Raw genomic sequence first — 115,343 nt, 5'->3', positions numbered from 1 at the left:
CATCCTCAGCTGTGCAGATTCAAGAGTTCCCGCAGAAATTGTTTTCGATCAAGGTATTGGCGATATCTTTGATGTGCGGATTGCGGGAAATATTGCCACACCAGAAGCTCGTGGCAGTATTGAATATGCAGTTACCTTACTAGGCTCACCTTTACTGATGGTACTAGGACATGAGCGCTGTGGAGCCGTCACCGCCGCTGTGCAAAACGAAGCCTTACTGGGTGATATTAGTACCTTTGTCAAAGCAATTAAGCCAGCTGTCGCCAAGGTAAAAAATCAGCCAGGTGACGCAGTGGATAACGCTGTAGTTGCAAATGTGCAATATCAAATTGAACGCTTAAAGCGATCGCCTCTGTTAAGCGATCGCCTCAAGTCCGGTAAGCTGAAAATTGTCGGAGGCCGTTACGATTTAGATACAGGAAAGGTAACTATCATCACTTAGAAGCCTAAACTAGCGGTTTATCGCATTAATTTTCAGGGTAGAATAAGTTCATAATCAAGACTATAGTCCTGACTATGAACTTATTTGTTTTACCTTTAAGGAGTATGAAAAAATAAATTATCTATTATTTAAGTTCTCATAACGCTTCAATTATAGATATTTAGAGTTCAACATTCGTATTATTTGCCGACGCATCCCACAAATTGGGTATTTTTTTATCTATAAATCTCTCACTCTAGAGGAATCTATTTTAATTTGGGAAAAAATTGCTTACACCTCCAACAGGCTTCTTTGCTTTTGCCTATTGTCAGACTTTAGAAGTAAATTCATAAATCAAATAATAGGGCTGAATTTTGCGCCTAAAGATAGAACGCAGTAAATAATTACATAGATAAAATAATAACGTTAAAATAATTCGTAATTGATAATTTGTAATTAAAGGCTGTTGCAGATAACTGCTAAAACTGAAATTACTCAGGGGGATTAAAACCAAAAATTACGAATTAGTAATTAAGCAAATTAGGTAGTAATTAAAGTAGTTTCACCTTCTAAATCTTGGAACCAGCCAGGATAATAGTTAAGAAATTACAATTAATTTTCTAATTTAAAATACCAAATCAAGGGAGATAGGCTTGAATATTTGCGACAAACCACTCAGTTATAATGTAGAGATTGAAAATTTTGCCACTAGACAAGATACTGCTTATAGCTTGATAATTGCTGTGGTGATTATTAGTCTTTGGGTAGGGAGTTTAGTTTGGTTACTTACCATTGACTATGACAAACTGCCAATTTGGGTGATACCGATTGCAGTCGTTTGGCAGATGTTCCTCTATACAGGACTATTTATTATTGGTCATGATGCCATGCATGGCTCGGTTTGTCGCCAAAATCTGAAACTTAATCATTTTATTGGTTCACTAGCTGTGATGCTTTATGCTTTATTTCCCTATCAACAGCTTGTGAAAAAACATTGGTTACATCATCGTCATCCTGCGAGCGAACTTGACCCCGATTTTCATGACCAAAAGCGAAAAAATGGATTTTTTTGGTATTTTCGCTTCATGATGGAATACTCAACTTGGCAACAATTACTTGGGTTCACAATCATATTTAATTTTGCCAGATTTGTTTTGCACATGCAGGTAATGAATCTCACCGTATTCTGGTGTATTCCGCCGATTTTGAGTTCCATTCAACTCTTTTATTTTGGGACATATTTACCCCATCGCGAACCTAAATCAGGGTATATTTATCCTCATTGCACCCAAACAATAGGATTACCAACTTTTTGGTCATTCATTGCTTGCTATCACTTTGGCTACCATCAAGAACATCATGAGTATCCCCATGTAGCTTGGTGGCGACTTCCTCAGGTTTATCAACGAAATAAGGCAGCACTTCTCTGCGAGACGCTCCGCGAACGGCTTTGCTCAGTGACCGAGCAGACGGTAGAAGGGGGATGAGGGGGGACAAGGGAGACAAGGGGGACAAGGGAGACAAATGACAAATGACAAATGACAACTGACAACTGACTATTGACTATTGACTAATTGCCTTCATTAAATATTGTGTCAAAGTAAAGGCATCTACTCCTAATTCTGTGCGCTCTTGGGCTGCTATAATCCCGGCTTGAGAGTGCCACCAAGAAGCAGTGGCGACAATATCTTCAATGGGAAGTTGTTTTTTGATCGCTTGGGCTAGTAATCCGCCAAGTAGCCCAGTTAATACATCGCCACTACCACCACGGGCTAAGGCTGGGGTACTTTTGGGATTTAGCCACAATGAACCTTGGGAATTAGCAATTACTGTTCTTGCACCTTTTAATAAAACGATCGCCCCACTTTGTAAGGCTGCTTCTTGCACAGCTTTGACTCTATCTTGATGAATGTGAGGAATATTAGGAAATAACCGCTTAAATTCACCTTCGTGGGGTGTAAGTATTGTGGGTGCTTGGCGTTTTTGTAAGGTGGGGATGGTTCCCATTTGTGCCAAGATATTTAAAGCATCAGCATCCAGAAGTAAAGGGCGTTCGCTGGCGATTACCTGTTGCACAATGGGAGTGCTATCTGTAGTTAAACCAGGGCCGATTGCGATCGCATCAAAGGAACTCAAATCGGTTTTCTCTGGTAATTGTAATTGAGCAATGGCTCCTGTTTCCGTCTCTGGACAGCCAATTACCAATGCTTCCGGTAAATGTGACACCAAAATCGGTTTAAGATATTCTGGTACAGCAATTGACAGCATACCCACACCACTAGCACGCGCACCCAAAGCCGTTAAAATTGCGCCGCCAGCATAGCGATGGGAACCGCAAATTAACAGTAAATGTCCTTCTTTGTATTTGTGGGTGACTGGGGGACGGGGTAGGGGGAGATTTGCGATCGCTTTTCCAGTGGTAATGCGGGTAAATCTCGGTGTATCTTTGAGTACAGCTTCTACATCAGCTACAGGGATATCAAAATCGATTAACTCTGCATTACCGAGATAATCTAAAGCTTGATCCTGTAAAAAAGCCAGTTTCCATAAACCTAAGCAAAATGTGTGAGTAGCGCGAATTGCAGTTCCTAACACCTCACCTGTATCGGTGTGTAAGCCGGAAGGTAAATCAATGCTAAAAATTGGCTGTTTCCAGGTATTTAACTCTTCGATAGTAGAGGCGTAGGCGTAGCCCGTCGGAGACATTGCATCTGTCAGTTTTCTTTCTAAACCAAAGCCAAACAAGCCATCAACCAAGACATCGCAATCTGGTAACTGCTCAATTGCTTGATAACAAGGTATCCCCAAACTCTGAGCATATTGCAAATGCTGGGCAGTTAATTCCTTGAATTTAGTAAAAGGATTATAGATCCAAACCTCATAGCCCTGAAAGTGCAATTCTCGCGCTACTACCAAAGCATCGCCGCCATTATGTCCCGGGCCGACTAAAACCCCCACACGAGATTTTCCATGAGGAATCATCGCCACCAGGCGACGGGAAATTAGTCCTGCTACCTTTTCCATTAAAGCCGCTACAGGCATTCCACAGGCAAATATCCTTTCTTCAATCTCCCGCATTTGTGCTGCGGTAACTACAAATTGGGAAATTTCTGCTTCTCGGCGCTGAAGATGAGTCATGAATCGTCAGTCCTGAGTGATGAGTTATCAATTTTCAATTTTGAGGTTTAAATTTCGAGGGCTTAATATCATTCTCACTGGTAAAATTATCTCAGAAATCACCAAACAAGTTTGTTGAACCCGCTTTTAACTCAGCACTCAGTACTTTTCACAACTTTTTATTTACCGTAGTAAACTCTGGCGTTACCATATCCCAATTTTTGCAGATACTCATTCCAGCGTTCAGCATCAGAACGTTGAGCAAAAGGGCCGACAGCGACATGAGGTCCGAGTGGTTGTTGCCTTTCAACTACAATGTCATAGCGTCCAGAATTTTGGCGAATTCTACTAGCGATCGCAGATAAATCTTGTGACCTGGCGGGAATAGTAACGTAATAATAACTAGATCTTTGGGGTCGAGAATTTCCAGGATTAGGAGTATAGCCTACTTGTTGTCCGCTAGAGCCTCTGACAATTCGCGCCCCATAAATACCACTTAGCTCTAGTTCTCTAACTCTTTGTTGAGCGTTAGCTTGTTTGCTAAAGGCTCCTGACTGAATTACTGCACGTCCATTGTAATGTCGGATATAAGCACTACGATCCAACTGGCGTACACGTTGCAACTGCTGGTAATCACCGCCATCGACGTACACTATGTAGCGTTCGGCACTCCAGTTATAGGAATTAGCTTGGACTGTTTGGTAAGGTTTAAAATTTTGATTATATTGATTAACCCTAACGTTTGGGAGAGACTGAAAATTTTGATTATATGAGTTCCCAGGTACTGGTTGTATTGGCTGATTATAAGGAATTGTCTGGAAATCTGGCGGTGGTGGTAAAGAATTAACCACCGTTCGTTCTGCCAATAAAAAGCCACTCTTGGTAACTTGTGCTTGTACTGGGGTAGAGTCGGGGAGCAAAGCTAAGCATCCTCCCAGGAAAAACGGGACTATCGGAAAGGCGATCAGTTGGTCTGGTATTGGTCTGGACATAGTAGTAACAGTATTTCTCGACAATTTCCTTCTTGGAACTAATAGAGCTGTCTGTTGTAGCACCTATATAAGTGTTAACTTAGAATCAGTCCATCGGGCTGAGTGGCATTGCATAGGTCTTGCTAAAATTTGAGATATTTTAGATGGGGCATTGGGCATTGGGCATTGGGCATTGGTCATTGGTCATTTGTCATTTGTCTCCCTTGTCCCCCTTGTCCCCCTTGTCTCCCTCATCTTCCGGTTGGTGAGCGAAGTCGAACCACATCCCCCTCTGTCCCCCTGATTTAAGGATATGAAAAAAGTCGTCGTTGGTCTTTCCGGTGGCGTTGACAGTTCAACCGCCGCTGCTATACTGCACAATCAAGGCTATGAAGTTGTTGGTTTGACCCTTTGGCTGATGAAAGGCAAAGGTCAGTGTTGCTCTGAAGGAATGATCGACGCGGCTAATATCTGCGAACAATTGGGTATTCCCCATCAAGTTGTTGATATTCGCGATGTCTTTCAGACAAATATTGTCGATTACCTAGTGGCTGGTTACAGCGCGGGGATCACACCTCTGCCTTGTTCTCAGTGCAATAAGACTGTGAAATTTGGGCCAATGGTGCAATATGCCCGCGAACAATTGGGATGCGATCGCATCGCTACGGGTCATTATGCCAAAATTCGCTATGACGAAGCTACTGGCCGTTATCAATTGTTAAGGGCTGTTGACAGAAATAAAGACCAGTCTTATTTTCTCTATGATTTGTCGCAAGATTTACTCGCAGCTACCGTATTTCCCCTAGGAGAACTGCAAAAAGCTGACACCCGCCGCATCGCTGCTGAATATGGACTGGCAACCGCCGATAAGCCAGAAAGCCAAGATTTGTGCTTGGTAGAAAGCAACGGTTCCATGCGGGCATTTCTCGATCAGTATCTGGCGCCGAAAAAAGGCGAGATTGTTGATACTGCGGGTAAAGTTTTGGGACAGCACGATGGTGTCCATCATTACACGATTGGGCAACGTAAAGGCTTGGGGATTGCGGCAGCAGAACCTTTGTATGTGATTGAATTAGATGCGGTAAATAATAAAGTGATAGTAGGCGATCGCACTAAGGCAACTCAGCCAGAATGCACAGTCAATCGCGTCAATTGGGTTTCCATTGCTGAACCATCCGCCCCAATTCATGCAGAAGTGCAAATTCGCTATCGTTCCCATCCCACACCAGTAACGGTGATTCCGCTGGAAAACTCCCGTGTGCGCTTGGTGTTTGACGAACCCCAGTTCAGCATCACCCCCGGACAAGCGGCGGTGTGGTACGAAGGGGAAAAAGTCTTAGGTGGCGGAATTATTGAACAATTTAGTTGAACCCCACCCTGGTTTGAGCTAAAGTCAAAACCACCCCTCCTGTGACTTGCGAGGAGGGGTATTTTTCGAGTGTGTATACAAAATGGTTTTAGATGATAAATTAAAAGCTTTTGACACCAAAATGATTGAATAAAATCAATCATAAATTTTGTCAATATCTTCTGCAAACTCTTCTAAAGCCTGTACAGTTCCAACTTGCCAAGCCCGTTCTATAGTAGCGGTAATTATCTGAGTTAAAGGGATATTGGGAAAGGTGGGACTATAATCAGATTGAGTATAATGCCCATCTGTGAGCAAATAAATAGAAAGCTTTTTGCCATTGTAAATCCATAATTGGGGAACAGCGATCGCTTCGTAAGCATCAAGAGTTGTTTTAGAGGTGACATCTGTTTCAATTGCTAAATCGGGAGGCGGATCATCTGGTTCAAGTCTCCGCTTCCCAATCATTCGTTGATAATTCTCAATATAGAAGCAAGCATCTGGTTCTACTCCCGCTGAATTTTCCCGCTTAAATGTGGTTGAACCAAAAGGTTCATATCTTTTGCCTATTTTTTTCAGTAAAATTTTGACAATATCAGAAATTAAGTCTTGTGGCTTTTCGTGTTCAGGTAGAGGAACCATGATTTCTAAAGTAGAATTGCTGTAGGCAACCCGCAGCGATCGCTTTTGTCCCAGTTCTTGCAAGATAGATTCAAATTCTTCCCAACTCACATCCTCAATAGTCACGACACTACCAGGCGCTAGCCGCAGCAGGCTAACAGGTTTAACCACAGGGGATACCGCAGTCATAATTCCTAGGCTGTAAGGTGCATTAGCTTCAGGGTAACTTATTCTTTATCCTAGCCCCTCACCCTTAGCCTCTACCCAAACTCTTTTTCTCTGTGTACCACCATTTGATAAGTTAGTACATAGTTTGAAACAATTACCTTAACTCGAAGAGGGGATTACGTTGAGTTACCATTCAGATGCTATTGCGCCCCACGGTGGACAATTGGTTAATCGCATCGCCACACCAGAACAAAGAGAAGAATTTCTCTCCAAGGGTGAGTTTTTGCCACGAGTGCAACTTGACGATCGCGCTGTTTCTGATTTAGAAATGATTGCGATCGGTGGGTTTAGTCCACTCACAGGTTTTATGAACCAGGAAGACTACGATCGCGTAGTTAGCGAAATGCGTCTAGCTAACGGTATTGTGTGGTCGATCCCAATTACACTGTCAGTAGCCGAAGAAGTAGCTTCCCCCCTCACTGAAGGCAGCTTGATCCGTCTGGATAACCCCAGCGGCGAATATATTGGGGTTTTACAGCTAACGCAAAAATATCGCTACGATAAAACCCGCGAAGCTATAAATGTCTATCGCACTGATGATGCTAAGCATCCTGGTGTACAGGTAGTCTATAACCAAGGGCCGATTAATCTCGCCGGCGATATCTGGCTATTACAACGCGATTCCCATCCCTATTTTCCCGCCTACCAAATCGATCCTGCCGCATCTCGGCAAATGTTTAGAACCAAGGGCTGGAAAACTATCGTTGGGTTTCAAACTCGCAACCCCATCCACCGCGCCCATGAATATATTCAAAAGTGCGCTTTAGAAACTGTCGATGGTCTATTTTTACACCCATTAGTTGGGGCGACAAAAGAAGATGACATCGCTGCTGATGTGCGGATGCGTTGCTATGAGATTTTGCTAGAACATTACTATCCTTCAGATAGAGTGATTTTAGCAATTAATCCGGCAGCAATGCGTTATGCAGGTCCACGGGAGGCAATTTTCCATGCTTTAGTCCGCAAGAACTACGGTTGTACTCACTTTATTGTTGGGCGGGATCATGCGGGCGTGGGTGACTATTACGGCACTTACGATGCTCAATATATTTTTGATGAATTTGAACCCCATGAATTGGGCATTGTACCCATGAAGTTTGAACACGCGTTTTATTGCACGCGCACCAAACAAATGGCGACAACAAAAACCAGTCCCAGCAAACCAGAAGAACGGGTTCACCTGTCGGGAACCAAAGTTAGGGAAATGCTGCGTCGGGGTGAATTACCGCCACCAGAATTTTCTCGTCCAGAGGTGGCGGCGGAATTAGCAAGGGCGATGAAGGTACAAGTCTTAGCTTAAGGAACTCCAAAAAATAAACAACAGCTTAAAGTTGTTGACGGTTGACTGTTGACTGCGCCGCACTGAGCTTGTCGAAGTGTTGACGGTTGACAATGGAATATTTTTTTTCTTGGAAGTCCCTGAAGACTTATTATCATAGCGAATTGTTCCCACTTTACTTTACACTACAGGCTTCAGCCCTTTAAGCTGTTATGCTGATGGGCTGAGGGCTGATAGCGAATTTATGAAGCGTCGGACTTTTTTACAACGAATTGGTTCAATACTTGCAGTTTTGGGTGTAACTGAGGCTGAGTGGTTGACCTGGGGAAATCGCTATTACCAAGCTTTAGCGCAACCAAGTCTGCGTAAATTTGCTTTATTGATAGGGATTAATCAATACTCACAAAATCCTAAACTCAGCGGTTGTTTGACTGATGTAGAACTACAAAAAGAATTATTGATGCATCGCTTTGGCTTCCCCGCCGCCAATATTTTGACGTTGACGGAGGAACAAGCCAGCCGAGAATTCATCGAAGCCGCTTTTTTAGAACATCTCGGTAAGCAAGCTAGACCTGGTGATGTTGTGGTCTTTCACTTTAGTGGTTATGGGACTCGCATTCAATTAGCAACCGACACGGTACAAAATGCTCTGGTAGCCTCGGATGCACAAAATAGTAAAATAGTCAATTATTTATTAGCAGAAACTCTAGTATTATTGTTGCGATCGCTCCCTACAGATCGTGTCACCGCAGTATTAGATACTAGTTACTATGCTCCGACAATGGGGACAGGATTAGGAATTCGCGCCCGTCCCGAAATAGTAGATGGGGAGTTAGCATCAGCAGAATTAGACTTTCTCCAACAACTGAAATCGCAAAATTCAGCGAGTAAGGCGGAACTCACCCCACCCTTACTATTGACCGCAACAGCAGATCCTAAGCAATCAGCCAGGGAATTGCTGTTATCTGGTTTTAGTGCGGGGTTGTTTACCTACGCTTTGACTCAGTATTTATGGGAAGCCACTCCCGCCAAGACAATTCAAGTCAGTCTTGGGCAAGTCGAAAGTTCCATGCGCAAGCTGGGGAGTAAGCAGCAGCCTGCTGTAGTCAGTAACCAGAAAAATCCCTTACTAGCTGATAATTTTGTTGCCGACAGCGCCATTGGCGGCGAGGGAGCGATTATCGCCAAAGAAGACGATGGCAAAACAGTGAGCGTGTGGTTAGGGGGAATACCACCACAAGTCCTGGAATACTACAGCCCTAACTCCCGACTTAGCTTAGTTAGTGGAGAACAGCTAATATTGCGATCGCGTACTGGGTTAACAGCCAAAGCACAATTTTCCACTATTGATAATACTACTTCTGTACAAGTAGGGCAACTCGTCCAAGAAGCAGTCCGAATTGTACCCCGCAACATTAATTTAATCGTTGCCCTCGATACTAGATTGGAAAGAATTGAACGAGTAGACGCTACCAGTGCGTTTGCCACAGTCTCCCGTGTTTCCACTGTCGTCGCCGGCGAACAACCAGCTGATTATCTGTTTAGCAAACTCTTGCCAATGCCGACTCGCTACGGTTTATTTTCTCTGGGCGGCGAGGCAATTTTCAACAATCCTGGGGAAGTAGGGGAAGCGGTAAAAGTTGCAGTCCAAAGATTAGCGCCAAAATTACCCACTTTGTTAGCAGCCAAGTTATGGCGACTCACCGAAAATCAAGGTTCTTCCCGCTTAGCAATCAAGGCAACCCTAGAGATTATCAGCAGCATATCACCTCGCGTTGTTATGCAACGAGAAACCATGCGGACTTTGGGTGGGGAAACGGCAACAAACAAGTCACTTAGCACACTGATTGTCCCCATTGGTAGTAAAATGCAGTATCGGTTGCAAAATCTTGGCGATCGCCCGGTGTATTTCATCCTAGTGGGATTCAAGAATAACAGAAGTGCGATCGCATTTTATCCTTGGCAAACTCCCCCAGAACCCAACAGTTTAGAAACTAAACCCCTAGTTAAACAAATAGTAATCGCTCCTGGCGAAACAATTACATTGCCACAAAGCAGTGGTACCTCTGGATGGGTGATTCCGGGGCCAGCTTATGAAGCTGAACACCAACTAATTTTCAGCACGACTCCCTTCAACGAAACTCTTACCACCTTAGAAACTGCTAAGAACAGCACCACAGATCAACAACCCATTGGCCCCTTATTAAACCCCTTACAAGTAGCGCAAGCCATACTCCAAGATTTGCATAACGCTAGTCAACTCAAAGCCGAGATTAACGGTACATCTGCTGATTCCTATGTGTTGGATGTGAATAATTGGGCAACTCTCAGCTTTAATTTTCAGGTAATTTAAGTTACTAATCAGGGATTTACCAGGAATAAATTATTTCAAAAATAACATGGAAAGTACATCATAGTGATTTTTTCCAAACCTATTGTTCATAATTAGGCTGGAAATAAATTTTTTCTGTAAATAGGTTATAGTGATTGCTCCCAGCGCGACTATTAAAAAATCTATATTCAAGCGATTAATAAATTTAGGTAAATGTTCAGCAAATAAATTTTGCCAGTAATATACGAAGAATATATGCCACAGATATATCCATAAAGAAGATGAACTGATAAAAATAATCACCTTGATTAACCAATTATTCTTAGCAGACAAATTATACTTAATAGAAGCTTTGTCAACTAATAAAAAACCTAGTAATGACATAAAAATTCCATAGGATATGTAGTATATTCTTGCTGGGTACTTAAACTCACTAGTCGAGACAAAATGCCCTTGATGGTGGTAGTAATAACCAGCAAAACCTAAAAATATTACAAGAAAAATTCCTATAATAAATAATATTGTTCTTTTTTTCAGTTTTGGTAAAGTTATACCTAAGCCAAATAGACAACCATAGGGCAGAAGATAAAATAGATAATCATTAATAAACCCTGCAATAAATTGACTATGTACATTAACACGAGAGATGACTTTAAGTAATATTTCATAAAATATGTAAATTAGAGATAACAAAGTCAGAAATCTAAATTCTGTTTTACAATATCTGTATAGATTTATAAGTAAACTGGAAAAAATTGCCACTAGTATAAATACGCGAATTATCCATACATAACCAATGCCAAGAGATAAAATAAATGTCTCAAATATTTTTTCTTGGGAGAAAGGATATGGTTTAGAAAGTAAGGTAAAAATACCATAAGCAGAAACAAAGAAAAAAGTCAAAAATAACCATACTGGAGCTAGCAGACGAGGTAATCTTTTTTGTAAATAGCTCCAAAAAGATATTTGTTTTTTACTAGCTGAACAGTAATACAATGTTCCTGATACAATAACCATGAGAGGAACATCAAAACGTCTGATGTGAAAGAAAATATTATCTTCTGAACCAATATGCGCATAAATAATGCATATTAGTCCAATACTTTTCAAAATATCAAATCTAATATCTCGTTGATTATCAGGTTTTTTTTCTATTTTATTTTCCATGTTTTTCTGTACCTAAAGTAAATTCAGATGAAGAAGGTGGTGCAATAGCTAATTTCTGTTGATATAGCAATCTGAAATCATTGGTGAATACGAATCAAAGCTGTATGCCCTGCAAAACCAAATTTTTGATTGCCGTAAATTCTCACAGATCATATAGGATTGCTATATTTGGGATTTATATTGATTATTCCCATATTCCACCTTGAAACTTCATTTGATATATCAAGTAGGGATTCACATCTGTGCACCTGTGTCAAACTAAGCTAAAAGCCTTTGAAAATATCGTTTCCAGGCTCTAGCTGGAAATGCATATTGGTATACTTGACACAAATACACGTCTGTGATTTAAAATTACAAATTTTCAAGTAGCTTAAACACGGAATCTCTTAACTTAGTTGTGTAGACTACTATAGATTCTGAGTTTACACTGAGCAGGCTTGCATGAATATCAAGAATCGCGTCGGGTTAGCAGTTGCACTTATCTTACTAACCACCACTATTGCTACAGCTACACCACAACTCAGCCAAACACCAGCAACTCCAACTTCCACCTTGACAGATAAAGAAAAATTAGAAATAGACAATCAGGTGCAAGAGGAAGTTGACCGTGCGTTTAATCACACTACAGCTTTACTGAATATTTTGCTAGTAGTATTGACTATGTTGCCCATTTTAGCGGCGGCTGGTGTTTGGTTATTACGTAGAAGTGTAATTAGTGAAGTAGTCGCGGAAACTAAAAAACGCTTAGAAGAAGAAGTAGAAAAGCAACTAGAAAAAGAAGTAGCCGCCGAATTAAAAAATCAAACAGCAGCTTTTAAGCAAGAATTAGAAGTATTAAAATCTGATTTTTTAACCCAATTATCGCAATTAAATAATTTATATTTAGATGCCCAAAGCCAAAAAGAGCAAATTTTGCAACAGCTATCTGGACTCACACCTTCACCTTCATTAACGCAAGATTATGTGCATCCCGAAATCCAGCAAAAAATTCAAGATTTGACTAACCAACTAGAAATTTTGAAATCTGAAAATCCTCGCTTATTTTTTACAGCAAATGATTATCTTAAACAAGGAGATGCTTTATTTTTTGAAGGTCGTTATGAAGATGCCTTAGCTTGCTATGAAAAAGTCACTCAAAGAGAACCAGATTCTTATATAGCTTGGGTAAATCATGGATGGACGCTAAGAAAATTAGGGCGCTATTCAGAAGCATTATTATCCTATGAAAAAGCCATTAGTATTCAATCTGAGCATTATATAGCTTGGTTCGGCTGTGGTAATTGTCTGAGAAATTTACAAAAATATGCTGATGCAATTACCAGTTATGAACAAGCTTTAAAACTTCAGCCTGACTTTCACTGGGCTTGGTTTCATCTTGCTCGTTGTTACACATTACAAGGAGAGATTGAGTTAGCAATTAAAAATCTCACCCAAGCCATCAAATTAAGAGGCGATCAACATCGAAAATCAGCAAAAACTAATCCAGACTTTGATGCAATTCGAGCAGACGATCGCTTTCAGAAATTAATAGAAAGTTAAATTTACAAAACATCCTAGTATCCTCTGCGTTCTCCGCATCCTCTGCGGTTCAAATCCCCAACTTCTTAAAGAAGTCGGGGTTGCAGCACATCAAAATTAATGATATAAGCAAATCTACAAATATTTTTGCAATAACAACCCTAACTTTTCCTTAGTCGCTGCGGGTGCTTTATCCAACTGAGTTAAAATCGCATATTTCAAAGCCGAATGTGCATCACTAGAAGGCGGATTTTCACTCAAACGGCGCACAGTTTCTTGAATTACCTTTTGCGCATTCACGGCATTACGCTGCAAATTCCCAATTACCATTTCTACTGTGACGCTATCATGGTCTGGATGCCAACAATCATAATCTGTGACCAATGCTAAAGTTGCATAGGCAATTTCTGCTTCCCTAGCTAACTTCGCCTCTGGTAAATTTGTCATCCCAATCACTGTCGCACCCCAACTGCGATAAAGATTCGATTCCGCCTTGGTGGAAAATGCCGGACCTTCCATGCACACATAAGTACCACCACGATGGAGAGTGACTTCTGGTAAATTTAAAGAGGCGATCGCATCTGCAACCACACCAGCCAAATTCTGACATATCGGCTCGCCAAAGGCAATATGAGCCACAATTCCTTCCCCAAAAAACGTAGACACCCGATTTTTGGTTCTGTCTATAAATTGATCTGGTACTACCATATCCAGCGGTTTGGCTTCTGCTTTCAACGAACCAACCGCACTGGCGGAAATTAAATACTCTACACCCAATTGCTTCATTGCATAGATATTGGCGCGAAACGGCAATTCTGACGGTAGTAAAGTATGATTACGTCCATGACGCGCCAAAAAAGCTACTCTTGTTCCATTTAATCTACCCAGAATCAAAGCATCAGAAGGTGAACCAAAGGGGGTATCTACTTGCACTTCTTCTACATCTTTGAGTGCATCCATTTTGTATAAACCGCTGCCGCCAATAATTCCAATTAGTGCTTCTGCCATGATTCTTTATTCCTTGCAAAGCTGCCAAGTTATTTTAGCGGAATGTCTCTGTGGTTCGGCAAATAATCGGGAATATTCTTTTTCAAGTTAATTAACGCCGAATGCTGCAAATTTTGATTGTTGAAGATGATTCCATGATATGCAGCATTGCTTGCTGGCGATCGCACTTGGTATGCTTTGAGCAGAGTACCTGATTAGGGCTTTTGCTCCCATGCAAGTAAGAAATGTGCTATCCCTGGTAGCAATCTATGGATCAATCCGACTTCCCCAGATAATTCTTATGGGAGTATTTTTAACCATACTCCTCATTAGTTGCTCTCACCTCAATAGTCATACTCAACCTGAATCTAATAACCCAGCACCAGGCGCTTTTAAAGTAGCGATGATTTTACCAGGCCCCATCAACGATCAAAGTTGGAATCAATCAGGATATGAAGGACTAAACTTAATTCAAAATCAACTAGGCGCTCAGATAGCTTATACTCCTAACGTTACTGTCAATAATGCCGAGCCAATTCTCCGTCAATATGCTCAACAAGAATTTGATTTTATTATTATTCATGGCGGTCAATATTTAAATTCATCGAAAATTGTTGCTGAAGAATTTCCCCGAATTAAATTTGCAGTTGTGACGAGTTACGGCGGTAACAACAAAAATTTTGGCGCTTTGGCATTTCGCAGTAATGAAGTAGGTTATTTAGTGGGAGTAATTGCTGCTTTAAAAACTCAAACTAATAGAATTGCTTTTATTGGTGGCGAACCTCAATTAATTACTCAACAACAAGCCATCTTATTAAAACGCGCTGCTTTAAAAACTAAAAATAACATCACTGTCGCCATTAACTGGGTGAATAGTTGGCGAGATCCAGATACAGCTAAAAGTATAGCTGAAGCCCAAATTGCTAAAGGCGCAGATGTTTTAGTCACAGATGCAGATTTCGGAAATTTCGGAGTTTTGCAAGCAGTATCTACCCATAAATCAATATCTGCTATCACTTGGATGTATGCCATTCAAGAAAAGCAGGAATTAACAGCTAATAATATAGTTACTCGTGTTGTGCAAAAAGTCCCAAAATTACTCTTAGAAGGAGCAACTTTAGCACAACAAGGACGCTGGGAAGGAAAGCAGTATAAATTTGGCATTTTAGAAGGAGTTCAAGATTTAACGCCATTTAACGGTTCGTTAACTCCGCAACAAGCAGAAATTGTCAAATCTGTGAAACAAGATATTCTCACTGGCAAAATTGATATTTTTCCCTAAGGAGTTGTGATGAAAAAACAGCAGCGCCATCATGCATCACATCCAGCAGGATATGGATTTTTTTCCATCACCAACCAATTGCGGTATGGTTTAGTCCTGCTAGTAGTTATTGCCATGCTGCTGGTATCTGGTACATTAACTTATCTCAGCTTTCAAGCCCAAATGCAACAGTTAGAAGTTGCACAGCAGGAAATTTCCCAAGCTGCGGCGGCAAAAATTAATGCTTATATAGATGACTTACAGCGCAAACTCAGTTACTTAGCTAGAGTCCAAGGTTTAACAGATTTATCACCAGAAATCCAACAAAAATTTCTGGCTGCTTTAACTCGTCACCATAGCGCCTATGAAACAGTCGCAATTTTAGATAGTCAAGGAAAAGTTATTTCTGCTGTTTCTCCTTATGGACAATTTAAGGTTGATAAAATCACGCCAACTCCTGGGATTTTATCTGCGATCAAGCAAAAAGAAGATTTTGTTAGTCCCGTAGAAATAGATCCGGCGACAAAATTACCAATTGTGACTTTAGCAGTACCAATTCGCAACATAGCAGATGAAGTTAATGGGGTATTAATAGCGCGAATCAATCTCAAGTTTCTCCGGTTCTTTATCTATCAAACTCAAGTCGGTGAAACTGGTTATACTTATGTGATTGATAACCGAAATTTTCTCATTGCTGTCAAAGAAGAATATCGAGCATCTTTAAAACTGCGAGATTTATCCGCCCAGCCTTTTATAGAACAATTTCAGCGCTTCAATCGTGACAAATTTTTAGCTAAATATCGCGGTTTAAAAGGTGTAGAAGTCATCGGCGCTGTCTCACCTATTACTAGTTTAAGATGGCAAGTTGTCGTAGAACTGCCCGTAAATGAAGCTTATGCTCCCATTCGTCAAATGCTTTTAGTGATGGGTGTATTTATCTTCATCGCCACATTAGTTACTGTAGGCGTAGGTATTCGGTTTCAAAGGCAAATTGTTTTACCTTTAGAGCGATTAACCACAGCAGCAGCACGAATTAGTACAGGCGATTTGAATACTCAAATTAATGTTATACAGCGTAATGAAATGGGAGTTTTAGCCGCCACATTTAATCAAATGACTTTGCAATTACGCGAGCTAATTCAGGATTTAAGTCAAGAACGCAATTTTGTTTCCGCAGTTCTCGATACAGTTGGTGCTTTAGTCATAGTAGTTGATAGCCAAGGGCGAATTGCCCGCTTTAATCGGACTTTTGAGCAAATTAGTAAATATTCCTTTGCTGAAGTAGAAAATAAATTATTTTGGGATTTATTCCTAGTCCCGGAAGAACTAGAATTAGTAAAAACTGATTTTCAGAATCTCATCGCCGAGCAAACTCCCAAAATAACCGAAAGATATTTGTTAACCAAAGATAGAAAACAACGATTAATTTCTTGGTCTACAACTACGCTTTTAGATGATACTGGGAAAATCAGTTATGTTATCGGTACTGGTTTAGATATCACAGAACGCCGCCAAGCGGAAATCCAATTACGAGCCGGTGCAGAACGAGAGCGATTGATTGCAGAAATTGCTTTGAGAATTCTCTGGAGTCTGAATTTAGAAGCAATAATTAACATTACAGTTACAGAAGTGCGGCAATTTCTCCAAGCTGATAGAGTATTTATTAGTAACTTCAAGGATGATTTACATAAGAGAATTTTTGCTGAATCTTTAAACCAAGATTGGGAATCAATTGCAGATTTATTTACCACAGATCATGATTATCTTCAAGAAATTAAAATTCTATTTTCCCAAGGAGATATACAACAAATTGACGACATCTCCCACGCCAAAATTTCATCCAAGCGTGCGTACTACTTTACTAAATATCAAGTAAAAGCTTGTTTAACTGTACCAATTATGGTCAATAATGAGTTTTTTGGTACGTTAGTTGCTCATCAGTGTTCCAAAGTACGTCATTGGCAACAAGTAGAAATTGATTTATTACAACAATTAGCCACACAAGTAGCAATTGCGATTCAACAAGCAAAGCTTTTCCAAGAAATCCAGGCACTTAATGTGAATTTAGAGCGGAAAGTCGAAGCCAGAACCGCTCAATTGCAGCAAAAAATGATGGAATTACAAGATTTATATAAACGCCAAGATGAATTTTTACATGCTGTCTCCCATGATTTACGTACTCCAATTACCGGAACTCTGATGTTACTCAAACATTGGCAACAATCACCTATAGAAAATATCTCTTTACCGCGTCATATTTTAGACAGAATGATTGAGAGTGGTGAACGTCAACTGTATCTAATTAACTCATTATTAGAAACTCATGTGAGTGAAAGCCAGGGAATTACGCTACATTATGAACCTGTAAAAATAGCAGAGTTAGTCAACTCTATCGCTGAAGATTTAGAATCGTTATTAATAAAAAATCAAGCAAGTATTACTAATTTAGTATTATCTAATTTGCCGCTTGTCAATGCAGATACCTTGCAATTAAGGCGAGTATTTGAAAACTTAATTAGTAACGCTTTAAACCACAATCCCCCAGGATTAGAAATTACCTTAAAAGCAAACGTAGAAGGGGAAATGATTTGTTGTTTAGTACAGGATAATGGCGTGGGGATGAGCGAAGCACAAGGCGCACAAATATTTGAACGCTACGCGAGAGGCGATCGCGCTCGTTCTCTTGGTATTGGTCTAGGATTATACCTCTGTCGCCAAATTATCACTGCACATGGCGGCGAAATTGGAGTCCAGAGTAGTCCTGGTCAAGGCGCAACTTTTTGGTTTACCTTACCTTGTCATCACAGGGGCTAAGGATGATACGTTCGCTGTATATAGCGCTTCTGGTGTTGGATGCAATACAAAATTATATCCTAGCGTGTAGGGGCACGGCACTGCCGTGCCCTTACGTGTGTATTGGACTCAACCGATACCGTTATAATTGCTGAACAAAAAAAATTTACCTCGTCGCTGCTGGCTGGTGTAAGTTATTAACGGCGCTATATTTACGGACTTCCATGTAAAAAAATATTCCATTGCTATTTTCAACAGTCAACAGTCAACAGTCAACAGCTATAACAACCAACCTGCAAAACTACCGATTATTAGGGATTCCGTAGAGATACTAATGTCAAACTTTGTAAAAACTTGTTATTTTTACAATAGTTATTTATATAAATGCAAAAAATTTTATTAAAGAATATGCTAACTACTACCACCTCAAACCCAATGCAGTTAGAAACAGTCTTAGAGCATATATTTGCTATTCGGAGAATTACGCGCCACGATCAGCATCTTTTAATGTCAACATTGCTATCGAAAGAAGATTTGAACGAAGAAGAAAGGTTACAAATCAGCCGAGTTTTTGATGCTTTGCGACGAGGATTAATTAAAGTAGTCGATTAACAATCTGTATAGGTTAAAAAATTATTTAGCGTTGTAACGAATTATTGTTATGCTAACGTTATTGATTTACTTTAGCAATGAAAATTACAATTCAAGATTCTTGAGACAGGATTAAATTAAGTATATTCATTTCTTTTGATTGAAATATTTGATTTTCACTGAACAAGCTTTTACCTAATTTATCCATAGCACCACTATTAAAGACTACATAGGAAATATTGTGATAATTAGAGTCAATAGGCAAAATATTATATGCTAGAGCAAGTGAATAAACATACCGAGCTAAAATATCTCGGAAAGATGAATCACAAACTCTCTTTTGATTCTCAAAATACTCTTCAAAAGCTTGAAAAGATAAAAATGTTTGTATAGGTAAAGCGTAGTAACGCTCTGAAGAAAGTGAAGTTTGGCTTAGTTTTTGCGAACGTTCTAACTCACTGAAAAGTGTGCTAGCCAAGTTCATCAGCGAATAAGCTGCGCTCGTAATTTGTTTTGGATACCTTCCTGAAGTAACCAAAAGTTTCAATTTTTTTATAAAATCTTCATTACGCTCTCGATCTAAAATTTTTTCTAAATCGATATAATTAGTTTCTTTTACAAGTTTGTCTGATAGAGGCACAATCACTAAACTACCTCTAACGTAAGTTTTTTCAATAGGTGGGAGAGCCAGCAATTTATCAAGGCTACTTTCCATTTGTGATATAAATTTAAAACCTAGTGAAAAATAGGATACTTCTTGATTCTCGGATAATGAATTATTTTGATAATAAGGAGTAATCTCAGTTTTTTGAACAGAGAGCAATTCATACAAAGTTTGCTCTATATTTTGTAGTACCTGATCTTCAGGTCGCTTTTTAAACTCCTTACGAATTTCTCTTAATAATGTAGCTAATGAACCAATGAAGGTTTCACCTGCTTGGCTAATGGCTTTGCTACCTATAGGAATAATAACGTATCGCTTTCTACCTATTGCCCCTGAACCCATAATTCTGGTCATAATAGAAGCTTTTAAAATAATGAGAATATTTAGCACATTTAAGCAAGCTTCTTCTAGAGAAATTCTTGCAAGCTTTTCTGATTCAGAAAGGCTTAAATGCTTACCATTATCATCAAATTCTTTTGGGTAATATATCGCTTTGTCAGACAAGTAAAAAATCAAATTTTTCTCCCCTTTATCTAGTTCACCTCCTCTCCCACGGTATATTACTTGTATAATTTCCATCAAATTTTGCTCAATTTGAAACCCAGGAATCTGTACGAGAATGTGTTTTGTGTAAGGAAAAGATAAGCCACGAGATGCTGAAGCAGTCATAAAAACTACTTTGACTTGATTTTGATATTTCTGAATTTCCGCTTCTTCTTTTTCTGACAAGCTAGCGTGTATTTCTAGATACTCTTCATGAAGTATAAAGCTATGCCTTTCTTTAGAAATCTTACTAATTAATTGTTTAAGGCTATCTTTATTTTGAATATATACTATAATTTGCCCATCATTTAACTTCAGCAGCTTCAGAATATCCTCTTTAATTTTTTCAGATACCTTATTATCCAAAATTAAAGTGTCATCTGTTACCTTTTCTGAGCTTACTGACTGTATAAATATGTGATAATTAAATGTGAGCTTGGAAGCAGGATAAGAATTTGCATTAATTAGAGTAGAAGGCTTACCGAGAAATTCAAATTCATCAATTGATAAGCATTTACAAATTGAGTCTGCAACTTGACGAACAAATATTTTATCTCCCTGAGTTTGTTTGCTAGAAAGATGGCTATTAATTACTTCCTGTATCGTCAATGATGCATCAGATGTAATGACTTTAACATTGAAGCCATATTCAGGATTTAATAAATCATATTCTGCAATAAACTCTAAAATACCATGCAGAAAAGCCACTCCTTCTGGAGAACCTGTGATTTCGTCAATCATAATGAAAATATTTTTCATCCGACTAGCGATTTCTTTCATTTTTTTTGGGATAATCCCAGGAGGCTTACCTGATGAATTATAAGCACTGCTAAATATTCTGCCAAAATGTTTTAAAGTGTTACCATAGCGAGTTTCTTTAAGAGCTTGAATTGAAGCTGTAGCAATAATATTGTTAGGTAAATTAGGATTAGTGATACAGGTGTGAATTGCTTCACACAAACTTGCTAAAACTCCTGCTTGATTGCGGTTCTCGACTTGTACCAAGTTATCTGCATATCTAACCAAGTTGTTCGGAAGCTCTAGCACTTTTTCCTTTAAAGTGCTAGCATCCATAAATTTAACTTGTCCTATTTGATGTTCACCATTAAGTTGGTTGCTATAGTATTCAACAGCATAGCCACCAGCATAATCTAAGATTCTTTTGTTAGTATTAATACAAATTAAATTGTCAGCAACGAATTTTAAACTTGTTTCTTCTCTAAACTTCTCTATAATATCTCTATTAACCTGAATACGTGGACTGACATATATAAAAAGTGAACCTTCATCTAGCTGTTTAATAATTTGTTTTGCAACTGCGGTTGTCTTTCCAATTCCAGGATTTCCTGTCAAAAATAGAAATGATTTTTTGGCATTTGCAAGCGCTCGATTTATCAACTCTGCATGAGCATTTCTAACTTCTGTAGACTTTAGCTGTAGTGATTGCTGAATAGATTCAGGTACAATATCAGCAGTATTAAAAAAATCTCTGCCTGCCTCAAATATCTCTGTATTTTCGATATGATTAATTCTATCTTTTTCTGCTTCAACTATCTTTTTAACAAACTCTCTACCTTTTTGGAAGTTTTTACTAGCATTAATTTTGATAGTTTGCAATAATTGTCTGCGACTCTCATCAATTTCTTTGAAGTTTTTATATTTGTATATATCATAACAAGTTTCTAAAATATGTAGACTATCTTGACTGTCATTTTTTTCTTTAATTAACGCAATACCGTTAATCATCCGATCGCTATATCCGAAGCAATTAAATTTAACTGCTTCAGTTGCTAATAATTTACCTGATGACAATAAAAATTTATAAAAACTCCAGGCGTAACTACAAGCTTGAATAACTTTCATGGCTTCCTTATCTTTAGTTTTGAAAGCCGAAAAATATTTTTTTAATTCTTTAGAGTAGATATCATTAAGTTTGTTATTTTTATCGCTACTATTACCAGTATCAATACCAAGTCCGCAAAAATTAGACTTAGAACGCACATAATTCAATTCAGTACGCAATGATTCTTCTAAAATTTGAATATTATTTAAGTTAACTACAGAATGAATAGCTGAAGTTGTAAAAGTGGATAAGTCTACAACCAGAATTCGATACTTACCCGAATAACGCAGCAGTAGAAGAGTATCCGCTTTCAGAAATTCGCCAGTATCTTTATAGCGAATAATGTCTACATTTTCAAAACCTTGAGTCTGCAAAATTTCCTGATAAGCATCTATATCACTTTTATCTAAAATACCAAAAGCGTTTTCTGTATAAAAATCACATTGACAATAGAGAATTTCGATGTTGCTTTTCGTGTGCCAGCCAGTTGCTTCTATATACTCTCGAATAAAGCTATAGCCAGAAGTCCAACCTTTTTGAATAAATAATTTTATCCAATCACCAATAATATTTTGATGAGATTTATCTATGTAGTTCTTGGCTATAGCCTCTTGGATTTTATGCAGATATAACTTGCTCAAAGGTGTAAGATAAACATCGCCATAGGAATGTTGAAGATTGGAGTGTTTAAAGTAAGTTAAAATACCAATATTGAAACTTATCTCAAAGACCCGACCTAACTTGATACCTAAATTATTTGCCATTTTTATAATAAATAACTATCAGTTTTTGATTTTTAAAATACTTATCATATATTGGTAGTGTTATAGGTTTACCATTTTTCTCTCCTATAGGAGAAAATACTACTGGTAATGCTTTAATATTGGCAATTTCATATTTCATGGAAAAATCTTGTTTACCACCATCTGTAAAGTAGCGAACATCATCAAAAGTAAAAGTGACAGATAAAGAAGTCAGAGATTGCTCATTAACAGTAGGTGGCGTTACCTCGATATAAGCTAAAGCCTCTCTAGCTTTAGCCTCAGCTTTTGATTGGTTATCTTGCTTTAAATCAATGCGGAAAAAATTGTTACTATTGATAATTGTTGCGCTGGTTTTATTCAGGATTGCTTTGTTAATACATAATTGTACTGCTTTAGAAAAAGATGGTAGTATTTCTTTTTTCTCCAGAAAAGCTTTGAGTAGAGATTTTAAAGAGTCTACTCTCTGTCTCACTTGCCAATTATTGGAATTATTTATGAGATTTTTAATTTTGATTAATACGTTCTTTACTTCATTATCAGAAGTCTCACCAATTTTTAATTTTTGTAAAACTTCTGTCTCAAATTTAGGAATTGGATTATAATTTTTTTCATCTATTTTGCCATCTTCATCAATAGCAAAAATCAAATAATATAGACACGCTATCTTTAAAACTTTCTCTTTAAAATTTTTAGCTTTTACTGGATCTCTCAGTTGCTCATTGTGACGGGGGCTAGTAGGGTCAAGTTCAGTCATATAGTAATCCAATGCTGACTTTTCGTCATAGGCGTTTACAGCACCGTTAAGTTTAAGTCTCAAGCCTAAGTTAAATTCTTTAATACCTCTTTCCTTATCTATACTTTCTCCAATCGTACCTTCAAATTCAGTAATAATAGGAAGGATATCAAAGGCATTTGCTTGAGAAAATGCTGTCCGCAAATTAACTGGCTTATCTAATAAATAACTTACTTCAAAATGGGGATCTTCTAAATCTGGGTTATTTATATAATTTGACAGCAATCTCAGCCGATTAATCAAAGTTTCTAAACATTCAAAACCCTGTGAGTAAGAGTTACGTATATTAGTTTTTGCACATTCTCTTTTCAGGTAATCCAAATAGTCTATTTTGATATCTCGCAGCAGTCTTGGTAGAGATTCGGTATCTACTATTTTTCTTAGTTGGGTGATGTCAGATTTTTCTTGTTTTGATATATTATTTAAAATATCCGTCAATTCTTCCCAATCACCTGAATCCGGTTCAGTTATACTATCTATGTAGCTTTTAAGGCTATCTAACAACTGATTACTAAAGTTAGATATGCCTTCAAATTTGACATTTAAGTGATGAGCTTTGATTATTGAATCTGTTCCTCTGCGTCTCTCTTGAGCTAATCTATTCTCAATAATTAAGCGTTGAGATGTAAAACTATAGGGTTTTTGGAAAGGATAGTTAAAGGGTAAAGCAGGTTGAGTGCTATTAAAATCAGACAAGACTCTACAAAGGTTTTCTAAGCAAGCTTTAGTTCCTTTCTCTCCACAAGCAGTATCAAGTTGCTTTTTCAATTCATCTTTAATAGCTTTGATTTTAGAGTAGAAATCAGTTTCTGAGCTAAAATTTACGGTCGCAGCTTTAATACCAAAATCTTGGGGTAAAGGAATCTGTGGTCGCCCATCTGATTTTACAGCTATTGTGTAAGCAATATCATAAGCCTGAATCAACAGTCTATTGCCATCAGGAGAAAGCTTGAAAATATTTTTTTCTTTAAGTAACTTTAAAACCGCATCAAGTAACGGAGCATAGTCTAATTTTGCTAAGGGGTTGGAACTTTCTTCAATAGAATGTCTTGATGTCATAGTTTAATCTCTTTTCAGGCTAAGTATTTCAATTTTACGAATTTAGCAATTAGCAAGAGTTGAGCTATTGTACTGGTAAGTTAGTAAATAGTTTTTCGGCTTGGGTTTCTAAATTAATTGCGTGGAGATTGTACCCAACACCACTATCTGTGAGTCTCCCTACACCTCACTCTAAAAGATTGACTCGCCGACCAGCCACCAGCATAGTAAGCTGGTAAAATAGTGAGCTTGGCATCTTAGTTGATTTCTCACTAGTTTTAATTCAGCCATAGATGTAGCTTTAAAAGCTTACACTTATTTGGTGAATTATATAGTATATGTGTACCAAAAAAACATTTAGATAAAAAATTTAAAAAGCATTGAGAGACCCTTTCACAAAGGCAATCATCCTCGCTCAATAATTACAATTCTCAACACTTAAGTCCAACTTGCCTGGAGTAAAGCCATCAATCTGTCAACGCGGACAAATAATTTGGCAATCGACACTGTAGAGCGACAAATTATTTGACCACATCGACAAATTATTTGTCACATTAATACATTAGTGAACAATCCTTATATACCAATACTTTTCACCATTTGATAGCTAAGAAAGCTGTTTAGGTTGTCTGCCACAAATTATGTGTCATTTTTTTAGTAATCCGACACATTAAGCGTCATTTGTTAATTTGGCGAAAAATTAGCTGTCAATTCTTCACAGCTTTATAGTAGTATAAATGTACGTTAGTTTTTCACAAAAAAATTACATCTATGAGCGCTTTAGATGTAGATGACGATTTTGAACTGGAAGAAGATACCTACCTATTAGGTGATGAAGATGCAGACCTGTTCGATGACTCATCGGATGTAATACTTGTAAATGAGGATTACGATACTGCCGAAGAAGACAAATCGGTTGAGTTTTTGGATCAGAGATTTTTAGAGGATTCGGAACTCAGGCTTTCAGGTGAGCAAAGGCTCAAATTAGAAATTATTCGGAGTTTAGGTGAACCCTGCGATCGCAAAACTTATGGGCAAAAGTTGAAAGAAGCCGCCCAGAAGCTAGGAAAGTCGGAAAGAACGGTGAGACGCTTAGTTAAGGCTTGGCAAGAAAACGGTTTAGCCACCTTCGCAGAGACTGCTAGAGCAGATAAAGGACAAACCAGGAAAAGCGAATACTGGTATAACTTGACTGTTAAAACCTATAAAGCTCGCAATAAAGGCAGCGATCGCATGACCCGTACTCAGGTGGCAGAGAAAATAGCGATCAGAGCTTACGAGCTAGCTAAAAACGAATTGAAACAGGAGATATCAAAACTAGAGACACAGGGATTTAGAGGAGAAGAATTAGACTGGAAAGTCGATACGTTAATTAAAACTAAGGCTAAGACAGAAGGGTTTAATTATTGGCAGAAATACGGCAAGGCTCCCTGTGCAAGAACGGTAGAAAGATGGCTCAAACCACTGGAAGAGAAAAAGCATAAATCACGCACTAGCCGTAGCCCTGGATGGCATGGTTCCGAGCATGTGATCAAAACTCGTGATGATCAAGAAATATCGATTAAGTACAGCAATCAGGTGTGGCAAATTGACCATACTAAAGCTGACCTCTTATTAGTGGATGAGGATGGTGAGGAGATAGGCCGTCCTCAATTAACGACGGTAATAGATTGTTACTCTCGCTGCATTGTTGGATTGCGTCTAGGGTTTGCTGCACCCAGTTCTCAAGTTGTAGCTTTGGCGTTGCGTAATGCAATTATGCCGAAACGGTACGGTTCAGAGTACGAACTCAGATGTAAGTGGAGTGCTTACGGTGTACCTAGATATGTTTATACAGATGGTGGTAAAGACTTTCGCTCAAAACATTTAGTGGAATGGATTGCTAATGAATTAGATTTTGAACCCATCCTGCGAAGCCAACCTTCAGATGGTGGTATTGTAGAACGACCTTTTAGAACCATGAGTGGGCTACTTTCTGAAATGCCGGGTTATACGGGGTCAAGTGTCAAAGACCGTCCAGAGGGAGCTGAAAAAAAAGCTTGTATAAGTCTTCCTGAACTAGAAAAACTAATTGTTGGATACATTGTCGATAGCTATAATCAAAAACCTGATGCCCGGAGTCAAGCTAATCCTTTCACTCCAAAACAAAGTCGGATTGAGCGTTGGGAGAAAGGGCTGCAAATGCCTCCTACTTTGCTGAACGATAGAGAACTTGACATTTGTTTAATGAAGGCAGCAGAACGGGTTGTGTATGACAATGGGTATCTCAATTTTTCTGGTCTTCGTTATAGGGGAGAAAATTTAGGGGCTTACGCAGGCGAAAAAGTTATCTTAAGGTTCGACCCAAGAGATATCACTATGGTACTAGTATATGGTCGCACAAATAATAAAGAAATATTTTTAGCCCGTGCTTATGCTGTTGGTTTAGAAGCAGAAAGATTGTCAATTGAGGAAGTTAAATACGCACGTAAGAAAGCAGAAAATAGTGGAAAAGGCATTAATAACATTGCAATTTTAGAAGAGGCTATTAGACGCAGAAACTTTTTGGACAAGAAAAAAAATAAGACTAAAGCTGAACGTCGCCGTTCTGAAGAAAAACGGGTAGAGCAAATACCACAAGTTTTGAAAGATAAGAAACCTGAACAAGTAGAGAGTTTCAATTCCCAACCCGAAGCTGATGAGTCTATAGAAAAATTGGATTTAAAATCCTTGCGTGAAGAGCTAGGGTTGTAGACTATGACTAACGAAGAAATACAGCAAGAGATTGAGCGTCTTAGACAGCCAGATATTTTAAACATTGAACAGGTAAAAAGATTTGGTGCTTGGTTAGATGAAAGGCGAAAGTTACGAAAACCTGGTAGAGCAGTAGGAGATTCAGGTTTGGGCAAAACTACAGCTTCTCTTTTTTATACCTACCAAAACAGAGCGGTTAAAATTCCAAATCAAAACCCGGTGGTTCCTGTATTATACGTAGAGTTGACAGGTAGTTCTTGCAGCCCATCGCTTTTGTTTAAAACAATTATTGAAACTCTAAAATTTAAGGCGAAAGGTGGTAATGAGACTCAGCTAAGAGAGAGAGCATGGTATTTTATTAAACAATGTAAAGTGGAAGTATTGATTATTGATGAGGCGCATAGGCTTCAATTTAAAACACTGGCAGATGTTAGAGACTTATTCGATAAGGTGAAGATTGTTCCCGTATTAGTGGGAACAAGTAGCCGACTAGATACTTTGATTAGTAAAGATGAACAGGTAGCTGGACGTTTTGCTTCTTATTTCAGTTTTGAAAAACTTTCGGGTGCTAACTTTATAAAAATACTCAAGATTTGGGAACAGCAAATTCTGAGATTACCTGAGCCATCAAATTTAGCAGATAGTCAAGAAATCATCACTATTTTACAGGAAAAAACGTCTGGACAAATTAGATTGTTAGACCAAATTCTTAGAGATGCAGCAGTTAAAGCATTAGAATCTGGTGTTAACAAAATAGACAAGTCACTTTTGGATAGTATTGAAGGTGATTATTCATTAGTAGGAAGTTAAAAGTTATATCAGAAAAATTAATAACTAAGATGTGCAACGAAATCTATAATTTTGAAGCTTGGATAAATATAGTTGAACCATTCCCAGGGGAAAGTATAAGTCACTTTTTAGGTCGTTTTGAAAGGGCTAATTTACTAACGGGATATCAAATTGGTAAAGAAGCTGGAGTTGGTGCGATAGTAACAAGATGGAAAAAACTTTACCTAAATCCATTCCCAACTCAACAAGAATTAGAAGCATTAGCAAACTTTGTTGAGGTGGCAACCGAAAAACTTAAGGAGATGCTGCCAGTCAAGGGGATGACTATGAAGCCCCGCCCAATTAAATTATGTGCCGCTTGCTATGCAGAACAACCTTACCACCGCATTGAGTGGCAGTATAAGGATAAACTGAAATGCGATCGCCACAATTTACGCTTGTTAACCAAATGTACTAACTGTCAGACTCCCTTTCCAATTCCTGCTGATTGGGTGGAAGGAAAATGTTCTCATTGTTCTTTGCGTTTTGCAACAATGGCGAAACGTCAGAAACCTCGCTAAGAAATATGCTGCTGACTTTCCTCTAGGAGAAATAGTCCTTACTAGCTCCGCAGCATCACCATATTTTCATCAAGACCCTGGCAGAAAAATTCTAGTCTTTGATTTTTTTCTAAATCTCTCAGGTTGATGGGGCTGACGATAAATGGAAATAATGCAGGGGTTTGGCTAATTACACCTAAAGCTTGGGAATTAGAATTACTGGAAATTAAAATTGCTTCTATTAGCCATGCTATCAGTCTCCTGTTATCGACTAATTGCACTGTTGCTGGCTGATATATACCTTTTTCTTTAGTGTCTTGTAAGACTCCCCAATCGACAAAGCAACGCAGTAAACGTTGAGTTGCGCGTGATACTGTTTCTCTTTCACCTAACTGTTCTTTGATGCGTCTTTGCACCGAAGCAGCGGCAAATAAACCCTGTAATCTGATTAATCGTCCAACATTTTCTGCAACAGTCCTAAAAAATGGGTAAACAGCCATAGCCATACCCCAATGTATGACTATATGTTGATTAGATGGGCTGATTCTTAAAAGTTCCAAAGCTTCATTTCGCAAAGGTTCTAGGTTTGCTGGCACTCCCACCCAGATTTTCAGCAGTATTGAAATAGTTTTTCTGCGTCCGCTAGATTTACTTTTACTGCCAACAGAGACTTTATCTTGTAAGAATTCATCAAGCGCGGTTTGAATTTCTGAGCGTGTAGAACCAGCTAAAAGAAGGTTGGCTGTGAGTTCCAACCAATTTAGCTGAATACGCTGACTAAAACCAACTTCTACCCGCCTGCTCATTTGGATCAAACTGAAACGCTAATAAATGGTACTACTAACTCCTCAACAGAAATACCACCATGTGCAACAATTTGTTTCCCTTCTTGAATGAAAGCTTGGCGAGTGGGTGCTAAAAGCGGTAAATATTTTTCTGGTAATCCTAAAGGTTGCCACTCAATTGCGTTGGGGAACTCACTTTTAAGCTTTGCCCTCAAGGTAGGATCTGAGTATATTCTCACTCTTTCTCCACGTAAATCAGCGATCGCACCTTCTCTAGGCTGTCCGATACCAGTTGCCTCAATGTTACCGTGGTCAGATGTCAGAAAAATTTTAAATTTTTCCTCCAGCAGAAGGTCTAACAAATTCGCCATCCAACGCAGTTCTGCCCATTGGCGTACTTGGTTGTGCATCCCCGCAGTACCAAGTTGTATTCCGTGCATGATTTTATCGACTTTATCCACCACCAAACCTATCACCCGTAATCTGGGGGATAGTTTCTGTTCTACCAACGAAACACTATCTGCTTCGCCCAGACCTTTAGCATAGGCAACTTCAGCCAGATTTAAGCCTTGAGCAGTCCAAAATTGTTTCCAGAGAGATTCTTCCTTAGCTGTGGTTTCTAGGCTACTGGGAAAAAGAATTGGAGCTTTCCCTGCAAATATTGCTTGCCTAGAGATGGAAGTGATGGTTGGTAGCCATGCAAATACTGTTTCATCGCGGAAATTTAACTGAGGACGTTGTGCAAGCAGCACATCTTTCAGGACTAACCACTGGTCTAAAGCTAGACCATCTAATACTACTAATGCTACTTTATTGGTTTTTGATGCTTCCAAATACCGTGCTAGAAAACGCGGAATTTGGTGTAACATTACAGGCGGAATTGGTGGCTGATTGTAAAGTGTGCCATAGCGGGAATTTACCCAGCTAAAAAAAGTATTGTCTACCTTTTCTTGGAGCGTGAGAAACTGAGCGTGAAAATCTAATATCTTGTCTTGATGCCACAAAACTATCAATTTTGCCCAAGCTTTACCAAAATTTAGCCAATCTTGGTACTTAGCATCATTGGGAGGAATGGATGAATCTAGAGATTCTAATAAACCTTGTAAGCGTCTGTGTTGGTCAGCTTGTGGGTCAAAACTCAAACCTACTTTTATCCAAGAATTTAGCTCCAAGCTTGTGGTTGTTATTTTTAGTTTGTCAGCGTCTATAGGCTGGAGATAACCTTCTAAAAAAAGATGGTTGATGTAAACGCGAATATCGTGATTATCGAAGGGCAATTTAGTTGCAGTGGCATAAGTACCAGTTGCTTCAGAAACTTGGTTTGACTTTACTAGGTTCTGACGAACGAATTCTGGCCAAGCTTGCTGCAAAAAGGTAAAGAAGGCTTGGCGATCGCGAATAATTGTTTCTAGGGGTAAGCTGGAAAATAACTGGCGATCGCTTAGAGTTTGAATGAAGCGATCGCATAAAATCTCTGGTAATATTTGTCCTCGATAGTGCCAGCGTAAAAGAATTAGTAGTAAATCCGATGTTTGCTGTATTAAGTCGGGATCAATGTTGTAAACATAACGCAGAACAAAATCCTTAGTAGCATTTTCCCCTAATGGTGCTGGGTTATGTTGTACCTGTGCTTGATATAGTGCATCAAAATCGCTGCGGTCTAGGGAATTAACTACGCTGTAGCTAAGATTGGGAAATAAACTGCCTATACTGAAAGCAAGCTGTCGTCCTGATTTTACTAGGTCGTAGGGCAACGAGCGTAACTCTTGTGTCTCTTTATTTACAACAATAACTAAATCTAAGGCTGCACCTTGTTCTTGCTGGGGACGATATTGGGATTCGTAGATGTAGCGGAAGGCGATCGCATCCTCAAAATGGATTATTTCAAAACCTCTGTCTTGTATTTTTTGCAGCATTTCTGCTTCCGTTAGCAAACCGTCTGGATCTGCAACTAATGTCAGATTTGCCACCTGTGGTGTAAATTCTTGTAAAATTTGGTCACGCCAGTTCACGAATAATTCTCCACCCGCATTAGCAACAAGGGTATCAATTCCGGTGTAATTTCAGATTTTTGTTGCATCGCTTTACGCCATGTTTGTTCTTCTTGGGCTAGCTGTGTCAATCTGTAATCTCTCACTTGAGGCAGTCCAATACGTTCTATCGCACGTCTTCGGGCTGCAAAAGCGTACATATTTTTTTCACGTTCTTTCTCAAGCTGTTGGTGATGTTTTCGTAGCAGTTCCTCATAAATGCCCTTACCTTGAACTAATGCTGTTTCCCAGACTATGCCAAATGCTTTTGTTGCCTCTTCTCCACTGAGATGATTTTGAATTTCTACTTTCTCTGTTAATAATTGTTCCCAAATATAACGGGCTGTAGGTAAGAAAACTCGTCCATCATCATTAAGAAATAAGGCCATCATCCTTTGCTGATTCCAATCTTCGGTATATATGGCAATTCGCCACAGTGACCAAAATCCTTGGACATCTCTTGGTAAGCCTGGGATGGAAATATAAGGTATGGGTTGCCCTTCGGCGAAACAAGTTTTCGCCATGACCATGCCTCGAATTCGGGAATCTTCTAAAGTTAAGTGTTGGGCATTGGCTGCGGCTGTTGTTTCTGTTGCATTAAACACAACGTTTTTTAACTGTTCACCTGTGGGTAAGGTTAAATTCCAAGTTTCACCTTGTTTTTTAGCTATGCCACCATGCGATCGCAAGTAATTGATGGTCATTTGTTCAACCCAGTGGGAAATTGGATGATCTATAAGTTGTTGTGCGGCGGTGGGGTCTAGTTCCTCATTTGTTTGGTAAATTGCTGTACTTTCTTTGGCTACTACAAGCTGCTGTTGTACTCGACTAACAACTTCTTGAACTTTGGTATCTAAAATTTCTGGGTTGATCAGGGTTTCGATGTACAAGTCGTCAAATATCTGTCCAGCTTGTGCTGAATCCAACACATCGCCAGTTTTATCTACACCAAATTCGTTAAGAATGACCGCCAGCTTTTCTTCCAGTACCTCACGGACGCGGTATTCTACCGTATCTTCAAACACAAAGTTCAAAGCGCGGACAGTGTAAGTTTGCCCAATCCTGTCTACCCTACCAATGCGCTGTTCCAATCGCATGGGGTTCCAGGGAATATCGTAATTGACTACTACGTGGCAGAACTGCAAGTTTAATCCTTCCCCACCTGCATCAGTAGAAATCAAAATGCGAATGTCTTTGGCAAAGGATTCTTGAACTTGTTTGCGTTCCTCCATCCCCATTGAACCATTGAGACAAACTACGGAAATACCACGCTGAGTTAAAAATTCCCTAAGCATCTGTTGGGTAGGGACAAATTCAGTAAAAATCAGAACTTTGATGTCAGGGTCGCTTTCTTCCTGTTGCAGTCGATAGATCCAGTCTAGTAACTCTTCCGCCTTGGGGTCTGCACCTGCGGCTTCTGTCAGTTTGGCTGCTTCTAGTAATAGTTCCACCTCAGCTTTTTCGTTTTTAAATGCTTTCAGTCGGGTTGTCAGCAATGAATCTACTTGTTCCTGTCCGTCCATTTCTGACCATTCCTCTGCGGCAAACATGGGGAAGAGGGTTAGTTGTTCTTCTGGTTCGCGCAAGGCTTCTAACCGCCTTTCTAAAGTAGTGCGAATGGCATGGGTAGAGGATGTTACTAACCGTTGCATCAAAATCATTAGAAAGCCAACATAACTTTTTTTCTGCTTTAATGCTTGGTTGTAACCTTCACGCACGTAGTCGGTAACGGCTTCGTAAAGTTGGCGATGCTGGCGATGTTTTGCTGACCAAGAAACTGGTATAAGCTGAGTTTGTCTTGGTTTAAATAACGGTTCTCCTTGGGCATTTATGGCACGGCGTTTTTCGGTACGAATAACGTAAGGTTGTACCCGTTCTCGTGTAATGCTGGAAATGTCGGGAAAGGCGACAGGATCTAACAGAGAAACCAGACGATAAAAAGCATCAGTTTTGCCTTGATGGGGTGTGGCGGAAAGGAGTAACAAGTAAGGTGCGGCTTCAGCCAGTCCTTGACCAAGTTTATAACGGGCAACTTGGTCGGTACTACCGCCTAAACGATGGGCTTCGTCTACTATGACTAAATCCCAAGCTGCGGCGATTAAATCTTCAAAGCGATCGCGGTTATATTCTGCTAGTTGTTCTTTTGTCCAGCCCCGGCGTTTATCCATTGGTTTTACTGAATCCATTGGACAAACTACTTGGTTAAAGCGATTCCAAGGGTTTTGGTTTTCTGGATTGGTATACAGACGCTGCAAAGTTTTGATGTCTTCAGGAAGGAGTAATTGAAATTCTTCGTTAAAATGCACCCGCATTTCGCTTACCCACTGGCTGACTAAACCTTTAGGGGCGACTATCAAAATACGTCGCACCATTCCCCGCAGTTTCAGTTCCCGCATAATTAGCCCAGCTTCTATGGTTTTCCCCAGCCCAACTTCATCAGCCAAGAGGTAGCGGACGCTATTACTAGAAACTGCTTTTGATAATGCTTTGATTTGATGCGGTAAGGGAATAACTGTGGATTCAATTGGTGCTAGGAGTACATCTTGAGTTAGCGCATCTGCAATGCGGGCGGATGTGGCAATGTAGGTGATACCTGCTGGAGTGGTGATTCCTGCATCGGCTAGGGGTTTGAGTTTGTCTGCGGAAACACGGATGACAGTATCTTGGTTGGGTAGCCAGATGCGATGGAAAATATTGCCCCAAAGTGTTTGGGTTTCAATGATTTTGCATATTTGGCGATGTTCTTCACTCCACAACCAAGTGCCATTCATAGCTATGTTATTCGCCTAATCTGTTCAAAGCATTGTCATATAACATAATTAATTTTTGGTCTTCTTGTAGGACAGTTTCAGGTATTTTCTTAGCTACATCCACAATGATTTGATAATTCTTTTCTTTCCATGCTTTGGCAAAGCCAGCCCGTACAGCTTCTAGACGAAATACTTTGAGTTTTTTTTGCTTAATTTGGTGATATTCTTCAAACTCTCTCAGTAAAGATTTTAGTCTTAGTTTTTCTAAATCTATGGCTTGATTTGGATCTGGAACATACCATTTATCTTTAGCTGCACTAATTAATACTGGATCATCTGTTTCTATACCAACAGGATCAGGTGGTAAATTTTCTTCGATTTGATGAATTTTATCACGGTGAATTGAAGATTGTTTTAACCAAGAAACTATTTGTTTAGGAATTGTACCTTTACCTTCATAGCGGAGGAAGTTTTGTTCTAAAAGTTCTGAAAGTTCTAGGGGTTTTTCTGCTTTCGACCAGGCAGATTTTGAAAGCATAAATTGAGGATGTATTTCTTGGAAAGTTTGCGGCTTTTTGGTCAGTTGTTGCTTTAGCCACTGTACGGCGGTTTCTTCGTTGTTGACGACTAATTCTAATTGGAGAAGTTCTTTTACCGTCATGCGTTTTTTTTCGTACTCTGCTACCTGTTCGGGTAGAAAATACATTTCGTCTTTTGCTACAAAACGTTGTGCTAGTCCGGCGTAAAATTCAGAAGCGGAAAGGGGAACAGTAAAACCACGTTGGATATGAAAGGCTACCATGCGATCAAATAATAGATAATTTTGGCGCTCGGCGATAGTTTCGGCAATTCCGTTTTTGGCAACGAAGACAGGAAGTTGTTGTAAATGGTTGCGGATAAATTGCCAGCAAGCTTCTTCTGTTCCGGCTTCAAGTTGGAATTGTTTTTCTAAGTTGGTGGTTGGTTTGTAGGCAGAGATAATTAAGTCTTGTTTGGTAGCATTACTGCTGTTAACTTGTTTAAAAGAACCTTGTTTTTTATCTAATGTACGCACATCTGCAATAATAAAACCAGCCTGCTGCATTGCTTCCTGTATTGAATTCCATACACTGTTTCTAGAGTTATGAAACTCTACAGTCATCCAATGTCCAGATTTAAGACCCCTATAATATTTTGCAAAACATTGAGCCATTAGCTCTTGATATTCAAAAAGTCCTTTACCTTGAACCTTATTCTCTATGGCTTCTCGTTCATTATTTGTAAATATTTTCAGCCAAGATTCTCCTAAAAAATTTAATTCTGAATACATTATATTGTTACCAAATGGTGGATCGGTAAAAATATAATCAATAGAATTATCCGGAACAAAAGTATCATCAGCAGAAGCTGTTATTGTTAAAGAATTACCTTGTTTATTTGTTAGTTTTTTAAATCCACGACTTATCCAAATTATTCTGTCATTTATTTGTTCGATGACTGAAGTTTCTATAGGAATTGATGATATATAAAGAGTTCCTTTAAGATAACCAGCATTACAACCACCGCCACCAAAAAAATAGTATTTTAGATGAATTCTATTCATTTTAGTTGCTCTATTTATCATGCTGGAAAACATAAATTTATTGAGTAATATTGATGAAGTATTGCTCAATTTATTAACAACAGATAAAGCAGACAGATTCCTATTTGTATAAAAATGATGTGTGCGTGTAATTCCAGCTTCATCATTGCGACGAGATTCTTCACCTTCTGGCATTCTTTGCGTTGGAAAGTAATCAGCTATGTTTTGATTATCAATCTCTTCTATTAAAGCCGAGTCAAAAATATCAATTTCTTTGTCAAAACTTTTTTTGTTAAAACTATAGTTAATAAATACTGGTACTTGTTTAGACTGTTTTATAGTTTCATTAATAGCAGTATCAAATCTTGTTGTCCATGCTCGTTCTATATTACGTTTAGTCAATAGAGTATTACAATGTGGGCATGAGAAATCATCAAGCACCTTACCAGCCACTTTATCTATAGCTGCTTTCCAAAATACTACTTCACCCGCGCACTCTGGACATGTAAAAACATCAGACCAAACAGTATAATTAATTCTGCCAAAAGGTAAACCAAAATTTTTCAGGTCAATTTTTGGATTATTAGATGTTTTAAGTAATGAAACGCCTTTTTCAACCTGTTCTGCTGTCGGATTATGCAGAGTTAAATACATCCAACCGCATTCTTTTTCTACCTCAGCTAATATCCACTTGGCTTCCCTTTCAAACTCTGCCACATCAACAGGAGTATTATAGTTATAAGCAATAAATGTAGCTGCTGGCGAAAGGTCATTTAAAATTGCTCGTCTAGAACCCAATTTTGAAAAAACCTTACCGTCTTCATCCAAAATAGTGCCATCAGCCTGTACCTTATAACCCAAAGATTCAACAGTTAATTTATTACCACATAACTGTGCTGCAACACCCGTCATTCCAGAACCACAAAACCCATCAAAAACAATATCACCCGGTTCTGTGTAGTGCAGAATATAACGCATAATCGCCTTATGCGGCACTTTTGTATGATAGGAATGAGCGTTATAAATTGGGTCATTTTTTCCTTCACTTACATCTGCTGCGAAGGGTTCACGATGATATTCTTCAGTATCATCAGCAGAGTTATGCTCTTGTTCTTGATGCCAATAATTAATAAAATCTTCAATAAAAGGATTAGGACAGGCTGTATAGTAAGGTGGGTCAGAAAGTGCGAGAATATCTTCATCTTCACCAATGGGAAATCCCTCTATCTGGCGAAATTCTGGGTCTTGTAATTTCTCCCGTAATTTCTCTGTAAAATAAGCTCGGCGTTCCTCATCACTTGCAAAAGTCATACCGAGACATTCCACAGATTTTTGTTGTGGTGAGTTAGCTTCTAGTTGAATATTTAATGATAATTGTTCTGAATCCATTTTTTTACTTAGTTTTTGATAGATTTTCTCAAAAATTTACTTTGATAATAAATTTTCCACGGGACAATGCGTCATATCTGAGCAGATATAAGTCCCATTTTTAAAAATATGCCAAGGAACTCTACTGAGTTTGTTGACCCAGTATTAATTTGCTCAAATAAGTTCGGAATGTAAGGATTGTCAGTCATTCGTATATCCTACTCCACAACAATCCTTACCTTACCTGAATCTTTTCCCTTTGTTAGGTGGCTGAGATAATCTTCAAAACGCTTTCTCATTTCCTGGATGTTACAAGGCGAACCACCAGCAAGCAAAGCTTTCTGTAAATCTTGCGTGTTCAGTACGACCTTTTGCAACCCTAACAATACTTCCTGAACAACACTAATAAATTCGTTAGTCACAGGGCTAGGTAAAGTCCGTAACGCTAAAAACTCATCTACTAATGTCCTTCGTTCTGGTTTCAGCAAATTCAAATTTTCTTGCGTTGTCGGGTCTTCCAAGTTTGCCAGTAGTGTCTGCGTCCAGTTAGCTAAAATTTGGTCTAACTCAGTTTCAAGTTCTGCTAACTCACTGCTAGCGGGTTTTTCTATTGTCTCAATCGCTGGTTTAAACTGACAGTGAGGACAAGTTGCTGTGGCTTGCAACTCCTGTTCAGTCAATACAGCACAAGTTTTCAAGCTTGCCAGATTGTTTTGCCATTCCCGGAACTGACTAGCTGGCATTAAATCTATTGTCGCTAATTTCTGTAAAGTTTGCGATCGCACATCTTGAAGCAATTGTACTTTGAGTCTGTCTTCATTTACACCCAATCGGGCACTGGTATGCAATGCCATGTAATTTTGGATGTAATTCTGCTTCAGTTCTGTAAGTTTTTGTAAGGTTTGCTGACGAAAACTAGGCGTAGAACGTTTTTTGGAATTTAAGATATCTGTAAGAATTTCTCCCTGCACTTGTTGCAATTTGCTTAAAAAAGGATGTTCTACAGGTAAATATGCCTCTGATTGAGTCAAGTAAGCTGCAATTGATCCGAGATTAGTTAGTAAATCTTGCAGTGCAGTAATTTCTACTAAAGTTTGCAAACCACTACGGTGTGTAGTAATTTCTTGCTCTTGATAGCGGAAGTTTTTCAGTTTACCGGGAGTTGTAAAGGATTGTAGTGACTCCAGAAAATTTTTAGTTCGGTCTAAATTAGAACGATATTCATCCTGTAATACATTACTTAAAAGATTTCTTCCCCCAAAAATTAAACCAGTTTGCAATTTCTGGCGTGCTAATACCAGTTCATTAACTGTTTCAGTAACAGCTTTTTGCAATTCTTGAACTGGTTCAGCTTTACCCTGAGTTATCAACTGAGCCATCCCTGGTGTCAGTCCTAACAGTTCAAATAATGCTCTCAGTGCAGGTAAATTCCAATCTTTCGGTTGTTCAAGGTGCTTAAAGTTAATTAGTTCCTCAACAGAAGTAGTTACCAAAGCATCCAAATTATTAGCATCGAACTTGTTGCCTGGAACTGCTAATACTATATCCCCGTTGTAAACTAATGCCGCCGACAAAACCACTACCCACTCTGGTTCTAGGCGATATTGTCCGGGAACCATATACTCGACACCCAAGACATCCTGAATAATTTCTGCACGGTTGAGAACTTGACCAGAACCCTTTTGCTGTAGAAGAGACAAAATATAGTTAGCGTATTTAGAGCGATGAACATCAAGCTTTTGACCATCAAGCAAGTCTAAAGCATCAAGAACTGCGATCGCTTGCTGGGTTTTGCTGCTCCCCTTAATAAAACGCAACGCATCTTGTGCAGCTTGGCTTCTGTTTGCGCTGGTAATCAACACATTAAAACTAGGATATTCTGGTGCTTGATCGGCAAAATGGCTAGCCAAACAGCCAGAACTAATTGTGTTGAGAAGATCGCGCACATTAGCGCGCGCACCACTCACCGCTTTCACACCCTTCATCCATTCCAAGAAAGGTTTAGTTTTCCCTTGGTAAGTAACTTCAAACGCTGTGGTTATGTGTTCTTGTAGCCAATTAACCAAATTGCGTAGAAAGCCTTTTGCCTTATCTTCGTAACTTCTCTTAGCTTGTCCCGATGAAGTTGAAGCTAAATCTAACGCAGCAGCGTACTTGTCCAAATTCTGCCGAAAGGTAGCATCAGGCTTTGTTAATTCAAAGAAAACTTCATCAGCATTTTTTGCTTTTTTATAAGGTGGTGGGTCAAAAGGTGGAATAAAGTAAAGATAAAAATCTCGTGCTGGAGCTGCGGTAGAACGTTCATTTGGCGCACCAAAAAACAAATAGCCTTGACGAGTAGTTTTTTTGGTCGTCCACTCTAATTCATGCAACCAAATGCGGTAACCAGTAACATAAGTTTGGTCTGTGCATTCCAGCACCTGCTTGAGTGCTAAAAAATAATACTTATCTAACTGTGAACTATCGAGACTCTCTGCTCGCTTATCAATTAAAGCATCGTAGTCATCTGTTTTCTTTAAATCAATATAATATTGACGATTATCAATGTTTGAGGAAATAAACTGACCACTAACAGTTTTATGAATTTCTCGCAATACTGTTTCAATTTGAGAAAGCAAATCATCAGCAGGCTCACCTCCTAACTCTGCTACTACTGGATCATAGAGACATAAACTATCCCTTAGCTCATCCGGTGTTGCACCTAAAGGCGAGTAAATATCTCCCACTGTCAAACGATGTACTGATAGTGCCGCGATGATTCGCAATGCCATTGGCTTATAAATAGGACGAGTAAAAGCTTGGCGAATGCGTCCTTCTAGTACCTGGGAACAATCAATCACTGCACGAATATCAGGAACTGCGCGGAAGGAAGCATTTTCTTTAAGGCTGTCCCAGTAGCTATCATAAGCAATTAAACCTGGCGCATCTTGCGGCACATTTTGGCTAACCAATTTCCGCATTGCCAGAGATAGAGTTTTGAGAACTTCCCGCCTTTCAGCAACAGTAATCCGCTCAAAAGTATCAATATAATCTGGATGTATAGGAAAAAGACTAATAAATTCATCCATTCGCTCATTCATATTGCCGTAGAACCTAGCGAAAGGAGTTAAATGTTCTCGAATTTTTGTCAGTTGATCGGCGGTTTTCTTTAACAGACGTTCCGCAACTACATATTTAATATCTCTACGAGCAATTAAAATTTGCTCAAAACGGTCTTTGACTCGACGAATTGCATCAGCTTCAAATGCAAAACGAGGATTATCAAACAAAGTTTCTTGCAAACCTGCGATAAGGCGGAATCTCAAGTCTTTGCAAATTTCACCCAATTCCCTTAAAAAGCCAAGGTCAAGAATTAACGCTTGGTCTTTGCGACTGCGTAAATAGTCCAGCAGTTCATCCACTACAAACAGCAAACCTTGGTCAGGAAACTGAGTGTAAAAAAGCGCCATCATATCTTCAAATACACCCTTGTGATTAGGGATTGTATCCCTTGAGGGAAACTGAAATTCAATCCCCCAATTTAAGAGTGTTGCTTCTAACTGGGAACAGACAACTTCTCGCAAATCCATTGTTGTCGAACCCAGTTCTATGCGAATCACCTTGAACTTACCAGCAATGGGACGCGCACTTTCAGCAACTTGCGGATTTTGCAGATAGTTAGACAGATCCTGATGTTCTGCGATCGCACTAATCACTGACATCAAATGCGACTTTCCCGTACCGTAGTTTCCTACAACTAGAATGCCTTTATTATCCGCAGGCTGCTCAAATTGTAAATTGGGAAAAACCACAGATGCTAGACGCTCTGCCATTTCCTGAGAAATTACATAGGTAGAAACCAGCCGTTGTGCTTCAGCTAATTCACTAGCATCCTGTAATTGAATTACAGACTCAATCGGTTCAAATTGGATTAAATCACCGTATTTCATAGCACCTTTTTGGATCTAGTGATTAGCTGTAGTCGGCTTAAAGCTGTTCCAGGTTAACAATTAAAAAATCCTTGACAGGATAACGACGGTACTCAGGATGATCTAATTCAGCATAAATTAAGTGATTGTTCTCAACAATACCGTCCCATTGAGCCACAATAGTACGATTGCGGGCTAAATTCTTAAGACACTGTAATGGGTCAAGCTGAAGAGAACGATCAAATAGAATTTCCAAGTGGTCTAAAAAATGTACCTTATTATCAGTATTCCCAATTATTGCCTTTAATAACTCTTCTGCGTTCAACGCACGCTGTCGTTGTGTCAACTCAAGTAACTTTCGACTCAATTCCAAGTTGACATTAATGTATCTATTGTTACTAATTTCTGCAATTTGTCGGAAGTTGATTTTTTGAGGGCGATCGCATAGAACTATAATTAGACGATAGTACAATTCTACTACTTGGGGAAAGTAACTGCTAATTTTTGTGGATATTAATTCATACTCAGCAATATTTGCTTGTTCAGGCTGCGTGTTCACCTCCGACAATAAATTTGCTGATGAAGAGGAATTTTCACTGGTTGCGCTGTCTTCCTGATTTTGGATTTGTGTATCTGACAGTTGCAAGATAGTTGACTCTGCTGCTTCACCTGTTGCTTGATAACGTTCGTCACAAATTTCCCCATAAGCACAAAAGCCGCAATTACGATGGGAGGCATTTGCCACAAAGTGCCCATTCAAAATATTTTGAACTAAAATTTCTGCCTCTTGACCAGTGGTTTGCAATTCTTCATTGCTAAACCTGTGCAAATAATCATGTCGCAGGTAGGCTATATGGGCATTAGTGCGTCCTGTCGCTTGTGCATAAGCCCAAAGCTGAAAGCGGTGATGTTGTGGGTCTATTTCTTGATCAGTTTTAAAATCTAATACCCAATCGGTTCCTAACAAGTCAACAATACCGTTAAAAGTCAAATGTCCAACATTCAAATTTACAGGCAATTCCCACTGTCCTTGTTGAAATTGGGCAAAATCTGCCACCTCATCAAATCGCTGTGCTAGCTGCAAAGCCTCACTGACAGATTCTTTTGGCAGACTAACATCAAATCCTGCCAGTGTTTCTAAGTCGCGGATACCCCGTTCCAAAGCCAAGTGTGTCAAACTTCCCACTCGTCTTGCTGTGCCAACACCTGAGCCAATTCCTGGATGACCTTGTATAAACCGATATGCAAACTTCTTGGGGCATTGAGCATATTCACTTAAAGCAGTGACAGGCAATTCAAATAAACCAGAGCCAACAGAGTTAATTAACAAACTATGAGGTTCTGGTGGTAAAGGTGGTTCTGGTGGAACTGGGGGTTGTGCTAATTCTGAATTAAAGGGAATAGTATTTATAGTAATTCCCGCAGCCATTAACCCAGGTGCTAACCTAGAGAAACTACCACCAGATTCATCCGTTGCCGTCAAAATCAGTTGATCTCGCGCACGGGTTAAAGCTACATACAGTACCCGCAACGCCTCTGCTTCTTCCCGCTGTTTCCGCAAATGTTCCAAACAAACGTAAAGCACAGGCTTTTGAGTTTCACCTTGCTCGTCCTCTAGCTTTAAAGCAACACCGTATGCAGGGTCAAAGTAAACTGTTTCGCTGGTATTGGGTTGGGAACGAGTTAAATCAGGAATAACTACTACTGACCACTCCAAACCTTTCGCCGCATGGATAGTCATTAAAGCCACTGCATCATTAGCGGATAAAGGTAAACGGGGTATTTCTATTTCTGCTGCTGCTAACCGCTTGAGACGACGTACTGCGGCAAAAACATCACTACTGCCATGTTCTAATTGCTGTACTAATTCTACAAAACCTCGCCAGTCAGCTTCTCGCCGAGCCGCACCCGGTAAGTTAGTGATGACAGCAGTGTAGCCAGTTAGATAATTTGCTATCTGTAGAAGGCGAGTAGGGGGTTCTAAATTGCGATCGCGCAACAGTTGATTCAATACTTGTACTGGTCGCTGTAATTCAGGGATTTCAGATGATTTTACCTTTTGCCACCAGTTAGTTTTTGATTGTTCGTCTTGTTCTGTGGTGTCATTTTCTTCTTGGCTTTGAATGAAAGTAAACAGAACGCGATCGCTAACTGCAAAAAACGGACTACGCAGTACTGCTACTAAAGCTAAATCATCACTGGGATCAGCTAAAAAACGCAACAATGCCCAACCATCTTTAGCTTCCCGTGTCGCGAGTAAATTACCTCCCCCAGCCAAAGCAACGGGAATTCCTACACTTTCTAAAGCTTCGCCGTAAACTTCCAAAGGCTGCCAAGTGCGAGACAATATTGCAATATCTCCAGGCTGCATTGGACGCAGTGTTTGAGTTTTTTTGTCGTAAACCAAGGTTTTGTCATCAAGCATTTGTTTGAGGAGTTCTGCTAGATGACAAGCTTCTACTCTTAAACGCTGAGGTTTATTGATGTCTGACTCAGCTTGTACTGTATAAACTTGAATTGGTGGGTAAGAATTAGGGCAGTCTATGCGATGAGCATCTAAATTTTGGTGTAAATCGCCTAGCAATGGGGTAAATATACTGTTGATGTTATCTATCAGTAGTTTGTGAGTGCGGAAGCTAGTAGTTAAAACTTCTTCATTTCCACCACTGTTAATAATGCGATCGCGCCAACTGTGAAATACTTCAACATCAGCACGGCGAAACCCATAAATTGATTGTTTCGCATCCCCAACGATAGTTAGTAAAGTATTTTGCGTTAGCCGTTGCAATATCTCAGACTGAACAGGGTTAGTATCCTGAAATTCATCGACTAAAAAAGCTCGCCAACGTTGAGCATAATAAAACTGTACTTGTTCATCTTGCAAAGCTCGCAGTGCGCCAACTTCTAAATCTGCAAAATCCAGAACACGAGAACGGCTTTTTTGTTGATTAATATATTTTTGTACTGAACTAAATGCTTCTTGTAGTGCTGGTAGCATAGCTTTTAACTGCTCATCAGCCGCACCAAATTCTAGATTTACTAAACCATCTTTCAGAGCTTTTTGCACTAAATCTCGCAGTTCTTTGATAGTTTCTTTAACAAGTTCTAAGGCTCCCTCTGGCCAATTCTTTTTACTGCCAACATTAATTTTGAGTGCAACTATCACTGATAGAGATTCTGCAATATTGTCTCCCGACTCTACAGTATCTATGGCTTGTAAGGCTGGTTGACGGGTTTCCAGTTCCAAGCGATCGCTTGCTTGACCTGCGTAAGTTTGTAGAGTCATGCGTGCTTGTTGCCAAGTGGGATGCTGCAAAAGTTCATTCAGAGCTTTTTCTTGTAACTCCTCTGCCAATTGCTGCCATTTTTCAGCACCTTGCGCTAAAGCTTTCTCAGCCGCTATTGGGTCTTGAAGTAATACCTGCAAAGTTTGGAACATCAAAGAATAAGGAACTTTTTCGTAAAGCTCTACAGGTAAAGAATCTAAGGCTTCATCTAACCACTGGTTAACCCAAAGAATTCCCTCTAGTTCATCTAACACTGTAAAATCAGGTGGCACATCCGCAGCTTGGGGATGTTCCCGACAAATTCGCATTGCTAAAGCGTGGATGGTACTAATTTGAGCCGCTTCCAATTCTGCCAGTAAATCAGACCGTTCTGGTAATTTCTGACTGACCAAAAGACGAATGCGCGATCGCAACTCCGCCGCTGCTTTATCTGTGAATGTAACTGCAACTATCTCTAAAGGTGAAAACTCACAGTTTTGCAGATGATACAAGTAGCGTTCAGCCAGCATATGGGTTTTACCAGTTCCCGCACCGGCTATGACTGCAACGCTACCATTGGCATAGGCTGCTCTTTGCTGTTGTTCAGTCAAACTCATAGGTTAATTCCTTTACGGCTTTGGCGGGAACCCTTACGACAAACTAAGTCATAAGGGCAATACTGGCAGGCATTTTGATCAACATCCGGTGCAACAGGATAATATCCTGTTTGCAAGTAAGTTTTTATTTTTTGAGCGATCGCTTCTAATGTCTCTTGGCTAGGTTGTTTTTTAGCAAGTTTTTTGCCCTTGGTTACAGAGTAATAATAAGCTTCATGTACTGTTTCCCCAGGAAACAAAGTTGTACTAGCAAAATGAGTATATAGAGGTAGTTGAATATCTAGATTAGTTTTACCAGATTCATCTTTAATCCCCTTTGGTGCTTGGGAACCTGTTTTGTAATCTAATAAAACTAAACCTTGAGGAGTACGGTCTATTCTATCAATCTGACCTTTAACTTTTAAGCCATACCATTCTCCGGTAAACTCTTGCTCTACATGAAAGAATTCTGCCTCTGGTTGGCAAAAGTCCGGTTGCACACACGCACGATTTAAAACTTTTAAATGTTCAGTTCTTCGAGCTTCCCAAGCTGATAACACAGGTAACTGTAAATCTTGCTCTGCTTGCAAAAAAGCCGTTTCTAACTTTTCGGCAATTCTGAATAAATCTGAAGTATTTAATAAAGCTAGTTCCAAGCTACGGTGATAAAGAGAACCTCTTAATCCCGAACTTAATTCTTCTTCAGCTTCTTCCAACTCCGCCAATTTCAAAACTTTATTAGCAAACCATTTAAAAGGACATTGACCTAAAGCCGTTAGTTGAGATGCACTAAATACTCGTCTATATGGATCTAATGGCAGACCAATCACTCCATCATACTCATCACAAGAATTTGCCCCTTCTCTGCATTTTTCGACATTCCAAGCATGAACTGCCTGTGGTAAAACTTCATCCTCTAGTAAAGTGCCACGTCGCAGATAAATTTGTCTTGCCTCTTCCAAACTAGCAACAGGCAAAGGTGGAGGTTGCACAGCTTGTAATCTTAATCGAGACAAATAAGGACTGGGTAAAGTTGCTTCTTTACCAATCATCTGCGAGTAAGAAAAAGTCAAGTTTTGGGTAGTAGTTTGTAGTAAAGCGTAGAATGATATTACTTCTCTTCGTGCTGCTTGTGCCGCATCCTCAAAATCAAACCCTAGTTGGCGCAGTAGTTTACGCTCATAGAAATCTAATATTGGGTCATCTTGTACTGGCGCTGGTAGAATGCCTTCAACAGCCCCTAAGACAAAAACGTGCTGAAATTTAGCTCCAAAGAGTGACAAAGGTGTATGTAATTCCACACCCCCTCTACCAGGCTGGGCAGGCACAGTCACTAGTCCTAAACTGCCGATCACATCAGCAGCAAATTCTCCTAAACCAATGACTTCCTCTTCTGGTTTCGACAAATCCACCAGAACTTCGTCAAATTCATAATAAGCAACAATCTCCCTTGCCCAACGTCCTGCACCTTGACGCAAGTTAAATTTTATCAACACATCTTGCATCCGTTGTACCCAATTAGCACGAGTATCTTCGTGTGGCCAATCAAGCAGGGATAGGTTAACTCCCAAACTTTGCCATGCCAAAAGATCAGATGGATGCTTTTTACGAGCTTCTTGCCAAACTTGGGCAGACAAAGCAAAACACAAAGGATGCCTTAGCAATCTCGCAGTTAACTCAAAGGGAAATTTTTCTTGGATAACCTGCATTAGCAACTGTACCCAAGCTCCCAGCCTAGTCGCGTTTAAGGCTACTCCGTACAGAGCGCGTACTGGTAATTTGTACTCATAAGCTACATCTAATACAGTCGGCCCATAAAATGCATCATCCCTAGCTACAAGCACAATTTCATTTGCTGGTGTTCCTTTGCTAAGAAGATTTTTTACCTGTGCTAACGTGCCGCGTACCTCTAATTCTAAGTTTGGATAAATGTGAGCTTTTACTTCAGGAGGCGCTATTGTTCCGTTAAGGAAACAATCTTGCAATTGCTTCCCAACTGAAGGATTAGTTTCTTCTAATACTGGTATTTCCCAACCCTGCTGTTGTAACCATTCCACAGCTTTTTGAATATCTACAAAATGGCTGGATTTTGGGCAAGGCAATACTATTACACTGCCATCATCTGCGATCGCATTGAGAAAGTTCAGTTGGTCAATGCGCGGATGAAAGTACCCATAAATCAGAACTGGTTGGCGTTTGGCAATAACATCACTAGCTTGCCAGAGAACTTCAGCAGGATCTATCATGCCTTTTTCTCTGAGCAAACTTACATATGTTTGAGTTAAAAGAGCTAATTGTTGAGTACGGTTACTACTGACAACAGCCAGTGATTTTAGATTAATTCCAGCACGCAATATAGCTTTGACCGCAGAGGAAACAGAGCGTGTAGTTCCTTCGATATCAGATGTTTGGATAACTGTACTTACTGATGTACGCAATAAGCGTAATGCCATTAGTGTTGGTGCAACTCGAATACCTGCTTCTACCATACTTGGCTTTGCCAGAGTTTCTAAGCTTTGGTGTGGTACTTTTAATGCTCGTGCTGCTTGTGATGTTGGGGTAATTACCTTAAGAGCCGGATACTTAGCTAGCTGCTGGATTATGTAGTCATGAGGTAGATTGAAGTAAACAAGTCGCTTCATTTAATTATGGTTGCCAATTTTTGAGATTTAGTGTTGGCTTCCCTATTTGAAAGTCCATTTTACTTAATTTATAACCTCAGCACTCGTAACTGTCTATACAATCATTACTGAAATCTTTAGATAGCCACCTCTATCCATAAGCAATGACCATCACTCACGTAATCAGCCCTTTGATGGAAAGCGATCGCACTGCTTTTTACACGCATCGTGACTCATAATATTTATAAAATAGTCATGAATCGTGAGTTTAGGTGGCGTTAAGAACAAACAAGGTAATAGACAGTAATCCCCAGACAACTCAATATAGAATCGATGCGCTCAGTGAGGAGCCTTTGGAGCCTTTGGAATATTGCCAACGATGGGTAGAGATGTCCTCGGATGAACGGGGATACAGAAAAGCCTGTATTGCTGCTCTCGCTGAAGCAACCGGGCTAAGTGAAAGAACTATAGGAAATTGGGGACAAAACTTTGAGAGGCGACCTAACTATGTAGTGCATATACTACGCATGGCAGATATGCTTAACCAAATTAGAAAAATAGTCCTACCTCCTGATTATCCTCAAAAATAATTCAGTCGTGATTCGTGACTAAAATACTTGTAATGTGAGCCGATATTTTTTAACTTGAGTTCAGCAAGCATAGGATTCTTGAGACTAACTCCTGATCTCAGGGGCATTTAAATATTTCCTATCTCTGCTTGGTTAATCTGACTCACAAAGATGCAAGATGCAGACTGGGAGCGATTCCCATCACAGTAGTCACCCAATTGATATGCTCCGTCAGTTGCCCCTCGAACCGATGGAGTATTGTCGTCGTTGGGTTAGTCAAGAACCGGGTCGTAATTATCGCAAAGCTTGCATTAATGCGATCGCGCAAGTTACAGGTACTAGCCCAAAAACCGTGAAAGACTGGGGGACAGACTTTCGTTATCGGCCTAAATACGTTACCCGGATATTACGGCAAGCAGACCTGATCAACCAATTTAGACAGCTTGTTGCCAAAGGAATTGTGACTTTACCTCCAGACTTTCCTCAAGAATAAGACAAAGCGATCGCGACTCACGACCAATTGCTTCAAAAACCCCTTGCTTTGACTACAAGCCTAATTTTAGGCTGACCTAAAGACGTACCCACTGTTATGAACAGCCGCATCTTTCAAGATGACAAAAATGACAGAACATCAGATGAACTCAATCTCTACCTTTGACATCACTAAGTATTTTCTTCTTGATGTCCTCAAAGATATTAAAACTGGACGCATCCAACTGCCAGATTTCCAACGGGATTGGGTTTGGGATGATACTCATGTACGTCGTCTGATTGCCAGCATATCTTTGGCTTACCCAATTGGTGCAGTCATGATGCTTCAACAAGGTAATCAAGCCCGACAATTTAAACCCCGATTGGTTGATGGAGTGTTAAAACCAGACAATCAGTCGCCAAACTTGTTAATTCTTGATGGCCAGCAACGCCTAACAACGGCATTTATGGTGCTACTGTCGGAACAACCAGTTATCATCAAAGACCAAAAAAGCCAGAAAACTCTCAAAAAGTGGTACTACCTGGATATCGAAAAATGCCTCGCTCCAGAATGCCATCGCCGTAGTGCAATCATTACCTTACCGGAATGCAAAATAATGCGTACTTTCACTGGTGGTTGGATTGACTGCTCTAGCCCTGAAAAAGAATATCAGGCACTATTGTTTCCTTTATCCAAAGTCTTCTTTTTTTCTGAATGGCGGAGTAAATTTTCTAAATATTGGCAATACGATCCTCAAAAATTGGAGCTAATTGACACCTTAGAACTGGAAGTTCTCAAGAAATTCGAGCATTATCAAATACCTGTGATCCAACTACGGGACTCCTTACCAAAAGAAGCCGTTTGTCAAGTTTTTGAAGACACAAACACTTCTGGCTGTGACCTCAATTACTTTGACTTAATGAGTTCTAGCTATTGTACTGCTGACTTCAGTTTGAGAGATGATTGGAAACAACGCTCAAATCGCTTCCAATGCTTAAAAGTATTGCGTAAGCTCCGAAACACTGATTTTGTCCAAGCAGTTACGTTGATGGCTGGTTACGCCAAGAGGGTAGAAGCGAGAAAAAAAGGCTGGAATATCGATAAATTGCCAGGTGTTACTTGCGATCGGGCTGAAGTGCTAAAACTCACAAAGGAAGAATATCAAAAATGGGCTGATCCAGTTTCTCAGGGTTTTGAAGAATCAGCGCGTTTCCTTTATAGCCAAAAAATCTTTGATGCCGATGATATAGCTTCCCCGATTCAATTAGTCATCCTTAGTACCATTTTTACGATTCTGGGAGAGCGTTCTCGTTCTTTTCAGGTACGTTCTATGCTGGAACGTTGGTTATGGTGCGGAATGTTTGGGGAAGTATATACACGCTGGTATGAGGCACGAGCCGGGAGAGACGTTATCGAAGTACCAGAGTGGTTAGCAGGTGGTTCACTACCGCTCACCATTGTACAAGCAGATTTTTCTTTTGATAGGCTGATTAGCGTCAGAAAACGTTACGGTGCAGTCTATCAGGGTTTAGCTGCTTTACTACGACGTGAGGGGGCAATTGATTGGTGTACTGGGGAAGAAATCAATGATGTGATTTATTTTGAGGAACAGATAAATTCCCACCATATCTTCCCTGTGGCATGGTGTCGCAAAAAAGGCATTGACGCTAAAAAGTATAACTGCTTGATCAACCGTACACCTTTAAGCGCCAAAACAAACAAAAAGATTGGTAGTAAAGCGCCTTCGGTTTATTTAGAAGAGTTTGAACGTTCTGGTACATCAGCTAGAAGACTTGATGAAATATTGCGATCGCACGCTATATCCCCAACAACTCTGCGGCGAGATGACTTTGAAGCGTTTTTCCAAATGCGGGCAAATAATTTGCTGACGCTTATTGGAAAGGCGATGGGCAAAAGTTTAAGTTTTGAATCCTTTCAGGATTTTGTTGGAGAGCAACATAACGGGAATAGCACAGAGTATAAGCTTCATCCCGAAATTATCACGAAGTATTAAGCTATCAGTATCAGAATCGCCGACTGTACTCAATAGTCTGAGTCTTCTGATAGCAAACACATCCCTCATTCCTGCTGGCGCTGTTTTTCAGATGACTCTTTTTTTCGTAACCAGTCTCTAACCGCTTCTTCCAAAGCTGCTGTCTGCGTCAATTCCAGACGCGCACAGGCAATTTCAAAAGCAATTTTCAAATCTTTAGGAAGCCTTCCCCTAACTTCTCTCGTTTCTTCACTCATCCCAGCACCAAATCCTTGTCTGGGCTTAATTCTTACATAGTATATTAACAAAAATGAATTTGCGCTATTGCGGCATTACGTCATTGCGCTATTGTGCTTATAATAAAAGCAATTATCAAACTAGTAAAAAACAGCAACTTTCATCCATATCACATACCTAAACCCACCATGAGTGTTATCACTATCCAATGTCGCCTGATTGCTCATGTAGCGACTCTCCGCTACTTATGGAAACTGATGGCTGAGAAAAACACGCCGCTTATTAATGAATTATTAGAACAGGTAGCAGAACATCCTAACTTCGAGGCTTGGTTAAAAAAAGGTGAAGTGTCTAAAACAGCTATCAAGACAATATGTAATTCACTCAAAACACAAGAGCGCTTTAATAATCAGCCAGGTCGTTTTTATACATCAGCAGTTACTCTAGTCCACGAAGTTTATAAGTCTTGGTTTGCCTTACAACAGCGACGACAACGTCAAATAAATGGAAAAGAGCGTTGGTTAAACATGTTGAAGAGTGATATAGAACTACAGCAAGAAAGTCAGTGCGATTTAAATGTGATTCGTGCCAAAGCTACTGAAATTTTAAATAAATTTAATGCCAAGTTCTCTCAAAAGAAAAAATATAAATCAAAAAAAAAAGCAAATAATACGAAAAATAAAAATAAAGAATTTCTAAATAACACACTTTTTAGTGCATTATTTGATATGTATGATAAAACCGAAGACTGCTTATCGAAGTGTGCGCTTGCTTATCTTCTCAAAAATAATTGTGAGGTCAATGAACTGGATGAAGACCAGGAAAAATATGCTAAAAATAAACGTCAAAAAGAGATTGAAATTGAACGTTTAAAGAAGCAAATCATAAGTCGAAAGCCTAAGGGAAGAGATATTACAGCAGAAAAGTGGTTATCAACTTTAGAAAAGGCAACTAATCAAGTTTCTCAAAATGAAGATGAAGCTAAATCTTGGCAAGCTAGTTTATTAAGAAGAGATAGCTGTATGCCATATCCTATTGATTATGACAGCGATGATTTGGAGTGGCGGGTCAATTCTTTAGCTGAAAAAAATAATATATTAGAGCAATCGAAATATGATGTTGATAATGAAGCATATAAAGATGTGAATTGGTCTGATATCAAAAATAAAGAAGGTTATATATTGGTCAAATTTAATGGGTTGAAGGAAATCATCAAGCATCCTGAATTTTATGTTGGTTGTGATTCTCGTCAACTTGATTATTTTCAACGCTTCTGCCAAGACTGGAAAATTTGGAATGAAAACCAAGAAACATACTCTTCTGGGTTATTTCTTCTTCGTTCTGCACGTCTTCTCTGGCAAGAGAGAAAGGGCAAAGGCGATCCGTGGACGGTTCACCGCCTAATTCTTCAATGTTCTATAGAAACACGCTTGTGGACACAAGAGGAAACAGAACTAGTTCGTCTTGAAAAAATCGATCAGGCAGACAAAACTATCAGTAATATGGAAAAAAAAGATAGTTTAAATAAGAACCAGGTAGCTTATCTTAAAAAGACGTTAACAACAAGGCGGAAACTTAACAATCCCTTTCCTGGTCGTCCCAGCCAAGCTCTATATCAAGGTAAATCTAGTATTCTTGTTGGTGTCAGCTTAGGTCTAGATAAACCAGCAACTGTTGCAGTGGTAGATGCTGCTAGCAAAAAAGTTTTAACTTATCGTAGTGTTAAACAACTACTGGGTCAGAAATACAACTTATTAAACCGCCAGCGGCAGCAACAGCAACGTCTCTCACATGAACGCCACAAAGCTCAGAAACAAAATGCTCCAAACTCTGCTAGTGAATCAGAATTAGGACAATACATTGATAGATTACTAGCAGATGCGATTGTTGCAATCGCAAAAACATACTCTGCTAGTAGCATTGTTCTACCCAAACTCCAAGATTTGCATGAAATCATTGAAAGTGAGATTCAAGTCAAAGCGGAGAAAAAAGTCCCTGGTTATAAAGAAGGTCAAAAAAATTATGCCAAACAGTATCGTGTCAACATTCACCGTTGGAGCTATGGTCGATTATTCAAGATTATTCAAAGCCAAGCAGCCAAAGCTTCAATTTCTATTGAAATTACATCATCAGTAATTAGAAGTAGCCCACAAGAAAAAGCCAGAGATTTAGCTTTGTTGGCTTATCAAGAACGTCAAGCAAAATTAACATAGTTGATGCAAAAATTCTGAACCTTGACAATATAATAAGAAAATAATAGCGCCGCAGTTCATGCTCTTTAGAACGGCTCTAAAGAGCCGCTGTACTGTGAAAAATCTGGGTTAGGTTGACCATAGCGAAGATTGGTCGATGCTTTCTGACCCTGGTAGCTGCCCGCTTCTGATGCTGCCATCTGTAGAATTCTATAGATGGGATAGGTGCGCTCCCAGCAATAAGAAGTAAGGCTTTTAGCAATAGCCGTTGTTCGCAACGGTGCGGGTTACCGCAGTGGTGGCTACTGAATCACCCCCTTCGTCGGGGGAACCCTCCAAAATATTTTTTTGGCATGTCAAAGCGGGGGCAAAATCCCTGGAGTCCTGCCAGAATATTAAAACCCTTATCCAGTCTTAGCTAGCAAAACTAGTGTGTCAATGCATTTAGTTTTTTGATTTTTGGTTTGAGACTCTATTAAGCAGACCTGCCAAATTATGTGTATGGAAAGCTTTTATAGGAAGGGTTCTAGACGGGTCGAGTTTCAACAACCATCCCGGCTAGGGGTGGGTTGAAAGCATCCTGTAACCATAGTGGAATGTGATCGCTTCTGGTTTCAACAACCATCCCGGCTAGGGGTGGGTTGAAAGTTACCAAATGTGGGGCAAGCATTTAAATTGTGCAAAAGTTTCAACAACCATCCCGGCTAGGGGTGGGTTGAAAGCATCTTGCAGCCAATTCGGCAAATTCGCATTAGCAAAAAAGTTTCAACAACCATCCCGGCTAGGGGTGGGTTGAAAGACTCTGCCAAAGCCATCAGCAATGATGCGATCGCAGTTTTAACAACCATCCCAATTAGGGCTGGGTTGAAAGCAAATTTTTGTCGTTACTATGTGAAATATTTGTTTGAATTAGGAGGGTTGAAAGGCGCACTTCGTTCGGGATAATTCCGACACTGTGTATAGTAAAATCTATGCGACTTCAATTAGGAAAATCATCTCTGGAAAGAGATTGACAAATAATTTGTCGTTTTGGTTTTTTGACAAATAATATGTCGCCACGGACAGATAATTTGTCGCTTTACAACAATAATCGGGATGACTGGATTCGAACCAGCGGCCCCTTCGTCCCGAACGAAGTGCGCTACCAAGCTGCGCTACATCCCGGCATAATAAGCCCATTGTTTAAATATGATATCATTAATAATGGTAAATGTACACCCATGCTGATTTTTATTTGGGAAATTGCGATCGCCTGGGTAGAATAGTCGAATCACCTGAAAGTTCTGATTTTCAAAACATGGTGACTAACAGTAATCATCAGTGAGATAATTTTAATATAATTTAACATTTGCTTTCCCGCCGATGCTAAGACTATTTACTGACTTCGACGGTCCGATTGTTGATGTCTCGGAACGCTACTACCGTGTTTATCAATTTTGCTTAGAGAAAACCCAAAGGCCAGATCAATCAATACGAGAACTTTCTAAAGCAGAATTTTGGCAATTAAAGCGATCGCGCGTCCCGGAAAAACAAATTGCTTTCAATTCTGGACTAGATGAAGTGCAAGCAGTAGAATTTGCGCAATTGCGGCGAAAAACAGTGCATACAGAACAGTACTTTCAATATGACACCCTTGTACCTGGTGCTGTAGACGCACTGTTAAAGATTCAGCAAGCGGGAATCGATTTGGCTGTGATGACAATGCGCCGAGTTTGGGAACTAGACTATGCTTTCCAAAAATTCCAGCTAGATAGATTTTTCCCAGAGAATCGCTGTTATTGTTTGAGTAACGACTATGTTAAAACCCGTGATATTGAAGATAAGCCTTTATTGATGACACGGGCAATAGCAGAACTCCCTGCTGTTGCTGATTGCTGGATGGTGGGGGATACAGAAGCTGATATCACTGCGGCGAAAAAACATGATATTAAGGCGATCGCTGTGGAGTCTGGTATCCGCGATCGCACTCAATTGGAAATTTATCAACCTGACTTAATTGTTCGGGATTTGAGCTTTGCTGTAGATCTGATCCTCGAAGGTAAATTCAGCCAGCAGCAACCTCTCTACATTGCTTAGTATTTTTTTCTTGTTATCCATTGCGTAGCTCAACAACAGTTAAGGGGTAATAGATCGTCAAATTCAGGATCTATCACCCCTTAGCCATGAAAAATTCCACATTTTTAGACAGTTGACTTGAGCAGCTCTCCCATTGCTAACATTGGGCAAGCTGTTCTTTAAGTTAACGTAAAAAGCTACTAACCAACCACAATAATATAAACGTCAGCACAGTGGAAAACTGATTTGACGTGAGATTAACAAATGGTACTTGCAGCAAAAGCCAGTTAGCAACCAGCCCCCCGATAATTAAGCCAATTATCAGCCCCACCAGTGTCAATAAAACTGCTCGCCCAAACTTACCTTCCTTGCGATTGAGAAAGTAAATACTAATTCCCACCCCAACCACTAATGCTAACTGCAAAACTTGATCGCCTGTTGCTGGGTAAAATACACTAGCTGCACTCAAACCCAGATACCAAGCGCCAGGTAAAAGTATATCAGCAGGGGTTGGCTGATCCAGCATCCGTTGCAGCCATGCTGGCGACTGCTCGCTTTTAGTTTGGCTTTCTTTGGGGAGCGATTGCACTCGAGTTTCTGGAAAGCGAATCCGCTCAGGTACTTTTATTTTACCTTCCTGGCGCATCCGTAAGCGATCCATTAAAATCGCGTCGTAAGCCGCTTCAATTGCTTCCAGAAGCTTGGCATCGCCATTATGTTGCTCAAATAGGCGATTGCGAGCATCCTGAATTTCATCGAAGCTAGCATCTTCTGAGACCCCAAGTTTTTCGTAGGGATTTTGATCGCTCATCTAAACTTTTCCGGGAGTTTGGAAACCGTGTGTCTAACGACCACGGATGAAACAGCATTGGGAATTACTTTTTAACGTAGATTCAGCCTCTGGATTCAACTGATCGCAGTTGCCAGCCCAGATGCCGAACAATTTTTATGCCCTACCTGGATAGTAGCATGGGTTGATTTGATCGACCTGGGAATTTTAACTATAAGTCACTTTAACATATTGCCATAACTCCGTGTATCCCCTCATGTCGTTACCTAGTTCTGGCTCTACTCTAGAATTTGAACTTGGAATATCTAAATAGTAGTTTTTATGAAAAAATTACCTTTTCTGTTTCACTTTGGGCTAATTAACCTACTAGTCATGAAGTTTTCATGAATGAGTTTCCGAATTATTACTGGTATCGATCCGCATATCGATTTAAGATTGAAACAATTTAGATTACCACTTACTGGAGTTGGGAAAGTATTCTAGTTGACTAGACTACTGTGCCTGAGGTTAAAATGACTACTTACTGGACACAAATTTGACAATTTAGTACTTGCTCTACATACAAGCAGGGCTAGCTACAAGTTTAATTGTCCGGAATCTTGATTAAACTATGATCAAGAGATAATCAGGAAGTGCATCTTTTAGCCTTGTAGGTTCTTAACCAAATCCCATAGTGGAAACTGCGTTTTTACGCAATCTTGACTGTAAATCCTTACGAATTTTTGTGTAAAGTGATGGTCATGGCTCCTGCCAAGATTCTTGTAGTTGATGACGACCCAGCGGTTCGGAATTTAATCCAACGCTTTTTAATTAAGCAGAGCTATCAGGTAGAGGCTGCTGAGGATGGTAAAACAGCCTTAGCCCTATTTGAGCAATTCAACCCTGACTTGGTGATTTTAGATGTAAATTTACCAGATGTGATTGGGTTTAACCTCTGCCAAGAGATGCAAAGCCGTAATGGTGTTTTTGTGCTAATGCTGACTAGCCGCGCCGACGAAGCTGACAAAATTCGCGGCTTTGCTAAAGGTGCTGATGACTATCTCACCAAACCCTTTGGATTGGGAGAACTAGAAGTCAGAGTCGGAGCTATTTTGAGACGTCAGCGAGTTGTAACCACAGCAGAACAAAAACGCCTGGTCTTTGAAAAGCTGATGATCGATCCAGTACGGCGCGAAGTGGCACTTAATAACCAACCAGTACCCTTAACCGCTCTGGAATTTGATTTGTTACATTTTTTAGCTAGCCATCCAGGTCGAGTGTGGCGGCGGGCAGAACTAATTCAAGAGGTCTGGGACTACGAATATGTCGGCGACCAGCGGGTTGTAGACGTACATATCGGTCAAATTCGCAAAAAGATAGAAATTGATGCTAGCCAGCCTGCATTAATTCAGACAGTACGTGGTGTAGGGTATAAGTTTGAAAGCCCGGCTCACGCACCACAGTTGGAAGTCAGTTCTTGAGTTCTTAGTCTATAGTCCAGAGTTTTTAACTCTTGACTTTTGACTAATAACTAAACTGTAGAAATTGGTTAACTTTTTTACCTTGGCTTACAGCCTAGGTGAGTATATTCGTTGAAAGTTATCCCCTTGATTATAGGTACTAGATCGGGACATACCTGATCTGAATCAGGGGCATTGATGGCTGACAGAGTAATACTGATTATTGAATAAACTGCAAATACATAATCAGTCGATTTTATGATAAATCCTCCTTGCGGAGGATAAATTTTGGCTACTTGTGGAAAGGTTATCTGAAACTCTGACATTTAATGTCAGTGCCACTTAATATTTTTAATAGTTCAGTCTGCCCGGAAATTGCAGACTGTTCACTAAATAAACCAGCCATGCTATGGTTTTTTGCTAACGCCTCATCAATTTAAATATTAGCGCCATTAACGCCAAACAAAATTGTAGCTGGTGAAAACTCATGCACTCAAATAGACCCATACTAGAGTATGAGTGCTAGTCCTTAGTCATTAGTCATTTGTATTTACAAAGGACAAAGCGCAAAGTCTCTGGCGAGGTTTTTGGTGCGCAGACGGCAGTTCCTTTAAGCGGGGGAAACCCACTCAGGGACTGCCTCAACTTTGTCAGCGCGGACAAATGACTTTTGACAAAGATAGTCTTGCACAATAGCTTAACTGTGATGGAACAGGGTTTCCAGGTAAACACGGGCAGCAGTGCGATCGCTATCTCCATTTTGAAGTAAAAACAGTGATAGCGCTGCCGTTAATACTCGGTTTTGATCCCAGTCTGGATGTTTGTCTAAATAGTTTTTGAGAGATTCGTGAAGTGTTTCCGGGATTTCTGTAAAAATGTTAACCGTTGTTTTCATGAGATTTTCCTCCTCTGAGGTCAATCAAAAGTGACCAGTTGCTTGCAGTCAGTAGCCAGAGGCGGCATACACAATCTTTCACCAGCCTGACAATCTCCGCCAACATTTGAGGTAATTTTACACAGTTGATGTCAGCGATGTAACTAACTAAAATAGCAAGCCGAATCATTGTGCGCTAAGAGGGGGTAGGTTTGTCAATGCTGCGAAATGTTAAAATCGGCGGTATAAAAAGTAAATATCATCGCAATAATCAGGGTTTAGATACAGTTTCTGTTACATAACTTTATAAAAACTCAGTCACGGAGATTCCCAAGGGTAGGAAATAAAAAATCCCCAGGAGGATGGGAAGAGTTGATTAACTCGTAAGGCATCTGTGGAAAACTCTGAAAGTACCTGTGGAAACGCTGTGGAATCTGTGAGGAAAATACTCGTTAATGATAAGAATTACAAAAACACGATCTTTTGATGAAATTTAAACTTTTACAAATTACGCCCCAAAATCAGTTATCCTTATGGCTTTCTCAGCTTCAGACTCCTGTGGGGATGTTGATTGTTGGTAGGTTCCTTTCGGAAGTAGGTACAGGCTTCACCCTGTTTTACGCTCCCATATTTTTTGTCAATCAAGTTGGTTTATCTGCAACCACTGTTGGTATTGCCTTGACTAGTACATCTGTTGCTGGTGTTTTTGGGCGGATTTTGGGTGGTTCTTTAGCCGATTCCCAGGAGTGGGGACGCCGCCGCACTTTGTTGCTAGCAACAGCGATTTCCACCGTCGGTTCTCTGGTTTTAGCTGCAACTAACAATTTTACTACTCTGGTCATCGGCAGTTTGATTGTCGGTTTAGGCATTGGTTTCTATTGGCCAGCCGGTGAATCTGTGATTGCTGATGCTAGCCAAACTGACAATCGCCGGGAAATTTTTGCCCTCGCCAGAGTTGCAGATAATTTGGGATTAGCAATAGGAAGTGTATTAGCTGGATGGTGGGTAGCGATCGCTGGGAATTATCGGGGGCTATTTATTGTAGATGCCATTTCCTTCATGGTATTTTTTACGGTGATCTATTTGGCAATTCATGAAACCTCTGAGGCACAGATATTGCCATCTCAGCCACCGCCACCTTTGGCTTCCTGGATAGCAGCATTAAGCGATCGCCGCCTTCTAATTTACGTTGCAGTTAATATTACCTTCACTACTTACATTGCCCAGCTACACAGCACTCTGCCCATTTACCTCAAAAACTTTGTCAGGGTAGATGATAATACCCTGGGATTGGCGGCGACGACAATTAGCAGCTTATTTGCTTGGCATCTTGCCTTAGCTGTTATTTGCCAATTTCCGATGGCGCGTGCCTTAAAACAGTACTCTCACACCATCGCACTGACAATTTCTGCTATTTTGTGGGCAATTGGTTTCAGCTTGATGTGGGTGAGTGCGATCGCTCCACATTATCATCTGCTTTGGGTAACCTTGGCATTAACAGTATTTGCCCTAGCTTTAGTTTCCTATACCCCTTTTGCTGCCTCTTTAGTCACCGATTTAGCACCTGAATCTCAACGGGGGGTATATTTCTCCATCAATGCTCTGTGCTGGGCATTCGGCCATTTTATTGGTTCACCCCTAGGCGGTTGGGCATTGGATCAACCACGAATCATTGCCGATAACTTTTGGCTCGGGTTTTCGTTGAGTGTCTTGATTCCCGCAGCAATTTTACAATATCTCAACCGGATATTGTCTAGTGAATAACTTCAGCTTCAAATTTGTAGTCAGCACTAAAATGCTGCAAAATCCACCGATTAAACGAACTAATCCTCTCCTCAATCATTAATGCTATATACCAGTAGCTGGTTGACTGGGTTTCTTAATTCTGCTATTGCAGATAATCTAGCGTTATACCAATTTTAAAGAAGAATGCGAGATGGGTAGTAGCACTACAATGTTGTGCCCTTACGAATAACTTATGAGTGGCAAAGATTATTTTAATGGGTATTATATCTCAGCTAATTGCCCTAATATAGCTCATTTATTTGTATAGGCTCAGAAAATTATAAACATAAGACTAACTTAACATTCACATGGTATATATAAATACTTTAGTCTGAGTGAAAAGCTAGTTATTGTGGACAATAACTAGCTTTTTTTTCCAAAATCCTTCAATATCTACGCTAGTCATAGCTCAAAATTCCATATTTGCTATTTGATTAATTTTATCTAATCATAATCATAGAAACTTTCAATATATATATTTATCAATTCTGGATCTAAATATTGTTTACTTTTACTATGGGTAGTTAAAGTTCACTGCGGCAATCATAAATTTCTCAGCAAAAGCACCTGAGAAGAATTTATCTTCAGCAGATACCATACTACATAAATCTGACTTGGGAATTTCAATATTCTGAATTTCAATAAGTCAGAGATTTTAAATTTTGTATTTAATTCAACTCGGTTTGTGAGGATTTGCCATGAAAGTAAATCTACTAGCTTATGCTGGTGGGCTAGGTGTTTTATATTTAATTGCTGGACTCTTGCCAGTACAAGCCACATCTGCTTTAGCAGACAGTGCAGATAATGCCAAAATTTTAAAATCTACTGTTCAGATAGCATCTTCTAACAGCGATGCTACCAATAGCAACGTTTCTCGGAAAACAGAATTAATCAGCAATTCCGATCGAGAACAACCAGATTTACCTATTGCCAATCAAGTAAATTCATCACCACTGTTATTAGCAGATGATGCCATAGAACAAGTCACATCTGTATCGCAACTTTCCGATGTACAACCTACAGATTGGGCATTTGCTGCATTACAATCTCTGGTTGAGCGTTATGGTTGTATTGCTGGGTATCCCAATAGTACCTACCGAGGTAACCGCGCTCTGACTCGTTATGAATTTGCTGCTGGTTTAAATGCTTGTCTCGACAGAGTTAACGAGCTAATCGCCACTGCTACCAGCGATTTAGTTACCAAAGAAGATTTAAATACCATTAAAAAATTGCAAGAAGAATTTGCTGCTGAATTAAGCACATTGCGGGGGAGGGTAGATACTTTAGAAGCTCGCACAGCTGAATTAGAAGCGAATCAGTTTTCCACAACTACCAAGCTGAATGGTGAAGTAATTATTGCAGCTATTGGTGCTACAGGGGGCGCTCCCGATCGCAACGATCCGAATATTATCCTCACAAACCGAGTGCGGTTAAATCTCAACACCAGCTTTACAGGTAAAGACTTACTGATCACTGGGTTGCAATCCCATAACTTTTTAGGTGGTGTAGATGGTAGTGGTAGCCTACAAGAGAGTTTAGGATTAGCATCACCCGTACTCAGTGCTAGCAGTGCGCGTACTAGTTTTGAACCGCAATTTGCCGGTGTTGATCCAAAAAATTTATCCACCATTGGTGCAAACTCTGTCCAGCTTTACAAACTGCTTTATATCTTTCCCGTTGCTGATAAATTGACTTTGTTTGCAGGGACAGCGGCGGAAGTTTCCGATGCTTTTCCGACGATCACTCCATTTTACGGTGAAGGACAAGAGTCTATTTCGCGCTTTGGTAATTTGAACCCTGTATTACGTGTCTCTGGTGGTACTTCCGGTTCTGGTTTAGCATCTGCGGCTGGCTTTATTTATAGTTTTTCCCCCCAACTAGATCTCAGAGCTTTGTATGGTAGTGTCAATGCCAATCTTCCTAGTAAAGCAGGGGATATTCTCCCAGGAGTTTCTAACACCCCCTTGGGAGCAGGGGTATTTAGTGGTAGTAGTGTAGTTGCGGCACAGTTGACTTTTAGACCGAGCAATTCCTTTGAGATTGGTTTGAACTATGCCAATAGTTATCACGAAATCAACATTTTGGGCACAGGATTAACTAGTAGTGATATTGGTGCTTTAGCGGGACCAGGAGTACCTTTAGGCACACCTGTAAAACTTAATTCCTTCGGTGGGACTGTTACCTGGCGCTTTTCTCCCAAGATTGCATTATCAGGCTATGGTGCAGCGCTGTTTGTTGATGATTCTTCTCCAGATATTGACGCTAGTACTACCTTTACTAGTTGGATGGTAGGCGTTCATTTTAACGATTTACTCAAGCCTGGGAATAATGCCGGGATCATTTTTGGACAACCGCTTTATCGGACAGATGCTAGTGGTGCAGCGCAATTAGCAGCTGCGGGTGTTAATCGAGCGGTTCCTTACCATTTAGAGGCTTATTACCGCTTTCGGGTAAATGACAATGTCAGTATTACCCCTGGTGCATTTGTTTTGTTTAATCCTGAAGGCGATAGTAGAAATGAAACCACAACGGTAGGTGTATTGCGGACTACTTTTACTTTTTAGGGTATGGGGTATTGGGCATGGGGCATGGGGCATGGGGCATGGGGCATTAGCCTTTGAACTTTATTAATGAGGCTCGGAACTTCATTAATGAGGCTTTGAACTTCATTAATGAGGCTCGGAACTCCGTTAATGAGGCTTGGAACTCCGTTAATGAGGCTTGGAACTCCGTTAATGAGGCTTGGAACTCCGTTAATGAGGCTTGGAACTCCGTTAATGAGGTTTTGAACTTCATTAGGGAACTCCAAAAAATAAATTATCCCAAATTGTAGGGGCGGGGTGACCCCCATACGTGTCAACTTAACGTGAAACCCTTATGAAGAGGTAATTTTGAATTTACTCACGTACTATCACGATCCGCGTTACCCCACCCCGGCTTTGCTGACGCAAAACTTCCCCTCCCCGCTTGCGGGGAGGGGATTAAGGGGTGGGGTAAAATGCAATACGCTTGGTGTTAAGAGATATTGTAGGGGCACGGCATCCACAATCTTTTGGTGTATAAAGTAATCTTATCGGTGCCGTGCCCCTACGGTGTATTGCATCCTAGCCTAACTGAACTGTATTGGGGTAAAATGCCTGTGGGATAAGCGTTTTGACTTAAGTTGACACCAATGAGTGACCCCGTCCCTACGAGTTACGGGCTTGGTAAATTGATTATTGGGATGTTTTTTGATTTGAAAGTCCCTTAACGAGCTTTTCTACTCAAATCCCATGCCATTTCTATCGCCGACGTTGTTGCAATTTCCGATAAACATCCTTGACATCAATTTTATGATGTGCCAAAGCAACTAAAGTATGGTAGAGCAAATCTGCCACTTCTCCAGCGATCGCATCGGCATCATCATCTTTAAAAGCCATTACCACTTCAGCAGTTTCCTCGCCCAGCTTTTTCAGAATCTTGTTATCGCCGCCTGCAAATAACTGACAAGTGTAAGAATTTTCCGTGGGGCGATCGCGGCGATCGCATATCACCTGAAATAATTGTGACAATGTATCTGCTGGTGGTGCTACTATTTGTCCATCCACTTGATGAAAGCAACTGCGCTCACCAGTGTGACAAGCCACATCTCCTACCTGTTCTATACTGATGAGGAGCGCATCACTATCACAGTCATAACGAATACTTTGGACTTTCTGGATATGACCAGAAGTCGCCCCTTTGTGCCACAATTCTTGACGGGAACGACTCCAAAACCAAGTTTCTTGAGTTTCTAAAGTTTTTTGTAAAGACTCCCGATTCATCCACGCCATCATCAAGACAGTGCCATCAAGATAATCTTGGACGATTGCTGGCACTAAACCACGCTCATCATATTTAATTTTTTCCAAAGGAATGGCGTGGTGCAGTGAATTGGGTTCTGTAGAAGACATACCAGCTAATTTTTTCAGTGAGAATGATTCATGGATTTACGATACCATTCTCAATAGGGCATCTGATTATGTCATGTTAAACAAAAGCCTTTTTATCCATAGCAGACTGCATTTTTACAGCACTTAAAGCAACTTGATGCGCCTTTGTAACTTCACCATACCAATGAACTGCCGAGTTAAACGCCGCCCGGTAAAGATCCAGGTATGCTTCAGGAAATCGATTGCGAATTTCTAAAGGCAAGTCTTGATTCGACTTGTATAACATAATGTTATTTTTTTGGTTCATGTAATTCTATACGATAGAAGTTCTAGGCAGTTTTTCACCCTATCCTGAGATAGAACTTTTTATTGCCACTGATTTAGGAGAGAACCTTGGTAAATACGACGATTAAAACGACAAAATCACAAGAAATCTTCGCTGCTGCCCAAAATCTCATGCCAGGAGGCGTAAGTTCTCCCGTGCGTGCATTCAAATCAGTAGGTGGACAACCAATTGTTTTTGATCGCGTTAAAGGCGCATATATTTGGGATGTAGACGGCAACCAATACATTGACTATGTGGGTACTTGGGGGCCGGCAATTTGTGGCCATGCTCATCCAGAAGTGATTGCAGCCCTTCATGAAGCCTTAGAAAAAGGTACTAGCTTTGGTGCGCCCTCTGCACTGGAAAATGTCTTAGCAGAAATGGTCATCGATGCTGTACCCAGCATTGAAATGGTCAGATTTGTCAATTCTGGGACAGAAGCTTGTATGGCTGTGCTGCGGCTGATGCGGGCGTTTACAAACAGGGAAAAACTTATTAAGTTTGAAGGGTGTTACCACGGTCACGCCGACATGTTCCTAGTCAAGGCTGGATCTGGCGTTGCTACCCTCGGCTTACCCGACTCCCCAGGAGTACCTAAATCAGCAACTAGCAATACTCTAACTGCCCCTTTCAATGATTTGGAAGCGGTCAAAGCTTTATTTGAAGAAAACCGCGATGAAATTGCTGGTGTGATTTTGGAACCAGTTGTGGGTAATGCTGGGTTTATTACTCCCGATGCGGGGTTTTTGGAAGGGTTACGAGAACTTACCCACGAGCATGGCGCTTTACTAGTCTTTGACGAAGTCATGACAGGCTTCCGCATCGCCTATGGTGGCGCTCAAGAGAAATTTGGCATTACCCCTGATTTAACCACATTGGGTAAAGTGATTGGTGGTGGCTTGCCAGTAGGAGCCTATGGCGGTCGCCGGGATATCATGTCAATGATTGCCCCAGCTGGCCCTGTTTATCAAGCAGGAACTCTTTCAGGTAATCCTTTGGCAATGACGGCGGGAATTAAAACCCTAGAATTGCTGCAAAAACCAGGCACTTATGATTACTTAGAGCGAATTACGCAAAAGCTAGCAGATGGCTTACTGCAAATTGCGCAAGAAACTGGTCATGCGTCTTGTGGTGGTCATATCAGCGCCATGTTTGGCTTATTTTTTACCGCTGGCCCAGTGCATAACTATGAAGATGCGAAAAACTCCGATACAGCCAAATTCGGACGCTTCCATCGCGGTATGCTAGAGCGCGGTATTTATCTAGCACCATCTCAGTTTGAGGCTGGGTTTACTTCTTTGGCGCACACTGATGAAGATATTGAGCAGACTTTAGCAGTAGCACGGGATGTGCTATCTAGTCTGTAAACTGCCCAAAATTCTGTTGCGAACACTTAAGGGAACTCCAAAAAATAAACAACAGGTTCATGTTGTTGACGGTTGACTGTTGTACGGGCGGGTTCACAGATATCCTCGTGGATCAACAATGATCTAAATAAACCCGCCCCTACAGACTGTTGACTGTGAACCGTGAACAATAGCAAGGGAATATTTTTTTACGAGTAAGTCCCTAACAACCCCGTCTGCTACTGGGCGGGGTTGTTAATTTTTAGCTCTCAGGTTGTGACTAGGAATCGGGAATCGGGAGATAAGGAGAACAAGGGAGACGCGGGGAACTCGGTGACTCCTCTGGGGATGAGGGGCGGCGGGGAAATAACTATTGACCATTGACTATTGACCATTGACTATTGACCATTGACTATTGACTATTGACCATTGACTATTGACCATTGACTATTGACAACTGACAACTGTCACACTTTGCGCAGTAAAATATGACGGTTGGATTCTGTGGCGGATTGTGATTGATCGTTATACCTTGCCCGAAATGGGTAATCTGTGGAGTGAAGCCTATAAGCTAACAACTTGGTTGCAAGTAGAAATTGCTGTTTGTGAAGCACAGGCTGAACTGGGTTACATTCCGTCTGATGCTGTTGCAGAAATTAAAGCCAAGGCGAATTTTGATCCCAAGCGGGTGCTAGAAATTGAGGCTGAAGTCCGCCACGATATGATCGCTTTTTTAACAAATGTTAATGAATATGTTGGTGATGCAGGACGTTATATTCACTTGGGCTTGACTAGTTCTGATGTGCTAGATACAGCTTTAGCATTGCAATTGGTAGCCAGTTTGGATGTGTTACTGCAACGCTTAGAAGATTTAATTGAGGCAATTCGCCGCAAGGCTCAAGAACACCGGAATACTGTGATGATTGGACGTTCCCACGGTATTCATGCTGAACCCATCACCTTTGGCTTTAAGCTAGCTGGGTGGTTAGCAGAGGTGTTGCGACATCAAGAACGCCTGCAAATTCTCAAAAAAACAATTGCTGTGGGTAAAATTTCTGGTGCAGTGGGAACCTATGCCAATATTGAACCCCGTGTAGAAGCGATCGCTTGTCAAAAACTCGGACTCAAACCTGATACCGCCTCAACACAAGTTATATCCCGCGATATCCATGCGGATTTTGTCCAGCAATTAGCCTTAGTAGCCGCATCTATTGAACGGTTTGCAGTTGAAATTCGCAACCTGCAAAAAACCGATGTTCTCGAAGTTGAAGAATTTTTTGCCAAAGGTCAAAAAGGTTCCTCAGCCATGCCCCATAAGCGTAATCCCATCCGTTCTGAACGGCTGACAGGAATGGCGCGGCTAGTGAGAAGTCATGCTGGTGCAGCTTTGGAAGACATCGCCCTCTGGCATGAACGCGATATTTCTCACAGTTCCGTAGAACGGGTAATTTTGCCAGATGCTTGCATTTTGACCCATTTTATGCTGCATGAAATCACCGATTTGGTGACCAACCTGCTGGTGTATCCAGAGAATATGCAACGAAATCTCAACTGCTATGGCGGAGTGGTATTTAGCCAGAAAGTCCTACTCGCTTTAGTAGAAAAGGGAACTAAACGGGAAGAGGCCTATGCGATCGTCCAAGAAAATGCCCACGCTGCTTGGAATAAGCCAGAGGGAAATTTCCACGATTTGATTACTAAAGACCCGCGTGTGACTCAAACGTTATCCCCAGCAGAAATTGAGTTCTGTTTTGACCCCCAACAACATCTACGCCATTTAGAAGAGGTTTATCAACGACTAGGGATTTAGGAATTGGGCATGGGGCATTGAGCATTGAGCATTTGTCCCCCTTGTCCCCCGGTCACTGAGCGAAGTCGAAGTGTGTCCTCCTTGTCCCCCTGCCCTTTTGCCCTCTCATCCCCAGTTCCCAAAACGGAGAATTTTGTTGTAAAATATTATATAAGTTTAATACTGAGATGGGTGTATCTGCGACTGTTGATTAATTTCCTGAACAAGGATTAATCGCGACAATTACCTTATTTAGTAGTGCTGCGAGTGCCGTGATGATTGAGATCCTAGCCACACTTTCTGCTTCTGGGGCAGTAGGTATCAGAATTGGTATACCTCTACTAATTCTGGGATTTTTGCACGGAGGTATGCTGTGGTCAAAAGTCCCTATTTTGTCTCACATTTCGCCACCAGTGTTGCTAGGCTTCTTCACTATTTGGTCTTTATTTGAACTAGTTGCTTCAAAAAAGCGCCTGGGGCAAAGAGTGCTACAAATATTTGAGTTGCTGTTGTCCCCCATTGTGGGAGCAATCATGGGGTTAGCAGTCTCTTCAACAGCCACATCACCTCATTGGCTAATTGCTTTTATTGGCGGTTTGTTAGCTTTGGTATTCCAACTAGTACAAGTTGGCTGGTTCTATCGCTTGCGTGGCTTACCATTGTGGGCAGTATTTCTGCAAGATTTTTTGTGTGTTGTTTTAATAATATTTGCCGTTCATGCTCCCTGGCCAGGAGGATTAATTACTTTCATCCTGCTCTGGTTTGCAATTCGCAGTGCTAAGCAGTGGTATGACTGGTATTGGGAGTATCGGCATCGGCAGTCAAAGGCTAGGAGTTGAAAGTCAAAAGTCCAGAGTCCAGAGCCAAAAATCAATGTGGTAATACCTGCCAAATTTTGATAATGCCATCCTGACTGGCACTAGCAAGAGTTTTTCCATCGGGATTGAAAGCAACAGACCAAACTTTTTCTGTTTGCGCCGTGAAAGTGCCGATCAGTTTGCCCGTACTAATATTCCATAATTTGATCGTACCGTCTTGGCTGCCACTGGCGAGAGTTTTGCCATCTGGACTGAAAGCAACGGATCTAACTTCACCTGCATGACCAGTTAATGTGTAGATGAGTTTGCTAGTATCAACATTCCACAACTTAACAGCATTGTCGCGGATACCAGTGGCAAGAATTTTGCCATCTGGGCTGATGGCGACATCATTAATTAAGGATTTGGCATCGAAACTGCGGAGAACTTTACCAGTACTAATATTCCACAACTGACTAGCTTGACCTGAACCACTTCTAGCAACAAAATTCTGACCATCTGGGCTAAAAGCAATCGGTAGAGATTTGAAGTTATCAAATCCCCTGGTGGAAGCATTGGAGTCATCAGGGATGGTGATAATGTTTCCAGTGCGCCAATTCCACAACCTAATGTTAGCGCCCTGGTCGAGACCACTGGCTAGTGTCTGCCCATCGGGACTAAAGACCACATCAATCACTGGTTCTGAATGCTTGAGGGTACGGATGAGTTCTCCAGTGCTAACATTCCACAGATTGAGAGTTCCATTCTGACTACCGCTAGCGAGAATCTGACCATCTGGGCTAAAGTTAACAGCCCAAGCCTGTCCGGTGAAGGTACGGATGAGTTTTCCAGTGCTGGGATTCCAAAGTTTAACGGTTTTAGCACCAGCACTGGCAAGAAGAAGAGCAGAACCAACAGGATTGTTTGCCCTAGATACTTCTGGAGAATAAGCAACCGAATAACCCGAATCTGACTCTGTTGAGAGCTGGCGGAGTGGTTGACTATTTGGCGAAGATTGGCTAATTGAGTCCTGATTCCTGTAAGTAAATGCAGTGCAACCGGAAACAGCAGTAGTTACTATCGTAAGAGTCCATACTGTGAGTGCTTTCCAAGGGATTTGCTTGAGAGTCATTGTCGGCCTGCACCTAAAGCTTTATATATGACTCCGACTCATTCAACAACACACTGTTCCGTTGTTACCGTAACGCAAAATTCCCCACCCGATAAGGTTGTCGGGTGGGGTAGGTAAACCCTCCTGAGAACTTTTCGCAAAATCCACGCATCCAAAATTCATCCACAGGTGAAGTAATTTCATACTTCAGCCATTAGTTGATTTTGCGTAGCGGTTACAAAAGACCAATCATGTGCAGTAGTCCACGACCAGTAACTAGTTCGATGATCAAGGCAATAAAGCCAAGCATCGCAATCCGACCATTCCATACTTCGGCGCTAGTCGTCATACCCCATTCCCAACGCTCTTGGGGATACATTTTCACCTGTTTCTTCATTTGAGTGACTTGTGACAGCTTCAGGCTGGGCTGCGTCAAAGAATCAATCACTAGATCTGCCAGTGCGCGAATAAATACTGGATGGGTGTTGGGAGCAGGTACACGACGGAAGTTATGAATTCCGGCTTCTTCGGCTACTTCTCGATACTCAATGTCAATTTCTTGCAGTGTCTCAATGTGTTCTGAGACAAAACTGATAGGTACGACAACTAAATCTTTAACGCCTTGTTCTCCTAATTCTTTCAACGCATCTTCTGTGTATGGTTGTAGCCACTCTACCGGACCTACACGACTTTGATAAGCTAAAGTGTGAGGATTAGGACGATTAAGGGTACGCATAATTAGCACCGTACATTCCTCAATTTCTTGCTGGTAAGGGTCACCTGCTTCTTCAACATAGCTTTTTGGTACACCATGAGCGCTGAAGAAGATGTGAACTTGATCGGGATTGGGAAATTGATCGAGTTCTTGGGCGATAAGTTCTGCCATTGCTTGCAGATAACCACGCTGTTTATACCAGGAGGGAATGACAGTGTATTCAGGGGGCTGAAGTTTTGGGTTTTCTTGCCAAAGTTTTTCTAAAAGTCGGAAACTGGAACCACTGGTACTGATGGAAAATTGGGGGTATAAAGGTAAAATCACCAAGTGTTCGATTTGGTCTTGGCTTAAAAGAGCGATCGCTTCTTCGGTATAAGGATGCCAATAACGCATTCCCACATAGATATTAGCTTCTTGCCCCAAATCACTCAGCTGTTCTTTGAGTGCTTCACCTTGCGCTTCTGTAATGCGTCGCAACGGTGAACCACCCCCAATGTGCTTGTAGTTTGCTTGCGATGTTCTTGTCCGCCGCGAAGCAATGAACCAAGCTAAGGGTTTTTGCAGCCAACGAAATGGTAGGCGAATAATTTCTGGATCAGAAAACAGGTTAAACAAAAACGGCCCAACATCTTCTAGCTTATCTGGACCACCGAGATTGAGTAATAAAACGCCTACACGACCCATAGCAGTTACTTTCCCCCAACCCTTTCAGTTTTTTTACTAATGTTAACAATATATCTTTATTAAATATAAAGGTTAATAGGACGCAAAGATGTCATGGCAACAATTTTACGGGACTGGAGTTACCGCTATCAGTGGCTGTATGATGGCATATCAGGTTTCGCGGCATTAAGTGTAGGCGGTGAAACTCGTTTTCGGCAACTCGCTTTGCAAGGTTTAACAATCAACTCAGAGACGAAGATTTTAGATTTATGTTGTGGCAGTGGTCAGGCAACGCAATTTTTAGTGAAATTTTCACAAAACGTAACAGGATTGGATGCCTCTCCCTTATCTCTCAAACGCGCGCAGCAGAATGTGCCTAGTGCTGCTTATGTGGAAGCTTTTGCAGAAAATATGCCCTTTACAGATTGTGAGTTTGATGTAGTACATACAAGTGTGGCACTACATGAGATGCAAAGTGAGCAATTACGAAAAATTATTACCGAGGTTTATCGCGTACTGAAACCGGGGGGTGTATTTACCGTGGTGGATTTTCACGCGCCCACAAATCCTCTATTCTGGCCAGGGGTGTCACTGTTTTTACTTTTGTTTGAAACTGAGACAGCTTGGGAATTACTCAAGACTGATTTAGCTGGCTTGTTGGCAGAAACAGGGTTTGAAGTGGGTGAACCCAAGTTATATGCTGGCGGAAGTCTACAGGTGATTCAGGGGAGAAAATAAGCCAGAAATTTTCCCATGATGTGGTTCATACTCAAGTTGCATAGATATGTTTTGCCATCAAGGTAGGCATTCCCTGTCTGAAAATGCGGAATAATCGGGAAGTCTATCTTTTTTTGTGGCTACAAAAAAATTCAAAGCTCACATCTGCAAAATCACAACAGCAGAATAATAATAATGATTATCGCCTAGTCTGCTGCTTGATTAAAGTGTTTTGATCGGAGATTTTTTTGCCACCCCTTCATTGCTAAAATACTCTTTAGCATGATAAAAATCACCACTAGGTTCATTTTTTTCAACTGTCCCATTAACTAATAAACCTAAGACGTTGTGACTGGAGCGTTCCAACATTTCTTTAGCAGCATTGGCACTGCTAGAATCAATTACCCCAGGGCGAGCCACTAACAAAATCCCATCAGTCATGTGGCTTAAAGTCAAAGCATCGGCGGCGAGGAGTAGGGGAGGGGCATCAATAATCACAAAATCATATTGATTTGAAAACTTCTCAATCAGTGATGCCATCCGCTTAGAATCAAGTAAAGCTAATGGATTGGGAGGTCTGACTCCAGCTGTTAAAACGTCAAGATTATCCATAACCTTACACGCAGCCTGCTTGAATTCAGCTTGAGCAACAAGTACTTCGCTCAAACCTGCTGCATTGGTAAGTTGCCAGATATGATGCTGAGAAGGAACGCGCATATCTGCATCAATTAATAAAACTCTACGTCCTAGTTGGGCGATCGCAGCTGCCAAATTAGCTGATACTGTAGACTTGCCTTCTTTGGGAACTGCACTGGTGATGACGATAGTTTTCACCACCTTATCTGAACTGAGAAACCTCAGGTTAGCTTGAATCATCCGGTAAATTTCGCTAGTTAAAGAGTTCGGCGTATCTCTAACAGGGACTTCTGGAGTGATTGATTCAGCATCCCGATTCCGGGAGCGACCCTTTTTAGTAGATAGGGGAAGCATCCCTAGCAAAGTATATCCGAATATTTCTTTAACTTCTTTGAGTGTTTTTAGCGATCTATCTCTTGTTTCTAGAGCAGCAACAGCACTAGTAGACAAAAACAGACCTAACAGCACACCTAGAGACAAAACAATGGGTTTTTTCCCTAATACTGCCTCTTCTGGAACTGAAGCCTGAGCAATTATTCGCGCATTGGCTGTATTTTTATTTGCCGCTACTTGTAATTCTTGAACCTTTTTCAAGAGAGTTTGATAGGTAGATTGGGCAACTTCTAGCTTCTGTTCTAACTCACGCTGATTTTGAACTAACAGAGGTATAATTTTCAGCCTCTGTTCGTAGGCAGAGCGAGAATTATACAGAGAGGCGAGTTTTTTAGTCAAACCATTGCGCTGCACTTCTGATTGCAGGAAATCTTTAATCAGATTTTGTTTCAGTTCCCCAATTTGCAATTGTCCTTGGGGAATTTTAACTTGATTGCCAACAATCTGTTCAATTTGCTTTTGTAGTAGGGTTTGTAAAGTGGTTTTCTTCGCTTCTAAGTTTGTAATTACGGGGTTATCATCATAAAATCGGCTACGCTCAGTCGCTAACTGTCGCTCTAAATCTTGGAGTTGTGCAAGAATTCCCTGGATTGCTGGCGACTGACTGATAGCCATTACGGTAATCGCCTCTGGGGAATTAAGATTTACTTTCTGGCGCAGTTCATTGCTTTGCGCATTTACTTCATCTAGTTGAGCTTGAATAGTATGAATTTCGTTGTTTAAATTCCCGATGATCGCAACGCCTGACTTTGCTTCCTCTGATAGATCTACAATATTATGCTTCTCTTTAAATTTGCGTAGTGCTACTTCTGCTTCGCGAACAGCAGCTTGCATTTTAGGAAGCTGCTTGGACATAAATTCCCGAGTATCTTCGGCCTCGGCACGACTCGTGGTAATATCATTTTCTACATACATCTTCATAATTGTGTTAACTACTGCCGCTGCTTCTTCAGGGTTACGGCTTTTATAGTTAAGCTGCAATACGTCTGTACCGCCAACAATTTTTAATTCCAAAGCTTCTGCTAGCTCTTCAACTGCCAAAACTTCCCCGTTGTTATTTTTGAGATGGAGTTGATCTATCGTGCGCTGTAACAAAGGTGGGGAAGTAATAACTTCTATCTGAGTACTTATAGGATTTTGTGTTGATACCAACGGTTTTAAATCAGCTTCTTCTCCTTCAGAGTTATTCGGTAAGAGATTACTTCCTATTACTTTAAAAGAGGGAGTCTTGAATAATAGTTTTCCTTGTGCTTCATAGGATGGTTTCATGTATGTTGTGGCTAAAGCACTCATGGCAACTGTAGCCGCAAAGATGCTGTTGGCAGGTAGCCACTGCCGTTTCAGCATTAATAAGTAACGACTCAGGTCTAAATCAATAGATTCTCTGGATTCCATAGTTATGCCTGATATAATTTTTTTAAGTACCGAGAGTAAATTAAAAATAGAAATTTACTTACTGAAGGTGGAAATTTAGGCTATTAGATAATGATTCATACCCTGTAACAATAATAGTATAGACTAGCTAGGTTAAAAAAGTTAACCTGTTATCCTGGCTTGAATGGGAGCAATCTAACATTTAAAATACAATTAGCGTCTTTGTGCGTTATCAAAAGCACGAGCGATCGCATTCCAGACTAACTTGCGTCGCATCTGAGCATCAAAAGGCAAAGGACGCACAGCAGCTTTATCCGATCTAGGTTGAAATTCACTCAGCCATGAATAGCGATCGCTCAATCCCCAGGTGATGACTGCAATGACCGCACTTTCCTCTAACACTACTGAAAGATAATCTTCATAAGCTCCAGCAATGATGCGATCGCGCAGTTCAATATCTCGTGGCAGCTCTTGATCTGCCACATCCATTTCTGTAATCATAATTTTCAACCCCAAACTGGCCACATCCTGAAGAAATTGCCGCAACTTTTCGGGATTGAATTTATTTTTTCCCGGAGATAAATGAGCTTGAATACCGAGACCATGAATCGGAGTACCATTGGACTTCAAACGTTCTAGTAATTTGAGTACAGCTGTCCTTTTGGCTTCATGTTTCGGGGTGTCGTAGTCTAAACCATAATCGTTATAAAATAACAATGCTTTTGGGTCAGCTTCAGCGGTGAGACGAAAAGCTAAATCAATATAATTTGTACCCAAAGATTCTAACCAAGGAGTGATGCGCAAACCATCATCCCTACCATCTTTTGGTTCTATAGCTTCATTCACTACATCCCATGAATGGATTTTTCCTGCATAACGTTTAACCACGGTTTGAATGTGCTTTTGTAATAGCTGCTGTGCATTTTCACTATTAACTGTTTCCTTAAACCACTGAGGTAAAGACTCATGCCAAACTAAAGTATGTCCACGCAATAGAAGTTTGTGAGTCGCAGCAAAATTAGCTATCCAATCAGCAGCAGTAAAATCAAACTGATCAACTCCAGGACGAAGCATTGCATCACCAGCAGTCCACTTAAATTCCCATTCTGGGACAAACATACTGCAATTTTCCACTATGGCAGCCATATAAGCCGGATCAGATGCCAGATAGCTTTTGGTGCTAGCGGTTCCATAAATCAATCCTTTTTGAGCAGCACGTTGCTTTAAAGAAAGCTTCTGGGAAACTGTAAAATCTCTTTCAGGATTATCAAGTGCTTTTTTCTCCTGATTATTATTAAAACTTCGACTAATTGCCACTGCACTGATAGCCGCTAAACTACCTAAGCCAAATAAAAAATTGCGTCTGGGAGTTAATTTTAATATTTTACTCATCTCATAATTTATGATTACAAAGATTTTAGATATAGAATTCATATTTGATTTTTGAAATATACGTAGGTAGGGCTATGCCACACAAAGCCCGGATATGGTGGGCAATGCCACCCTACAGGTACTCATAATTTATGATTACAAATATTTTAGATAATGTCCGGTTGCATAGTTATCGTATCTGTGAGGTTAGAGAATAGGGAAAAGAGGTAGAGAAAAAAGTTATGATCCGAGTTAATTTATCAAGTAAATTTTAAGTATTATATGGCGATGCGTTTGACCAACCATATTGAAATATGCGCCTAACACAACGCCAGTACTCTAGGAGCAGCCGCCTCTGGGCTTTTAAGCTCAAGTCGCGATCGCTACGGCAACTGGCTCCCCTAAAGTAATTTTATTTTTACTGACTAAAACTTAGACATTGCTAGTTTCTGCTTCAGAACCAGCCAAATAAAGAGGGGATTACCAACTACATAACGCTGCCAGAGACGTTTAGGCTCAACTATCAAGCGAAAAAACCACTCTAATCCGCTTTTTTGCATCCAAATTGGCGCTCTTTGCACCATGCCTGCAACTAGCTCAAAACTGACACCAATACCAATAGAAATTGGTACATTTAGTTGTTGATAGTTGGCATATATCCATTTTTCCTGTTTGGGAGCGCCTAGACCCACAAAGAGAATATGTGGTGCAGCCTCAGTGATTTTCCGATTGATTAGTGCGAGTTCTGCCGTGTTGGATTCAAAACCATAAGGAGGGCAATGAGTACCGACAATTTTGAAATCAGGATGCCTAGCTTGGAGAATTTTTGCTGCTCGATCAGCAGCTCCGGGACGACCACCCAGTAAAAATACTTTAAGTCCTTTGGTAGCAGCTACTTCACAGAGCTTTTCAAATAAATCCGTACCATTCACCCGACCATTGAGTGGGGTTTGCAAAAACCTCGCTGCCCATAATAGTGGTACACCATCTGGCACCGATAAATAAGCTTGGCGATAAATCTCTTGAAAATGGTCATCTTTTTGTAGTGTCAAAATGTGCTGTGCATTGGGTGTTACCACATATTCTGGAGACCTGCCCAAAAGCGCGTGTTCTACAATTCTTTCGACCACTTCGTCAAAGCTATATTTATCAATTTGCACGCCAACAATGTTGATTTTCATAGATTGTATCCATTGAGAGAATAATTAATTATTTTCATTTTTAAAAGCTAATATTCATATTCAATACTATTAATAACATTAACCGATTTGCTGAATATATCTGCTAAATGGCAGCTATATTGACGCACATCAAAGGGAGCTACTGTTTCTCTAGCAGCCTCTCCCATAGCTAACCTTAAAGTTTCGTTTGCAATTAAAGTCTGCATTGCCTGAGATAAGTTTTCCACATCACCGGGGGTAACAAGCAAACCGTTCTTTTGTGGAACTACTAATTCAGGAATTCCGCCAACAGGTGTACTTATTACTGGTAAACCCCAGGCCATTGCTTCTAATATTGCCATCGGTAAACCTTCGTTGTAAGACGGTAGTATAAATACATCAGCATCTGCTAAAAGTTCGTTTCTTTTTTGGGAATCTACCCAACCCAAAAAAGTTATATATTCTGCCAGATTCAGACTATTAACTAAATTTTGACCTGCTTCTAAGTCTCCATCTCCTGCCAAAATTAACTGTGAACGGTCTTTAATTGTAGAAGGCAAGTTGGCAAAGGCTTGAATCAAATCAAACGCTCCCTTTCGCTGACCAACACGTCCGCAAAACAGCAGAGTTACTTTCTTAACAGAAAGACGTTGGGGAATTTCTATTGGCAATTCTGTAGGGTTAGGTAAAACAAATACCTGTTGCGGGTTTAAACCCAAATTGGTAACATAGAAATCCTTCCAAGTATTAGACAGAACAATAAAACCCTGACACTTACGAAAGATGGCATTCAGCCATTTCTTTGCCCATAGAGGTAAGCGAGAGTAAGTTACATGAAATTCTGCTCCATGTGCATGTATGAATACAGGCTTCTGGAAAATAAAGGCAGTCAGTGCAATAATAGCTTTTCTTAAAACACTACCGCCATCGGAAAGATGAATATATACGATATCAGTCTTCTGGAATATCAGTTGGGATAATAAGCTGATTAAAGCCTTGATAAATACTATCAATCTATGTGTGATAGAACCTTCATCATGACTAGTGAGATGTTGAATTTTAATTTCATTGGGCGCGTATTTGAGAATAAGTTGCTCTACAGTAGCTATACCTCCATTTTGTTGTAAACTTGCACCAATCATGATAATTTTCATTTTTTATCTTCCCCTATTTGGAAAACAATAACTAACTTTAATGGGGTATAGTCTGAGATTTTTGATTGCCTACTAATACCATTGAAACTTCTGCTGCTACATAGAGAATCCAAAACAAACTATTTTGCAACAATAAGGAAGTTTCAGTTAAATTAATCATTATTAAGTAGAATAGACATATTGCCGGCCAAAACCCATCGGCAGTGTTAGTTATTCTGATGTATTTTAGACACTTAAATAAAAGGATTAAAAATCCGATTAGAAATATTATTACTCCTAATAAACCCAAATCTAACCAGAGGTCTAAAAAACCATTGTGGGAGTTGGGAGGTGTCCAATGAGAAGCATACCAAACAGAAGCTGATTCACCATCCAAGCCTTGCCAAAAGCCACTGAATCCATAACCCAACCAGGGACGTTCCCAGATTTTATCCCAGACTAAAGGCCAAAGATCACCACGTCCAGTGAGGGTAGCATCTTTACCAATTGAACCAAGAAGAGTATTTAAATTGCTTTGCACAAATAAATATAAATTCATACAAATTAGGGCTATGGCACTTAATACTGGAGGAACAGCGATAATGGGAGATCGCAGAATTCTCAACCCTAAAAAAATCAATATAAGATTAGTAAAGTTGAACATTGATGAACTAGAACGGCCCATCACTAAACAAATTATAGATAGCCCAAAAATAAACCATAAAAATCTGCTAGTGCTTTTCTTAGCACTAGCAGAGAGTATACAGTTAACTCCACCGAGGGCAAGGATTTTGCCAAAAACATTTTTATGGGTATAGATACCTCTTAATGCTCCTGAATGTATACCACCCATAAATCCAAATTTTGGTAATGCCACTGCAAACAATAAACTTAATACTATTGCTAAAATGAACATCGAATTGGTTAACTGCAATTGCTCTTTCAATGTATAGCGAGTAGCAAAATACATTCCGAAAAGCGATGTACCTAATAGCGCCACACTGCGACTGAAGGTTACTTGTGGAGCAGCAGACCAAAATATAGATAAGAAAGATAATAGGAGTATTATCCAGGTGAACCTAACTTGACTAAGTAGAGAAATTGCTTTTTTCCAACGACACAGAAGTAGGACAGAAGTGATTAGATAAATTAACAAAAATACAAGTTGTATTACGCCTGTATCAGTATTTGCTCCTTCACCATCACCCTCACTAGCTCCTCCTGAGACGATTACAGTCAGAGGCCCACCAGAATACAAGAGTAAGGAAACAACTGTAAATACTTTTTCTAAAGTTAGTAAAAATTCTTTCTTGTTAATCTTCATGAATGGACGCTTGACTAGAATATTCCTCCTCTATTATCAGTGCAGGTTATGCTCGTGTGAGCGATACCTGCACTTCATTTCCAAATATTTATTCTTGAGCAGCAATATTTTCAGTTGTAAAATCTTGCTGGCAACAAGCTAGATTGGTTGATAGCGAAAAGTATCAGAACTGGTATTCGTAAGCTCCAATATCATATCCAGCATTAGAGGGACGAGCCTGGTTGGCATAGTCAGATTTTAAGCTTGTCCAGGGATAAGCCTTGTTAATTGCTGGACTGGTTGCTTGAAGTCTAAAGTCACCTTGGGAAGGATTAACAAACTTCGGATCGGCAAGTATATCGTTATATCCTCTGGTTTCCATCAAGGTACTATTGGCATAGATATTATAGTTATAGGTGACCCTGGTATTTTGCGAATTGATGTTAATGTATTTGTTGGGGGGTGCATAGAGAATATTATTGACAATATTCACATCAGTTGAATTATTAGCGAATATTTGCCCATGTTTAATCTCCGGACTCTGGTTATTCAAATAAGCTGTGTTATGCAGAATATCAACATATTGGCTTTTGTATGTATGAATGCCTGACCCGCCATTTTTGTATGTGATATTGTTTTCCACTAAAGTACGCCCAGTATACGCACCCAAGGTCGAGTTGTTCTGCGTATTTCTGGAATCATCAATAATTATGCCATTGCCGTCTTCGATAACTCCTGTATAAAGCCAGGGAATGTATTGCCGATTGTTATAGACTTTATTTTTTCTGACATACATTTTGTATCCCGTATTATTATCAAAACGCCAATTTTGATACAGAGAAATACCACTATGACCAAAGGGAGAGTACCAGGCATTATTGAACACTTCATTACCATCAATGGTCACATAGTCTGTTTGAATGGCGGAAATGCCTGCTCCTGGACAATCATGAACCTTATTATTGAGAATCCGGATGTGATGGGGATGACCATTTCTGCGTCCATCGATGCTAATGCAGTTTCCACTTGTGAGAGGGTTGGAGGTATTAGTCTTCTGACTGATGGCGTAATCAAGAGTGATATTGGCACTGTTACCAATCACTTCAAGACCATTGATTTCAATATAAGAAGCTCCATCCTGAATTGAAATTCCATTCCATCCATTGTGCTTCAGTTTCGGGTAATGGCCAGGATATGCTTTATAGGTAATCCATGCATTCATTGTTCCCGAACGGGTAATTTTTATGACTTGTCCTACCGGAGAATCATTAGTGTATACTCCGTTCATAATCAGGACTGTGTCTCCCGGATTCGTTAAATTTGCCGCCTTTTGAATAGTCTTAAAGGGAGAGGAGGTAGATAGTCCATCGTTACTATCGCTACCAGATGCACTGACGTAGTAGGTTTTGGTTGTGGCTTGGCTGTACAGTATCGCTTGCTTAGGGGTGACTAACTGACTCACTTGGTCAACTAAAGAAGTTGTGATTTTTTCTGGGGTAACCATACTGCTTAACAGAGAAGGAAGCAGAAGGGTTGCTATCAAACTAAATCCATTAGTAGCCATAGAAGTAAACTCCTTTAATGTGTAAAAGTCAGCTACATCCACATCAGGAATGCTTAAATATTGATTTACATATTGATGGCCCTGTGATATGTGTCTAAAGTTTTCTCGGCTATATTTGACCAGTTTAAATCTTGTTGACAGCGCTCTCTAGCGGCTGCTTGCATCTGATGTTGTAAATTGCGATCGCTCAATAAAGCAATAATCGCATCAGCTAGAGCTGGGACATCTCCAGGTGGAACCAAAAATCCATCTTTTTGATGTCTAACTATTTCGCTTAAGCCGCCGATATCAGAAGCCACAACTGGTGTTCCCATCCCATAAGATAATGCTGCCACACCACTTTGAGATGCTTCAATATAAGGTAAAACGGAAATCGTGCTGCGTTGGAAAAGTTTTGCCACCTGTTCCAAAGGTATAAAATCATTTAACAGGTAGATGCGGTTACCATCATAACCGGTAGGAAAGTATTGTTCAATATTTTCACCCCTGCCGGCAATAATTAATTTGACTTCCGGAATTTTGGCAGCAATCAATGGCATTGCTTCTAGTAGGTATTTTAAACCCTTGTAAGGCCAAATTCGCCCAAAAAACAGCAATGTGTAGGGATCTCGTGCTAAAGTACTTTTACCAGTGCGGCGTTGATATAAGCTACCCAGTTCCCCATGCGGTAAAACATTAACTCGTTCCTGTGGTACTTGAAATTGTGTAGTCAAAGCATCTTTGAGAGATTGAGTATGGACTATCAATTGTTGGGAACGATAGAAGGCGATACGCTTGGTGTACTCGGAAGCAAATACACTTTGGCGATCGCCTGGATGACGGAAGACATCATGAATCGTCGTCACCAATGGTGGCATCTTGTTGAGAAGTAGTGTCAAGTCGTACCAAGGATCGTTGGTTTCTTGAACGTGTAACACATCTGGTTGCACATCTTGAATGATCCCCATCATCGCCGCCATAGAGCCAAGATTGCGCGGATCGCGAATCTTTGGTTTGGGAAAGCTAACTGTGCGGATACTAGGATCAAGAGTATCGCCACAGACAGCAGCGACTTTTTCCGGGTGAATAACCGTTAAATCAACATATTTAACTAGACTATTAGCTAATTCAATTGTGTAATCTTCAAAGCAAAAATGTAGTAGAGCAATCTTGAGCATAGATGATGCTGCATTATTAATTTAAATCAATTTTTGAAGTTTTTTTCCAACAGTAGGTTTGAGAAGTGTGGAATAAACATGATACAATGAGCTTCTCAGGAAATCTCTATCTATTTTTTTGATCAATTCTTTAGAGCGAAATTTAGTACTAAGTAGCTTAATACTCCGCACTAAATCATTACGGTTTTGTTGTGCAAATAATTCAATTAAATCGAGATAGTAAGCTTCTTCGTCCAAATGCTGAATACTTGATTTTCTTAAAATTAGCTCTCCAGAAATATCATTGGCGGGGAAAGTTTTTGCTTGTTCTAACATTCCTAAAGCAGCAAGTTGAGCCATCGTGGCCACACATTTGGGACATTCACCACAGTTTAAATATCCCGCAGGTAAACTTAATTGGTCGCACACCCTGAGCTTTTGCAGCGCTAAATCCCATTCAGCAACTAACTTAGTTTTAGTAAATCGGGAAAGGTCGATATATTCGTGGCGAATTGTTAAATCATAACTGCTATATTGGGTATCAAGAAGAGGGTGTGTTCCCCAAGGTTGTAGGTAAGGAATTTCATCGCTGGAACTAATAGCAATGCTGGCTAGCCTACTATTAAAAGCATGAGCAACGGCGGATAGGGCGGCACTAGTATAATAGTCTTTCCAGAATTCTATACGGAACTGTTCTACATCTAAATCTTTCACGAAGGCATAAAGATTTGTATAAGCAGGAATTAGGGTAATTCCGGCATCTTTTTTAATCTCATCAAAAGACTTGTAAGCTTTTTCATAGTTTTCTAGAGTTGTCTGCGAAAAACCATAGATAAACAATCCATCTTTGATTGATCCAGGATGCTCTAAGGGGTAGTTGATCCGGTTCAGCCGTAAAGTAGCTAATGTATCTATACCTCCTGTAAAGAATATACCTGCTCGCTTAGGTGTGGCTGGTGTTGGTATGCTGCTTTTAGTTTTGGCTTCGATTTTAACGATTGGGCGATCGCGTTTGTACCAAGATTTGAGCAAAGCCATCGCCGTTTGTAAATTTTCTAGTAACTGCGGACAAATCTCTGCATCTATAGCAATCCTTTTTTCTCCATAGTAGAAAGCCACTATTGTGCAAGCGATTAAAAAACTATGGGGATTGCATGATAAATCTTGAGCAAACTCTTCGGTAGTGGCAATATAGACTTCTTGGGGGGCGCGATCGCGATCTTCCCAAACTACAGTTGCCCCTACCTTAAATAAATTATCTTGTTGTTCACTCTTCAAATCAATAATCTTCATAATCTACCTCTAGACTTTATTGAATAATTTTCTCCATGTAGCATTCACACCCCCTAGAGCCTGAATCATAAAACAGACTGCAAATAAACCATAGGAAATCACAGCCACTACAACATTTAATATTAAGCCCAAGTTCATTGTTTGCAGGGTCATAAATACTAATACTATCCCCAGAGTCATTAACAGGGGACGGAACATTATTTTCCACAAATTTAAAGTTAAAATCCGGCTATACACAGCATAAGCAAGTATTGCGAAAGCAGTGACTATTCCAACTACTTCCATTAATGCTGCACCCAATAGTTTATACTGGGTAATTAATATTACTCCGGATAATCCTGAAACAAAAGTTGTGATAATCGTTTCAATTAGATTAAATTTCTCCAACCCATTGGCTAAAACTAGATAGTTAAATACTCTGACTACTGGAAATAAAATTAGGGCTAATGAACTGACATTTAGAGCTAAAGTTGCCTGACTAAAATTAGAGTCTTGATAAATAAATTGGAGTAAATCTCCGCCAATAAAAAAAATCCCGACGACGAATGGTAATGACATTGCCATGAGGATTTCAATAATGTTTTCAGTAACTTGACTTTGAGTTTCTCTTGTCTTGTCTACTGCTTTTGTCATCTGGGGAAAAACAGCCAGACTTAAACTATTGACAATCATCATAAAGGGTTGCTGCAATTGTCCAATAGCACCATAAAGACCAACCATCAGCTCACTGCCTAAAAGTGAGATGATGAGGATATCTAATCTACTAGCAACTATTCCGACTGCATCAATAGCCAAAAATGTGCGCGCAGTTTTCAACAGTTGCCAGATAAAATCTTGCTTAAGCTCCCATTTCGGCTTAACTGTCCGTGTAATTAAAATCCACTGAATTACAAAAATTAAGATTTCCGAAACCAAAAATATTCCCGCTAGATAATTTACTCCATAATTTAGCTGCATAAACCAGAGCATTACCAGCAAGCGGAGAATGTACACTGGTACTGTAGATATAGCAATTAAATTCATTCTCTCTTGAGCCTGAAAAATTGCCTCTGTTATGTTAGAAAGGGCGAAAGGAATAATTGTTAAACCCAAGATATAACAAACAATCGAGGTGTCAGAATTATAGGGTAGTATAAACACCACAACTGCCATTACCACATAACCGATAATGCTCAACAGAAGTTGTAGGAAAGTCCCACTAACTAGATATACTGGCATGTCTTGTGGATGGCGAGATAATTCTCGTGTAAACAAGTTTTTCAGACCAAGAGAAATAATATTGACAAAGATATAGTAATAAGTGAAGGCCAGGAGATATTGCCCTAAAGCATAGGCACCTAAAGTACGAGTTATAGCTGCTGTTAACACAAAGGTTGTAATACTTTGTACTAAACGATTAGCCAACAATGAGAAAGTATTTTTTAATAGTTTGAATTGTCCCATCTTTTCCGAAATACCCGTAACAAGATTTTTTCTCAATCTGATGCTAATCAATTAAGATTTAGCTTGATAAAAACTTTCGCTGTTCACATATCAATTCATTTGTTTAATAGGACTTAAACATTCTTGGGTAAGAAACAAGCTTCAAACCCTTGCACGGGATGGTAAATACACCCAATAGCCAAAAACACCTAAAACCCAGATAAGATATCAAGAAACTAGCCAAAACGATGTCAAACTTTACCTATATACATTTGAGGTGTTTTGCTGGGTATTTTTTGCCTAAGTCTCAATGTGAATTGTCTGCTAACAACGCAGGTTGATCTAATTCTTGTTTACCATTATCTGAGTTTTTTTACTTACCCAGCATCCTGAAGAATATCCTAAAAGGTTGGGATCAATACTAAATCATGCTGGCTGCATTTATTTTATTTCTGAGCAACTAAGAATATATTGTCTGCAAACAAATAAATTTTCCTCAAAAATTTACTAAAAGCACGGCGCTGTTTCTTACTGGGAATGACAAACAGCAGATTTTCCACCATTAACATCAGGTGAAAGTAGAAAATCCCAATTGTTTTTATTTGTTTTTCATTTCCCAGCCCCAGTGTTGATAACAGCTTCTTAAGTTTAGCAGGCACGGCGCTATAAATGCGTTTGAATCCAGCAACTTTTAAAGATTGCTGTAGTTCATGATATGTATATTCCTTAAGATGCATACATTGAGGGTCATCATATCCAAAAACCAGCGACAAATCATGAGGACCTGTATGGCAATGAGGTGTAGTAAAAATGTAACTCCCCTGCTGATTAAGAATTTGATAGACGCTCTGAAAATGGGTAATTAGATCATTTGGGTGAAAGTGTTCAACTACTTGATTAGACACGACAAAATCATAAAAAGCAGTTGGTTCAAATTGGTCTAAATGTACACCATCAGAGTTACCCCAAGATAAATTACTTGATGAATCAGTTATATGTTTTGAACCACGTTCTTTGGTGATTTCTGTAGCTTTGCATTCAAACCCACATTTAGCGAAATATGCTATCATCTCTCCCTTCCCAGAACCAACCTCATAAATTTTCTTGGGTGGAGATCCTAGTATTCCTAACCAGGTTTCATATTTATTGAGAGGTGGTGTACTGTCTACAGAAAAGCTGTTTAGCCAGTCTAAGCTACTATAAAGAGTAGTATAGGCTTTTTCAAATACTTCCCATCGATTTTCTGGAGTTGATTCTAAAAGGTCTTTTGTTAAGTTTTTTTCTAACTCCCAATGATTCAGTATCATGTCTTCTGTTACTTCCGCAGCAGATGGGATGCGGTAGTTATGCTTGTAAATAGTTATGAGTTCCGTTCCTCTGGGTTCCATGTGCTGACTCCTTTTGTCCTTTTAGGATGGGTGTATACGTAAAAAACTTTGGTTTCTATCTTTAATTAGCAGAGATTAATTACTCTATACTGAGCTTATTTTTTTGGAAAAAAATATCATATGCGGCTTTATTACCAAATAGATAAAATTGAATACGACGAGTTATAATACCAGGAAGATTTAGACATAAATCCCAAAAAAAAATTGGCGTAAATAGGATCTGTTTAAAAGCTTGTAACCATTTTCTCCCCTTGATAGGCTCGACAATTTTGTAGTAAGATAAGTTTCTTTTCAATACTTTATGATTTGCTAACAATGCATCAGCTAACTGCGGTGATTTACTCAAAATTTGCTCTTTTTCTATAAAAGCTACAGTTGCTTCGCAATTTTCAGAAAGACTGATTACTTTGTTTGTATAAACTAAAGAACCAGAACGAGCCAGATAAAAATAATATGGTTCGGGAACTAAAAAGAACCGCGCTCCCCTGACTAAACAAGTTAAAGCTAACCAAAAATCTTCAGCTACTTTTACACCTGCATTATATTGAATATTTTCTTGAATCAGAAACTCGCGTTTGAACAAAGGTTTAGATATACCTAAATGCAGCCCTTGTTTACCATATACATCTGTTTCCACAAAATATACTGGCTCTATTTGTTTAATTGTTGATAGAGATTCGCCACTTTCTTTAATTAGGGTACTCCAAGGATGCTCTTCACCATCTTTAATCAGATATAAATCATCAGCAATCATATCGGCATTTTCTTGGTATGCCAATTGCACCAGTCTTTCTAATCGTTCTGGCGCATACCAATCATCTGAATCTAAAACTGCAATCCAATTACCCTTAGCCTCCTTAATTGCCCGATTACGTGTACCACCAGCACCGAGATTTTCTGGGTTAACAAAAACTTTCAGGCGTTCATCTGTAAAACTTCTGACAACTTCTAATGTATTATCAGTTGAGGCATCGTCTACTACGATTACCTCAATATTTTTCAGAGTTTGTCCTAATGCGGACTCGATTGCTCTAGCAATATAGCCTGATGTATTATAGGCGGGAATTATTACTGATACTTCTGGGGTTCTACTCATTTTAATATCTACAAATTCTCAAGATTTCTGGTTTACGTATTTATGAACATGGAGGATGAGTGAGGAATAAGTTGTTGCAACTGTTGTTTAACCCATCTCAGTTTCTGCTTCAGGTGATTAAAGGGAACTGAGTCATCAAGTCTGCTGACTTCTTCGGCGGATAGCTTAATAGTCAAAGCCTTCACTGATGCTTCAACGTTAGTAGGTTTACTAGCTCCCACAATGGGAACTATCAGCGGTGATTTACTTCTTAACCATGCCAGCATCAGGCTGTATATAGTTATTCCTTTTGCTTCAGCTATTTCCGTAAAAACCGTCAGTTTTTCTAAAGCGGTTGTACGACGTACACCTTGAATACCACCAAAGGGGCTGGATGCCAAAAAGGTTAATTTTTCTTCCTTAGCGTAATTTAATACACCATCGAACTCATGATGCCGATACCAAGGATTTAACTGGTGTTGAACAGCTACAACCTCAACTAAATCACGAGCGCGTTTGATTTCTTCTACGGAGTAATTGGACAAGCCAACAAAACGAATAATTCCCTCGGAGACTGCTTCTTTGACTGGGGTAAGGGATTGTTCAATCGTGTAATTTGGATCTGGTCTGTGATGTTGCCAAATATCTATTGGTTTTTCACCACCAAGGGCTTCAAAACTTTCGCGAATTGTCTGGCGTAGATGCTCAGGGCTACCGTTGAATACCCATTTGCCTTCTGGACGGATATAACCACCTTTTGTGGCTACTAAAACATGACTGGTATCGCCATTGTACTGTTGTAAAGCTTTGCGGATGAGGCGCTCATTGTGATGTTTGTCTGACTCATCAATACAATAGGAGTCAGCAGTATCAATTATATTGATACCAAGGTCGAGAGCGCTGTGGATAGTTGCAATTGCTTGTGATTCAGGAGGTTTGGTAATCAAAGAAAGTCCCATTGCACCCAAGGAAAGTTCACTGATGTGAACATTGGTGTTACCAAGTTGCTTCATCTTCATGCTTTTTTCCCTAGTATTTAACTGGAATTTTTAACAGCGACTTACCATCAAAGTAATCAGGAATTGGCGCACCCATTAATTCTAAAATAGTTGGGGCTAAATCCACAGATTCAGCATCTGGCAAACTTGAACCAGCAGCAATACCTGGCCCCTTAACCATGAAAAATCCTCGATTAAAATGAGTACCTGCACGGAATAAAGTTACTGGCCCAATGCGTCCAAAATCTGGGCTATCTACCACATCTGTCATCTGTTCGTGCCACAAAACTATCAAATCTGAATCTGGATGTTTAGGATCGTTATCTGTAGCAGACTTTCTGGTGCGTGCCACTTGTTTAACTAAGGGTTTTCCAGTTCTAGCATCGGTGAGACGGTAGAGAATTTGAGTTAGTTCGTTGCAGATATTTTCATATTCAGAGGGTGAGACAATTCCATCTCCTTCTCTTCCTTGTAAGTTGATGCGAATATGTCCATTAGCAAATGTTGGCAGAGCAAATGCTTTCATTTGCGGCCAAAGAGGTTTATACCATGTAGCAGGCATCCAACCAAACGGAACTGATTGTTCTATTAGTGCATAAGGACTGGCTAGACCATTTTGATCGCCATATAAAAACTTACTAGGAGTCCAAGGTCTAAACAACCGCTTAATAGGATTCGGTTCATAGTTTTTCATCCACATTTCCCCTAGCCAAGAATTGCGAATGGGATTAGTTGTCATGGGTGGAGGCGGAACTTCTACATTTCCTGGTGCAATAGCAACTTTGCCGGGGAAGTTATATCTATAAAGTACTTCCGCTAAAAAAACTGCACTTGGTACATCGCTGTAGTTTGGGCCCATACCATGCAATGAAAAACACAATATATAAGCGTCTTCAGGTGCTTCGGCTAATATCTTTCCTATTCCTAGATCAATGTTTTCATATGTTTCTAGTAATGGGTCAGAAACAGTACCATTTTTGCTCAGGTGCGGGTAGAGTGGGTGATCTGATTGACTGTAATTGTATATATCGTGGCCGGCTGTATGGGGTTCTCCAAAAACTGTTAAATACAAATCCCAGGATTCTTGCTTAAGTAAGTCACAACAAATATTTGTGCGCAAGCTAATACTTTCTTTGAGAGCTTGTCGCAACCATTTGACATAATCTTTATCCCACCAAATGCCAATATCATTGTAGAGAACTGGATTTTTGCCATATTGATGAGTAATTTTTGTAAGAAGTTCAGGAGGGTTAGATGCAGTAGGTGCAGAGGGGAAATGTCCTCCCCAGCCTAAAACTTGAATGCCATTTACTCCTTCAGAAATTCTTGTACCAGGTACGTCAAATACTGCTACCTTGTATTTATCCCCTAATGCGTAAAAGGGAGAATATTCTTGATAGTCATAACCACAAAATTCCAGATTGCAATCTATTTCGTAATTTTCTGGTTTATATGTTAGGGCATCCCAGTAGCCGATTTTATCAGAACTACACCCGGTAGCAAAATGCGCCCACAATCCTTCTGTGACTGCATATTCTGTGGTTTCTCCGGCATATTTGACTGTATTGCTAATATTAGCGTAGGCTCCTTGCTGACGGAGTTTACTAATATTTTTCAGATATCCTTGGGCGATCCATTTATCTATTAAAACTGGATCGCCAGCATCGAGACCAATTGCAATTACAGGCTTTTTCATGTGATTTCGTATTTCCACAATATTTGGATACTCAGGTGCAACTTTAGTAGGCACCTTCTTTTTTCAAAACAACCTTAACTGTTTTGACCAGAATTTCAAAATCTAAGCGCAGCGACCAATTTTCAATGTAGTTCAGATCAAGTTTGATGACTTGTTCAAAATCTAAAATATCCGAGCGTCCTGAAACTTGCCAAAGACCGGTAACACCCGGTAAAACTTCATGTCGAATGAAATGTCTTTCCGAAAATTTATCTACATCTCTTGTAGGTAATGGGCGAGGCCCTACTAAACTCATTTCTCCCGTTAAAACGTTAAAAAGTTGTGGTAATTCATCTAAGCTATAACGACGGAGAAATTTGCCAATCCGGGTAATCCGAGGATCATCTTTGATTTTAAAGATAATGCCATCTTTGATTTCATTCAACGCTTCTAATTCTTTTTGTAATGTTTCGGCGTCAGCTCTCATGGTACGGAATTTCCATACTTGGAAGGGTTGTCCACGTAGTCCTATACGGGTTTGCCGATAAAATACCGGGCCTGGAGAGTCTAGTTTGATGGCGAGAGCGATCGCTATATATATGGGAGCAGTTAAAGCTAGAAATAAAGCCGCAAAAACAAAATCAAAACTCCGCTTTATCCAAAAATCTTTCCCTGTAATTATCGGACAGTCAAAACTTATACAAGTCATCCCTCCTATCTGATTAAATTCTATCTCTCTGTAAATTGGCTTTAATTCCATCGGTACAATATGTGCTGTGATGCCAGCAGATTGAAATAGCCAGCATAAAAACATTCTGTTTTTTATGGCATCCCAAGAAATAAAAACTTCTGTTACTCCTAATTGATGAAGTTTTGCCAAAGTTTCCTGACGATGGTATCTATCTAATGATTTAGCCGTTGCGTAACCACCTATGGTGTAGTGTTTCTCCTTTTTGATTAAATTAATCAATTGTTGGCTATTATCGGGGTCGCAAATAATAAAAACAGGCTGAACACCTAATATTTTTTTATTCCTGAGATATTCAAGAGTAATGTTGATGCCAAATCTGCCAGCACATACAAACAATACACTCAATAGCCATGATAATGTTAATTTATAAGGACTAACATCTACCAATGCTGTTTGATTTACAAATTCCATCAACAGTATTAAACCATGAGCAAATATCAGTGTTTTGATAATATTTAAATACTCATGACGGTTTTTACCTTGTTGATAAAGACCTTGGGAATATAACGCTCCTATTTGAATGAAAATGGTGATGAAAATTGCTAAATAATATCTTGCTTCATTTCCTGACGAATTGACGAAATAAGCATGATCTTTGGAGAACACCAAAGCCAGAAATAGAAGGGCATAATCTACCAAAGCCAGTGTGATTAATCTTAGCCACCATAAACCTTTACGTACTCTGAAAAATTCAGGCGCACGTAAGTCTAAAGAGGCTTCACTCAATGGAATATTGGTCATATTTTGAATTACCTGATGATGAATACAATATTTCGTCTCGTGAGGGTCACCCTGTTATTTGGGGAGAACGTCTGGTAATTGGATGCACGATGAATGGATTTCAACTGCTCAAGCGGTAGGGAGGTACGAGCGTCAGAGTCACTCCCTATACCAAAGGTGGCGCAACGCTTGACTTCCTGAGCGATTAACCGCTCCATACTAAAGGGGACTGGGAAATTTTTCAAAAATATGTCCGGGGTGAGAGAAAATTCCATAATTTCTATGAATGAAAATTCATTACCCCTAATCCCTAATCAAGGGTCTGTTTTAGGTTGTATTTCTTTGTGATGAAATATAACTCCATAGCTGGAAAACCTCTCTCTAGTTCTCTCCTACAAGTTCAAAAAAGTTGAATGTTCCACCAAAGAGGGTCGGAAAGAGGGTTAAAGAGTGAGGTTTTTCGTGGCTTTTCCACATAAATATTTGCCTGAAAGGGTTGTACAATGATTCTGTTCAGCTAAGGGCGTACAATTTTCCCGTTTGGGGTATGGTAAGGCCTGGTGGCGCATATAAAAATCCAATTTGATTCTTGAAAAAATCTATGTACTTGTCGTTAGGACTATGCCTGATAAAACCCTGGTACGTAAGGCATAATCCTACCTACGTACATTTCATAACTCAAGTATGAATAGTCTATTACGTAAAGTAGATGCTATTTAGGTTAAGTAGATGCGATGACTGTAAGTTAGACACTTTACACCCTAATAGTACTTGGACTATTACAAAACATTGCAAGCGATCTCTGCACAATACTTTCATGACATCTGATACTTAATAGTTCACAACTGCATAGATTTGCAATCCTGAATTATTCAGCTACTACCTGCACGTTCTCTGAGAGGAAGATGCAAATGTGATGTTTTTCTCAAAATTTCTCAATTAACAATGTTGATTGACATTATATTGAGAAGCTGATATGAAAGAGCGATTGTGTCAAAGGCAGACAAAGTTTATGTTTGTTTAATAAAAACAAGTTACCATCTCTAGTTTTAAAAGTCACACCATAAATCGCATCTTTACTAGATTTTTATAATAAAAGTCGGAAATTGCATAAAAAATTAATACAAATTCTCATTAAGGGTTGGTTTTACGGAAGTTGTTATCAGGGTTTTTTTGTATAAATCCTCGAAAAAAAGAATGAAGAGTTTTATAACAGTAAGTCGGTAGATTTTTTCGGGTAACTCTATACCCACTATTTAAGTATTATTAATTAATTTTTAATCTTAAGTTTACAATTCCTTAAACTATTTTTAATCAAAATGATGCAAAACTTCGTGTGTAATATTATGACTGGTAAATCACCCTCACAGAAGTTTTCACGTAGTTGAACCACACTATTAGGGCACAGCACTGTTTCCTACGGCAAATTTGGTCTATTTACAGGAAGATGCTGTATAATGTCTGCCGCGAGGGGAACGCAGTAAAACGACGACGCGATCGCCTAATTTTGGGGATTGCTTCCCTAATGTAGCAATGACGCTTGATTGATTTGCAATGGCTGGTTGATTTACGCGTCCGCTGTATTCGGCGGCGAAAGAAGCTGGGAAATCATCTCTAATAAATGCCTGAGTCTGACAGGCTTGGATAAATATTCGTTTGCGCCTGCATCTCGACAACGTTGTTCATCACCTGGCATGGCTAAAGCCGTCAATGCAATGATGGGGATGGCTTGAATTTGGGAATCAGCACGGATTTTCCGAATCGCTGTTAATCCGTCCATTTCTGGCATTTGAATGTCCATCAAAATCAGATTGGGCTGATGCTGTTTTGCCATTTGCACCGCTTCTCGTCCATTGCGCGCCAGAATCAGCAGAAAGTTGTGTGCTTCCAAGTAGCTCATGATTGTGGTGATATTAGCTTCATTGTCTTCCGCTAACAGAATTCTGGGTTTTAGTGATGACTCCATAGCGGCAATGACAAGGGCAGTTTGTAAGTTTGGCTGTTGGACATTAGTGAAAATTTGGCTTAATGCTTGATAAAACTTTTGTCGTGTGAGGGGTTTTAAAATATGTTCGGCAGCTCCTAACTGCAAACTGTGCGATCGCTGATCTACTACGGAAATTACAATCACCGGTATATGCTTAGTCTGGGGATGCTCTTTTAACTTTACTAAAACTTCCCATCCCGAACAATCAGGAAGATAGATATCTAGAACAATCACATCTGGTTTAACTCGCAAAGCCAGTTGCAATGCGCCTTCTCCCACTGGGTGAATGACACTAGTAGCCCCCATTTCCGCTAGATAGTGCTTAATTTGACTGGCAGCGGCACTGGAATCTTCGACTACCAAGGCTTGCTGCATCAAAATATCACGTAGCGCTGTTTCCGACACCAAAGGTGATTCATCTTGATTCTGCAAGGGATGCCAAGGTAACATTACACTAAAGCAACTTCCTTGACCCAACTCACTTTCCACTTGAATACTTCCTCCGTGCAGCTCGACAATGCGTCGTACTAAGGATAATCCTAATCCTGTACCTGGGTAGCGCCGTGACAGGGAACTGTCTAACTGCACAAATGGCTCAAACAGCTTACTTATATCCTCCGCAGCAATGCCAATTCCGGTATCAATCACGCGAAATTCTACAGCTTGTTGAGGCAAGTTCATTCTCACCTCCAGCTGGACGCTACCACCTTCGAGGGTGAATTTCACAGCATTAGCTAGCAAGTTGACTAATACTTGTAATAGGCGGCGTTCATCGGCTTCTATTTCTGTGACGGCTGCTTCAATGTCGCAGGTAAGTTGAATTTGCTTGTGTCTAGCTTCTTGCCTAACAAAGTTGAGACTGGATTCACAAACGGAATGAACTGATATAGAAGCCAGTTGCAACTCCATTTTGCCCGATTCTATTTTGGAGAGGTCTAAAATATCGTTAATCAACCCTAGTAAGTGTTGACCGCTGTGTTCTACTGTATGTAAAAACTGGCGTTGTTGGGCGGTTAAGCTGCCAAACACCTCTTCTAAGAGTAATTCCGCCATTCCCAGAATCGAGTTTAAGGGCGTGCGCAACTCATGGCTCATGTTGGCAAGAAATTCATCTTTGAGGCGAGCTGCTCTAGCTAATTCGGCATTGGCTAAACTGATGCGCTCACTACTGCGGCGTAGCTGTTCTTCAGCACGTTTACGTTCGGTGATATCATTATTGATTTCTAATATTTTCATTGGGTTACCTTGTTCATCCCGCTGCAACACCCAGCGACTAGCAACAATGATGGGTGTGCCATCGCGTCGCACATGCACAAGTTCTCCTTCCCAGTAACCTTGGCTCAATAATTCTGCTTCTACCTCAGCTTGCGATCGCAGAAATTGAGTTTGCAGCAGTTCATGGGATATCTGCCCAGTTGCCTCAGTTGCACTCCAGCCATACATTCCTTCTGCTCCTTGGTTCCAGAAGGTAATCGTGCCATCAACACAGCGAGTCATGATGGTGTCATGGGCGAGATCTAACAGATGTGCTTGTTCTTCTAAAATTTTCTGGGTACGCTGTCGCTCTAATAGTTCTTGTTGCAATTGGGCGTTGACAGTTTCTAACTCAACAGTCCGCTCGGCAACTCTTTGCTCGAGAGATTCATTTGCCTGTTGTAATAAAGCTTCTGCCCGCCTGCGCTCTGCTAATTCATGTTGTGCTTGCTGATACAACTCTGCCTGACGCAGGGCAATACCGAGATGAGTTGCCAGTTCTTGCAGCAAAATAACTTCTACAGGCTGCCACTTGCGCGGTGCTTGACAGTGATGCACAATCAGCATTCCCCACAACTGCGCATCTTGCAAAATTGGTACAACCAAATTTGCTCGGACTTCTAAGTTTGCCAGTAGCTCGACATGGCAAGGATCAATGCTGCCATCATGGATATCCGGTTTGACGGTGACAAGTCCTTGGCGAAAGGAGTTAACGTAGTCCTCATTCAAGCAAGGATCGTAGTGAGAAGTTGATAGTAGGGGAGTCCAGCCTGCTCCTAGCGATTCGGTAGTAACGATTCCCGATCCATCTGACTGGATACGAAAAATTAGCACGCGATCGCTTTTGAGAAATTGCCTCACTTCGTTAACAGTTGTTTGGAGAATTTCCTCAATCTCCAACGATTGATGGATTCTTTGGGTAATTTGGGATATTACTCTGTCTTTTTGAATCCGTAGTTGCAGTTGGTTGTGTACCTGCATCCGGGCGATCGCCGAATTGACTGCCAATTGCAGCCTTTGGGGGGTGATCTGATCCTTGACTAAATAATCCTGTGCCCCAGCTTTCATGATTTGCACCGCGATCGCTTCATTACCCTGCCCAGTCACAACAATTACAGGTAAGTAGGGTTGTGCAGATGGAGGCTGCAATCTTGCCAGAAATTCCACTCCATCTAAATCTGGCAAGCGGTAATCTAGCAACACCACATCTGGCTGATGTTGCTGCCATAACTCCAAACCTTCCTGCCCTAGAGTTGCTTCCAGGATGTTATGGTAGTAATCTTTGTCACGTAACAGACACCGGCGGTAGAGTTCTCGGTCTTCTGGGGAATCATCCACAATTAACACAGTGCGCTGTTGCTGGCTCATGACATATTTTCGGGGTAATCAGGCAAAGTCGTGATTTCAAACCAATAATCAACAAGGGTTTGGATGTCTCGCTTCAATTGCGCAAAGTTAATCGGCTTGACGATGTAGCTGTTTACGCCATATTTGTAGCAATCCTGAATATCTTTAGGATTATTGGATGTAGTGAAAACAACGACAGGAATAGTTTTTAAACTATCATCCTGTTTGATCCGATGCAAGACTTCCCGTCCATCGGTTCCTGGGAGGTTGAGGTCAAGGACAATCATCCCTGGACGGGGGGCAATTTCCGGCTTGGTATACCTGCCAGTGCGATAGAGAAATGCCAATGCCTGATCGCCATTGATACAGCGATGAATCGGTACAAGCATTGATGAACGCGACAGAAACCGTTGGATAGTTTCAAAGTCTTCATTGCTGTCTTCGACAATCAGCAGGGGTGGAGTTTGTTTGATATGAGGGGGGGAAACGGTGGTCATAGGAGTGGGCAAGGGGGCAGGGGGGCAGGGGGGCAAGGGGGAAGGGGGCAGGGGGCAGGGGAATAACTAATGACTAATGCCTATTGTCTTCTTGACTAATGACAAATGACCAATGACTCCTACTTCAACAAAATGCTAAAAAATCTTTTTCTTTGTGTCATCTGCCATCTGGCCACTAAGGGCAGCCGAAGTGTACTCCCTGCCTTTGTTCGGTCAAATTTCCTCGGCTGCTAAGGTGAAATAAAAGGTGCTGCCTTCATTAAGTGTGGACTCTAGCCAAATTTTACCGCCGTGTCGTTCCACAATTTTGCGGGCAATTGTTAATCCTGCGCCATTACCGCCGCCGTATTCTTCTCTTCCATGTAACCGCCGAAAAATCTGAAAAATCTTTTCTTGATGTTCCTGGGGAATACCAATACCGTTGTCGCGCACGTATAAGGTGTAGGGGTCAGTTGCTTGTTTCCTAGTTTTTGGCACAAAGCCTATTTCTACCCATTTGTCTTGTTTGTCATTATACTTCATCGCATTGCTGATCAGGTTGGTAAACACCTCGTTCACCTGGGCGCGATCGCACTCGACTATCGGTAAAGCTTGGGAAATGCGAAAATCGATTTGGTCTTGGGGTCGAGACATGGTTAAAGTAGCGATCGCTTGTTGCACTAACTCATATAAATTCACCTGTTGGTGCATGAGTTCGGCGCGTCCTAAGCGTGAGAAGTGCAGCAAGGAATTGATTAAATTTTCCATGCGCTGGGTTAGCTTTACCAGCGTTTGTAGTTTGGCAACGCCATCTTCGTTTAATATATCGCCATAATCTTCCATGAGGAAGTTGGCGTAGTTATGAATTCCGCGCAGCGGTTCTTTGAGATCGTGGGAAGCAACGTAGGCAAAGGAATCTAATTCTTCGTTACTCCGCTGAAGTTCCATGTTCATCGATGCTAGTTCATCTGCTTGGCGCAGCACAACGCCGACAATCAGGCTGCGCAATTCAGCAACGGCGGCAATTTCACAGTCTTTCCAAGGTAGAGAACAACCGCTGACTGTTTGTTGCCATAAAGCAAAAGATTTTCGTGGGGACAAACGCAAACTGCCATCATCCTTAACTTCTACAGGTTTATTGGGATTACCACCCCAATTGACAGTTTGAAGCACTTCTTTTCGGAACCAGACTATGTAATTCTGGTGAATTCTGGAAATTTCTAGTGCTAAGACACCACTAGCAACGGCTTTCAAGGACTCAGCCTGTGGATAAAGGTGCGGAAGCGATCGCGTGTGAAATAGATTATCTTGCAGTTGGGGTTTAATCCAGTCTAATAGTGGATTAATCTCTGTTTCTTTGGGAGTTTCACCAATGCTAATACAGCGATCGCTATTGCAAATTACTGCGCCTGTTGCATTCACCAGATCCAGCATTTGCGAACCCATTTGGGCAATTCCATCGAGGAAATACTCAGCTTGCGATAGGGTTTCCACAAATCGAGTTTGCAAGGATTTCAATTGCATCTTGTAATCCTGGTCAACGCTGGCTTCTTTATTTGCTAGTTCCAGTGACATCACCTGGCCAATAAACTCGCAAGCTGCCCGCACGCTGTAAGGAATATACTTAGCTGTGGAATGATGACAGGCAATTAAGCCCCAAAGTTTTTGCTCTTGCACTAGAGATATAGACATGGAAGCAACTACCCCCATGTTTTGCAGATATTCCAAATGAATTGGTGAAACACTGCGTAATACTGACAAACTCAGGTCTAGCGGTTGGTTAGTCAGTGGATTTTCTTTCGGTATTAACTCTACCGGCTCATAATTGGCATTAGGAATGATGCGCAGCCAGTTGCTAGTGTAGAGTTGTCGCGCTTGTTTGGGAATATCGCTAGCTGGATAACGTAAATCTAGATAGGGAATTTCCTGATTTGTATCCTCAGCAATGACAATACCAGTTTCATCCTCATCAAAACGGTAGATCATCACCCGCTCAAAGCCAGTAAATTTCCGCACTTCCTGGACTACCACTTGACACATCTGCTGCATAGTGGCAGCTTTTTGAATTTTGGTGATTACCCCTTTCACCTGCTGATAAAAATCAAAAAAGTCTGCTTTCCCCTTGGTCTTTTTTGGTTCCAACTCCAACAGCGCCACCTCATCGCATCGATGGACAATGCCATCAAATCGCAGAGTTTTGCTTTGACGCTTAATTGACAGATCCAGGGGATTCAGGCTTTCAAAATCTCCATTTAAACAGGCCTGGATTGTGTCAACCTGTTTCGAGTCAAACAAGTCTGACAACGGCTTACCTAACAAATCTTCGGGTTGGTGACCAAGTGATTTAACTGTATTGTCGCTCACCTGAATGATTTCTAATGTAGAGAAATTGATCGCCAGCAGCACCCCATGCGGCTGAATCAAACCCGGAATGTGAATCGGTTCGCGATCGCAGTTTGTTAAATCCACCGACTGAACCGTCATGCTTACCCCAACTCCTTTAGCTCTTTTCCGATCATTTTTGTCAGCAAACGATTCTCACCCAGAAAATCAGATAAAATATTACTTTCTTAATTACGAATTACTCTCAAGCTATGAATGATTATCTATCATTCGGTAGAGATAATTTCTATCTTGAGAAAGATTTATATTTTTTTATAATTCCAAAAATTAAATTATCCCATTTCACCAACTCAAAACCCCCTTCCCCTTTCCCCCTTAATCAGCCTGCTCTGCTTTCTCGACTGTGTTATCGTTGACTCCCAAAGTAAATTGCAAAGGAATCCGCGAAGGATAAGCCTTTACTACCTCGCGGTAAACATCGTAGTTAGTGGGTAATGTCTTCTGTTGCGAACCTACCCCATAAGTAATTTTATACTCTACAGTTTTTAATAATTCCGGCTGACTGAACTCCTGTTGAGGCTTTTTGCGCTGTTCCACTTCTGCAACTGTCGGGCGCTTTGGTAGCGCTGGCCACCATAAACCCCGATCATCAGGGCCAGTAACTGCACCTTCTGGTTTTAAACCATTGCGATTGAGTAAGGAAGTGGTGGCGAAGGTTGCAAATTGCGGTGATGGTTCATTGATATACTTCACGCGCCAGGTATAAGTCGTCAGCGCTGTGGCTTCATACTGGCTAGTAGTGGCGGTACTGCAACTGCTGAGACTTAGCGCCGTCAGCATTACCGCAGTTAAGGGCGAAAATCTTGGTTTTTTCATTATACCTCTTGCACAAATGTAAAATTTGCCCTCATCCCCCAACCCCTTCTCCCCATTGTGGGAGAAGGGGAGTAAATTTCTCATTAAATTTGTAGTGGGAGCATCTTGCTCCCTAATGTCTCATTAAATCTGTAGTCGGAGCATCTTGCTCCCTAATGTCTAGTCAATCTTGCTCCCTAATGTCTAGTCAGCGCCCAAGGGAGCCATCACTACAAAAAAATAAATATAGCGGTTCTCAGTTGGATGCAATACAAAATTATATCGTTGCGGGTAGGGGCACGGCACTGCCGTGCCCGCAAGAGTGTATTGGACTCAACCGAAAACCGCTATAGTGCGAACGTCTCGCGAGCTGATGTTCATTTATCGAGCAAGATGCTCACAGTACGGAATATGGGTAATTGATTTTTTTAAGTTCATTCATCGAGCAAGATGCTTGCTGATGTTCATTCATCGAGCAAGATGCTCGCACTACGTATGGGTAATTGATTTTTGTAAGTCCAAAAGCGAGCAAGATGCTCGCACTACGTATGGGTAATTGATTTTTGTAAGTCCCCAACTCCTGATTAATGGAGTTCAAAGCCTGATTAACCGAGTTCAAAGCCTCGTTAATGGAGCTAAAAGCCTGATTATCGGAGCTAAAAGCTTCATTAACGAGAGTTCAAAGCCTGATTCACGGAGTTCAAAGCCTGATTATCGGAGTTCAAAGCCTGATTAACCGAGTTCAAAGCCTGATTATCGGAGTTCAAAGCCTGATTAACCGAGTTCAAAGCCTGATTATCGGAGTTCAAAGCCTGATTAACCGAGTTCAAAGCCTGATTATCGGAGTTCAAAGCCTGATTAACCCAGTTCAAAGCCTGATTAACCCAGTTCAAAATCTGATTAACGAAGTTCAACTCTTGGCATAAGTACTGTTTTAATCATAGTCCCACCACATAAGCCCGCCTTACAAACTCCATCTACAATTATTTGTCAAGTCCTATTGACTTTTTTTAATAATCTTGTTAAATTTGTTTACATAAAGTAACAAACACAATAAAAACAACAAAGAAAAACAGTTATGTATACCACCATTAACGAAGACGGCGTTCTCAATAACTACGCAACTGAACCCCAGATGTATTACGCTGAATACCCTGCGATTTGGGAACAACGCAAATATCTTGTTCAAGGTATTTTTGCCAGTTTGATTGTGACAACCTTAACTTTGGTTGCTTTGACCGTCAGCTAAAATTTTTAAATTTCTGTATCAAAATCTCTCATCGTCATTCGTTCTTCTCTGCATCACCCCGGTTAGTTTCGCCGGGGTTTTTTGTTGCGAATAGCAGCGTCAGGGTGGGGTTTCCGCGCCCCTACGGATACTGCTGGCGAATTAGGGGTAAGACTCCTCGCTTATCCCGAAATCCCGCCGTCACCATAGAATGGTGCGGCTAATCAAACAAAGCCTGCCTTCGCAGGCTCAATTTTTAGCCTGCGAAGGCAGGCTTCGTAGCGTTAGCCCCAGGCTTCCAGCCTGCGGGCGGTATATCGGGTAAGCGAGAGAATTATTTATATCAGCATTGAGGGGTAAAACCCAATATTGAAGAAGGGCACAACATTGTTCATACGTGTCAACTTAACGTGAAACCCTTGCCAAGACGTGATGACCGAATTATCTCACCTACCATCACGATCCGCGTCACCCCACCCCAGCTTTGCTAACGCAAAACTTCCCCTCCCCGTTTACGGGGAGGGGATAAAGGGGTGGGGTAAAATGCTTGTGGGATAAGCCTTTTAACTTAAGTTGACACCAATGAACATTGTTGTGCCCCTACGGATGATTGATATGTTGCAGATTACCCAGACTAGATGATGCTAGAAGTTCTCGAAAGAAGCGATCGCAGTTTTCAATTTATCTAATACCTCATCCACTGCAACAGCGCCTAATTCCCCAGAGGCGCGGGTACGAATACTCAAGGTGTTGGTTTCCACTTCCTTGGCTCCGACTACAGCCATTACGGGTATTTTATCTTTTTCGGCATTGCGAATCAATTTACCCAGGCGATCGCCACTTAAATCAACTTCGGCACGAATGCCTAAAGCTTGCATCTTCGCTACCACATCTTTAGTAAAATCAATTTGGGCTTCCCCAACTGGTAGCAATCTGATTTGTACTGGCGCTAACCACAAGGGGAAATCACCTGCATACTCTTCAATTAAAATCCCAATCAGCCGTTCCAAAGAACCAAAAGGCGCACGGTGAATCATTACCGGACGTTTGCGGGAACCATCTTCAGCAACGTATTCTAAATCAAAGCGTTCTGGCAAATTGTAATCTACTTGCACAGTTCCTAATTGCCATTCTCGCTCCAATGCATCCTTAAAGATAAAGTCGAGTTTCGGCCCATAAAAAGCCGCTTCGCCAATCCCTTCAAAATGTTCCATTCCCAACTTTTCCACAGCTCGACGAATTGCACCTTGAGCTTTTTCCCAAGCTTCATCGGAACCGATATACTTATCACTAGCTGGATCGCGGAAACTCAGTCTAGCTTTAAAGTTTTTCAGTTGTAGTTTATTGAACACCGACAAAATCAAATCCACAACACTGAGGAATTCGCTGTCTAACTGTTCAGGGGTAACGAAGAGATGGGAATCATCCACAGTAAAACCGCGTACCCTGGTTAAACCGCCCAATTCCCCTGATTGTTCGTAGCGGTAAACAGTCCCAAATTCCGCTAACCGCATGGGTAGTTCCCGATAGGAACGCAACTCACTCTTATATATTTGGATATGAAACGGACAATTCATCGGCTTCATCACAAAGCCTTGTTCTAAAGCCGCAGCTTCTGCATCATCCGCCATTAAGGGGAACATATCTTCTTTATACTTCTGCCAATGTCCAGAAGTTTTAAATAAATCCACCCTGGCGATATGGGGGGTGACTACAGGTAAATAACCGCGTTTTAGCTGTTCCTGTTTCAAAAAGTCTTCTAACATACTCCGCAACAAAGTACCTTTGGGAGTCCACAAAGGTAAACCCGGCCCCACAAGGTCAGAAAATATAAATAATCCCAGTTCCTTACCCAGTTTGCGGTGATCTCTTCTTTGTGCTTCTTCTTTGCGTCGCTTATACTCCGCCAATTGTTCGGGAGTTTCCCAAGCGGTAGCGTAAATTCTCTGCAATTGGGCTTTGGTTTCATCACCCCGCCAATAAGCACCCGCAACGCTTTCTAATTCAATCGCTTTCGGGTTAATTTCGCTGGTATTTTCTAAATGCGGCCCCGCGCACAAATCCCACCATTCATTTCCCAGGTGGTAAATCGTGATTGGTTCTTGCTTAATATCTGCGAGAATTTCTAACTTATAAGGTTCTTTAATTTCCTGAATCCGACGTTCAGCTTCTTGGCGGCTGACTTCTTCCCGAACTACTGGTAATTTGCGATTAATAATTTTCACCATCTCTTTTTGGATGGCTTTTAAATCCTTATCGCTAAACGGTTCTGGATTGTCAAAATCATAATAAAAGCCATTATCGATCCAGGGGCCAATTGTGACTTGCGCCTTAGGAAACAGCTTTTGTACAGCCATAGCCATCACATGGGAAGCAGTGTGGCGGATTTTTTTTAAAGTTTCCGATTCGCTGCTACGAGGTAAATACATTTTTGCAGATTGTTCTGGTTGGTTGGGAAGTTGATTAGGCGACATCGGCTGCTAAACCATTGGCGAAGTGATTGAAATGCTGATTTATCAGTGGGTGTTCTGAAAAATCTACCCAAATATAACATGGGCAAATATGCCATCTTCATAGGCTTTTCCCTATGCTAGATCAACTCTCCCAACTTCCGCTGAAGCTAAATTAAAACTGCGGTAACGAAAAGCGATCGCCTCAAACTGATATTAATATGATGTCTGGTGAAACTATGCGATCGCTTCCCTCCGGTGGCAATGACGATTATTTGCAGCAACATTGATAGATAAGATTCAGATAAGTTACGCCACAAGTGGGAATTAAGGCTACAGGGACAATTCACCATTACGCAACCACAAGTCCCACCGATGCCAAGACTATAGCACCCTACCATTTAGATATTTTCTTTATGAAAAATTCATCAGAATCTGTGCTGAGTTAACAGTAACATTTCGCAACATATCATTATAATTAATGATCTATCTTGAGGCTGATTTATTTCTAGCGCGATCGCAGTTGACTTTTGAGGGTGCGATCGCTATTCCTCTTGAGACACCATACCTCAGGCAGTTATTTAAACCTCTAGGGCACAGGGTAAAATATAAAAATGTATATGGAAATACAAAATTTTCATTAATCTGACTCACGAAACCAGAAAAAAGGATGTGAAGAATTGTAAATAAAGTTAATATGAGAAAGAAACTTAGAAGTATGCTTCTCATTTATGCGAGACTCAAATTTACCAGGGGCTGAATTGCTAAAAAGCCTTTTAGAACCACTGTTGGAGGATTTTGATTTTTGGTTTGCGCGATCGCGTGATTTTTTGGAAACCAGACAACTCTCATTTATGAGTGAGCAAGAGCAAAAGGACTTGCTTTTACAAATCAAGCAAGCACAGAATGAACTAAACACAGCGAAAATGCTATTCAATGCAACCGATGGACAAGTTGGGATTGATATGGCAACCATAAAGCCTTGGCATGATCTGGTAACGAAATGCTGGAATGTGGTTATGCGCTTCCATCAAGAAAAAGATGAGTGAAAAATAAGTTTTTATTAATTAAGTTCGATAGACTTAATTAATCACAGTAAGTTGGTATCTAGTCAAAGCTGCACAGAAATAGACGAACTACTCAGAATCATTGAAAAGCTTACTTGACAAGCATTTTGGATTCAGCGTAGTAGTATATAAGCCCTCTCGAAAGTACAAAATCCTTAATAAATTTTGAATAAATCAGAAAATAATGTATAACATGCTACCGTGTTTTGAATGACGGTTCGTACATTGCCCTTAATAACCAAAATCTGACGTACAAATATTACGTTACTTAGTCGCTATAGCTGTAATTTAAGTTACCAGCTAAGCGCCACGTTACAGTAAAAACTTTTTAAACTCGCTTCCTCTGGAGGACAAATCCGATGTTACACCTGCTTTACATTCTGGCTTTTACAATCCTTGCCGTTATTGCTGTTGCCAATTTAATTCGCAATCTGATTATGTTTAGTTTTGATCGAGAGCGGACTTATCCGGCAATGAATAACCAGGGTAAATATGGCTATTCCTCATCAAAAAAGCAGTTTACACCACATCCAGAGTTATTAGATAGTGCAGGTAACTTAATTAAAGAGCCTTTATTAGTGATGCGGTCAATCAACGTTGAAGATGCTCGCCAGCAACTAGATGCTTTATATGAATCTTCTCCTGGTCGTAAAGTAGAGAATCAGGAAGAAAGCTAAATCGGAGTACTGATTCCTGAGTGAAGATTAATTAATAAAAGGTAAAGAAAGGAGAAATTTGCATCTTCTTTCTTTTTTTATTGCGCTTAAGAGCGGGACGCTACGCGCTAAGCGAAGCTATGCCGAAGGCTTTACGCGTGTCAGTTGTCAGTTGTCAGTTGTCAGTTGTCAGTTGTTGAAAAGAAGGAGTTTAATACCCCAACCCCTTGTGGGTGGAGTTTTTTATTTTTTGAGGGCAGGGGGGCAGAGGGGCAGGGGAGACAAGGGAAGGGGGACAAGGGAAGGGAGATAATAAGAAATGCCCAATGCCCAATGCCCCATGCCCAATGCCCAATAATTAAGCTTCAATCACCACTCGGAGATTGCCGCGTTTTTTGGCTACACGACAAGCAGTAGTGTTACCAGAACGCTCAAATTCTAAATCGAGAATGGTAGTACCAACTTGCAAATTATGGAAAGACAAGCGATTAATCGACTCTGGTAAAGAGGGGTCGATGATGCGCAAGCAGTTATTTTGCGCATCCGGTACGAGATTGACCATCATTTGCAAAAGTTGAAAGACACTACCCGTAGCCCAAGCTTGGGGAGTACAGGCGACTGGATACTGTACGGGGGCGTTATCACCGTTACGTTCGTAGCCGCAGAACAGTTCTGGGGGACGTTGATATGGTTGTTGGCTAGTCATATCAAATAAACCTTGGAATAATTCTAGGGCTTGATCGATTAACCCAAGCGATCGCAATCCCATCGCTATGATAGCGTTGTCATGAGGCCAAACTGAACCGATGTGATAGCCCATTGGGTTATAAGCTGGGGATAAACTACTGAGTGTGCGAATCCCCCAACCATTAAACATATCTGGGGCGCGCAATCTTTCGGCGACGCTATAGGCTTTTTCGGGTGTAAATATCCCCAAATACAAACAATGACCAGGATTGGAGGTAATACTATCTACCTGCTTACCGTCGCCATCTAAAGCTAAAGCACAGAAATCTTGGTCTTCCATCCAGAAATCTCTGTTAAACCGCACCTTGAGATTTCTCGCTTCTTCTTGCCATCTATCTGCTAAGTCTAGCCGCTTTTTCATCCGCGCAATTTCTGCTAGGCGCATTTTTGCGGCATAAACATATGCTTGTACCTCACAAAGAGCGATCGCACCATTAGCTAGCTCTCCCTTATGGTCTACAATACAGTCGCCTGAGTCTTTCCAACCTTGGTTAGCTAGACCGCGTTTAGATTTACGATAGTAGCTTAAGTAGCTAGTTTGTTTAGTATTGCGGTCAATCCACTCCATTGCTGCTAAGGCATTGGGCCAAAGTTGCTCTAAAGTTTCGTGATCGTTTGTCCAAGCATAATACTCAGCATAGAGCATCAGCCACAGAGGAGTAGCATCGACTGTACCGTAGTATGGTGTATGGGGAATTTCTTGACAACGTGCCATTTCCCCCAAGCGCAACTCGTGTAAAATCTTCCCTGGTTCTTCTTCGCGCCACTCATCCTCAGTTTTGCCTTGGTATTTCGCTAGCAGCATCAGCGTTTCTTTGGCAATTGTCGGATTTAACATCAAAGTTTGGGAAGCGGTAATGATGGAATCTCGCCCAAACAGTGCAGAAAACCAAGGTACTCCCGCAGAAACTGTCTTATACTTGCCAAAGGACTGACGCAATAAATACATATCTTGCTCAGCCCGTTCAATCACGCGATTGAAAAGGCTTTTATCTGAGCTAATGCGGGTAATTTGGTTAACCCATTGTTGTTCTTCCATTAACTCAGCCGCTTTCGCTTGTTGTAAGGTAATCGCGGCGTTGACAGTAGAACTAGGCTGATTATTTCGCAACAGATTCACCCGATAACCCAGTTTTTGGGTTTCGTGGGGAGTCAACTCTAACTGCCAAACCGCAGTGTAACCCTTAAAGTAGTCTGGTTGGCGATACTGAAATTGGATACGCGATTCCATGACTAAGCCATCCAAACCTTGATAAGCCAAGGTTAAGAATTCGTCACGTAATAGCATTGGCTGAGTTTGTACACCTGAAAAGCCATCGCCTTCAGAGGATGTTCCTTCTTCAGCTAGGGGTTCCACTAAACGTAGTAGTCTACCGCGTTGGCCTCGGTCATAGCCCCGCACCTCAAATAAATCCACAAAATCGCCATCAAAGCTGATACTCAGTTCAAAACTAACGGTGGTTGTGCTATAATTAGCTACTTCAATTTCTTCAAACAGTGCCCCATTGAGTACCAATTCTCGGCGAATCCCTACAGTATCAGCTCTCAGGCGTTCATCAATCCTGGGGTTAGTACATAACACTGACAGAGCAAATCCTTTTTCTGCTGTACTGCTTAGCAGCACAGGCGATCGCCCTTCAATTTGTAACTCTAGGCGGCTGAGAAATCTGGTATCACAACAAAACAGTCCCATACTGGGGTTACCATCGTTGAGGGAACAACCAGAAATGTTCCCCATCGTGTCTGTCACCAAAAATAAATCATCATCTTTCACCGTTAGTGTTGGTTGTGGTCTTTCACTAACAACACAAGGCCACTCAGGGATAGGTAGTTGTTCTGCGGGAATATAAGTTTTTCCGTCCTGGAAAATTCTTTCCGGTGTCATCAGTATATCCGGTGTCATTAGGCAACATTCCGTGTACAGGTATACATTTTCGTGAGCGCTTGAGCGTCAACAGGAATAAAAGTTCACTCCGGAGGGATTCTCCTATGAGAACTTGGAAAAAAGACGCTATAGCAATTTTATTTAAGTCATTATCGCCAAAATCATACTGACATACTGTTGGCAACAGGACAGCTATAAAATCTACAACAATCAGATCCAAGACTAAAACTGCTTGCCATAGATTTCAGTTGAGGTTGTCAATGGTCAAGTGTGTGATTTGGTAAACCTATATTTTTTAAAGTTTTATTAAGCTAACGTCAAGTCTAAAAAAATGCGATTTTAAGTTATTTTACGGATTATTTACTCATTAATCTATATTTACACCTATTTTAATCTAAAATAGTCCATCTTCTAAGATTGCTATTTGATTTTGGAAATAATACCTAGGGGAGCCACTTGCTTTGTGTTGGAGAAATCCCTGCGTATCCGTTACTGGCTTCCCTACAGATACTAAGATTTTTTCCAGAATAAAACCGGATTCCTATATTCAAGGTATGGGGAATGTTTATTCTGGTTTTTAGAGAAAAATTTTAATTTCAACTAGTATTATTACTTACTACTCCTGATACGCTGATAGTTCAGTAGCTTCTACTCAAAATATTTATTGCAGACTTAACTACTTTTCATAAAAGATTGTATTGGGCAATCTATCACATAGTTTTAATAAAAATTTAAACTTATTGACAAAGTTATATTAAATGAAATTGCAAAATATAGCACTGTCTTCAATATTCTATCAACTTTTTTGAGGATAAGACCCATAGATAGCCAGTATTATTAACAGGATATTCTCTGTTACTCATGAATAAATACCATGCATAGTCCAGGTATATCATGACTTACAGAACAGCCTGATGTGAATTAATGTCAAGCTTGATACACAAATACAAAAATATCAAAAAGTTCAAAAATGTTAGAATTTGTGAGAGCTATAACTTGCCTAAAAGATGCAGCTAATTGATACTTAATTAGCTAATGTTGAATTAATCAGCGATAATTGATCAGAGATTACTAACGAGTGGTCTATGGCAAAAGTTTTAAGAGGTTTGTAGTAATCAGAAAGTGTGCTTGTTGTATTCAAGACTAAATTCCTGAATACGAATAAAAAAAAACAAATGACCAATAAAGCTGTACAAGCTCCTCTTAAATTAGAATCAGAGTTTGGCACTGCTGCAAAAAGTCATTTTCACGATTCTTTACATATTGCGATCGCCTAAATGACTTTATAGTCCGTTGTAATTTGTACAATGCATCTGTGACTTGGATTCCGATCGAAATTGGGCTTTTCTTAACGACATTCATGAGCATTTCAACTTCTGTGCTGAGTGATCTGCTACAGTTCCTCCCCTACCTACGACCCCAGCTATATTTCAAAGCTTCACTAACGGCGCTGTCCCATGCGATGGAAGACCAAGTTTTGGCGGCGACTTTAGTCCAGCCTTTGATAATTGCTAGCTTCCAACGAGAGCGCTTTTATCGCCAAGAAGCGCATCGCTACCTACGCCTATCAGAGCGAAGTAACCAAATATACGTATTATCTGCGCCGGAAACAGATTTTACCAATAGCTCGGAATTTTATGAAAAAGTAGCTTTTGAGCCAGATGATGCCTTAAGCCAAGAATGGCATTTGGTGGTCATTGGAGACAACTATGCCACATGCCTTGTTTGTCGGGAAAGTATCGGCTCTATTGCCAAAAATCAGCAGCATCCAGAGCTAATTCCGAGTCTGGATATGGATACAGCACGTAGGTTTGAGGGAATTTGGACATCAGAAAGAGGAGTCAGCCTCAAAGCAGCCCAATTACTACTAGAGAGGATTGTAGTTTACAGACCAGATCTAGGGGACAAAGTTGAGGAAGCACGCCAAAGATTTGGGATTGGGAAACCGAAAATAGCATCAGCAGCAGAACAGAGCAACACATATGCTTGTGACATAGATACCGATCCTTTTGTGCAACGCTTAGTAACTTATCTGCAAGCTAGCCAGTACAAATTGCATAAAGCCTATCGTTCGATTACAGCCCAAGCACGGAAAGAAAGCTTAATCAACTCAATTAGTACTGCAATTCGGCGATCGCTCGATCCCCATGAAGTATTGCAAATAGCCGCACAAGAATTGGGACAGCACATGGACGCTGGGCGCTGTTTAATTTATCGCGCCCAAGCGACAGAAGCCAAAGCCATAATTGAACATGAATTTTTACATCCAGGGGTGTCATCCGTGTTAGGACAAACCTGGGAGTTAGAGCAAAATCCCTTATTTCGGGAAATAGTCAAACTTGGCGAGGGTGTGTGTGTCAGCGATACCTTAGCCGATCCTGGGGTGATCAATTCCCCAGTGCTATCTGCGATCGCCAAAAAATTTGCTATTCGTTCGTGGCTGATTGAACCAGTGTTCTATCAAGGGCGATTGCTGGGGATAGTAGAATTACACTATTGCAATCCATCGCCCCATGAGTGCCAACCCGGAGAATTAGATTTAGTCAAAGCGATCGCTACCCAGGTGGGAGCAGCTTTAATTCAAGCAGAAGCCTACGCCAACCTCGAAGAACTCAATCAGCAATTAGAAGCCCTCGATCGCACTCGCAGCAACCTGATAGCCATTACCGGACACGAACTCCGCACCCCCCTATCAACCATTCAAGTTTGCCTAGAAAGCCTCGCCAGCGAGCCAGATATGCCCCAAGATTTACAACAAGTCATGCTGGAAACTGCTCTTGCTGATTCCGAACGGATGCGGAAATTAGTGCAAGATTTCTTAACACTTTCCAACCTCGAAAGTGGTCGAGTGGAATGGCATCCTGAATCTCTGATTTTACAAGAGTGCGTAGATCTATCACTTAGCCGGATGCGAACACGCTCCACAAACGAAAAGCCGCCGGTAATTACCACTAATATTGCCAAAAACCTGCCTTTAGTCAAAGCTGACGGTGATTGGCTGGTAGAGGTAATCGCCAAACTTGTAGACAACGCTTTTAAATTTACACCATCAAAGGGAGAAATTAGCATTAGCGCGATGCGCAACAAGCAACAAATGGTTGAAGTTACCGTAGCTGATACAGGGAGGGGTATCGAACCCAACAGATTAGAAATAGTTTTTGACCGCTTTTATCAAGAAGAAGGCGCATTACGCCGGAGTACAGGCGGTACAGGTTTGGGATTAGCAATTTGTCGCCAAATTGTCAATGGCTGGGGTGGGGAAATTTGGGCGACATCCAAAGGCAAAGACCAAGGTAGTCAGTTTCACTTTACTATCCCCATTGTCCAGAGCAGCCCAGAGAGGGGCAGAGGGGCAGGGGGGCAGAGGGGGAAGGGGGACAAGGGGGACAAGGGAAAGGAGATAAATAAGAAATAATTTATGCCCCATGACGGCAGTTGCTACCCTGCGGGAAGCCGCTCCGCGTCTACAAGCCTCTTAACCCGTCCAACGCACTGCCTCCCCCATGACCAATGACCAATGACAAATGACAAATGACTAAAAACTGTTACAGTCTATAACACGATCGCAACATGATCCATTTAGCGGTGTTAGGATGCCCTAAAAACGTTGAGAGACTACTTTATGGCACTTTCTGGAAAAACTCCGCTATTTGCTGGCAGCACTGGTGGCTTGCTAACAAAAGCAGCAACGGAAGAAAAGTATGCTATCACCTGGACTAGCCCCAAGGCTCAAGTTTTTGAACTGCCTACAGGTGGTGCGGCTACTATGCAACAGGGAGAAAACCTATTGTACATAGCGCGTAAAGAATATGGTATCGCTTTGGGTGGTCAACTCCGGAAATTCAAAATCACAGACTACAAAATTTACCGGATTCTGCCCTCAGGTGAAACCACTTTAATTCACCCCGCTGATGGAACTTTCCCTGAAAAGGTGAAAGAAGGTCGTGAAAAAGTCCGTTACGTAGCACGTAACATTGGTAGCAACCCCGAACCATCTGCGCTGAAGTTCAGTGGTAAATATACCTTCGATGCTTAGGTACTAGATACTGGAAGGGAATAGGGACTAGGGACTAGGGACTAAGGGCTAGAGGCTGGGAAAAGATTTGATACCCAATCCTTTATCCTTAATACTTAATACCCTATGCCCTATGCCCTATGCCTGTTAGGCTGAATATCGACTTCTCTGCGAGACGCTACGCGAACGCTCGATTTCCGCGATGCCCCATGCCCAATTCCCAAAGTTTTTATGATTTTTCCCGATTTTTCTGATTTTTCGCAATTAGCTTCGCAAGGCAACTTTGTGCCGGTATATCAGGAATGGGTAGCCGATCTAGATACGCCAGTATCTGCTTGGTATAAGGTCTGTGCTGGTCAGCCTTACAGCTTTTTGTTGGAATCTGTGGAAGGTGGGGAAAAACTGGGACGTTATAGTTTATTAGGTTGCGATCCGCTGTGGGTGTTGTCAGCCAGAGGGAATAGTACAACCCAGACACACCGCGATGGTTCTCAGGTGGTGTTTGCAGGTGACCCGTTTACAGCTTTAGCTAACTGTCTAGAACCTTATCAGCCAGTCAAATTACCACAACTACCACCGGGAATTGGTGGGTTGTTTGGCTTTTGGGGTTATGAATTGATTAATTGGATAGAACCCCGTGTGCCAATTTATCCACAGGACGAGAGAAATATTCCCGATGGGTTGTGGATGCAGGTAGACCACCTGTTAATTTTTGACCAGGTGAAACGCAAAATTTGGGCGATCGCCTATGCTGATTTACGTGACCCACAAGTAGATTTACAAGCAGCTTATCAGCAAGCAAGCGATCGCGTTACCCAAATGCTCAACAAGTTATCTCTACCCTTATCACCGGAGAAAACGAAATTTTCTTGGACACCTCCAGGTAGTAAAAAAGCCGCCGTAGAATACAGCAGCAACTTTACTCGCAGAGAATTCTGCGCCAGCGTCGAAAAAGCAAAAGAATATATCAAAGCAGGAGATATCTTTCAAGTCGTCATTTCCCAGCGATTATCTACCGAATACACAGGCGACCCCTTTGCGCTTTACCGTTCCCTGCGCCAGATTAATCCCTCGCCTTACATGGCTTTCTTTAACTTCCAAGATTGGCAAATCATCGGTTCCAGCCCAGAAGTCATGGTCAAAGCTGAACGCGATCGCGATGGTGAGATCGTCGCAACTGTCCGCCCGATTGCGGGAACGCGCCCTAGAGGGAAAAATACCAAAGAAGATGCGGCTTTAGCACAAGATTTACTCCAAGACCCCAAAGAAGTTGCTGAACATGTGATGTTAGTTGACTTAGGGCGAAATGATTTGGGGCGCGTCTGCCAAAGCGGTAGTGTGAGAGTTGATGAATTAATGGTGGTGGAACGCTACTCCCATGTGATGCATATTGTCAGTAATGTAGTCGGTAAATTAGCAACTGATAAAACAGCATGGGATTTACTCAAAGCTTGCTTTCCCGCAGGTACAGTCAGCGGTGCGCCAAAAATTCGGGCGATGGAAATTATCCACGAATTAGAACCTAGCCGGCGCGGTGTTTATTCTGGTGTTTATGGTTATTACGATTTTGAAGGACAATTAAATAGTGCGATCGCCATTCGCACAATGGTACTACGCGATCGCACCGTCAGCGTACAAGCTGGCGCGGGTTTGGTGGCTGACTCTGAACCCGAAAAAGAATATGAAGAGACACTGAATAAAGCCAGAGGTTTATTAGAAGCGATTCGTTGCTTGCGTTAGAGCCTTCCAAGTCAAAAATATTTTGTCGTTATTGTTGAGTGTTGTAGGGGCGGGTTCACAGATATCCTCGTGGATCAACAATGATCTAAATAAACCCGCCCCTACAGACTGTTGACGGTCAACAACTTGAAAGTCAACGCTGAAAACGTTTATATCTCATATAACCAGGAATTATCAAAGATAACTGAGAAATCATTGCAGATTTGTAACAAAACTGTTATATTTCTTTACATAAGGACATGTAAAGCAATCTCAGGCGTTACACCATGTGTGGATAACTATGCATTTGAGCGTGTGATGTATGCCGAGTATGCATTATGGTCTGGAATCGAAGTAAACGAGTAAGCGATCGCTACCTCGTTACTTTGAGCAAAACGCCTATCGTTGCTGCTCAAAGTAACGAGTGACATAACAAATTGTTAAATAGTTTGAAGATTGATGCGGAGTGTTTCCAAGTTCCATCAAATAAGCTATTTACGGCAATTTTCACTCGTATGGTGTAATTTCTGGATGATTATTCAAGATTTGGGAGGCAGGCTTGATGGATGCTGATGAACTTCTCAAAAGCTATCGTGCAGGAGAGAGAAATTTCACTCAGGTAAGCCTGCACTCAGTCAATCTGAGCGAGGTGTGTCTAGCTGGAATCAATCTGGCTAGGGCTAATCTAGCTAGAGCAGCTTTATCTCAGGCTAACCTCCGGGGAGCAAACCTGATTGAAGCAAATTTGACCGCTGCTTCTCTATGGAGAACCGACTTAACCCGAGCAAACCTAATTTGGGCAAACCTGAAGAGTGCTAACCTAATTCGGGCGAATCTGACTCAAGTTGACTTGCATAAAGCTTCCTTACACAGAGCAGACTTGCGCTTAGCAAATCTGCATAATGCTGATCTCAGCGGTGTCAATCTGGCTGGGGCAGACTTGAGTTATGCCAACCTCAGTGGGGCTTTGCTAGCAGGGGCAAATCTCAGAGGTGCAAACCTGACTGGGGCAAATTTGAGCAACACAGACTTAAGTCATAGTATTCTCACCAAAGCCATCTTGTTCAAAACCGATCTTCGTTACGTTGATTTTACAGAAGTAGACATAACTGGTTTGGATTTGCGTTACTGCCTTGTTAGTGAAGAAAGTTCACCGATACCAAGTTTGCTGGAAGTCGGTTGAATACAGACATTCAGGGAACTCCAAAAAATAAATTATTCCGTTAAAGTCTTGACAGTTGACGGTTGACTGTTAACTGTGAACCGTCAACTGTCAACAATAGCAATGAAATATTTTTTACTTGGAATTCCCTAAAACAGAGTCAAGATATACAGCAGCGTAAATAGAACGATCCAGATGATGTCTACAAAGTGCCAGTAGATTTCTGCCATTTCAATGCCAGTGTGTTTAGTAGCAGAGTAATGACCGAAACGGCGCGATCGCCACAGAACACCAAGTATTAACAACAACCCTACAAATACGTGTAAACCATGAAAGCCTGTCATCAAGTAAAAACAGTTGGCAAACACGTTAGTTGTTAACCCATATCCCAGAGTCAAATACTCATATACCTGACCTCCTAGGAAAATAGCTCCCATCAGCGCCGTGATGCCATACCACAAGCGCATTCCGGCGACATTGTTCTTCTTAATTGCTGTATCACCTAAGTGGATGACAAAACTGCTAGAAACCAGAATGATAGTGTTGATAGTCGGCACGAGTAATTCCACTTCTGTACCTTCCGGCGGCCAAACTGCGGTACCACCACGCAGAACGAGGTAAGTGGCAAAAAAACCGCCAAACATCAAGGACTCGGAAAGCAGAAACGTCAGCAGCCCAAACACCCGCAAGTCTGGATGTTCTTCATGGGAAGCGGCTGAACCCAACGATATTTCTGGGGCGTTCAAAGTTGAATCCTGCATAAATTCCAATTTCCAGAGTTAAGGAGAAATAATTCGCTTGAATTTAAGCCCTCTCCAAATGGTGTACACACAAGTCCTGATCTCTGTGCCCTCTGCGTCCTCTGCGGTTAAAAATCATTTTTTAAAACCGCAGAGGCACAGAGAACGCAGAGTAAAGAGTTTGCAGACCCTAATAGTGGGAGAGGTTTGTTTAACTAACGTTAAATCGAAGCAGCAGTTTGGGCTGTTTGATTAACTTCAAGATTGCGCCCGTAATCATAGGGGCCGTGAGTGACTACAGGTAATACTTCCCAATTTTCAATCGCAGGTGGGGAAGCGGTTGTCCACTCTAAAGTTAGTGCATCCCAAGGGTTATCTGCTGCTTTGGGGCCATACATCCAACTCCAAATCGCGTTGAAGAAGAACGGTATTACAGATATGCCCAGAACAATTGCGCCTATGGTACAAATATGATTAATTCCCGCAAACTGAGGGTCATACATAGCGACTCGGCGCGGCATTCCTTGTAATCCCAGTTGGTGCATGGGTAAGAAGGTGAGGTGAGTACCGACAAAGGTGAGGGCAAAGTGAACCTTTCCCCAAGTTTCATTCATCATCCGCCCAGTCATTTTGGGAAACCAATGATAAATTCCCGCATAGATGCCAAATACAGAACCGCCAAATAAGACGTAATGGAAGTGACCAACTACATAATATGTATCGTGAACGTGGAGGTCAAAAGGAGCTGTACCCAATGTTACACCGCCCAATCCGCCAACTACAAACATTGACAGCAAGCCAATGGCAAATAGCATGGCGCTGGTGAAGCGGATTTTTCCACCCCAAAGTGTCGCCACCCAACCAAAAATCTTGACGCCAGTGGGAACCGCAACAATCAGGGTGGAAATCGTGAAGAACATCCGCATCCAAGGGGGTGTTCCACTGGTAAACATGTGGTGTACCCAGACAAATAAACCGATCACGCAGATTGCCAAGCTGGAATAAGCGATCGCTT

Annotated in this window: 77 protein-coding genes, 1 tRNA gene and 1 CRISPR repeat array (2 of these 79 only partly in view); of the genes, 32 read left to right on the top strand and 46 right to left on the bottom strand. The window is 40.8% G+C overall.

Features of this window, described 5'->3' with window-relative positions:
• Positions 1 to 442 carry the 3' portion of a carbonic anhydrase gene (locus AACU32_RS02270; protein WP_096597455.1) on the top strand. 260 nt of this gene lie to the left of the window's left edge, so only the last 442 of its 702 coding nucleotides appear in the window; its start codon lies off the left edge, out of view; its stop codon occupies positions 440 to 442.
• 632 nt (positions 443 to 1,074) lie between these two features.
• Positions 1,075 to 1,908, top strand: a complete 834-nt coding sequence (gene crtW, locus AACU32_RS02265; RefSeq protein ID WP_096597453.1) for a beta-carotene ketolase CrtW — start codon at positions 1,075 to 1,077, stop codon at positions 1,906 to 1,908.
• A 76-nt stretch (positions 1,909 to 1,984) separates the two neighbouring features.
• Here crtW and AACU32_RS02260 read toward each other — a convergent pair whose 3' ends face one another.
• Both AACU32_RS02260 and AACU32_RS02255 read right to left on the bottom strand, forming a co-directional pair.
• On the bottom strand, positions 1,985 to 3,559 hold the full coding sequence (locus AACU32_RS02260) for an NAD(P)H-hydrate dehydratase (protein ID WP_096597451.1): 1,575 nt from the start codon (positions 3,557 to 3,559) through the stop codon (positions 1,985 to 1,987).
• 158 nt (positions 3,560 to 3,717) lie between these two features.
• Positions 3,718 to 4,530, bottom strand: a complete 813-nt coding sequence (locus AACU32_RS02255) for a hypothetical protein (protein ID WP_096597449.1) — start codon at positions 4,528 to 4,530, stop codon at positions 3,718 to 3,720.
• Positions 4,531 to 4,822: 292 nt separating this feature from the next.
• Here AACU32_RS02255 and mnmA point away from each other — a divergent pair, with 292 nt between their 5' ends.
• Positions 4,823 to 5,878 (top strand): tRNA 2-thiouridine(34) synthase MnmA, encoded by a 1,056-nt coding sequence (mnmA, locus tag AACU32_RS02250; protein ID WP_096597447.1) that lies wholly within the window; start codon positions 4,823 to 4,825, stop codon positions 5,876 to 5,878.
• Positions 5,879 to 6,013: 135 nt separating this feature from the next.
• On the opposite strand, the gene AACU32_RS02245 is transcribed toward mnmA, so the two are convergent.
• Positions 6,014 to 6,667, bottom strand: coding sequence for a Uma2 family endonuclease (locus AACU32_RS02245; protein ID WP_096597445.1), 654 nt, complete (start codon positions 6,665 to 6,667; stop codon positions 6,014 to 6,016).
• Positions 6,668 to 6,827: 160 nt separating this feature from the next.
• On the opposite strand from AACU32_RS02245, the gene sat reads away from it, so the two are divergent.
• Entirely contained in the window at positions 6,828 to 8,006 is a 1,179-nt protein-coding gene (gene sat / locus AACU32_RS02240) for a sulfate adenylyltransferase (RefSeq protein ID WP_096597443.1), read from the top strand.
• A gap of 223 nt (positions 8,007 to 8,229) precedes the next feature.
• On the top strand, positions 8,230 to 10,338 hold the full coding sequence (locus AACU32_RS02235) for a caspase family protein (RefSeq protein ID WP_096597441.1): 2,109 nt from the start codon (positions 8,230 to 8,232) through the stop codon (positions 10,336 to 10,338).
• A 30-nt stretch (positions 10,339 to 10,368) separates the two neighbouring features.
• Here the strand turns inward: AACU32_RS02235 and AACU32_RS02230 are convergent, their stop codons facing one another.
• On the bottom strand, positions 10,369 to 11,484 hold the full coding sequence (locus AACU32_RS02230; RefSeq protein WP_096597439.1) for an acyltransferase family protein: 1,116 nt from the start codon (positions 11,482 to 11,484) through the stop codon (positions 10,369 to 10,371).
• Between the two features lie 441 nt (positions 11,485 to 11,925).
• Here AACU32_RS02230 and AACU32_RS02225 point away from each other — a divergent pair, with 441 nt between their 5' ends.
• The gene (locus AACU32_RS02225) at positions 11,926 to 13,023 is read left to right on the top strand and encodes a tetratricopeptide repeat protein (RefSeq protein ID WP_096597437.1); all 1,098 of its coding nucleotides are present in this window, start codon (positions 11,926 to 11,928) and stop codon (positions 13,021 to 13,023) included.
• A 114-nt stretch (positions 13,024 to 13,137) separates the two neighbouring features.
• On the opposite strand, the gene AACU32_RS02220 is transcribed toward AACU32_RS02225, so the two are convergent.
• Positions 13,138 to 14,010 (bottom strand): S-methyl-5'-thioadenosine phosphorylase, encoded by an 873-nt coding sequence (locus tag AACU32_RS02220; RefSeq protein ID WP_096597435.1) that lies wholly within the window; start codon positions 14,008 to 14,010, stop codon positions 13,138 to 13,140.
• 280 nt (positions 14,011 to 14,290) lie between these two features.
• On the opposite strand from AACU32_RS02220, the gene AACU32_RS02215 reads away from it, so the two are divergent.
• From AACU32_RS02215 to AACU32_RS02205, 3 genes are all read left to right on the top strand, one after another.
• Positions 14,291 to 15,271: a BMP family protein gene (locus AACU32_RS02215; RefSeq protein ID WP_339377431.1), complete on the top strand. Its 981-nt coding sequence runs from the start codon at positions 14,291 to 14,293 to the stop codon at positions 15,269 to 15,271.
• Between the two features lie 9 nt (positions 15,272 to 15,280).
• Complete coding sequence (locus AACU32_RS02210) at positions 15,281 to 18,064, top strand: cache domain-containing protein (RefSeq protein WP_096597431.1); 2,784 nt, start codon at positions 15,281 to 15,283, stop codon at positions 18,062 to 18,064.
• 387 nt (positions 18,065 to 18,451) lie between these two features.
• Positions 18,452 to 18,655: a hypothetical protein gene (locus tag AACU32_RS02205; RefSeq protein ID WP_096607825.1), complete on the top strand. Its 204-nt coding sequence runs from the start codon at positions 18,452 to 18,454 to the stop codon at positions 18,653 to 18,655.
• Positions 18,656 to 18,746: 91 nt separating this feature from the next.
• Here AACU32_RS02205 and AACU32_RS02200 read toward each other — a convergent pair whose 3' ends face one another.
• Both AACU32_RS02200 and AACU32_RS02195 read right to left on the bottom strand, forming a co-directional pair.
• The gene (locus AACU32_RS02200) at positions 18,747 to 22,448 is read right to left on the bottom strand and encodes a helicase-related protein (RefSeq protein WP_096597429.1); all 3,702 of its coding nucleotides are present in this window, start codon (positions 22,446 to 22,448) and stop codon (positions 18,747 to 18,749) included.
• Positions 22,438 to 24,300 carry a hypothetical protein gene (locus AACU32_RS02195; protein ID WP_096597427.1) on the bottom strand — a complete coding sequence of 621 codons (1,863 nt, stop codon included), beginning with the start codon at positions 24,298 to 24,300 and terminating at the stop codon, positions 22,438 to 22,440. Before AACU32_RS02195 ends, AACU32_RS02200 begins: the two co-directional genes overlap by 11 nt.
• Before the next feature lie 750 nt (positions 24,301 to 25,050).
• On the opposite strand from AACU32_RS02195, the gene AACU32_RS02190 reads away from it, so the two are divergent.
• Genes AACU32_RS02190 through AACU32_RS02180 form a run of 3 tightly spaced genes read left to right on the top strand, consistent with a single transcriptional unit; the run spans position 25,051 to position 28,361 of the window.
• Positions 25,051 to 27,012 (top strand): Mu transposase C-terminal domain-containing protein, encoded by a 1,962-nt coding sequence (locus tag AACU32_RS02190; protein WP_096597425.1) that lies wholly within the window; start codon positions 25,051 to 25,053, stop codon positions 27,010 to 27,012.
• A gap of 3 nt (positions 27,013 to 27,015) precedes the next feature.
• Positions 27,016 to 27,822 (top strand): TniB family NTP-binding protein, encoded by an 807-nt coding sequence (locus AACU32_RS02185; RefSeq protein WP_096597423.1) that lies wholly within the window; start codon positions 27,016 to 27,018, stop codon positions 27,820 to 27,822.
• Between the two features lie 29 nt (positions 27,823 to 27,851).
• Positions 27,852 to 28,361 (top strand): TniQ family protein, encoded by a 510-nt coding sequence (locus AACU32_RS02180; RefSeq protein ID WP_096597421.1) that lies wholly within the window; start codon positions 27,852 to 27,854, stop codon positions 28,359 to 28,361.
• Positions 28,362 to 28,402: 41 nt separating this feature from the next.
• Here the strand turns inward: AACU32_RS02180 and AACU32_RS02175 are convergent, their stop codons facing one another.
• The 7 genes from AACU32_RS02175 to AACU32_RS02145 form a co-directional block, all read right to left on the bottom strand.
• Positions 28,403 to 29,146, bottom strand: coding sequence for a hypothetical protein (locus AACU32_RS02175; RefSeq protein WP_096607824.1), 744 nt, complete (start codon positions 29,144 to 29,146; stop codon positions 28,403 to 28,405).
• A gap of 5 nt (positions 29,147 to 29,151) precedes the next feature.
• Positions 29,152 to 31,137 (bottom strand): BREX-3 system phosphatase PglZ, encoded by a 1,986-nt coding sequence (gene pglZ / locus AACU32_RS02170; protein WP_096597419.1) that lies wholly within the window; start codon positions 31,135 to 31,137, stop codon positions 29,152 to 29,154.
• Entirely contained in the window at positions 31,134 to 33,926 is a 2,793-nt protein-coding gene (locus AACU32_RS02165; protein ID WP_096597417.1) for a DEAD/DEAH box helicase, read from the bottom strand. Before AACU32_RS02165 ends, pglZ begins: the two co-directional genes overlap by 4 nt.
• A 7-nt stretch (positions 33,927 to 33,933) precedes the next feature.
• Positions 33,934 to 36,855 (bottom strand): DNA methyltransferase, encoded by a 2,922-nt coding sequence (locus AACU32_RS02160; RefSeq protein WP_096597415.1) that lies wholly within the window; start codon positions 36,853 to 36,855, stop codon positions 33,934 to 33,936.
• Between the two features lie 197 nt (positions 36,856 to 37,052).
• Positions 37,053 to 40,763, bottom strand: coding sequence for a DUF6079 family protein (locus AACU32_RS02155; RefSeq protein WP_096597413.1), 3,711 nt, complete (start codon positions 40,761 to 40,763; stop codon positions 37,053 to 37,055).
• A gap of 37 nt (positions 40,764 to 40,800) precedes the next feature.
• Positions 40,801 to 44,625, bottom strand: coding sequence for a BREX-3 system P-loop-containing protein BrxF (brxF, locus tag AACU32_RS02150; RefSeq protein WP_096597411.1), 3,825 nt, complete (start codon positions 44,623 to 44,625; stop codon positions 40,801 to 40,803).
• Entirely contained in the window at positions 44,622 to 47,246 is a 2,625-nt protein-coding gene (locus tag AACU32_RS02145) for a PD-(D/E)XK nuclease family protein (RefSeq protein ID WP_096597409.1), read from the bottom strand. The genes brxF and AACU32_RS02145 overlap by 4 nt, the downstream gene beginning before the upstream one ends.
• 251 nt (positions 47,247 to 47,497) lie before the next feature.
• Here AACU32_RS02145 and AACU32_RS02140 point away from each other — a divergent pair, with 251 nt between their 5' ends.
• The 3 genes from AACU32_RS02140 to AACU32_RS02130 all read left to right on the top strand — a co-directional run bounded on the left by AACU32_RS02140 (position 47,498) and on the right by AACU32_RS02130 (position 50,280).
• A complete protein-coding gene (locus AACU32_RS02140) occupies positions 47,498 to 47,815 on the top strand; it encodes a hypothetical protein (protein WP_096597407.1) in 318 nt (105 codons plus the stop codon).
• A 157-nt stretch (positions 47,816 to 47,972) separates the two neighbouring features.
• Positions 47,973 to 48,287, top strand: coding sequence for a hypothetical protein (locus AACU32_RS02135; protein WP_096597405.1), 315 nt, complete (start codon positions 47,973 to 47,975; stop codon positions 48,285 to 48,287).
• A gap of 118 nt (positions 48,288 to 48,405) precedes the next feature.
• On the top strand, positions 48,406 to 50,280 hold the full coding sequence (locus tag AACU32_RS02130) for a GmrSD restriction endonuclease domain-containing protein (protein WP_339377430.1): 1,875 nt from the start codon (positions 48,406 to 48,408) through the stop codon (positions 50,278 to 50,280).
• 65 nt (positions 50,281 to 50,345) lie between these two features.
• Here AACU32_RS02130 and AACU32_RS02125 read toward each other — a convergent pair whose 3' ends face one another.
• Entirely contained in the window at positions 50,346 to 50,516 is a 171-nt protein-coding gene (locus AACU32_RS02125; protein ID WP_339377429.1) for a hypothetical protein, read from the bottom strand.
• 168 nt (positions 50,517 to 50,684) lie between these two features.
• Here AACU32_RS02125 and cas12k point away from each other — a divergent pair, with 168 nt between their 5' ends.
• Positions 50,685 to 52,709 carry a type V CRISPR-associated protein Cas12k gene (cas12k, locus tag AACU32_RS02120; RefSeq protein ID WP_096597401.1) on the top strand — a complete coding sequence of 675 codons (2,025 nt, stop codon included), beginning with the start codon at positions 50,685 to 50,687 and terminating at the stop codon, positions 52,707 to 52,709.
• A gap of 518 nt (positions 52,710 to 53,227) precedes the next feature.
• A CRISPR array of direct repeats spans positions 53,228 to 53,559; the repeat unit is 37 nt; unit sequence GTTTCAACAACCATCCCGGCTAGGGGTGGGTTGAAAG.
• 219 nt (positions 53,560 to 53,778) lie between these two features.
• Here the strand turns inward: cas12k and AACU32_RS02115 are convergent.
• Positions 53,779 to 53,852, bottom strand: a tRNA-Pro gene (locus tag AACU32_RS02115).
• Positions 53,853 to 54,050: 198 nt separating this feature from the next.
• Between AACU32_RS02115 and AACU32_RS02110 the strand changes: the two genes are divergently transcribed.
• Complete coding sequence (locus tag AACU32_RS02110) at positions 54,051 to 54,764, top strand: HAD family hydrolase (protein ID WP_096597399.1); 714 nt, start codon at positions 54,051 to 54,053, stop codon at positions 54,762 to 54,764.
• Positions 54,765 to 54,927: 163 nt separating this feature from the next.
• Here the strand turns inward: AACU32_RS02110 and AACU32_RS02105 are convergent, their stop codons facing one another.
• Positions 54,928 to 55,554 carry a CPP1-like family protein gene (locus tag AACU32_RS02105; RefSeq protein ID WP_096597397.1) on the bottom strand — a complete coding sequence of 209 codons (627 nt, stop codon included), beginning with the start codon at positions 55,552 to 55,554 and terminating at the stop codon, positions 54,928 to 54,930.
• Between the two features lie 719 nt (positions 55,555 to 56,273).
• Between AACU32_RS02105 and AACU32_RS02100 the strand changes: the two genes are divergently transcribed.
• A complete protein-coding gene (locus tag AACU32_RS02100) occupies positions 56,274 to 56,993 on the top strand; it encodes a response regulator transcription factor (protein ID WP_339378667.1) in 720 nt (239 codons plus the stop codon).
• Between the two features lie 676 nt (positions 56,994 to 57,669).
• Here the strand turns inward: AACU32_RS02100 and AACU32_RS02095 are convergent.
• A complete protein-coding gene (locus tag AACU32_RS02095; RefSeq protein ID WP_096597391.1) occupies positions 57,670 to 57,867 on the bottom strand; it encodes a DUF2811 domain-containing protein in 198 nt (65 codons plus the stop codon).
• 465 nt (positions 57,868 to 58,332) lie between these two features.
• Between AACU32_RS02095 and AACU32_RS02090 the strand changes: the two genes are divergently transcribed.
• The gene (locus tag AACU32_RS02090; protein ID WP_096597389.1) at positions 58,333 to 59,610 is read left to right on the top strand and encodes an MFS transporter; all 1,278 of its coding nucleotides are present in this window, start codon (positions 58,333 to 58,335) and stop codon (positions 59,608 to 59,610) included.
• 719 nt (positions 59,611 to 60,329) lie between these two features.
• Positions 60,330 to 62,195, top strand: a complete 1,866-nt coding sequence (locus AACU32_RS02085; protein ID WP_096597387.1) for an iron uptake porin — start codon at positions 60,330 to 60,332, stop codon at positions 62,193 to 62,195.
• A 717-nt stretch (positions 62,196 to 62,912) separates the two neighbouring features.
• On the opposite strand, the gene hisIE is transcribed toward AACU32_RS02085, so the two are convergent.
• Positions 62,913 to 63,563, bottom strand: coding sequence for a bifunctional phosphoribosyl-AMP cyclohydrolase/phosphoribosyl-ATP diphosphatase HisIE (gene hisIE, locus AACU32_RS02080; RefSeq protein ID WP_096597383.1), 651 nt, complete (start codon positions 63,561 to 63,563; stop codon positions 62,913 to 62,915).
• A gap of 76 nt (positions 63,564 to 63,639) precedes the next feature.
• Positions 63,640 to 63,828, bottom strand: coding sequence for a ChaB family protein (locus tag AACU32_RS02075; RefSeq protein WP_096607823.1), 189 nt, complete (start codon positions 63,826 to 63,828; stop codon positions 63,640 to 63,642).
• Between the two features lie 107 nt (positions 63,829 to 63,935).
• On the opposite strand from AACU32_RS02075, the gene hemL reads away from it, so the two are divergent.
• The 3 genes from hemL (at position 63,936) to AACU32_RS02060 (ending at position 67,841) form a co-directional block, all read left to right on the top strand.
• Positions 63,936 to 65,234 carry a glutamate-1-semialdehyde 2,1-aminomutase gene (gene hemL, locus AACU32_RS02070; protein WP_096597381.1) on the top strand — a complete coding sequence of 433 codons (1,299 nt, stop codon included), beginning with the start codon at positions 63,936 to 63,938 and terminating at the stop codon, positions 65,232 to 65,234.
• 493 nt (positions 65,235 to 65,727) lie between these two features.
• Positions 65,728 to 67,023 carry an adenylosuccinate lyase gene (purB, locus tag AACU32_RS02065; RefSeq protein WP_096597379.1) on the top strand — a complete coding sequence of 432 codons (1,296 nt, stop codon included), beginning with the start codon at positions 65,728 to 65,730 and terminating at the stop codon, positions 67,021 to 67,023.
• A gap of 254 nt (positions 67,024 to 67,277) precedes the next feature.
• Complete coding sequence (locus AACU32_RS02060) at positions 67,278 to 67,841, top strand: DUF4126 domain-containing protein (protein ID WP_096597377.1); 564 nt, start codon at positions 67,278 to 67,280, stop codon at positions 67,839 to 67,841.
• Positions 67,842 to 67,872: 31 nt separating this feature from the next.
• Here AACU32_RS02060 and AACU32_RS02055 read toward each other — a convergent pair whose 3' ends face one another.
• Positions 67,873 to 68,931 (bottom strand): WD40 repeat domain-containing protein, encoded by a 1,059-nt coding sequence (locus tag AACU32_RS02055; protein ID WP_096597375.1) that lies wholly within the window; start codon positions 68,929 to 68,931, stop codon positions 67,873 to 67,875.
• A 214-nt stretch (positions 68,932 to 69,145) separates the two neighbouring features.
• The gene (hemH, locus tag AACU32_RS02050) at positions 69,146 to 70,309 is read right to left on the bottom strand and encodes a ferrochelatase (protein ID WP_096597373.1); all 1,164 of its coding nucleotides are present in this window, start codon (positions 70,307 to 70,309) and stop codon (positions 69,146 to 69,148) included.
• A gap of 93 nt (positions 70,310 to 70,402) precedes the next feature.
• Here hemH and AACU32_RS02045 point away from each other — a divergent pair, with 93 nt between their 5' ends.
• A complete protein-coding gene (locus tag AACU32_RS02045) occupies positions 70,403 to 71,026 on the top strand; it encodes a class I SAM-dependent methyltransferase (RefSeq protein ID WP_096597371.1) in 624 nt (207 codons plus the stop codon).
• 201 nt (positions 71,027 to 71,227) lie between these two features.
• On the opposite strand, the gene AACU32_RS02040 is transcribed toward AACU32_RS02045, so the two are convergent.
• The 19 genes from AACU32_RS02040 to AACU32_RS01950 form a co-directional block, all read right to left on the bottom strand.
• Positions 71,228 to 73,429 (bottom strand): GumC family protein, encoded by a 2,202-nt coding sequence (locus AACU32_RS02040; protein WP_096597369.1) that lies wholly within the window; start codon positions 73,427 to 73,429, stop codon positions 71,228 to 71,230.
• Between the two features lie 192 nt (positions 73,430 to 73,621).
• Positions 73,622 to 74,800, bottom strand: coding sequence for an endo-1,4-beta-xylanase (locus AACU32_RS02035; RefSeq protein ID WP_096607822.1), 1,179 nt, complete (start codon positions 74,798 to 74,800; stop codon positions 73,622 to 73,624).
• A 404-nt stretch (positions 74,801 to 75,204) separates the two neighbouring features.
• Complete coding sequence (locus AACU32_RS02030) at positions 75,205 to 75,960, bottom strand: WecB/TagA/CpsF family glycosyltransferase (protein ID WP_096597367.1); 756 nt, start codon at positions 75,958 to 75,960, stop codon at positions 75,205 to 75,207.
• Positions 75,961 to 76,007: 47 nt separating this feature from the next.
• Entirely contained in the window at positions 76,008 to 77,093 is a 1,086-nt protein-coding gene (locus tag AACU32_RS02025) for a glycosyltransferase family 4 protein (RefSeq protein ID WP_096597365.1), read from the bottom strand.
• 37 nt (positions 77,094 to 77,130) lie between these two features.
• A complete protein-coding gene (locus AACU32_RS02020) occupies positions 77,131 to 78,396 on the bottom strand; it encodes an O-antigen ligase family protein (protein ID WP_096597363.1) in 1,266 nt (421 codons plus the stop codon).
• A 163-nt stretch (positions 78,397 to 78,559) separates the two neighbouring features.
• Complete coding sequence (locus tag AACU32_RS02015) at positions 78,560 to 79,939, bottom strand: right-handed parallel beta-helix repeat-containing protein (protein WP_096597361.1); 1,380 nt, start codon at positions 79,937 to 79,939, stop codon at positions 78,560 to 78,562.
• 65 nt (positions 79,940 to 80,004) lie between these two features.
• Complete coding sequence (locus AACU32_RS02010; protein WP_096597359.1) at positions 80,005 to 81,096, bottom strand: glycosyltransferase family 4 protein; 1,092 nt, start codon at positions 81,094 to 81,096, stop codon at positions 80,005 to 80,007.
• Positions 81,097 to 81,117: 21 nt separating this feature from the next.
• On the bottom strand, positions 81,118 to 82,368 hold the full coding sequence (locus AACU32_RS02005) for a hypothetical protein (protein ID WP_096597357.1): 1,251 nt from the start codon (positions 82,366 to 82,368) through the stop codon (positions 81,118 to 81,120).
• Positions 82,369 to 82,377: 9 nt separating this feature from the next.
• The gene (locus AACU32_RS02000; RefSeq protein ID WP_096597355.1) at positions 82,378 to 83,811 is read right to left on the bottom strand and encodes an oligosaccharide flippase family protein; all 1,434 of its coding nucleotides are present in this window, start codon (positions 83,809 to 83,811) and stop codon (positions 82,378 to 82,380) included.
• Positions 83,812 to 84,236: 425 nt separating this feature from the next.
• On the bottom strand, positions 84,237 to 85,178 hold the full coding sequence (locus AACU32_RS01995; RefSeq protein ID WP_096597353.1) for a class I SAM-dependent methyltransferase: 942 nt from the start codon (positions 85,176 to 85,178) through the stop codon (positions 84,237 to 84,239).
• A 79-nt stretch (positions 85,179 to 85,257) separates the two neighbouring features.
• Positions 85,258 to 86,274 carry a glycosyltransferase family 2 protein gene (locus AACU32_RS01990; RefSeq protein ID WP_096597351.1) on the bottom strand — a complete coding sequence of 339 codons (1,017 nt, stop codon included), beginning with the start codon at positions 86,272 to 86,274 and terminating at the stop codon, positions 85,258 to 85,260.
• 32 nt (positions 86,275 to 86,306) lie between these two features.
• Positions 86,307 to 87,272 (bottom strand): aldo/keto reductase, encoded by a 966-nt coding sequence (locus AACU32_RS01985; protein ID WP_096597349.1) that lies wholly within the window; start codon positions 87,270 to 87,272, stop codon positions 86,307 to 86,309.
• Between the two features lie 10 nt (positions 87,273 to 87,282).
• Positions 87,283 to 89,001, bottom strand: coding sequence for an alkaline phosphatase family protein (locus tag AACU32_RS01980; RefSeq protein WP_339377426.1), 1,719 nt, complete (start codon positions 88,999 to 89,001; stop codon positions 87,283 to 87,285).
• Complete coding sequence (locus tag AACU32_RS01975; protein WP_096597347.1) at positions 88,991 to 90,418, bottom strand: sugar transferase; 1,428 nt, start codon at positions 90,416 to 90,418, stop codon at positions 88,991 to 88,993. Before AACU32_RS01975 ends, AACU32_RS01980 begins: the two co-directional genes overlap by 11 nt.
• A 1,546-nt stretch (positions 90,419 to 91,964) precedes the next feature.
• Positions 91,965 to 95,006 (bottom strand): response regulator, encoded by a 3,042-nt coding sequence (locus AACU32_RS01970; protein WP_096597345.1) that lies wholly within the window; start codon positions 95,004 to 95,006, stop codon positions 91,965 to 91,967.
• Positions 95,003 to 95,482, bottom strand: coding sequence for a response regulator (locus AACU32_RS01965; RefSeq protein ID WP_096597343.1), 480 nt, complete (start codon positions 95,480 to 95,482; stop codon positions 95,003 to 95,005). Before AACU32_RS01965 ends, AACU32_RS01970 begins: the two co-directional genes overlap by 4 nt.
• A 213-nt stretch (positions 95,483 to 95,695) precedes the next feature.
• A complete protein-coding gene (locus AACU32_RS01960; RefSeq protein ID WP_096597341.1) occupies positions 95,696 to 97,945 on the bottom strand; it encodes an ATP-binding protein in 2,250 nt (749 codons plus the stop codon).
• 234 nt (positions 97,946 to 98,179) lie between these two features.
• Complete coding sequence (locus AACU32_RS01955; protein ID WP_096597339.1) at positions 98,180 to 98,680, bottom strand: hypothetical protein; 501 nt, start codon at positions 98,678 to 98,680, stop codon at positions 98,180 to 98,182.
• Positions 98,681 to 99,327: 647 nt separating this feature from the next.
• Complete coding sequence (locus AACU32_RS01950; RefSeq protein WP_339377425.1) at positions 99,328 to 99,552, bottom strand: hypothetical protein; 225 nt, start codon at positions 99,550 to 99,552, stop codon at positions 99,328 to 99,330.
• A gap of 185 nt (positions 99,553 to 99,737) precedes the next feature.
• Here AACU32_RS01950 and psb34 point away from each other — a divergent pair, with 185 nt between their 5' ends.
• A complete protein-coding gene (gene psb34 / locus AACU32_RS01945) occupies positions 99,738 to 99,908 on the top strand; it encodes a photosystem II assembly protein Psb34 (RefSeq protein ID WP_339377424.1) in 171 nt (56 codons plus the stop codon).
• 623 nt (positions 99,909 to 100,531) lie between these two features.
• Here psb34 and thrS read toward each other — a convergent pair.
• Positions 100,532 to 102,361 carry a threonine--tRNA ligase gene (gene thrS, locus AACU32_RS01940; RefSeq protein WP_096597335.1) on the bottom strand — a complete coding sequence of 610 codons (1,830 nt, stop codon included), beginning with the start codon at positions 102,359 to 102,361 and terminating at the stop codon, positions 100,532 to 100,534.
• A 457-nt stretch (positions 102,362 to 102,818) separates the two neighbouring features.
• On the opposite strand from thrS, the gene AACU32_RS01935 reads away from it, so the two are divergent.
• The 3 genes from AACU32_RS01935 to AACU32_RS01925 all read left to right on the top strand — a co-directional run bounded on the left by AACU32_RS01935 (position 102,819) and on the right by AACU32_RS01925 (position 104,081).
• Complete coding sequence (locus tag AACU32_RS01935) at positions 102,819 to 102,986, top strand: hypothetical protein (protein ID WP_339377423.1); 168 nt, start codon at positions 102,819 to 102,821, stop codon at positions 102,984 to 102,986.
• A gap of 82 nt (positions 102,987 to 103,068) precedes the next feature.
• Positions 103,069 to 103,386 (top strand): DUF2605 domain-containing protein, encoded by a 318-nt coding sequence (locus AACU32_RS01930; protein ID WP_096597333.1) that lies wholly within the window; start codon positions 103,069 to 103,071, stop codon positions 103,384 to 103,386.
• Positions 103,387 to 103,763: 377 nt separating this feature from the next.
• The gene (locus tag AACU32_RS01925) at positions 103,764 to 104,081 is read left to right on the top strand and encodes a DUF2973 domain-containing protein (protein ID WP_096597331.1); all 318 of its coding nucleotides are present in this window, start codon (positions 103,764 to 103,766) and stop codon (positions 104,079 to 104,081) included.
• Between the two features lie 337 nt (positions 104,082 to 104,418).
• Here AACU32_RS01925 and AACU32_RS01920 read toward each other — a convergent pair whose 3' ends face one another.
• Positions 104,419 to 106,710, bottom strand: coding sequence for an amylo-alpha-1,6-glucosidase (locus AACU32_RS01920; protein WP_096597329.1), 2,292 nt, complete (start codon positions 106,708 to 106,710; stop codon positions 104,419 to 104,421).
• 1,342 nt (positions 106,711 to 108,052) lie between these two features.
• Between AACU32_RS01920 and AACU32_RS01915 the strand changes: the two genes are divergently transcribed.
• The 3 genes from AACU32_RS01915 to trpE all read left to right on the top strand — a co-directional run bounded on the left by AACU32_RS01915 (position 108,053) and on the right by trpE (position 112,447).
• Positions 108,053 to 110,107, top strand: coding sequence for a DICT sensory domain-containing protein (locus AACU32_RS01915; protein ID WP_096597327.1), 2,055 nt, complete (start codon positions 108,053 to 108,055; stop codon positions 110,105 to 110,107).
• A 207-nt stretch (positions 110,108 to 110,314) separates the two neighbouring features.
• Positions 110,315 to 110,728 carry a photosystem I reaction center subunit II PsaD gene (locus AACU32_RS01910; protein ID WP_096597325.1) on the top strand — a complete coding sequence of 138 codons (414 nt, stop codon included), beginning with the start codon at positions 110,315 to 110,317 and terminating at the stop codon, positions 110,726 to 110,728.
• Between the two features lie 210 nt (positions 110,729 to 110,938).
• Positions 110,939 to 112,447 carry an anthranilate synthase component I gene (gene trpE / locus AACU32_RS01905; protein WP_096597323.1) on the top strand — a complete coding sequence of 503 codons (1,509 nt, stop codon included), beginning with the start codon at positions 110,939 to 110,941 and terminating at the stop codon, positions 112,445 to 112,447.
• Between the two features lie 278 nt (positions 112,448 to 112,725).
• On the opposite strand, the gene AACU32_RS01900 is transcribed toward trpE, so the two are convergent.
• The gene (locus AACU32_RS01900; protein ID WP_339377422.1) at positions 112,726 to 112,857 is read right to left on the bottom strand and encodes a hypothetical protein; all 132 of its coding nucleotides are present in this window, start codon (positions 112,855 to 112,857) and stop codon (positions 112,726 to 112,728) included.
• 131 nt (positions 112,858 to 112,988) lie between these two features.
• Between AACU32_RS01900 and AACU32_RS01895 the strand changes: the two genes are divergently transcribed.
• Entirely contained in the window at positions 112,989 to 113,609 is a 621-nt protein-coding gene (locus tag AACU32_RS01895) for a pentapeptide repeat-containing protein (RefSeq protein ID WP_096597321.1), read from the top strand.
• Positions 113,610 to 113,737: 128 nt separating this feature from the next.
• Here AACU32_RS01895 and AACU32_RS01890 read toward each other — a convergent pair whose 3' ends face one another.
• Positions 113,738 to 114,349: a cytochrome c oxidase subunit 3 gene (locus AACU32_RS01890; RefSeq protein ID WP_096597319.1), complete on the bottom strand. Its 612-nt coding sequence runs from the start codon at positions 114,347 to 114,349 to the stop codon at positions 113,738 to 113,740.
• A gap of 200 nt (positions 114,350 to 114,549) precedes the next feature.
• Positions 114,550 to 115,343, bottom strand: the 3' end of a protein-coding gene (gene ctaD, locus AACU32_RS01885; protein ID WP_096597317.1) for a cytochrome c oxidase subunit I. It continues 865 nt past the right edge of the window; only the last 794 of its 1,659 coding nucleotides appear in the window; the start codon falls outside the window, past its right edge; the stop codon is at positions 114,550 to 114,552.

Source organism: Calothrix sp. NIES-2100 (assembly GCF_963875285.1).
GTDB lineage: Bacteria > Cyanobacteriota > Cyanobacteriia > Cyanobacteriales > Nostocaceae > Aulosira.
Note: the sequence above shows the minus strand (reverse complement) of the source record. Positions and strands in the feature narration are given on the sequence as shown.

Bases quoted from the DNA above. Each gene is read 5' to 3' on its own strand.
- AACU32_RS01970 (WP_096597345.1), bottom strand. From the start codon at position 95,006: ATGAGCCAGCAACAGCGCACTGTGTTAATTGTGGATGATTCCCCAGAA.
- AACU32_RS02195 (WP_096597427.1), bottom strand. From the start codon at position 24,300: ATGACATCAAGACATTCTATTGAAGAAAGTTCCAACCCCTTAGCAAAA.
- AACU32_RS02190 (WP_096597425.1), top strand. From the start codon at position 25,051: ATGAGCGCTTTAGATGTAGATGACGATTTTGAACTGGAAGAAGATACC.
- AACU32_RS02145 (WP_096597409.1), bottom strand. From the start codon at position 47,246: ATGAAGCGACTTGTTTACTTCAATCTACCTCATGACTACATAATCCAG.
- AACU32_RS01990 (WP_096597351.1), bottom strand. From the start codon at position 86,274: ATGAGTAGAACCCCAGAAGTATCAGTAATAATTCCCGCCTATAATACA.
- AACU32_RS02005 (WP_096597357.1), bottom strand. From the start codon at position 82,368: ATGAAGATTATTGATTTGAAGAGTGAACAACAAGATAATTTATTTAAG.
- AACU32_RS02100 (WP_339378667.1), top strand. From the start codon at position 56,274: ATGGCTCCTGCCAAGATTCTTGTAGTTGATGACGACCCAGCGGTTCGG.
- AACU32_RS02165 (WP_096597417.1), bottom strand. From the start codon at position 33,926: ATGAATGGCACTTGGTTGTGGAGTGAAGAACATCGCCAAATATGCAAA.
- AACU32_RS02125 (WP_339377429.1), bottom strand. From the start codon at position 50,516: ATGAGTGAAGAAACGAGAGAAGTTAGGGGAAGGCTTCCTAAAGATTTG.
- AACU32_RS02090 (WP_096597389.1), top strand. From the start codon at position 58,333: ATGAAATTTAAACTTTTACAAATTACGCCCCAAAATCAGTTATCCTTA.
- AACU32_RS02135 (WP_096597405.1), top strand. From the start codon at position 47,973: ATGCAGACTGGGAGCGATTCCCATCACAGTAGTCACCCAATTGATATG.
- AACU32_RS01965 (WP_096597343.1), bottom strand. From the start codon at position 95,482: ATGACCACCGTTTCCCCCCCTCATATCAAACAAACTCCACCCCTGCTG.
- cas12k (WP_096597401.1), top strand. From the start codon at position 50,685: ATGAGTGTTATCACTATCCAATGTCGCCTGATTGCTCATGTAGCGACT.
- AACU32_RS02095 (WP_096597391.1), bottom strand. From the start codon at position 57,867: ATGAAAACAACGGTTAACATTTTTACAGAAATCCCGGAAACACTTCAC.
- trpE (WP_096597323.1), top strand. From the start codon at position 110,939: ATGATTTTTCCCGATTTTTCTGATTTTTCGCAATTAGCTTCGCAAGGC.
- mnmA (WP_096597447.1), top strand. From the start codon at position 4,823: ATGAAAAAAGTCGTCGTTGGTCTTTCCGGTGGCGTTGACAGTTCAACC.
- AACU32_RS02030 (WP_096597367.1), bottom strand. From the start codon at position 75,960: ATGAAAATCAACATTGTTGGCGTGCAAATTGATAAATATAGCTTTGAC.
- AACU32_RS02015 (WP_096597361.1), bottom strand. From the start codon at position 79,939: ATGGCTACTAATGGATTTAGTTTGATAGCAACCCTTCTGCTTCCTTCT.
- hemH (WP_096597373.1), bottom strand. From the start codon at position 70,309: ATGGGTCGTGTAGGCGTTTTATTACTCAATCTCGGTGGTCCAGATAAG.
- AACU32_RS02130 (WP_339377430.1), top strand. From the start codon at position 48,406: ATGACAAAAATGACAGAACATCAGATGAACTCAATCTCTACCTTTGAC.
- AACU32_RS01955 (WP_096597339.1), bottom strand. From the start codon at position 98,680: ATGAAAAAACCAAGATTTTCGCCCTTAACTGCGGTAATGCTGACGGCG.
- AACU32_RS01925 (WP_096597331.1), top strand. From the start codon at position 103,764: ATGTTACACCTGCTTTACATTCTGGCTTTTACAATCCTTGCCGTTATT.
- AACU32_RS02245 (WP_096597445.1), bottom strand. From the start codon at position 6,667: ATGACTGCGGTATCCCCTGTGGTTAAACCTGTTAGCCTGCTGCGGCTA.
- AACU32_RS02220 (WP_096597435.1), bottom strand. From the start codon at position 14,010: ATGGCAGAAGCACTAATTGGAATTATTGGCGGCAGCGGTTTATACAAA.
- AACU32_RS02085 (WP_096597387.1), top strand. From the start codon at position 60,330: ATGAAAGTAAATCTACTAGCTTATGCTGGTGGGCTAGGTGTTTTATAT.
- psb34 (WP_339377424.1), top strand. From the start codon at position 99,738: ATGTATACCACCATTAACGAAGACGGCGTTCTCAATAACTACGCAACT.
- AACU32_RS02020 (WP_096597363.1), bottom strand. From the start codon at position 78,396: ATGAAGATTAACAAGAAAGAATTTTTACTAACTTTAGAAAAAGTATTT.
- AACU32_RS02040 (WP_096597369.1), bottom strand. From the start codon at position 73,429: ATGGAATCCAGAGAATCTATTGATTTAGACCTGAGTCGTTACTTATTA.
- AACU32_RS01985 (WP_096597349.1), bottom strand. From the start codon at position 87,272: ATGAAGATGAAGCAACTTGGTAACACCAATGTTCACATCAGTGAACTT.
- AACU32_RS02225 (WP_096597437.1), top strand. From the start codon at position 11,926: ATGAATATCAAGAATCGCGTCGGGTTAGCAGTTGCACTTATCTTACTA.
- AACU32_RS02155 (WP_096597413.1), bottom strand. From the start codon at position 40,763: ATGAAATACGGTGATTTAATCCAATTTGAACCGATTGAGTCTGTAATT.
- AACU32_RS02200 (WP_096597429.1), bottom strand. From the start codon at position 22,448: ATGGCAAATAATTTAGGTATCAAGTTAGGTCGGGTCTTTGAGATAAGT.
- AACU32_RS02205 (WP_096607825.1), top strand. From the start codon at position 18,452: ATGCTAACTACTACCACCTCAAACCCAATGCAGTTAGAAACAGTCTTA.
- hisIE (WP_096597383.1), bottom strand. From the start codon at position 63,563: ATGTCTTCTACAGAACCCAATTCACTGCACCACGCCATTCCTTTGGAA.
- AACU32_RS02055 (WP_096597375.1), bottom strand. From the start codon at position 68,931: ATGACTCTCAAGCAAATCCCTTGGAAAGCACTCACAGTATGGACTCTT.
- AACU32_RS02105 (WP_096597397.1), bottom strand. From the start codon at position 55,554: ATGAGCGATCAAAATCCCTACGAAAAACTTGGGGTCTCAGAAGATGCT.
- AACU32_RS02175 (WP_096607824.1), bottom strand. From the start codon at position 29,146: ATGAGCAGGCGGGTAGAAGTTGGTTTTAGTCAGCGTATTCAGCTAAAT.
- AACU32_RS02010 (WP_096597359.1), bottom strand. From the start codon at position 81,096: ATGCTCAAGATTGCTCTACTACATTTTTGCTTTGAAGATTACACAATT.
- AACU32_RS02045 (WP_096597371.1), top strand. From the start codon at position 70,403: ATGGCAACAATTTTACGGGACTGGAGTTACCGCTATCAGTGGCTGTAT.
- thrS (WP_096597335.1), bottom strand. From the start codon at position 102,361: ATGTCGCCTAATCAACTTCCCAACCAACCAGAACAATCTGCAAAAATG.
- AACU32_RS02060 (WP_096597377.1), top strand. From the start codon at position 67,278: ATGATTGAGATCCTAGCCACACTTTCTGCTTCTGGGGCAGTAGGTATC.
- brxF (WP_096597411.1), bottom strand. From the start codon at position 44,625: ATGAGTTTGACTGAACAACAGCAAAGAGCAGCCTATGCCAATGGTAGC.
- AACU32_RS01935 (WP_339377423.1), top strand. From the start codon at position 102,819: ATGATCTATCTTGAGGCTGATTTATTTCTAGCGCGATCGCAGTTGACT.
- AACU32_RS01995 (WP_096597353.1), bottom strand. From the start codon at position 85,178: ATGGAACCCAGAGGAACGGAACTCATAACTATTTACAAGCATAACTAC.
- AACU32_RS02000 (WP_096597355.1), bottom strand. From the start codon at position 83,811: ATGGGACAATTCAAACTATTAAAAAATACTTTCTCATTGTTGGCTAAT.
- AACU32_RS02035 (WP_096607822.1), bottom strand. From the start codon at position 74,800: ATGAGTAAAATATTAAAATTAACTCCCAGACGCAATTTTTTATTTGGC.
- AACU32_RS02235 (WP_096597441.1), top strand. From the start codon at position 8,230: ATGAAGCGTCGGACTTTTTTACAACGAATTGGTTCAATACTTGCAGTT.
- AACU32_RS01895 (WP_096597321.1), top strand. From the start codon at position 112,989: ATGGATGCTGATGAACTTCTCAAAAGCTATCGTGCAGGAGAGAGAAAT.
- AACU32_RS02210 (WP_096597431.1), top strand. From the start codon at position 15,281: ATGAAAAAACAGCAGCGCCATCATGCATCACATCCAGCAGGATATGGA.
- AACU32_RS02255 (WP_096597449.1), bottom strand. From the start codon at position 4,530: ATGTCCAGACCAATACCAGACCAACTGATCGCCTTTCCGATAGTCCCG.
- AACU32_RS01890 (WP_096597319.1), bottom strand. From the start codon at position 114,349: ATGCAGGATTCAACTTTGAACGCCCCAGAAATATCGTTGGGTTCAGCC.
- AACU32_RS01915 (WP_096597327.1), top strand. From the start codon at position 108,053: ATGAGCATTTCAACTTCTGTGCTGAGTGATCTGCTACAGTTCCTCCCC.
- AACU32_RS01900 (WP_339377422.1), bottom strand. From the start codon at position 112,857: ATGTCACTCGTTACTTTGAGCAGCAACGATAGGCGTTTTGCTCAAAGT.
- AACU32_RS02160 (WP_096597415.1), bottom strand. From the start codon at position 36,855: ATGGATTCAGAACAATTATCATTAAATATTCAACTAGAAGCTAACTCA.
- AACU32_RS01975 (WP_096597347.1), bottom strand. From the start codon at position 90,418: ATGACCAATATTCCATTGAGTGAAGCCTCTTTAGACTTACGTGCGCCT.
- AACU32_RS02110 (WP_096597399.1), top strand. From the start codon at position 54,051: ATGCTAAGACTATTTACTGACTTCGACGGTCCGATTGTTGATGTCTCG.
- AACU32_RS02025 (WP_096597365.1), bottom strand. From the start codon at position 77,093: ATGAAAATTATCATGATTGGTGCAAGTTTACAACAAAATGGAGGTATA.
- AACU32_RS02215 (WP_339377431.1), top strand. From the start codon at position 14,291: ATGGGAGTATTTTTAACCATACTCCTCATTAGTTGCTCTCACCTCAAT.
- AACU32_RS01910 (WP_096597325.1), top strand. From the start codon at position 110,315: ATGGCACTTTCTGGAAAAACTCCGCTATTTGCTGGCAGCACTGGTGGC.
- AACU32_RS02230 (WP_096597439.1), bottom strand. From the start codon at position 11,484: ATGGAAAATAAAATAGAAAAAAAACCTGATAATCAACGAGATATTAGA.
- AACU32_RS02260 (WP_096597451.1), bottom strand. From the start codon at position 3,559: ATGACTCATCTTCAGCGCCGAGAAGCAGAAATTTCCCAATTTGTAGTT.
- AACU32_RS02075 (WP_096607823.1), bottom strand. From the start codon at position 63,828: ATGTTATACAAGTCGAATCAAGACTTGCCTTTAGAAATTCGCAATCGA.
- AACU32_RS02180 (WP_096597421.1), top strand. From the start codon at position 27,852: ATGTGCAACGAAATCTATAATTTTGAAGCTTGGATAAATATAGTTGAA.
- AACU32_RS01920 (WP_096597329.1), bottom strand. From the start codon at position 106,710: ATGACACCGGATATACTGATGACACCGGAAAGAATTTTCCAGGACGGA.
- AACU32_RS01960 (WP_096597341.1), bottom strand. From the start codon at position 97,945: ATGACGGTTCAGTCGGTGGATTTAACAAACTGCGATCGCGAACCGATT.
- AACU32_RS01930 (WP_096597333.1), top strand. From the start codon at position 103,069: ATGCGAGACTCAAATTTACCAGGGGCTGAATTGCTAAAAAGCCTTTTA.
- AACU32_RS02185 (WP_096597423.1), top strand. From the start codon at position 27,016: ATGACTAACGAAGAAATACAGCAAGAGATTGAGCGTCTTAGACAGCCA.